Annotated in this window: 97 protein-coding genes, 6 tRNA genes, 2 riboswitches and 1 other annotated feature (1 of these 106 running past the window's edge); of the genes, 93 read left to right on the plus strand and 10 right to left on the minus strand. The window is 45.4% G+C overall.

Annotated elements, in window-relative coordinates; genetic code table 11:
• The first annotated feature begins 93 nt into the window (after window positions 1–93).
• The 22 genes from QZN42_RS00005 (at window position 94) to hisIE (ending at window position 20,536) form a co-directional block, all read left to right on the plus strand.
• The gene (locus tag QZN42_RS00005; RefSeq protein ID WP_363915953.1) at window positions 94–531 is read left to right on the plus strand and encodes a DUF2220 domain-containing protein; all 438 of its coding nucleotides are present in this window, start codon (window positions 94–96) and stop codon (window positions 529–531) included.
• A 249-nt stretch (window positions 532–780) separates the two neighbouring features.
• Window positions 781–857, plus strand: a tRNA-Asp gene (locus tag QZN42_RS00010).
• Window positions 858–859: 2 nt separating this feature from the next.
• Window positions 860–934 (plus strand) — tRNA-Gly (locus QZN42_RS00015).
• A 3-nt stretch (window positions 935–937) separates the two neighbouring features.
• A tRNA-Cys gene (locus QZN42_RS00020) sits at window positions 938–1,011 on the plus strand.
• A 33-nt stretch (window positions 1,012–1,044) separates the two neighbouring features.
• Window positions 1,045–1,133, plus strand: a tRNA-Leu gene (locus QZN42_RS00025).
• Window positions 1,134–1,222: 89 nt separating this feature from the next.
• Window positions 1,223–1,317, plus strand: a riboswitch (TPP riboswitch).
• Window positions 1,318–1,357: 40 nt separating this feature from the next.
• Window positions 1,358–2,665: a phosphomethylpyrimidine synthase ThiC gene (gene thiC, locus QZN42_RS00030; RefSeq protein ID WP_296953426.1), complete on the plus strand. Its 1,308-nt coding sequence runs from the start codon at window positions 1,358–1,360 to the stop codon at window positions 2,663–2,665.
• 129 nt (window positions 2,666–2,794) lie between these two features.
• The gene (locus QZN42_RS00035; protein WP_296953428.1) at window positions 2,795–4,462 is read left to right on the plus strand and encodes an ATP-dependent endonuclease; all 1,668 of its coding nucleotides are present in this window, start codon (window positions 2,795–2,797) and stop codon (window positions 4,460–4,462) included.
• Window positions 4,463–4,571: 109 nt separating this feature from the next.
• Entirely contained in the window at window positions 4,572–5,537 is a 966-nt protein-coding gene (locus tag QZN42_RS00040; protein WP_296953430.1) for an aspartate carbamoyltransferase catalytic subunit, read from the plus strand.
• Window positions 5,521–6,813: a dihydroorotase family protein gene (locus QZN42_RS00045; RefSeq protein WP_296953432.1), complete on the plus strand. Its 1,293-nt coding sequence runs from the start codon at window positions 5,521–5,523 to the stop codon at window positions 6,811–6,813. Before QZN42_RS00040 ends, QZN42_RS00045 begins: the two co-directional genes overlap by 17 nt.
• Window positions 6,810–7,874: a glutamine-hydrolyzing carbamoyl-phosphate synthase small subunit gene (gene carA, locus QZN42_RS00050; protein ID WP_296953435.1), complete on the plus strand. Its 1,065-nt coding sequence runs from the start codon at window positions 6,810–6,812 to the stop codon at window positions 7,872–7,874. Before QZN42_RS00045 ends, carA begins: the two co-directional genes overlap by 4 nt.
• Window positions 7,874–11,071, plus strand: coding sequence for a carbamoyl-phosphate synthase large subunit (gene carB / locus QZN42_RS00055; protein ID WP_296953755.1), 3,198 nt, complete (start codon window positions 7,874–7,876; stop codon window positions 11,069–11,071). The genes carA and carB overlap by 1 nt, the downstream gene beginning before the upstream one ends.
• A 3-nt stretch (window positions 11,072–11,074) precedes the next feature.
• Window positions 11,075–11,842 (plus strand): dihydroorotate dehydrogenase electron transfer subunit, encoded by a 768-nt coding sequence (locus QZN42_RS00060; RefSeq protein WP_296953437.1) that lies wholly within the window; start codon window positions 11,075–11,077, stop codon window positions 11,840–11,842.
• Complete coding sequence (locus QZN42_RS00065) at window positions 11,839–12,747, plus strand: dihydroorotate dehydrogenase (protein ID WP_296953439.1); 909 nt, start codon at window positions 11,839–11,841, stop codon at window positions 12,745–12,747. The genes QZN42_RS00060 and QZN42_RS00065 overlap by 4 nt, the downstream gene beginning before the upstream one ends.
• Window positions 12,748–12,907: 160 nt before the next feature.
• On the plus strand, window positions 12,908–14,122 hold the full coding sequence (locus QZN42_RS00070) for an ATP phosphoribosyltransferase regulatory subunit (RefSeq protein WP_296953441.1): 1,215 nt from the start codon (window positions 12,908–12,910) through the stop codon (window positions 14,120–14,122).
• A gap of 1 nt (window position 14,123) precedes the next feature.
• Complete coding sequence (hisG, locus tag QZN42_RS00075) at window positions 14,124–14,744, plus strand: ATP phosphoribosyltransferase (RefSeq protein WP_296953443.1); 621 nt, start codon at window positions 14,124–14,126, stop codon at window positions 14,742–14,744.
• 49 nt (window positions 14,745–14,793) lie between these two features.
• Entirely contained in the window at window positions 14,794–16,083 is a 1,290-nt protein-coding gene (gene hisD, locus QZN42_RS00080) for a histidinol dehydrogenase (RefSeq protein ID WP_296953445.1), read from the plus strand.
• Window positions 16,073–17,143, plus strand: coding sequence for a histidinol-phosphate transaminase (gene hisC / locus QZN42_RS00085; RefSeq protein WP_296953447.1), 1,071 nt, complete (start codon window positions 16,073–16,075; stop codon window positions 17,141–17,143). The genes hisD and hisC overlap by 11 nt, the downstream gene beginning before the upstream one ends.
• Window positions 17,140–17,718, plus strand: coding sequence for an imidazoleglycerol-phosphate dehydratase HisB (hisB, locus tag QZN42_RS00090; RefSeq protein ID WP_296953449.1), 579 nt, complete (start codon window positions 17,140–17,142; stop codon window positions 17,716–17,718). The genes hisC and hisB overlap by 4 nt, the downstream gene beginning before the upstream one ends.
• A complete protein-coding gene (hisH, locus tag QZN42_RS00095) occupies window positions 17,718–18,332 on the plus strand; it encodes an imidazole glycerol phosphate synthase subunit HisH (RefSeq protein ID WP_296953451.1) in 615 nt (204 codons plus the stop codon). The genes hisB and hisH overlap by 1 nt, the downstream gene beginning before the upstream one ends.
• Complete coding sequence (gene hisA, locus QZN42_RS00100) at window positions 18,329–19,045, plus strand: 1-(5-phosphoribosyl)-5-[(5-phosphoribosylamino)methylideneamino]imidazole-4-carboxamide isomerase (protein WP_296953453.1); 717 nt, start codon at window positions 18,329–18,331, stop codon at window positions 19,043–19,045. The genes hisH and hisA overlap by 4 nt, the downstream gene beginning before the upstream one ends.
• 48 nt (window positions 19,046–19,093) lie before the next feature.
• The gene (gene hisF, locus QZN42_RS00105) at window positions 19,094–19,849 is read left to right on the plus strand and encodes an imidazole glycerol phosphate synthase subunit HisF (protein ID WP_296953455.1); all 756 of its coding nucleotides are present in this window, start codon (window positions 19,094–19,096) and stop codon (window positions 19,847–19,849) included.
• A gap of 9 nt (window positions 19,850–19,858) precedes the next feature.
• A complete protein-coding gene (gene hisIE, locus QZN42_RS00110) occupies window positions 19,859–20,536 on the plus strand; it encodes a bifunctional phosphoribosyl-AMP cyclohydrolase/phosphoribosyl-ATP diphosphatase HisIE (protein WP_296953457.1) in 678 nt (225 codons plus the stop codon).
• A gap of 125 nt (window positions 20,537–20,661) precedes the next feature.
• Here hisIE and QZN42_RS00115 read toward each other — a convergent pair whose 3' ends face one another.
• Window positions 20,662–22,116: a sodium:alanine symporter family protein gene (locus tag QZN42_RS00115; protein ID WP_296953458.1), complete on the minus strand. Its 1,455-nt coding sequence runs from the start codon at window positions 22,114–22,116 to the stop codon at window positions 20,662–20,664.
• Window positions 22,117–22,517: 401 nt separating this feature from the next.
• Between QZN42_RS00115 and QZN42_RS00120 the strand changes: the two genes are divergently transcribed.
• The 19 genes from QZN42_RS00120 to QZN42_RS00210 all read left to right on the plus strand — a co-directional run bounded on the left by QZN42_RS00120 (window position 22,518) and on the right by QZN42_RS00210 (window position 42,375).
• Window positions 22,518–23,804, plus strand: coding sequence for a peptidoglycan-binding protein (locus QZN42_RS00120; RefSeq protein ID WP_296953459.1), 1,287 nt, complete (start codon window positions 22,518–22,520; stop codon window positions 23,802–23,804).
• 186 nt (window positions 23,805–23,990) lie between these two features.
• Entirely contained in the window at window positions 23,991–25,370 is a 1,380-nt protein-coding gene (glmU, locus tag QZN42_RS00125) for a bifunctional UDP-N-acetylglucosamine diphosphorylase/glucosamine-1-phosphate N-acetyltransferase GlmU (protein ID WP_296953461.1), read from the plus strand.
• Window positions 25,371–25,538: 168 nt separating this feature from the next.
• Window positions 25,539–26,492: a ribose-phosphate pyrophosphokinase gene (locus QZN42_RS00130; RefSeq protein WP_296953462.1), complete on the plus strand. Its 954-nt coding sequence runs from the start codon at window positions 25,539–25,541 to the stop codon at window positions 26,490–26,492.
• Entirely contained in the window at window positions 26,492–27,064 is a 573-nt protein-coding gene (gene pth / locus QZN42_RS00135) for an aminoacyl-tRNA hydrolase (protein WP_296953464.1), read from the plus strand. Before QZN42_RS00130 ends, pth begins: the two co-directional genes overlap by 1 nt.
• 54 nt (window positions 27,065–27,118) lie before the next feature.
• A complete protein-coding gene (locus tag QZN42_RS00140; protein WP_296953466.1) occupies window positions 27,119–27,787 on the plus strand; it encodes a thymidylate kinase in 669 nt (222 codons plus the stop codon).
• A gap of 71 nt (window positions 27,788–27,858) precedes the next feature.
• Window positions 27,859–27,974: riboswitch (FMN riboswitch) on the plus strand.
• Window positions 27,975–28,019: 45 nt separating this feature from the next.
• A complete protein-coding gene (gene ribD, locus QZN42_RS00145) occupies window positions 28,020–29,210 on the plus strand; it encodes a bifunctional diaminohydroxyphosphoribosylaminopyrimidine deaminase/5-amino-6-(5-phosphoribosylamino)uracil reductase RibD (protein ID WP_296953468.1) in 1,191 nt (396 codons plus the stop codon).
• A gap of 1 nt (window position 29,211) precedes the next feature.
• Complete coding sequence (locus QZN42_RS00150) at window positions 29,212–29,865, plus strand: riboflavin synthase (RefSeq protein ID WP_296953470.1); 654 nt, start codon at window positions 29,212–29,214, stop codon at window positions 29,863–29,865.
• The gene (ribA, locus tag QZN42_RS00155) at window positions 29,855–31,084 is read left to right on the plus strand and encodes a GTP cyclohydrolase II (protein ID WP_296953472.1); all 1,230 of its coding nucleotides are present in this window, start codon (window positions 29,855–29,857) and stop codon (window positions 31,082–31,084) included. The genes QZN42_RS00150 and ribA overlap by 11 nt, the downstream gene beginning before the upstream one ends.
• A 47-nt stretch (window positions 31,085–31,131) precedes the next feature.
• Complete coding sequence (gene ribE / locus QZN42_RS00160) at window positions 31,132–31,599, plus strand: 6,7-dimethyl-8-ribityllumazine synthase (RefSeq protein WP_296953474.1); 468 nt, start codon at window positions 31,132–31,134, stop codon at window positions 31,597–31,599.
• A gap of 146 nt (window positions 31,600–31,745) precedes the next feature.
• Window positions 31,746–33,083, plus strand: coding sequence for a tRNA (N6-isopentenyl adenosine(37)-C2)-methylthiotransferase MiaB (gene miaB, locus QZN42_RS00165; RefSeq protein ID WP_296953477.1), 1,338 nt, complete (start codon window positions 31,746–31,748; stop codon window positions 33,081–33,083).
• Window positions 33,084–33,140: 57 nt separating this feature from the next.
• Window positions 33,141–35,699 (plus strand): DNA mismatch repair protein MutS, encoded by a 2,559-nt coding sequence (gene mutS, locus QZN42_RS00170; protein WP_296953479.1) that lies wholly within the window; start codon window positions 33,141–33,143, stop codon window positions 35,697–35,699.
• Entirely contained in the window at window positions 35,699–37,624 is a 1,926-nt protein-coding gene (mutL, locus tag QZN42_RS00175) for a DNA mismatch repair endonuclease MutL (RefSeq protein WP_296953481.1), read from the plus strand. The genes mutS and mutL overlap by 1 nt, the downstream gene beginning before the upstream one ends.
• A complete protein-coding gene (locus QZN42_RS00180; RefSeq protein WP_296953483.1) occupies window positions 37,621–38,400 on the plus strand; it encodes a class I SAM-dependent methyltransferase in 780 nt (259 codons plus the stop codon). Before mutL ends, QZN42_RS00180 begins: the two co-directional genes overlap by 4 nt.
• Window positions 38,397–39,323 (plus strand): tRNA (adenosine(37)-N6)-dimethylallyltransferase MiaA, encoded by a 927-nt coding sequence (gene miaA / locus QZN42_RS00185; protein ID WP_296953485.1) that lies wholly within the window; start codon window positions 38,397–38,399, stop codon window positions 39,321–39,323. The genes QZN42_RS00180 and miaA overlap by 4 nt, the downstream gene beginning before the upstream one ends.
• Complete coding sequence (hfq, locus tag QZN42_RS00190; RefSeq protein ID WP_296953486.1) at window positions 39,313–39,513, plus strand: RNA chaperone Hfq; 201 nt, start codon at window positions 39,313–39,315, stop codon at window positions 39,511–39,513. The genes miaA and hfq overlap by 11 nt, the downstream gene beginning before the upstream one ends.
• A 10-nt stretch (window positions 39,514–39,523) precedes the next feature.
• On the plus strand, window positions 39,524–40,768 hold the full coding sequence (locus QZN42_RS00195) for a methionine gamma-lyase family protein (protein WP_296953488.1): 1,245 nt from the start codon (window positions 39,524–39,526) through the stop codon (window positions 40,766–40,768).
• A gap of 82 nt (window positions 40,769–40,850) precedes the next feature.
• A tRNA-Val gene (locus QZN42_RS00200) sits at window positions 40,851–40,927 on the plus strand.
• A gap of 123 nt (window positions 40,928–41,050) precedes the next feature.
• A tRNA-Glu gene (locus QZN42_RS00205) sits at window positions 41,051–41,126 on the plus strand.
• Between the two features lie 46 nt (window positions 41,127–41,172).
• The gene (locus tag QZN42_RS00210; RefSeq protein ID WP_296953490.1) at window positions 41,173–42,375 is read left to right on the plus strand and encodes an MFS transporter; all 1,203 of its coding nucleotides are present in this window, start codon (window positions 41,173–41,175) and stop codon (window positions 42,373–42,375) included.
• A gap of 22 nt (window positions 42,376–42,397) precedes the next feature.
• Here QZN42_RS00210 and QZN42_RS00215 read toward each other — a convergent pair whose 3' ends face one another.
• Window positions 42,398–42,736 (minus strand): branched-chain amino acid transporter permease, encoded by a 339-nt coding sequence (locus QZN42_RS00215; protein ID WP_296953492.1) that lies wholly within the window; start codon window positions 42,734–42,736, stop codon window positions 42,398–42,400.
• Window positions 42,733–42,981, minus strand: coding sequence for a hypothetical protein (locus QZN42_RS00220; RefSeq protein ID WP_296953494.1), 249 nt, complete (start codon window positions 42,979–42,981; stop codon window positions 42,733–42,735). Before QZN42_RS00220 ends, QZN42_RS00215 begins: the two co-directional genes overlap by 4 nt.
• Window positions 42,982–43,191: 210 nt before the next feature.
• On the opposite strand from QZN42_RS00220, the gene sppA reads away from it, so the two are divergent.
• From sppA to trpS, 4 genes are all read left to right on the plus strand, one after another.
• Complete coding sequence (gene sppA, locus QZN42_RS00225; RefSeq protein ID WP_296953495.1) at window positions 43,192–44,136, plus strand: signal peptide peptidase SppA; 945 nt, start codon at window positions 43,192–43,194, stop codon at window positions 44,134–44,136.
• 10 nt (window positions 44,137–44,146) lie between these two features.
• Entirely contained in the window at window positions 44,147–44,737 is a 591-nt protein-coding gene (locus QZN42_RS00230) for a YIP1 family protein (protein WP_296953497.1), read from the plus strand.
• 242 nt (window positions 44,738–44,979) lie between these two features.
• Window positions 44,980–46,806: a glutamine--fructose-6-phosphate transaminase (isomerizing) gene (gene glmS / locus QZN42_RS00235; protein WP_296953500.1), complete on the plus strand. Its 1,827-nt coding sequence runs from the start codon at window positions 44,980–44,982 to the stop codon at window positions 46,804–46,806.
• A 215-nt stretch (window positions 46,807–47,021) separates the two neighbouring features.
• Window positions 47,022–48,083, plus strand: a complete 1,062-nt coding sequence (gene trpS, locus QZN42_RS00240; protein WP_296953502.1) for a tryptophan--tRNA ligase — start codon at window positions 47,022–47,024, stop codon at window positions 48,081–48,083.
• 77 nt (window positions 48,084–48,160) lie between these two features.
• On the opposite strand, the gene ptsP is transcribed toward trpS, so the two are convergent.
• The 3 genes from ptsP to QZN42_RS00255 form a co-directional block, all read right to left on the minus strand.
• Window positions 48,161–49,795: a phosphoenolpyruvate--protein phosphotransferase gene (gene ptsP, locus QZN42_RS00245; protein WP_296953504.1), complete on the minus strand. Its 1,635-nt coding sequence runs from the start codon at window positions 49,793–49,795 to the stop codon at window positions 48,161–48,163.
• 54 nt (window positions 49,796–49,849) lie between these two features.
• Window positions 49,850–50,425 (minus strand): cob(I)yrinic acid a,c-diamide adenosyltransferase, encoded by a 576-nt coding sequence (locus tag QZN42_RS00250; protein WP_296953506.1) that lies wholly within the window; start codon window positions 50,423–50,425, stop codon window positions 49,850–49,852.
• Between the two features lie 245 nt (window positions 50,426–50,670).
• A complete protein-coding gene (locus QZN42_RS00255) occupies window positions 50,671–51,363 on the minus strand; it encodes a TVP38/TMEM64 family protein (protein ID WP_296953508.1) in 693 nt (230 codons plus the stop codon).
• 396 nt (window positions 51,364–51,759) lie between these two features.
• Window positions 51,760–51,947 (plus strand) — a binding site (T-box leader).
• A 36-nt stretch (window positions 51,948–51,983) separates the two neighbouring features.
• Between QZN42_RS00255 and QZN42_RS00260 the strand changes: the two genes are divergently transcribed.
• The 3 genes from QZN42_RS00260 to citC all read left to right on the plus strand — a co-directional run bounded on the left by QZN42_RS00260 (window position 51,984) and on the right by citC (window position 57,385).
• On the plus strand, window positions 51,984–54,635 hold the full coding sequence (locus QZN42_RS00260) for a valine--tRNA ligase (RefSeq protein WP_296953510.1): 2,652 nt from the start codon (window positions 51,984–51,986) through the stop codon (window positions 54,633–54,635).
• 79 nt (window positions 54,636–54,714) lie between these two features.
• Window positions 54,715–56,088, plus strand: a complete 1,374-nt coding sequence (locus QZN42_RS00265; RefSeq protein WP_296953512.1) for a folylpolyglutamate synthase/dihydrofolate synthase family protein — start codon at window positions 54,715–54,717, stop codon at window positions 56,086–56,088.
• A gap of 217 nt (window positions 56,089–56,305) precedes the next feature.
• Window positions 56,306–57,385 carry a [citrate (pro-3S)-lyase] ligase gene (gene citC, locus QZN42_RS00270; protein WP_296953514.1) on the plus strand — a complete coding sequence of 360 codons (1,080 nt, stop codon included), beginning with the start codon at window positions 56,306–56,308 and terminating at the stop codon, window positions 57,383–57,385.
• Window positions 57,386–57,447: 62 nt separating this feature from the next.
• On the opposite strand, the gene QZN42_RS00275 is transcribed toward citC, so the two are convergent.
• Window positions 57,448–58,011: an HDIG domain-containing metalloprotein gene (locus tag QZN42_RS00275; protein WP_296953516.1), complete on the minus strand. Its 564-nt coding sequence runs from the start codon at window positions 58,009–58,011 to the stop codon at window positions 57,448–57,450.
• A gap of 191 nt (window positions 58,012–58,202) precedes the next feature.
• On the opposite strand from QZN42_RS00275, the gene QZN42_RS00280 reads away from it, so the two are divergent.
• The 9 genes from QZN42_RS00280 to QZN42_RS00320 all read left to right on the plus strand — a co-directional run bounded on the left by QZN42_RS00280 (window position 58,203) and on the right by QZN42_RS00320 (window position 66,772).
• Window positions 58,203–58,946 (plus strand): NAD-dependent protein deacylase, encoded by a 744-nt coding sequence (locus QZN42_RS00280; RefSeq protein ID WP_296953518.1) that lies wholly within the window; start codon window positions 58,203–58,205, stop codon window positions 58,944–58,946.
• Between the two features lie 587 nt (window positions 58,947–59,533).
• Window positions 59,534–60,979: a cysteine--tRNA ligase gene (cysS, locus tag QZN42_RS00285; RefSeq protein ID WP_296953520.1), complete on the plus strand. Its 1,446-nt coding sequence runs from the start codon at window positions 59,534–59,536 to the stop codon at window positions 60,977–60,979.
• Window positions 60,969–61,442 carry a Mini-ribonuclease 3 gene (locus tag QZN42_RS00290; RefSeq protein ID WP_296953522.1) on the plus strand — a complete coding sequence of 158 codons (474 nt, stop codon included), beginning with the start codon at window positions 60,969–60,971 and terminating at the stop codon, window positions 61,440–61,442. The genes cysS and QZN42_RS00290 overlap by 11 nt, the downstream gene beginning before the upstream one ends.
• The gene (rlmB, locus tag QZN42_RS00295; protein WP_296953757.1) at window positions 61,435–62,268 is read left to right on the plus strand and encodes a 23S rRNA (guanosine(2251)-2'-O)-methyltransferase RlmB; all 834 of its coding nucleotides are present in this window, start codon (window positions 61,435–61,437) and stop codon (window positions 62,266–62,268) included. Before QZN42_RS00290 ends, rlmB begins: the two co-directional genes overlap by 8 nt.
• Window positions 62,265–62,777 (plus strand): NYN domain-containing protein, encoded by a 513-nt coding sequence (locus QZN42_RS00300; protein ID WP_296953523.1) that lies wholly within the window; start codon window positions 62,265–62,267, stop codon window positions 62,775–62,777. Before rlmB ends, QZN42_RS00300 begins: the two co-directional genes overlap by 4 nt.
• Before the next feature lie 154 nt (window positions 62,778–62,931).
• On the plus strand, window positions 62,932–63,168 hold the full coding sequence (secG, locus tag QZN42_RS00305) for a preprotein translocase subunit SecG (RefSeq protein WP_296953525.1): 237 nt from the start codon (window positions 62,932–62,934) through the stop codon (window positions 63,166–63,168).
• Window positions 63,169–63,313: 145 nt separating this feature from the next.
• Window positions 63,314–65,356 carry a ribonuclease R gene (gene rnr, locus QZN42_RS00310; protein ID WP_296953527.1) on the plus strand — a complete coding sequence of 681 codons (2,043 nt, stop codon included), beginning with the start codon at window positions 63,314–63,316 and terminating at the stop codon, window positions 65,354–65,356.
• Window positions 65,357–65,377: 21 nt separating this feature from the next.
• A complete protein-coding gene (gene smpB, locus QZN42_RS00315) occupies window positions 65,378–65,848 on the plus strand; it encodes an SsrA-binding protein SmpB (RefSeq protein WP_296953529.1) in 471 nt (156 codons plus the stop codon).
• A 108-nt stretch (window positions 65,849–65,956) separates the two neighbouring features.
• Window positions 65,957–66,772 carry a hypothetical protein gene (locus QZN42_RS00320; RefSeq protein WP_296953533.1) on the plus strand — a complete coding sequence of 272 codons (816 nt, stop codon included), beginning with the start codon at window positions 65,957–65,959 and terminating at the stop codon, window positions 66,770–66,772.
• 88 nt (window positions 66,773–66,860) lie between these two features.
• On the opposite strand, the gene QZN42_RS00325 is transcribed toward QZN42_RS00320, so the two are convergent.
• Window positions 66,861–67,409 carry a GerMN domain-containing protein gene (locus QZN42_RS00325; RefSeq protein ID WP_296953534.1) on the minus strand — a complete coding sequence of 183 codons (549 nt, stop codon included), beginning with the start codon at window positions 67,407–67,409 and terminating at the stop codon, window positions 66,861–66,863.
• A gap of 12 nt (window positions 67,410–67,421) precedes the next feature.
• Window positions 67,422–68,567: an N-acetylmuramoyl-L-alanine amidase gene (locus QZN42_RS00330; protein WP_296953536.1), complete on the minus strand. Its 1,146-nt coding sequence runs from the start codon at window positions 68,565–68,567 to the stop codon at window positions 67,422–67,424.
• A 298-nt stretch (window positions 68,568–68,865) separates the two neighbouring features.
• Here QZN42_RS00330 and QZN42_RS00335 point away from each other — a divergent pair, with 298 nt between their 5' ends.
• The 5 genes from QZN42_RS00335 to pyrE all read left to right on the plus strand — a co-directional run bounded on the left by QZN42_RS00335 (window position 68,866) and on the right by pyrE (window position 73,195).
• A complete protein-coding gene (locus QZN42_RS00335; RefSeq protein ID WP_296953538.1) occupies window positions 68,866–69,762 on the plus strand; it encodes a polysaccharide deacetylase family protein in 897 nt (298 codons plus the stop codon).
• A 71-nt stretch (window positions 69,763–69,833) separates the two neighbouring features.
• Window positions 69,834–70,781 (plus strand): phosphodiester glycosidase family protein, encoded by a 948-nt coding sequence (locus tag QZN42_RS00340; protein ID WP_296953540.1) that lies wholly within the window; start codon window positions 69,834–69,836, stop codon window positions 70,779–70,781.
• A 10-nt stretch (window positions 70,782–70,791) separates the two neighbouring features.
• A complete protein-coding gene (locus tag QZN42_RS00345; protein WP_296953541.1) occupies window positions 70,792–71,724 on the plus strand; it encodes a hypothetical protein in 933 nt (310 codons plus the stop codon).
• Window positions 71,725–71,867: 143 nt separating this feature from the next.
• On the plus strand, window positions 71,868–72,608 hold the full coding sequence (pyrF, locus tag QZN42_RS00350) for an orotidine-5'-phosphate decarboxylase (protein ID WP_296953543.1): 741 nt from the start codon (window positions 71,868–71,870) through the stop codon (window positions 72,606–72,608).
• Complete coding sequence (gene pyrE, locus QZN42_RS00355; RefSeq protein WP_296953545.1) at window positions 72,605–73,195, plus strand: orotate phosphoribosyltransferase; 591 nt, start codon at window positions 72,605–72,607, stop codon at window positions 73,193–73,195. The genes pyrF and pyrE overlap by 4 nt, the downstream gene beginning before the upstream one ends.
• A gap of 125 nt (window positions 73,196–73,320) precedes the next feature.
• On the opposite strand, the gene QZN42_RS00360 is transcribed toward pyrE, so the two are convergent.
• Window positions 73,321–74,397, minus strand: coding sequence for a nitronate monooxygenase family protein (locus QZN42_RS00360; protein ID WP_296953547.1), 1,077 nt, complete (start codon window positions 74,395–74,397; stop codon window positions 73,321–73,323).
• 351 nt (window positions 74,398–74,748) lie between these two features.
• Between QZN42_RS00360 and QZN42_RS00365 the strand changes: the two genes are divergently transcribed.
• The 31 genes from QZN42_RS00365 to QZN42_RS00515 form a co-directional block, all read left to right on the plus strand.
• Window positions 74,749–75,294 carry a transcription factor gene (locus QZN42_RS00365; RefSeq protein WP_296953549.1) on the plus strand — a complete coding sequence of 182 codons (546 nt, stop codon included), beginning with the start codon at window positions 74,749–74,751 and terminating at the stop codon, window positions 75,292–75,294.
• Window positions 75,287–76,327: a phosphate acyltransferase PlsX gene (gene plsX / locus QZN42_RS00370; RefSeq protein WP_296953551.1), complete on the plus strand. Its 1,041-nt coding sequence runs from the start codon at window positions 75,287–75,289 to the stop codon at window positions 76,325–76,327. Before QZN42_RS00365 ends, plsX begins: the two co-directional genes overlap by 8 nt.
• Before the next feature lie 38 nt (window positions 76,328–76,365).
• Entirely contained in the window at window positions 76,366–77,361 is a 996-nt protein-coding gene (locus tag QZN42_RS00375) for a beta-ketoacyl-ACP synthase III (protein ID WP_296953553.1), read from the plus strand.
• 27 nt (window positions 77,362–77,388) lie between these two features.
• Window positions 77,389–78,327, plus strand: a complete 939-nt coding sequence (gene fabD / locus QZN42_RS00380; protein WP_296953555.1) for an ACP S-malonyltransferase — start codon at window positions 77,389–77,391, stop codon at window positions 78,325–78,327.
• 2 nt (window positions 78,328–78,329) lie between these two features.
• The gene (gene fabG / locus QZN42_RS00385) at window positions 78,330–79,073 is read left to right on the plus strand and encodes a 3-oxoacyl-[acyl-carrier-protein] reductase (protein ID WP_296953557.1); all 744 of its coding nucleotides are present in this window, start codon (window positions 78,330–78,332) and stop codon (window positions 79,071–79,073) included.
• Between the two features lie 156 nt (window positions 79,074–79,229).
• Window positions 79,230–79,463: an acyl carrier protein gene (locus QZN42_RS00390; RefSeq protein WP_008858827.1), complete on the plus strand. Its 234-nt coding sequence runs from the start codon at window positions 79,230–79,232 to the stop codon at window positions 79,461–79,463.
• A 174-nt stretch (window positions 79,464–79,637) separates the two neighbouring features.
• Entirely contained in the window at window positions 79,638–80,885 is a 1,248-nt protein-coding gene (gene fabF, locus QZN42_RS00395) for a beta-ketoacyl-ACP synthase II (protein WP_296953559.1), read from the plus strand.
• Window positions 80,882–81,616, plus strand: a complete 735-nt coding sequence (rnc, locus tag QZN42_RS00400) for a ribonuclease III (protein WP_296953561.1) — start codon at window positions 80,882–80,884, stop codon at window positions 81,614–81,616. The genes fabF and rnc overlap by 4 nt, the downstream gene beginning before the upstream one ends.
• A gap of 224 nt (window positions 81,617–81,840) precedes the next feature.
• On the plus strand, window positions 81,841–83,946 hold the full coding sequence (uvrB, locus tag QZN42_RS00405) for an excinuclease ABC subunit UvrB (RefSeq protein WP_296953562.1): 2,106 nt from the start codon (window positions 81,841–81,843) through the stop codon (window positions 83,944–83,946).
• Between the two features lie 52 nt (window positions 83,947–83,998).
• Window positions 83,999–86,848 carry an excinuclease ABC subunit UvrA gene (gene uvrA, locus QZN42_RS00410; RefSeq protein ID WP_296953563.1) on the plus strand — a complete coding sequence of 950 codons (2,850 nt, stop codon included), beginning with the start codon at window positions 83,999–84,001 and terminating at the stop codon, window positions 86,846–86,848.
• Window positions 86,841–88,721 carry an excinuclease ABC subunit UvrC gene (gene uvrC / locus QZN42_RS00415; protein WP_296953565.1) on the plus strand — a complete coding sequence of 627 codons (1,881 nt, stop codon included), beginning with the start codon at window positions 86,841–86,843 and terminating at the stop codon, window positions 88,719–88,721. The genes uvrA and uvrC overlap by 8 nt, the downstream gene beginning before the upstream one ends.
• A gap of 173 nt (window positions 88,722–88,894) precedes the next feature.
• Window positions 88,895–89,080: a 50S ribosomal protein L32 gene (gene rpmF / locus QZN42_RS00420; RefSeq protein ID WP_296953567.1), complete on the plus strand. Its 186-nt coding sequence runs from the start codon at window positions 88,895–88,897 to the stop codon at window positions 89,078–89,080.
• A 288-nt stretch (window positions 89,081–89,368) separates the two neighbouring features.
• Entirely contained in the window at window positions 89,369–90,361 is a 993-nt protein-coding gene (locus QZN42_RS00425) for an ABC transporter substrate-binding protein (RefSeq protein ID WP_296953569.1), read from the plus strand.
• Between the two features lie 107 nt (window positions 90,362–90,468).
• Window positions 90,469–91,509 carry an ABC transporter substrate-binding protein gene (locus QZN42_RS00430; RefSeq protein WP_296953571.1) on the plus strand — a complete coding sequence of 347 codons (1,041 nt, stop codon included), beginning with the start codon at window positions 90,469–90,471 and terminating at the stop codon, window positions 91,507–91,509.
• Window positions 91,510–91,544: 35 nt separating this feature from the next.
• Window positions 91,545–92,426, plus strand: coding sequence for an ABC transporter permease (locus tag QZN42_RS00435; RefSeq protein WP_296953573.1), 882 nt, complete (start codon window positions 91,545–91,547; stop codon window positions 92,424–92,426).
• 4 nt (window positions 92,427–92,430) lie between these two features.
• Window positions 92,431–93,219, plus strand: coding sequence for an ABC transporter ATP-binding protein (locus QZN42_RS00440; protein ID WP_296953575.1), 789 nt, complete (start codon window positions 92,431–92,433; stop codon window positions 93,217–93,219).
• Between the two features lie 187 nt (window positions 93,220–93,406).
• Entirely contained in the window at window positions 93,407–93,676 is a 270-nt protein-coding gene (gene rpsO, locus QZN42_RS00445) for a 30S ribosomal protein S15 (protein ID WP_363915915.1), read from the plus strand.
• A gap of 141 nt (window positions 93,677–93,817) precedes the next feature.
• The gene (locus QZN42_RS00450) at window positions 93,818–95,908 is read left to right on the plus strand and encodes a polyribonucleotide nucleotidyltransferase (RefSeq protein ID WP_296953577.1); all 2,091 of its coding nucleotides are present in this window, start codon (window positions 93,818–93,820) and stop codon (window positions 95,906–95,908) included.
• Entirely contained in the window at window positions 95,905–96,351 is a 447-nt protein-coding gene (locus tag QZN42_RS00455; protein ID WP_296953579.1) for a dUTP diphosphatase, read from the plus strand. Before QZN42_RS00450 ends, QZN42_RS00455 begins: the two co-directional genes overlap by 4 nt.
• A gap of 63 nt (window positions 96,352–96,414) precedes the next feature.
• Complete coding sequence (locus tag QZN42_RS00460) at window positions 96,415–96,948, plus strand: NUDIX hydrolase (RefSeq protein ID WP_296953581.1); 534 nt, start codon at window positions 96,415–96,417, stop codon at window positions 96,946–96,948.
• A 499-nt stretch (window positions 96,949–97,447) separates the two neighbouring features.
• The gene (gene cobN / locus QZN42_RS00465) at window positions 97,448–101,170 is read left to right on the plus strand and encodes a cobaltochelatase subunit CobN (RefSeq protein ID WP_296953583.1); all 3,723 of its coding nucleotides are present in this window, start codon (window positions 97,448–97,450) and stop codon (window positions 101,168–101,170) included.
• Complete coding sequence (locus QZN42_RS00470) at window positions 101,148–102,221, plus strand: radical SAM/SPASM domain-containing protein (RefSeq protein ID WP_296953585.1); 1,074 nt, start codon at window positions 101,148–101,150, stop codon at window positions 102,219–102,221. The genes cobN and QZN42_RS00470 overlap by 23 nt, the downstream gene beginning before the upstream one ends.
• Window positions 102,218–103,246, plus strand: coding sequence for an ATP-binding protein (locus QZN42_RS00475; protein ID WP_296953586.1), 1,029 nt, complete (start codon window positions 102,218–102,220; stop codon window positions 103,244–103,246). The genes QZN42_RS00470 and QZN42_RS00475 overlap by 4 nt, the downstream gene beginning before the upstream one ends.
• Window positions 103,203–105,164 carry a VWA domain-containing protein gene (locus tag QZN42_RS00480; RefSeq protein WP_296953588.1) on the plus strand — a complete coding sequence of 654 codons (1,962 nt, stop codon included), beginning with the start codon at window positions 103,203–103,205 and terminating at the stop codon, window positions 105,162–105,164. Before QZN42_RS00475 ends, QZN42_RS00480 begins: the two co-directional genes overlap by 44 nt.
• A 229-nt stretch (window positions 105,165–105,393) precedes the next feature.
• Window positions 105,394–107,022: a hypothetical protein gene (locus QZN42_RS00485; RefSeq protein WP_296953590.1), complete on the plus strand. Its 1,629-nt coding sequence runs from the start codon at window positions 105,394–105,396 to the stop codon at window positions 107,020–107,022.
• Window positions 107,019–108,674, plus strand: coding sequence for an ABC transporter ATP-binding protein (locus QZN42_RS00490; RefSeq protein WP_296953592.1), 1,656 nt, complete (start codon window positions 107,019–107,021; stop codon window positions 108,672–108,674). The genes QZN42_RS00485 and QZN42_RS00490 overlap by 4 nt, the downstream gene beginning before the upstream one ends.
• Complete coding sequence (locus QZN42_RS00495; RefSeq protein WP_296953594.1) at window positions 108,637–109,509, plus strand: energy-coupling factor transporter transmembrane protein EcfT; 873 nt, start codon at window positions 108,637–108,639, stop codon at window positions 109,507–109,509. Before QZN42_RS00490 ends, QZN42_RS00495 begins: the two co-directional genes overlap by 38 nt.
• On the plus strand, window positions 109,506–110,921 hold the full coding sequence (locus QZN42_RS00500; RefSeq protein WP_296953596.1) for a PQQ-binding-like beta-propeller repeat protein: 1,416 nt from the start codon (window positions 109,506–109,508) through the stop codon (window positions 110,919–110,921). The genes QZN42_RS00495 and QZN42_RS00500 overlap by 4 nt, the downstream gene beginning before the upstream one ends.
• A 21-nt stretch (window positions 110,922–110,942) precedes the next feature.
• Window positions 110,943–112,688: an ABC transporter ATP-binding protein gene (locus tag QZN42_RS00505; protein ID WP_296953598.1), complete on the plus strand. Its 1,746-nt coding sequence runs from the start codon at window positions 110,943–110,945 to the stop codon at window positions 112,686–112,688.
• A gap of 113 nt (window positions 112,689–112,801) precedes the next feature.
• A complete protein-coding gene (locus QZN42_RS00510) occupies window positions 112,802–114,451 on the plus strand; it encodes a phospho-sugar mutase (protein ID WP_296953600.1) in 1,650 nt (549 codons plus the stop codon).
• Window positions 114,452–114,615: 164 nt separating this feature from the next.
• A protein-coding gene (locus tag QZN42_RS00515; RefSeq protein WP_363915956.1) for an amino acid ABC transporter ATP-binding protein crosses the window boundary here: on the plus strand, window positions 114,616–115,343 show its 5' portion. The gene runs 4 nt beyond the window's last position; 728 of the gene's 732 nt are visible here — the first part of the coding sequence; its start codon is at window positions 114,616–114,618; its stop codon lies off the right edge, out of view.

Consider the following 115,343-nt stretch of genomic DNA (forward strand, 5'->3'; position numbering starts at 1 on the left):
TACTCCGAACAGGGTGAATAAGGCCCTATTTCCTTTAAACGCAATAGAGAAATTTCGATTTGGAAGCACTTTAGCAGCTGTTAAGTTAATGATATTGCCTTTAATCCTCCCCAAAAGCGGATTTTCATCACGGAAAACAAGGTGAATGGCTACACGTTTCCTGACTGTAAAGACAGCCTTATCCTTTTTGGCATGGGCTATGGAGTGCTGGAGCTTGCCAGAAAGGTTCCCTGGCTTAGAGACAGGGAAGTCTATTACTGGGGGGACCTCGACTCCGACGGATTCAATATCCTTAGTGCCCTCCGCCATCTGCTGCCGGATGTCAAATCATTCCTGATGGACCGGGATACCCTCCTTTCCTTCGTGGATCCATTGATCAAGGATACGGGAAATACCGCATCCATTCCGGACAACCTCACGGTATCCGAAAAAATGGCATGGAAAGAAGTCCATGACCATGGCTGGAGGCTGGAACAGGAAAGGATACCTCTTTCCGAAGTGGAATGGGCAGTGCAGGAAATAGAAAAGTGAAGTTTTATTGGGGGAAATTTGAAATCTCTATTGACTCAAAAACGGGCAGCAAATCCTGTATTTGAACCTGGTGGAGAGATTTTCATGTTTAAAACTCATCAGATTTTCTATGTGAATTTAAAACATTTTATGATTTTCTTATTCCGTAAAAGTCGGATTTCTCTGATGATATCAGAATTTTTTCTGAATTATTTCCATCCCTTGACAAAAGAGGCGAAAATGGATATACTATTCAAGTAACTTACGTGCGGCCCGGTGGTGTAGTGGTCTAACATGCCGCCCTGTCACGGCGGAGATCGTCAGTTCAAATCTGATCCGGGTCGCCAGTGCGGAAGTAGCTCAGTGGTAGAGCACAACCTTGCCAAGGTTGGGGTCGCGGGTTCGAGTCCCGTTTTCCGCTCCATATGGCGGCATAGCCAAGCGGTAAGGCAGAGGTCTGCAAAACCTTTATCCCCAGTTCGATTCTGGGTGCCGCCTCCATATTTCAACTATAATATCTTTACATATAAACCTGCCGGGGTGGCGGAACTGGCAGACGCAAGGGACTTAAAATCCCTCGAATCGTGAGATTCGTACCGGTTCGATTCCGGTCCTCGGCACCATTTGAACCATCAGTTGGAACTTCGGTTTCAACTTTTTTATTGTCTGAATTTAAAAATCGTGGAGCCCTTTAGTCTCACGTGATATAATAAACTCATGCTGGGGGAGTCTTTTGACTGAGAGGGAAACCGACCCTTTGAACTTGATGCGGTTCATACCGACGTAAGGAAGCTTATGGGATTGTTCAAAGCCTGCAGGAGCAGGCTTTTTTTACTGGAGGAATAGTATGACACAGCTGGAAGCAGCAAAGAACGGAATCATCACGAAGGAAATGAGTGCGGCCGCCCTGGAAGAAGGGGTATCGGCAGAATTCATCAGGGAAGGCATTGAGGAAGGTACTATTGTCCTTCCTGCCAATATTTACCATACTTCTCTTCACCCCTATGCCATCGGCAAAGGCCTTCGGACGAAAATGAATGTGAATCTTGGCATTTCTTCAGACGTCTGCAACTATGATACGGAACAGGCCAAGGCAAAAATGGCCTGGGAAATGGGGGCCGAAGCCATTATGGATCTTTCCTGCTTTGGCGAAACGGCCCCATTCCGTCAGTGGCTCGTGAAAAACAGCCCTGCTTCCATCGGTACCGTTCCCATGTATGATGTCAAAGGAGTCCTTCACAAAGGACTCAAAGATATGACTGCTGATGACCTTTTCTCGGTCGTAGAAAAACATGCACAGGATGGCGTAGACTTCATGACCATTCATGCAGGTCTCAATCGTGAAACGGCAAAACATATTATGAGAAATAAGAGAATTACGAACCTTGTTTCCCGCGGGGGATCCATCCTTTTTGCCTGGATGTACATGCATGGCAAAGAGAATCCCTTCTATGAACAGTTTGACCGGCTTATGGAACTTTTAAGGAAATATGATGTTACCCTGTCTCTGGGCGATGGCTGCCGGAGTGGAAGTGGACATGATTCCACCGATGCCATCCAGATTTCAGAACTCATCAATCTGGGAGAACTGGTCGTCCGTGCCAGAAAAGCAGGAGTTCAGGTCATGGTGGAAGGTCCGGGCCATATGCCCATCTCCGATGTCCGCATGAATGTGGAAGTGGCAAAAAAACTCACCCATGGCGCACCACTTTATGTATTGGGACCAATCGTGACTGACGTGGCTCCGGGCTATGACCATATTACCGCAGCCATCGGGGGAGCCCTTTCCGCTTCTGCCGGAGCTGATTTCCTCTGTTATGTGACACCGGCCGAACATCTCCGGCTTCCGAATCTGAACGATGTCCATGAAGGAATCGTGGCCTCCAAAATTGCCTGCCATGCGGCAGACCTTGCCAAAGGTGTCAAAGGCGCAGCTCTCTGGGATGAAAAAATGAGCTGGGCCAGAAGAAAAGTGGATTTCAAAGCTATGATTCCTCTTGCCATTGATCCCGAAAAAGCCAGACGATACAGAGAAAGCTCCATCCCTGAAGATGAAGCTACCTGTACCATGTGCGGCTCCATGTGTCCCATGAAGACACTCGACCAGATTCTGAACAACAGGAATCCGGAAGATGATCCATTTGAAAAAGAATAAATTTATGAAAACAGTCTGCTTCTCTGCAGACTGTTTTTATTTTTGGCGGAAAGTGTTTCTGCTCCTTAATAAGTCCATGGAAGTCATGATATAATAAATAAAAGCAGAGAGAGGAAAGGAGGGATGGCTGTGTTTATTTCTCATATGGTAGTCGAAAACTATCGTACTTTCCGTCATGTGGAATTTTCCTTTGACGACTGGGTGAATTACATCGTAGGGGATAATAATATCGGAAAAAGTAATTTCCTCACCCTCCTGAAAGATATGACTCACGGATTCGGTTTCAGGGAAAATGATTTTCTCGATCCCGATGAACCGATCCGCATTGAAATGATTCTTTCTTCTTCTGATAATGGTCTGGATGAGACTCTTCATCTGGAGCTTGCCCAGCATATCAGGGAAGTGATGCCCCGCCTTTATAATAAGGACGATGGTACGGAGCTTCCTCTTGAATATGTACGCTGCCTTTTCTACATGGATTTCAAGCTGGATGAAGTGCCAAGGAATATGCTTTCCGAAGGGGAGATGATGAAGACTCTCTCCATCATTGAAAATTACATGGCTGCACCGGACCATGTGAAAGAGGTGGAGACTCTTCTGAATGAGCGGGGCTTCCATCTGGACCTTCCCGATAACGATTCTCACAAAGCGGCCCTCCTGCTGATGAGCGAAATTTTCCAGAGTTTTACGGTCGGGTCTTCTTATGATTCCACCATGAAGCTTATGATTGCAGTGGGGATTTCCCTTCTCATCAAAATGTTGAAGAAAAAGGAAAGCCGGGCTATTTCTTTCGAAAATATGGTGGTTACTGACAGAAAAGGGAAACGGTACCTTCCTGTGACGGTCAGCATCGATGAACCGGAACTTCATCTTCATCCCTATCTGCAGCGGGCCATGCTTGCCTTCTGCCGTTCCATCCTGGGCAATGAGGAACCTTTCTTTCTGAAAATGGTGAAGACCATGCTGGGCGTGGATGGCTTGAACGGTCAGCTTTTCGTGGTGACCCATTCCACCGACGCCCTGGTGAACGATTATCGCCAGATCATCCGTATTTACTGGGATGATAAAAAGAAAGTCCAGGCAGCCTGCGGCGCGTCTTTTCATTTTGACAGGGAAATAGAAAAACACCTGATCATGCACTTCCCGGAAGTGAAGGAGGCCCTTTATTCCAAGTGCACCATCCTGGTGGAAGGAGAGACGGAATATGGTTCCTTTGGCTATTTTGCCAGGACCCTGGGTGTCAATTTTGACTATCATGGCATCTGTCTCATCAATGCGAGAGGGGAAAGTTCTATTTCCAAAATCGCCCAGCTGGTGCGCCGTTTCCATATACCTGCCGTATGCCTTTATGACAGGGATGTAATCAGCGGGAAGAATCATTCGCCCTATGTTTTCTTTACGGATTATATCTGCTATGAGATGGATGTGGTGAAAGCCTGCCTTTCCGCGAGAAGCCGCCAAATCCTTGATGCGGTGATTGGCGATGTGGAAGATGCGGGAGATGCGGTCAATACGTCTCTCATCAAAAAGGCCGGGGCCAAACTGGGGCTCCCTAGAGGCTATTATCCCCCGGCGAAACTGAAAAATATCAATCCGAGAAATCAGGATGCCCTGGAATTTTATTATTTTGCCTGGCTCTATGGCAATAAAGGGGTCATCATCGGCAGGGCTTTGGGTGAAAGGCTGACGAAAAAAGAAATACCAAAAGCTTTTGCCCGTGTCATTGTAACGGCGGTCCGCCTTTCCTGCGGGGAAAGCATTTCCTGTCCTGCGATTGAAAAAATAAAAAATCCTTGAGTGTAAAATTTCTGTAATACAAAATTAATATAAATACTATTGAAAAAGTACACTGTACCTTTTATGATTATAGAGATAACTTTTTTGTATTAAAAAACAGGAGGCCGGCATGAGCGCGATTTCACTTAAGGGCCGTTCCGTTCTGGGGCTGGAAGATTTTTCCGCCGAAGAAATCGAACGAATCCTTGACGTAGCAGCACAGATGAAAAAAATTGTGCTATCCAAGAACAAGAAAAAAGATTTTCTTAAAGGGAAATCCATTGTAACAGTGTTTTCCGAAGCATCTACCAGAACCCGTAGTTCATTCGAGCTTGCCGGTAAGTATTTGGGAGCCGATGTTATCAATATCACAAAGAGCGGCAGCTCGATGACGAAAGGTGAAAGCATGCGAGATACATTGCTTACCGTTTCCGCAATGGGAGTGGATGCAGTGATTATTCGTGATTCGTCTGAGGGGGCCGCTCTTTTTGCATCCAAAGTGATGAGTCCCAAGGTGAAGGTACCGATTGTTCTCAATGCCGGCGACGGTGCTCATGCACATCCGAGCCAGGCACTTTTGGAACTTTTTACAATGAAGGAAGCAGGCAAAAAAATTAAAGGCATGAAATATGTCATTATTGGTGATATCCTCCACTCCAGAGTAGCCAGAAGCGATATTTACGGATTCTCCAAACTGGGTGCCGAAGTGCATCTTGTGGGACCAAGAACTCTCGTGCCAAAAGAACTGGAGGATATGGGCTGTATTGTGGATGACAACCTGGAAGATGCACTGAAAGATGCAGATGCCATCAATATTCTCCGTATACAGCTTGAAAGGGCGGCTGCAGGTTTTATCCCTACCACCAGAGAATATGCAAGACTTTTCGGTATTAATAAAAAACGGCTTGCTCTCTGCAAACCGGACGTGGCTGTCATTCATCCGGGTCCAATGAACCGGGGAATTGAAATCGGCTTCGACGTGGCCTATGATGAAAAATCCTGGATTCAGGAAGAGGTCAGAAATGGTGTAGCAGTACGTATGGCTCTTGAATATTTGACACTGACGGAGGGTAAAGACATTGATGCTCTTAATTAAAAACGGCACGGTGGTCAATCCGGCCAGAAAACAGCATGAAATCGCAGATATCCTCATCGAAAACGGGGTTATCAGAAAAATTGAAAAAAATATTTCCGTAACCGGCGAAATGGAAGTTTTTGATGCTGCCGGTCTTATTGTAACTCCGGGCCTCATCGATATGCATGTCCATCTCCGCGAACCGGGGCAGGAAGCAAAAGAAGATATACATACAGGAACTCAGGCTGCTGCGGCAGGAGGAATTAGCCATGTGGCAACTATGGCCAATACAAAACCGGTCATTGATAACGCGGCAGTCCTCCGGGATGTCCTGAAACGGGCAGAAGATGTAGGAGTAGTCAAAGTCAGCGTCATCGGTTCCGTATCCAAAAACCTGGAAGGGAAGCAGCTTTCCGAAATGGGAGACATGGCAGCTGAAGGGGCTGTGGCATTCTCCGATGACGGTCACTATGTAGAAAGCGCGAACTTCATGAGAAGGGCCATGGAATATGCCGATATGCTTCATAAAATGGTTATCGACCATGCGGAAGATATGACGATGTGTGCCCAGGGCTTCATGAATGAAGGAAAAGTTTCCTATCGTATGGGGGTCACCGGCCGTCCGGCAGCGGGTGAAAATATCGCCGTAGCCAGAGATCTTCTCCTCTCCGAGCTGACAGGATGCCATATCCATATCGCTCATGTCTCCAGCGGAAAGGCGGTAGATCTCATCAGGGAAGCAAAGAAAAAAGGAGCCAACTGCTCTACCGAAGTGACTGCCCAGCATCTGTACTTTACCGATGAATGGCTGAAAGGCTATAATACCGCCTTCAAGATGGCTCCTCCAATCCGCACGGAAGATGACAGGAAGGCCCTCATTGAAGGCCTGAAAGATGGGACCATTGATGCTATCATGACCGACCATGCGCCGCACTGCAATGAAGAAAAAGATGTACCTTTCAACTGCGCGCCGAACGGAATTGCCGGTCTGGAAACATCTCTGGCCGCAGCGCTTACAGTCCTCTATCATGAAAATGGTTTCAGCCTGGACAAAATTGTTGAACTCATGAGCGTGAACCCCGCAAAACTGCTCGGTATAGAAGGAGGCATCCTGGAAGAAGGAGCTCCGGCAGACGTAACAGTTTTTGATCCGGATAAAGAATGGACCGTTCACGGCAAAGATCTCTATACAAAAGCGCTTTTCACTCCCTTTGAAGATATTACCCTCAAGGGTAAGGCAGTCCTCACTGTGGTGGATGGCGAAATTGTTATGAAAGAAGGAAAGGTGCTGAAATGAAAGGACTCTTGGTTTTGGAAAACGGAGCCCGTTTTGAAGGCGACCTCCTCGGTACCGTAGAAGGACTGGGAGAACTTGTATTCAATACCGGTATGACAGGTTATCAGGAATGCTTTACCGATCCTTCCTATGAAGGCCAGATCCTGACCCTGACTTATCCGCTCATAGGCAACTATGGGGCTAATGACCTGTTCATGCAGAACAGGAAACCGGCTGCTGCGGGCTATGTGCTTGACCAGATTGCGGAACATCCAAGCAACTGGGAATGCAGTGAAAAAATTACTGATTTCATTGAACGCTATCGCGTGCCCTGCCTTTACAATGTGGATACCCGTGCGGTAACCCGCATGGTCCGTACACAGGGGGTCATGAAAGCCGTCATTGTCAGTGCGGACAGAAGTGAAGAATTTATTCAGGCAGAACTGGCAAAGCCTCTCCATCATGATCAGGTAGAAAGGGTAACTACAGCCTATCCTTATACATATGGAAATGGGAAATACCAGGTTTCCCTTCTTGATTGTGGACTTAAGAAAAATATTCTTGTAAGCCTGGCAGCCAATGACTGCACGGTCCATGTATTTCCTGCCCATACATCAGCAGAAGAACTGCTGGCAGGCAATCCGGATGGTATTTTCCTCTCCCCGGGACCTGGAGATCCTCAGGACGTACCTTATGTAGTAGATACAGTAAAAAAACTCATCGGTGTCCGCCCGATTTTCGGTATTTGTCTGGGCATCCAGATGCTGGCCACCGCTCTTGGCGGGCATACTTTCAAGCTGCCCTTCGGACACAGAGGTGCCAACCATCCGGTCAAGGATCTCCGCACCGGACGGGTCTATATTACGAGCCAGAACCATGGCTATGCGATTTCCGATGAAAATCTTCCGGACTGCATCGAAGTCACCCACAGAAGCGTCAATGATGGAACCATCGAAGGCATCCGCCACAAGACACTTCCTATTCAGGCTGTCCAGTACCATCCGGAAGCATCACCGGGACCAAAGGATAATTTCTATCTTTTCGCTGAATTCAGGAAGGCCATGGAGGATTTCAAAAAATGATCAACAAGGATATTAAAAAAGTACTTGTCATCGGCTCCGGGCCCATCATCATTGGTCAGGCGGCAGAATTCGACTATGCCGGCACCCAGGCCTGCCGTTCCCTTCGCGAAGAAGGAGTGGAAGTGGTGCTGGTAAACAGCAATCCATCTACCATTATGACTGATGTGGATATCGCTGACCGGGTTTATATCGAACCAATCACTCTTCCTTTTGTGACGGAAGTCATCAAGAAAGAAAGACCGGATGCTTTGCTTGCCACCCTTGGTGGTCAGGTAGGTCTGAATATGGCAGTCAAGCTTTCTGATGCAGGAGTTCTCGAACAGTATGGTGTGAAACTCCTCGGTTCTTCTCTCCATGCCATCAAGCATGCAGAAGACCGTGAACTTTTCAAGGAAGCTATGGAGGAAATCCATCAACCTGTACCGGAATCGGAAATTTTTGAGGAACTGGAACCGGCCATCGCTTTTGCTGACAGAATCGGTTACCCCGTCATTATCCGTCCGGCTTATACTCTTGGCGGTACCGGCGGCGGTATTGCCCATGACAGATATGAAATGGAAGAAATTGCCAATCGTGGCATTAAGTTATCCCCGATTAACCAGATTCTTGTCGAACGCAGCATTGCAGGCTGGAAGGAAATTGAATTCGAAGTTATGCGGGACGGTGCAGATAACTGCATTATTGTCTGCGCTATGGAAAATATCGATCCTGTTGGCGTCCATACCGGTGATTCCATCGTCGTGGCTCCGACCCAGACTTTGACCGATGGACAGTATCAGATGCTTCGTACCGCATCCATTGATATCATCCGTTATCTTCAGATTGAAGGCGGCTGCAATGTACAGTATGGTCTTGACACGAAGACAAATCAGTATTACGTCATCGAAGTCAATCCCCGCGTAAGCCGTTCATCCGCTCTGGCATCAAAGGCAACCGGCTATCCGATTGCAAAAGTGGCGGCAAAAATTGCCCTTGGCATGCATCTGGATGAAATTACCAATGCCATTACGAAAAATACGAAAGCCTGCTTCGAACCTTCTATCGACTATGTAGTCTGCAAGTTCCCGCGCTGGCCTTTCGAAAAATTTACCCTGGCAGACCGTGCCATTGGCACCCAGATGAAAGCAACCGGGGAAGTCATGGCTCTTGACCGTACTCTGGAAGGATCACTCCTGAAAGCTCTTCGCTCCCTGGAAGTAGGGGAAGGATACCTGCATCTGAAAAAGCTGGATGGACAGTCTCTCTATGATATCCGTTGCCTCCTCTCTCGTATCGATAATGAACGTATCTTCGTGGTGGCAGAAGCACTTCGCCGCGGAATCGAACCGGAAGAAATTAATCGTATTACCAGAATCGACCTGTTCTTTATTTACAAGATTCAGAATATCATCAAAATGGAACGCCGTCTCCTGAAGGAGGGGCTGACCGAAGAAACCCTGAAAGCTGCCAAACGGATCCAGATGCCTGATGAAGCCATTGCCCACTTTGCAGAAGTATCTGTCAAAGATGTGGAAAACTTCAAGAAAAAGCTCAATTTCCATCCTGATTTCAAGATGGTTGATACCTGTGCAGCTGAATTCGAGGCCCATACGCCTTACTACTACTCCACCTATGGAGCAGAAGATGAAGTCAGGCCCCAGGGAAATCATTCTGTCGTCGTCTTTGGCTCCGGTCCAATCCGCATTGGTCAGGGGATTGAATTTGACTACTGTTCTGTCCATGCCTCCTGGGCACTGACAAAGGCAGGAAAGAAATCAATCGTCATCAATAACAATCCGGAAACCGTATCCACCGACTTTGATACATCTGATTCCCTGTATTTTGAACCACTGACAGAACAAGATGTGCTGGAAGTCATTGAAAAGGAAAAACCGGAAGGCGTCATCTGCCAGTTTGGCGGACAGACGGCTATCAACCTGGCCACTCCTATGGCCAAGAGAGGAATCCGTATCATCGGTTCCTCCAATGAATCCATCGATATGGCAGAGGACCGTGAACGGTTTGATACCCTTTGCGGCCAGCTGGGCATTTCCCGGCCGAAAGGCTGCCTTGTGGAAAGCGTGGAAGAAGCCATGCAGAAGACGGAAGAGCTGGCTTATCCCTTGATTGTCCGTCCAAGTTACGTACTTGGCGGCCGGGCTATGCAGATTGTTTATGACCAGTCCGAACTCCGTACCTACCTGAAAGAAGCCGTAGTGGCATCTCATGAACATCCTGTCCTCATCGATCAGTACATGGTAGGCCGGGAAGTGGAAATCGATGCCATTTCCGATGGGGTGGATATCTGCATCCCCGGTATTATGGAACAGATTGAACGCTCCGGCGTTCATTCCGGCGACTCCATTGCCGTATATCCTCCGCAGCATCTGTCTCAGGAAGTCATAGATACACTTACGAAATATACGAAAGATATCGCCTGTGCCATGAACGTCAAAGGCCTTGTCAATATCCAGTTCATTGTCGTAAAAGACCAGGTTTATGTCATCGAAGTCAATCCGAGAGCCAGCCGTACAGTTCCTTTCATGAGCAAGATTACAGGGATCAATATGGTTGAATACGCTACCCGTGTGGCTCTGGGTGAATCTTTGAAGTCCCTGGGCCTGCCTCTTGGCCTCGTTCCGGATAAGGGCTATGTAGCTATCAAAGCCCCTGTATTCTCCTTCTCCAAGCTGGGCCTTGTAGAAATTAAGCTGGGGCCGGAAATGAAATCTACGGGCGAAGTCATGGGTATTGGTCATACTTATCAGGAAGCCCTGTATAAAGCGGTCGTCGCTTCAAATCTTATGGTTCCGGCGGGGGCAAATGTACTCATTACGGTCAGTGACCGGGATAAACCGGAAACGGCACAGCTGGCAAAAGGTTTTGTGGAACTCGGCTACCATCTGATCTGCACCTCCGGTACCGGCGCTTATTTCAGGGAACTGGGACTTCCTGTTGAAATCATCAAGAAGATTCATGAAAAAGGTGAAAACTGCGAAAAATACCTGAAATCCGGCAAGGTGGATATGGTACTCAATACCATTTCCTACGGCAGCCAGATTGAACAGGAAGGCTACGATCTCCGCCGTATTGCGGTAGAACTGGCTATTCCGTGCATTACTTCCCTGGATACGGCAAAGGAAGTCCTCCGCGTCATGGCATCTAAAGATGCAGAAGAACTTCATGTAGAAGCCATCCAGGACTATGTGAAGGAGTAAATTATGTCAGGTTATGTAGAAAAAGGGATTATCCGGATCCATAAACAGGTGGGACCGGAAATCTGGCTCATGCAGATTGAGCTGCCCCGCATCGCAAAAGAGGCAAAACCGGGCCAGTTCGTCCATGTGAAAGTGAATGACCCCCGCTATATCCTGCGGCGCCCCATTTCCATAGCCGGTGCCGACGCAGGCAGGGGAATGCTGGAAATCATTTACCGGATCGTGGGGACCGGGACGGAAGCCATGTCACATATGAAAGTGGGAGATACCGTCGACTGCCTGGGGCCCTTGGGCACATCCTTTGATATGGATAAAGACCATATTATCGGTGTAGGCGGCGGCGTGGGCATTGCGCCCATCCTCTTCATGTCCCGCCGGGCAAAGCCGGGCCAGATGACTGTCGTCATCGGTGGAAGAAATAAGGAAGAAGTTTTCTGGAAAGACCTTTTTCCCAATACACTTAGAAATCTCATCGTTACAACCGATGATGGATCTTATGGAATCAAAGGTTTTTCTGTATCTGTCCTTCCGGATCTTTTCAAAAAAGAAAAAGTGGATGAAATCTGTGTCTGCGGACCGGGCATCATGATGAAGATTACCGCCCAGATGGCAAAAGATGCGGATGTGCCCTGCCAGGTATCCATGGAACGGCGTATGGGCTGCGGTATCGGGACCTGCCTTGGCTGTGTATGTGACAGAAAAGATGGCAAAGGCCATTATAAAGTCTGCGAAGATGGACCGGTATTCAATGCGGAGGAGGTTGTATTATGAGTCATCTGAACGTCAACTTCCTTGGTATTCCCATGGCCAGCCCAGTCATCGGCGCTTCCGGCACCGTAGGTTTTGGACTGGAACTGGCAGATTATGTGGACTTAAAAAAAGTAGGCGCCCTTTCCGGCAAGGGTCTTGCCCCGACTCCCTGGATGGGAAATAATGGTGTCCGCATTGCGGAAACGACTTCGGGCATGCTGAACTGCATCGGCCTTGAAAACCCCGGAGCCCCATATTTCCTGGAACATTATCTTCCGGAAGTGAAAAAGCTTCCTACCATATTCATTGCCAATATGGTGGGCAAAAGCGTGGAAGAATACGCGGAATGCGCAGCTATGCTGACAGTTCCCGGAATTTCTGCCCTGGAAGTTAATATTTCCTGCCCCAATGTAAAAGTTGGGGGAGCTGCCTTCGGTACGAATCCGAAACAGGCTGCTGCCGTTACAAAAGCTGTAAAGGATGCGTCTTCTCTTCCCGTCATTGTGAAACTGTCTCCTAATGTGACAGATATCGTTTCTATAGCAAAGGCTGTGGAAGATGCAGGGGCTGATGCGATTTCCCTGATCAATACACTTTTGGGGATTTCCATCGATATCCGCACGAGGAAACCGATTCTTGGAAATATTACCGGCGGACTTTCGGGCCCGGCCATTAAACCGGTAGCTCTCCGCATGGTATGGCAGGTATCAAAAGCTGTCCATATCCCGGTTTGCGGCCTTGGTGGTGTCATGACCGGTACTGATGTAGTGGAATTCATGATGGCCGGCGCTTCTACTGTTCAGGTAGGGACGGCAAATCTGGCGGATCCATCCGCTATGGGACGCATCGTGAATGAACTGGATGAATGGTGCGATAAAAATAATGTTAGAGATGTGAACGAAATTGTTGGAACATTGAAGGCATAAGAGGAAAAGCCGTGAAATGATTTGCCATCGTTTCACGGTTTTTATTTTGTCCTTACATCATCGTAAAATTCCTGTTTTTATCGAAAAAATTTTCTCAACCCCTTTACTTTCTCTCTTTATCGTGATAAAGTATAGCTACGACAAAGATAAGGAGGACCTTATGGCAAAACAACTGGACGACCTGAAGATGGTCCATGAAGAAGAAATGAAAAACTTCGACCGCATCGAAAGTGCGGTGGTTTCAGTCATGAGAAACCATGGCTGTAAAATTATTCAGACACCTACTTTTGAAGATTACGATACCTATGGAAAATATTTTCCACAGCTCCAGCGGGAAATGATTAAGACTATCGGCCCGGACGGTGAGGTGCTCGTCATGCGGCCGGATGTGACCGTACCACTGGTGAAGACCGCTTCCCGGGAATACCCGGATCCTGCCCAGCTCTTGAAGTTCGGATATGTGTCGGTAGTTTTCCGAGAATATTACGGAAAATCCACTCATGGCAAATATTTTCTCCAGAGCGGGGTGGAAGTCCTGGGGGATGAGACGCCGGAATGTGACGGAGAAGTCATGGTAATGGCGGCAGAATTCCTTGAGTCCGTAGGTATCAGGGATATGCGAATCGATCTGGGCAGCGTTGCTTACATGGATGCCCTGTTTGAAGAACTTCATTTGTCTGATGAAGAACTGGCAAAAGTCCGGGAATATCTGGAAAAGCGAAATCTTGTGGCTTTTGACGCGCTGGTGGACGGGCTTTCTATTACCACTATCCAGAGGAAGGTTCTTCTGGAATTGCCAAAACTCTTTGGACCCTACGAGTCCACACTAAAAATGGCGGAAGACCTCTGCCTTAACCATAAAATGCTGGAGTCCCTGAAACGCCTCAGAAAGGTTTATGAATACTTGGATGTGGCAGGTTACAGCGATCGGGTGAAACTGGATTTTGGCTTTACTTCTCACATGGGTTACTATACGGACCTGGTTTTTAAAATTTATGCCCAAGGAGCCCTGTATTCCCTGATCAGCGGCGGCCGGTATGATTCCTTGGCGGCCCAGTTCCAGGTGCCCCGGCCTGCCTGCGGGTTTGGGATGAATATGAATCTTCTTTATGAAGTTATGGCAGAATCAGACCTTCTGGAAGAAATAGTTCCATCCTGTGACCTTGCTGTTGTTTATGACAATGCAGACCGAAACCTTATATTGACGCTTATGGACTGGAGAAGAAAAGGGCATTCCGTCCTTGGGGTCAGCACAAAGAACCGGTTCAATCCGGGTGATTATAAAATAGTTGCATCTTATAGTGACGGTCTTTTCAAAACGGATGAAAAAGGCTTCACAAAAGAGGAAATGGAAGCCAAGTTAGGAGGGCTCTGATATGCTGCATATAGCACTGGCAAAAGGTCGCATTGCAAAGAAAGTGATGAGGTACCTGGGTGAAGGCGGCTATCATTTCGCGGATTATTCTGATGACAGCAGGAAATTGATTTTCACCGATGATCAGGATCGAATCCGGGTGACTCTCGTTAAATCTCCAGATGTGGCAGTCTATGTCCGGAGGGGGGCCGCTGATGCGGGTATAGTTGGTAAAGACGTACTTATGGAAGACGGGGAAGAGGATGTATACGAAATAGAAGACCTGGGCATTGGCAAATGCCGCATGGCTGTTTCCGGAATTAAGGGGAATCAGCAGGTCATGAATAAAAGAATCCTGACGGTAGCATCCAAATATCCCTCTATCGCAAGGAAATATTTTGCTGACCGGTTTCAGCCTATCGATATCATCAAATTGAATGGTTCTGTAGAACTGGCACCTCTTGTGGGACTTTCAGATGTTATAGTGGATATCGTGGAAACGGGGACTACATTAAAAGAAAATGGTCTGGAGGCCTATGATTATTTCATGGATTTCTCTGCCCGCCTGATCTGCAATAAGGTATCCTACAAAATGAAACAGGATGAACTTCAACAGTTTATCAACCTTGTAAAGAAAGACTGATTGATAGTAAAATATACTCAACATAATTAAAGAAAGAAGGATTTTGCTTATGGAATGGATTACAGTACCGGAAAAAGGTTTGTCTCTTCGTGAAGTGAGAACCATGACGAATAGAAACGTCAATCTTTCTGAGGATTTGGAAAAGACGGTTTCCGCCATCCTTGAAAAGGTCCGCACCGGTGGGGATGAAGCGATCCGTGAGCTGACGCTTAAATTTGATAAGGTAGAACTGAAAGATTTCCGGGTGACAGAAGAAGAAATTCAGGAAGCTTTGACAGAAGTGGGACCGGAATTTATTGAAGTCCTGAAAGAAGCCAAAGGAAATATTGAAGCTTTCCATAAGGAACAGGTCCGTAAGTCCTGGACGAAGGAATTCAGAGATGGTGTGGAACTGGGTGAACGGTTCCTCCCCATTCAGCGTGTCGGTGTTTACGTTCCCGGCGGACGCGCCGCCTATCCTTCCACAGTTTTGATGGATACGGTACCGGCAGTCGTTGCAGGTTGTCCGTCGGTAGCCATGGCAACCCCTCCCGGAAAAGATGGGAAAGTGAATCCGAATATCCTGGCTGCCGCTTATGTGGCAGGAGTAAAGGAAATTTATAAAGTCGGCGGCGCTCAAGGGATTGCCATGTTGGCATATGGCACGGAAACAGTAGAACCGGTATTCAAAATCGTTGGACCCGGGAATGCTTTCGTAGCTATGGCAAAAAGACTTGTTTTTGGAACAGTCGGCATTGATATGATTGCAGGACCTTCCGAAGTATGCTGTGTGGCTGACAAGAGCGCCAATCCGGAGTGGATTGCTGCCGACCTTCTTTCGCAGGCGGAACATGATCCGAGGGCTGCGGTATTCCTTATTACTCCGGACAAAGAATTTGGTTTGAAAGTTCAGGATGAAATGGAAAAGCAGATGAAAGAGCTTTCCCGTTATGAAATTATGAAGAGCTCAGTGGATATGTATGCCAAGGCATTCCTCTGCAAAGATATCGAACAGTGCTTTGATATTGCCAATAAAATCGCGCCGGAACATCTGGAAGTGGAACTGGACGATGCGAAGAAATACCTGCCACTCATTTACAATGCAGGTGCTATTTTCCTTGGCCGTTATACCTCAGAACCAATTGGCGACTATCTGGCTGGCCCGAACCATACTCTTCCGACCTCCGGCACTGCGGCATTCTCCTCACCTCTTGGCGTTTATGACTTTGTAAAGCATAGCAGCGTGGAATGCTATTCGAAAGAAGCATTTAAAAAAATTTCCCGACATGTCCAGCTCTTCGCCAAAGCAGAAGGACTGACGGCTCATGCTCATGCTATGGAGGTGCGCGATGAAGACTGAATGGTTAAGAAAGACAATCAAAGACTTTGAACCTTATTTCGTGGCTCCCATTGCAGAAAAACATGTCATCAATGCCAATGAAAACTATTTCAATGTACTTTCCATTCCGGTCGTTAAGAAAGAACTGGTAGAAGCGCTGGATACCTTCAAACCCCAGCTTTATCCCAAACCCATGGCTGATAACCTCAGAAAAGCCATTTCTGAATATATTGGCTGTGACGAAGATGAAATCATCTGCGGCAATGGCGGCGATGAAATGATTACCTATCTTCTGAATACTTTCCTGAATCCGGGAGACGAAATCGTGGTCCATACACCGACTTTTGATATGTATGAACTGACCGGTGAAGTCCTGGGCGCAACGGCAGTCAAAGTGAAAGATTTGACTGGTTACAGAAGGGACAGGGAAGGAATACTTGAAGCAGTAAAGAAATATCAGCCGAAAATGACGGTTATCTGTAATCCGAATAATCCAACCGGTGACCTTCTTCCCGCATCCTTTATTGAAGAAGTACTGAAAGCTGCAGAAAATATCGTTTTCGTAGACGAAGCGTATATGGAATTCGCCCAGAAGGAAAGCGTGATCGGCCTGGTAAAGAAATACCCGAACCTTGTCGTTCTCCGTACTCTTTCCAAGGCTTTTGGCCTGGCCGGCATGCGCTGCGGCTACCTGGTGGCACAGAAAGATTTGATTGAAGCCATTGCCAAAGTGAAAGCTCCTTATAATCTGAATGCCTTCACTCAGCTCTTTGCGCCCATCGTCCTGAAGCATCGGGATGAAATCTTCAAAGTCCGCGATGAAATCGTAAAGGAAAGAAACCGCCTGTATGAAGAACTCGTCAAGATTCCGGGACTGACTGTTTATCCTTCCTGCACGAACTTCCTCCTTGTCCAGGTACAGGTCAAACATGAGGAAATATTCAAAGCCCTCAAGGCCAATGATGTACTGGTGAAGATTTACAGAAACAGTGCGGAAATTCCCAATGGCTACCGCATTTCAGTAACCACGAAGGAAGTGGATGACATCCTTCTTTCCGTATTCCGAAAGGAGCTTCAATGAGAAAGGCAAAAGTTCATAGGAAAACAGGGGAAACTGATATTTCCGTTTCTCTTGAAATCGATGGCAGCGGCCGGTTTGAAGGAACCAGCGGAATCGGATTCTTTGATCATATGATGAATCTTATGGCAGCCCACAGCGGTATGGATATTTCCATAATCTGCAAAGGGGATCTGGAAGTAGATAATCATCATACCATTGAAGATCTGGGAATTACTCTGGGAGATGCTTTCCTTCAGGCTCTTGGAGATAAAAAGGGAATTCACCGCTATGGGTGCTTCTTCTGCCCCATGGATGAGACCTTGTCCCGCATCGTGCTGGATCTTTCCGGGCGGCCTTACTTCGTCTATGATGTAAAGATTCCGGTAGAAAGGATTGGAAATTTCGAAACTGAAATGACCCGGGAATTTTTCCTTGCCTTTGCCATGCACGGTATGATGAACCTCCATATGGCCTGCCTTTATGGAGAGAATGGCCACCATATCGTGGAGTCTCTTTTTAAAGGAATCGGTCACGCATTGAAGGAAGCGGTCACTGTAGAAGGAAATGCTGTTTTATCTACAAAAGGGGTGCTCTGATGAAAACGGCAATTATCGATTATGATGCAGGCAACCTGGCCAATGTGGTCCGGGCTGCCAAAAGGGCAGGCCTTGACGTCATAGTGACGAGGAAACCTGAAGAAATCAGGGATGCCCGGTCCCTGGTGCTCCCCGGGGTAGGTGCCATGAAAGATGCCATGGATCACCTCAATGGTTATGGGCTTTCCGACCTGATCAGGGAAGAAGTCAAAAAAGGCAAAAAACTGGCAGGTATCTGCCTCGGCATGCAGGCCCTTTATGAAGTGTCTGAAGAAGATGGGGAAATACCGGCTTTGGGACTCCTTCCCGGGCGGGTTGTCCGTTTCCCCGAGGGTAAACTGAAGGTTCCTCATATGGGCTGGAACGAGCTTGTCATTCACAGGGATCATAAGGTCCTGGCTGATCTTCCTCCCCATGCCTATGTATATTTCGTCCATTCCTATTACAAGACTCCCGGCGATACGGAAGATATCATCGCATCGGCTGATTATGGAGTTACCGTTCCGGCGGTTGTTGGAAAGGATAATATTCTTGGTTTTCAGTTCCATCCGGAAAAATCCGGTCCCGTAGGACAGGGGATATGGAACCGTCTGGCAAAGTGGTTGGTCAAATGAAAATATTTCCTGCAATTGATATAGAAGATGGCCGCTGCGTGCGCCTGCAGCAGGGCAAAATAGAAAATCTCACAGTTTATGGCAATGATCCTGTGAAGATGGCAGAAAAGTGGCAGTCTGAAGGGGCAAAATACCTTCATGTGGTGGACCTGGATGGCGCCTTCAAGGGAAACGGCGTCAATACCCGGATTATTAAAAATATGTGTAAAGCTCTTTCCATCCCGGTGGAAGTTGGCGGAGGTATCCGAACGGAAAAGGCTATCAAAGATTATCTGGATATGGGTGTCTATCGTGTCATTATCGGATCCAAAGCCGTGGCATCCCCTTATTTTGCCATTCAGGCGGCAAAGACTTATGGAGCAGAGCATATTGCTGTTTCCGTAGATGCCAAGGGGGATGAAGTGGCTACTCATGGATGGGTGGATGGAAGTTCTCAGAAGGTTATGACCTTTGTGAAAACACTTCTGGGTCATGGCGTAAACAATATCATCTATACCGATATCAGCCGCGACGGTATGCTGGTGGGACCTAACTTTGATATGATGGCAAAACTCCAGTCTCTTCCGGGAATCCATCTTGTGGCTTCCGGCGGTGTATCTTCTGCTGATGATCTCCGGAAACTTTCGGATATGGGAGTCTACGCAGCCATTACAGGCAAGGCCCTTTATGAGGGAAAAGTGACCATGAAGGAAATCGTGGACATTCAGGAATGATGAAATCTCTTTCATAAGATTTCCTTGTTATTCTGAAAGGAGTTTCCTATGCTTGCAAAAAGAATTATTCCCTGCCTCGATGTCAATCATGGCAGGGTAGTCAAGGGAAAGCAGTTCCAGAATCTCATCGACGTGGATGATCCGGCTGCTCTGGGGAAATATTATTCCGACTGCGGTGCTGATGAACTGGTATTTTATGATATTACCGCTACCCATGAGGGGAGGGAAACTTTCGTAGATACAGTCAGGGCTATAGCGGAAAAGCTCACAATTCCCTTCACCGTGGGCGGTGGCATCCGGAAAGCCGATGATTTCCGGACCATGCTGCTTGCGGGGGCGGATAAAGTATCTGTCAATTCGGCAGCCGTCCTGAATCCCGATATCATTTCTGAAGCGGCAGCCCGTTTTGGCAGGCAGTGTGTGGTGCTTTCCATTGATGGGAAAAGAAATGGCCGTGGAGGCTGGGACGTCTATGTGGAAGGCGGCCGGAAAAATACGGGCATCAATGTCGTGGAATGGGCTAAAAAAGGCATGGAACTGGGGGCCGGAGAAATCTGCATGAATTCCATGGATGCCGATGGAGAAAAGGACGGATATGATCTGGAACTGATGAAGATTCTTTCTGAAGAACTGACCATTCCCATCATTGCATCCGGCGGCGCAGGAAAAATGGAAGATTTTCTGAAAGCCTTTGAATCAGGTTCAGATGCGGCCCTGGCAGCATCGGTTTTCCACTTTGGTGAAATTTCCATTCCTGACCTGAAAAAGTACCTGGCCGCTCACGGCGTGCCGGTTCGTTTGTGAGGAGAAATTATGGAATCTGTTGATGTAAAGGATATAAAGTTTGATGAAAAAGGATTGATTCCTGCAGTCATTCAGGATGCCAGGAGCGGGGAAGTGCTCATGGTGGCCTATATGAATCAGGAGTCCCTGAAAAAAACAGTAGAATCCGGGGAAACCTGGTTCTGGAGCCGGAGCCGTCAGAAATTCTGGCATAAAGGGGAAGAATCGGCCCATTTCCAGCATGTGAAGCGCATTTATGTGGACTGTGATGCGGATACCCTGGTGGTGCAGGTCATTCCTGATGGCCCTGCCTGCCATACGAATAACCGCAGCTGTTTCTACAGAAGCCTTTCTGAATGGGATAATTCCTCTTCTGAGGGTAATCTCAACATTCTGCATATACTTTATGATGAAATTAAAGACCGTCGGATTCATCCGCAGGAAAAGTCTTATACCAATTACCTTCAAAGGGAAGGGAAGAACAAGATTGACAAGAAAATCGGAGAAGAGGCATCTGAAGTCATCATTGCCGACCAGCATCAGGATAAGGAAGAAATCATTGATGAATCCTGCGATCTGCTCTATCATCTTTTCGTCATGTGGGAAAATTCCGGTATCGATCTGTATGACATTATGAAAAAACTGGAAGACCGGGATGAGAAGAAAGGAAATAAGAAAGAAGTGGGGCATCAGGACAAAACATTCTGAGTGCTTAGGCAGTTACTTTCTGAAACATACATAATCAAAGGCAGCGTATCATGAGTCATCATGGCAGGCTGCCTTTTTATCGCCAAATTTAAAAGACCGGTGATGCCACCGGTCTTTTAAATGCCTTATTCAGCTTTTTTGGCCTTTTCACGAGTCAGTTTGTTGGAATTGTGTTCGTCATCCCACCAAACGATGCCCCTGGTATCGGAAAGGACATTCTTATTGAAAATCGGTTCAAGAATACCTTCCTTGAGCTGCTTTTCATAGTCTTTCAGGCAGGCATGGGCTTTCGGATAGAGAATAATGATTGCCGATACGTTGGTAAGGACCATGAAAGCCATGAAGAGGTCGGCCAGGTTCCAAACGAGCGGAAGGTCTGCAATGGAGCCCCAGAAAATCATAACGGCAATGAGGACGCGGAATAGGTTCAGCGGCCATTTCTTATTGGTGAGGTGACCGATATTGATTTCTCCGTAGTAGTAGTTGCCAATCAGAGATGTGAATGCAAAGAAGAAAATAAGGATGGAAACGGCCTTTGGAGCCCAGTCACCAAAGTACTGTGCCAGATCCCACTGTACCAGCTGGATACCGGTGAGGCCGGTAGAAGCATAATCACCGGTCATGAGGATGATGAAGGCAGAAGCGGAGCAGATAAAGAGGGTATCTACATAGACACCGAAAGCCTGGATCAGGCCCTGTACTGCCGGATGAGATGCATCAGCCGTAGCTGCTGCATTTGGAACGGAACCTTCACCGGCTTCATTGGAGAAGAGACCTCTCTTCAGACCAGTCAGGACAGCTGCACCCATACCGCCGCCGGCAATAGCCTGAAAATCGAAGGCATTGCTGAAGATGATATAAAATGCATGAGGAAGTTCAGTGATGTTATAAATCATGATGCCCAGGGCAGTGATGATATAAACACCTGCCATAATCGGTACCATCCATTCAGTGACTCTGGCAATACGGCCCATACCGCCGCAGATGACGATCATGGCAAATACGGTAACCACACCGCCTACAATCATACGGTCGAAACCAAGGGCATGATTGAGGGCCAGAGAAATGGTATTGGACTGCACGGAGTTGTAAATCATACCGTAAGTTACGGAAATCAGGATTGCAAAGAGGGCCGCCCAGAGACCATGACCAAGGCCGTTTTTCAGGTAATAAGCCGGACCTCCGCGGAATCCGACTCCATCGGTTCTGGGAACTTTGTAGAGCTGAGCCAGAGTGGATTCTACGAAACCAGTGGCCGAACCGACTACGGCAATAAACCACATCCAGAAAATGGCCCCGGGACCCCCGGTTACGATGGCGATGGCAATGCCCGCAATATTGCCAACCCCTACGCGGGAAGCCGTGCTGACACAGAATGCCTGGAATGGTGAAACTTCATTACCTTCCGTTTTCGTGCCCGCAGTGCCTGCTATCAGTTTAAACATCCGCCCAAAATAACGGATCTGGACTGCTCTTGTCCTGAAAGTGAAATAAAAGCCGGCCCCTACCAGTAAAATAATGATGACCGATGACCATAAGACGTCATTGATCGCGGAGACAATTGAATTCAGCTGCTCCATTTTTCTCCCCCTTTTCCCTACTAAAAGTTTAAAAAGCTAAACCCCATTTAATTATGAAATAATTATAGTATTTTTTTTTACTTTAAACAAGAATTTTACACATCTATAAATATTAAAAATAAAAAAGAAACAAATTACTCTGATGGAGAATGTCAGTATCTTTAGTATTTGAAAACTACAGGGATGGGTGGAATCGGAAATAATTACTCTTATTGGGATGTACTTGTGTTATTAGTGCTAAATTTTATCATTAACCCCCACTGATAAGACAATGAAATATCAAATGATTGTGAAAAAGTAAAAATAAAGTCCAATTTTATGATAAAAGTGGTGGTTTTTCGAATTTTTTTACAAAAATGGTAAAAAATGGTAAAATACAGGAAACTACGGAGGTGATCTTTATGCGTGCTGCGTATACATGGGGATGTGCCGCTCTTTTATGGCTGGCGGCTTCCATGAACGTTTCTGCACAGACTCTCAGCATCGGTATGAATGGTAGTGAAGTCACTGCTCTTCAAAACGATCTGGTAGCGGCCGGTTATCTTGCGAGGACAGTGGATGGGGATTTTGGCTCTACCACAAAAGAAGCAGTGGCTTTATTTCAAAAGGCAAAGGGACTGCCGATTACCGGGATAGCTGATGATGCAACCCGGAGAGCTGTAAAAAAAGCGGCAGGCAAAGGCTACAGGCCCGGGGGCGGCGTCGTTTATGCAGAAGGAAATCGCGGCACCATGATTATCGATATGCAGGAAAGGCTGGCAGCTGCCGGTTTTCTGAAAGGGGATATTGATGGCGTTTATGGTCAGGATACCACGAAGGCAGTCCGTGCTTTCCAGAAGGGAAATAAGATTCCCGTTTCAGGGGCCATTGACGAAATGACCTATGCAGCCCTGACTGAAATGGAAGGAGTTTCCTTTTCCGCTGAAGAAGAGAGTGCACCTGAACCTGAAGCTGCCGAACACTTCGTTTTCAGCATTGGCGACAGGGGAAAAGAGATTTCTTCTCTACAGAGAAAATTAAAGAAACTGGGTTATCTTGATGGTACTGTAGATGGAATTTACGGTGGAGATACCGCTTCTGCGATAAAGGGATTTCAGAGTGATGAAGGTCTTCCTTCCACGGGAATGGTAGACGAGGATACTCTTTCTCATATTACTTCTTCCTATGCATCCCATGCCGGATCTTCCACTCTTACAAAGGGATCTTCCGGCAAAAAAGTGATTCGTCTTCAGAACAGTCTGCTTCTTCACGGCTACGATCCCGGAAATGTGGATGGCGTTTACGGGGACGGGACAGAAGATGCGGTTCGCCGTTTTCAGTCAGAGCAGGAACTGGAAGAAACCGGTATAGTGGATGACGATGTTTGGGACCGTCTGGATGATATGCCCATTTTTTCCGGGGATTATAAAAAGATATTTCATATGCGTTCCACTGCCTATACGCCAAATGATGGAGGCGGTGAAGGAAGGACTGCTCTGGGCGGTTATGCAGGTAAGGGACATGCGGCGATAGATCCTGAAATCATTCCGCTTGGAAGCATTGTTTTTATAGAAGGTTACGGATATGCAATCTGTGATGATATAGGTGGAGCCATTCACGGGAATATTATTGATGTAGGCGTGGATACTTATGATCAGGCATATCACTGGGGAACAAAAACAAGGGTAACCGTATATCTGGTCAGATAAATGATGGCAGGATTTCAATTTATGGAGTCCTGCTTTTGTTATACAGCCAAGCGGGCAGAAAGGGTCAATCCGGTCGTCCTTGCCTGAATAGATTTGATTTGCTACAATAAAGACTACGGGCTTTATAAAGATGATATGTGTACTCGTGAAATATAAATTTTTATTTTTGAATTGACAGGAGGAATTATGTCCGAATTAACAGCAGTCATTCTGGCCGCCGGACAGGGTACCAGAATGAAATCTCAATTCCCGAAGGTGCTGCATCGGGTTTGCGGCGTGCCCATGGTGGAACAGGTCATCCGGGTTGTTCGTCAGGCAGAATTCAAAAAGTGCGTTGTCATTACGGGATTCAAAGAAGAACTGGTACGTAGGGAACTGGAAGGGAAAGAAGTTTCCTTCGTTCATCAGCAGGAGCAGCTGGGCACCGGGCATGCGGTCATCCAGGCAGTGCCGGAATTCGAAAAAGACCGGGAAGGTTATGTCCTCGTTATCTGTGGGGATACTCCATTGCTGAGAGCGGAAACACTGGCAGAATTATCCCGCGTTTGTCAGGAAAACGATGCGGCTGCCACCGTTCTGACTGCCATTCTTGATAATCCTTTTGGGTATGGCCGTGTCCTTCGTGATGAAAAAGGAAATATGACTTCCATTGTGGAGCAGAAAGATGGGACCTCCGAGCAGCTGGCAGTTCATGAAATCAATACTGGCACCTATGTATTCAAGGTGGGTCCTCTTCTGGATGCGCTGAATAGAATCGATAATAAAAATGCCCAGGGAGAATATTACCTGACTGATGTATTTGAAATCATGATCAAAGACGGGCTCAAGGTTATCCCGGTAGCAGCAGAAGATGCGGATGAAACCATGGGGGTCAATTCCAGGATCCAGCTGGCTGCTGCTGATCGCATTCTTCGGCTTCGTAAAGCGGAAGAACTGATGGCGGAAGGCGTCAGCATCATCAATCCTGAAAATACTTATGTGGAACAGGATGTAGTGGTTGGACAGGATACGGTCCTTTTCCCGGGGACCATCCTTCAGGGACACACAGTGGTTGGAAAAGGCTGCGAAATAGGTCCGGATACCCAGCTGACCAATGTGACCGTAGGAGATGAAACGCATCTCAATCGTGTCTACGCTCATGAATGTATTATTGGAAGCTATGATGAAATCGGACCTTTTGTTCATCTTCGCCCGGATACAGTGCTCCATGACCACATCAAAATTGGTAATTTCGTAGAGGTTAAGAATTCTACCGTTGGTGATGGAACCAAACTGCCGCATCTTATTTACTGCGGAGATTCGGATCTTGGTAAAAACGTAAATTTCGGCTGTGGTACAGTGACCGTTAATTTTGATGGAAAGAATAAACATCGCTGCACTATTGATGATCATGCTTTTATCGGATGCAATACAAACCTGGTAGCTCCGGTTCATATAGGGAAAAGAGCTTTTACAGCTGCCGGGTCCACTATAACCAAAGATGTGCCTGCCGAAGCTCTCTCTGTAGCTCGCGCAAGGCAGGCCAATATTAAAGGCTGGGTGAAAGAGGATACCTACAAAGATTAATTATTGTCGTTTTTTCAATTAATTCTTTTTAATCCCTGTTATTTTACAGCGAACCTGTTATATAATAAAAACATGAAGTAGTGGAGCTGGATTTTTAGAAATTTCCGCTATTCCAGGCAGAATATTTCATCACTTTCAACATTGAAAGAAAAAGGGAGAGACAGCAAAATGGACATGGAAGACACTTCTAAACTGAAGATTTTTACAGGAACCGCAAACCCGGCTCTGGCAAAGGAAATTTCCGATTATATCGGCGTTCCTCTTGGCAAGTCCCTGTGCGGGCGTTTCAATAATGGCGAAATTCAGGTCATGATCAATGAAAGCGTTCGTGGTAAAGACTGCTTCATCATTCAGTCTACCGGCGCACCGGTCAATGATAACCTGATGGAAATGCTGATTATGGTAGATGCCCTGAAGAGAGCTTCTGCCCGTCATATTACTGTTGTAGTTCCTTACTACGGATATGCCCGTCAGGACCGTAAAACAAGAGGCCGTGAACCAATCAGCGCCAAACTGGTGGCTGACCTGATGTCCGCAGCCGGCGTAACCAGAGTAGTTACCATGGACCTTCATGCAGGCCAGATCCAGGGCTTCTTCAATGTCCCCGTAGATCATCTGATGAGCGCATCTCTTCTGGCTGATTATGTGAAATCCAAGAATCTGGATAACCTGATCATCGTTTCTCCGGACCTCGGCGGCGTGACAAGGGCCAGAGATCTGGCTGACCGTGTGGGTGCTCCGATTGCCATCATTGAAAAACGCCGTCCTGAACCGGGCGTTGCCAAGGTTATGAATATCATCGGTGATGTAAAAGACAGAAACTGCTTTATTGTCGATGATATTGTTGATACCGCGGGTTCTCTCTGCGAAGGCGCAAAAGCTCTCGCTGAATATGGCGCAAAAAATGTATATGCTGCCGTATGCCATCCGGTGCTGACTGATCCGGCTACTGAAAGAATCAAGGCTTCCAACCTGAAGGAACTGATTGTCACCAATTCCCTGCCGATTCCAAAGGAAAAGATGCATGACAAACTGACTGTTCTTTCCATTGCCCCGCTTCTTGGCGAAGCCATTCTCCGTATTTTCCACGATGCTTCCGTAAGCCAGCTTTTCGATAAATAATGAAAATCATTGCAGGCCTCGGAAATCCGGGAAAAGAATATGAACATACCCGCCACAATATGGGTTTTGATGTCATTGATGAACTGGCCCGGCGCTGGAATGTGACAAACTGGAAAAGTGCTATGAAAGCGGAAATCGCTCAGGTCATATACAATGGGGAAAAGGTGCTTCTTGTAAAACCCATGACCTATATGAATAACAGCGGTGAAGCAGTCGGTGCTATTTCCAAATACTACAAAGTCGGGCTCGATGATATTTATATCATCTGTGATGACCTCGATCTTCCTCCGGGCAAGACCAGAATCCGTAAGAAAGGCTCCGCCGGCGGCCATAACGGGATGAAATCTCTCATTGCTCATCTGGGCAGCGAAAATTTCAACCGTTTCCGTATCGGTGTGGGTCATCCGAAAGATGGCCATACGGTGGTGGACCATGTGCTTTCCCGTCCCTATGGGGAAGATATAGAAAAAATTGAAGAAGCAAAACTTCATACTGCGGACTCTGTCGAAGCAGCATTGAAGGATGGCGTGGACCATGCCATGAATGCGTTCAATCCGAAAAGAAAAGGATAAGAAAAGAGGCAGTTTCGAAGGAAACTGCCTCTTTTGCGGAAGAAGGGAGAAATCATGAAAGGAAAGCTCATTGTGCTCGAGGGCATTGACGGAAGCGGCAAAGAGACACAGGCTAAACTTCTGGAGCAGAAATTGAAAGGATCTGGGGAAAAAGTCATTCATGTTTCTTTCCCTGATTACAAAAGCCCTTCCTCATCTCTTGTCAAAATGTACCTGCATGGGGATTTCGGAAAGAATCCGGAGGATGTCAATCCCTATGCTGCTTCACTTTTCTATGCGGTAGACCGCTTTGCCTCTTTCCGCACAAAATGGAAGTCCTTTTATGAGGATGGGGGCATTGTCATCGCGGACCGGTACACCACCAGCAATATGGTGCACCAGATGACAAAGTATGAGAATAAAGAGAGCCGGAAACAATTTCTTTCCTGGTTGGAAAAAACGGAATATGGTGAGCTGGAATTGCCACGGCCGGACCTTGTGATTCTTCTTGATATTCCGTTGGAGATATCAGAACGACTCGTCCGTGAAAGAGCGGAAAAGGGCGGTTCTATGGATATTCATGAACAGCATCTGGATTACCTTCGCAAATGTCATGACGCCTATCAGGAACTTGTGAAAACGTTTCATTGGACCTCTATAGCCTGCGCTGAAAACGGAAAACTCCGGACCATTGAAGATATTGGCAGAGATATTGAAAAAAGAGTGGCTGAGGTTATCTTCTGATTACCGGTTATATGGATTTTGCAGAATCAGCTTGCGTTTGCATGCGTATTTGTTATAATGAAAAAAGAATTCAATCTCTTCAGGGCGGGGTGAAAGTCCCCACCGGTGGTTATAGCCCACGAGCCTTTATGGCAGGTCCGGTGTGATTCCGGAGCCGACGGTACAGTCCGGATGAAAGAAGAGTGGAAATGAATTGGAATCCACCTCCCTGAACGAAAGGAAGGTGGATTTTTTGCGTATCGATGATGACAGGAAATATATGGCCCGGGCACTGGAATTGGCTCTCCGTGGAATGGGTCATACCAGGCCAAATCCCCTGGTGGGTGCGGTCATTGTAAAAGATGACAGGATTATCGGTGAAGGATGGCATGAACAGTATGGCGGTCCTCATGCAGAAGTAAACGCATTTAAAAATTGCAGTGAAGACCCGGAGGGGGCTACCCTTTATGTGAGCCTGGAACCCTGTTCCCACTATGGCAAGACCCCGCCCTGTGCGGATCTTATTATCAGGAAAGGAATTGACCGGGTCGTGACGGCCATGGTTGATCCGAATCCCCTGGTGGCAGGTAAGGGAATACGTAAACTGAAAGATGCAGGAATATTTGTAACCCTGGGTATTATGGAAAAAGAAGCCAGAAAGCTGAATGAAGTATTTATAAAATATATTTCTCATCACAAGCCTTTTATTCTATACAAAGCGGCCATGTCTCTTGACGGGAAGACCGCCTGCCACACCGGTGATTCCAAATGGATTTCTTCTGAAGATTCCAGAGAGGAAGCCCACCTTTTAAGGGGCTGCTATAAGGGCATCATGGTGGGAGCGGGGACTGTGATATCTGATAATCCTATGCTGACTGCCAGATCGGAAGGAATGGAGGACCCGGTCCGCATCATTGTAGACGGGAAGCTTTCTGCTCCCCTTAAGGCAAAAGTATTTAATGAACCAGGACAGGCTATTGTGATTACCACCAGTCGATCCGATGAAGAGAAAAGAAAAGCTCTTACTGCATTGGGAGTAGATATCATCATGACTGATGGTGAAAAAGAAGGCCAGGTGGACTTGGAAGCCGCCATGACAGGCCTGGCATTGAAAGGGATAGACGGTATTCTTCTGGAAGGCGGTTCCACTCTTGCTGCTTCTGCTTTTGAAGCAGGGATTGTGGATAAAGTTCGGCTTTATGTGGCCCCCATGGTTATTGGGGGAGCGGGAGCTCCGGGACTTATCGGGGGTATCGGGGCATCAGTCATCAAAGATGCCGTAAAGCTCAGAGATATTTCCACAGAACGATCGGGGCCGGACCTTGTGGTGGAGGCTTATGTGGATCATGGAGAAACCGTCAAAGGGGAGCAGCAGATTGAAAATCCGGAACGAGAGTTTGAAATCAGACCGGATATGACAGCTGCTGCAGATAAGGAATCATAAAATGTTTACTGGAATTGTAGAAGAAACGGGTACCATTGCCGGGATCCGGAAAGAAAGTCACTCGGAAAGGCTGACTATCCGGTGTCATAAGGTGCTGGAAGGGACAAAAATTGGAGATAGTATCGCGGTAAACGGGACCTGTCTTACAGTAACGGCCTTGACAAAAGATACCTTTGATGCTGATACTACACCGGAAACCATGAGACGGACCGCGTTTTCTCTCTTCCGGCCCGGAAGTCCCGTCAATCTGGAAAGAGCGCTTCGACTGGGAGACCGTCTGGGCGGTCATATCATGCTGGGACATGTGGATGGAACGGGAAAGATTATTTCCATGGAAAAAGTGGAAAATTCTGTTATTATCACGATTTCCGTAGACCGGAAATGGATGAAGTACATCATCGAAAAAGGTTCCGTTGCAATAGATGGCATCAGTCTTACAGTGGCGGAAAGAAGTAAAGATTCATTTTCCATCGCCCTCATTCCTCATACCGGGCTTACAACAACATTATTAGTCAAAAAACCGGGGGACATAGTTAATATTGAGTGCGATTATCTTGGAAAATATGTAGAGCAGCTCATGAAACCGGCGGAAGCAGGCGGTCTTACCATGAGTATGCTTGAAACTTTGGGGCATGGAGAACACTATGGAGTATAAGTTTGACAGAATAGAAGAAATTATAGAAGAAATAAAAAAAGGACATGTGGTCATCATGCAGGATGCGGAATCTCGTGAAAATGAAGGGGATTATATCTGCGCCGCTGAGTTTGCCACTCCGCATAATGTTAATCTTATGGCATCAGAAGCAAAGGGAGTTATCTGCATGCCGATGGCTGAAGAAATTGTGAATTCCCTTCGCTTGAGGCCTATGATTAACCATAATACGGATAATCACCAAACCGCCTTTCTGGAATCTATTGATTACAAAGATTCCGGTACCGGTGTGTCGGCTGCAGCCCGTTCCATGACAGCTCTTGAGGCTATCAAAGATGGGGCCAGACCGGAGGATTTCAGGAAGCCGGGCCATCTTTTCCCATTAAAAGCAAGAAAATGGGGTGTTCTTGAGAGGCAGGGACATACAGAAGCTACAGTGGATCTTGCCCGCCTTGCAGGACTTAAACCGGCAGGCCTCTGCTGTGAAATTATGAATGATGACGGTACTATGGCCAGAAGAGAAGATCTTTTTAAACTGGCCAGAGAAAAAGGCATGAAAATCGGCAATATCCAGGAACTTATCGAATACAGGAAAAAACATGAAAAACTGGTAGAAAAGATAGCGACAGCAGAACTTCCTACGAAATATGGACATTTTAAGATTCACGGTTTTGTCAATCTGGTGAATGGAGAACATCATGTGGCCCTGACAATGGGAAATTTTACCGATGGGGCTCCGGTGCTCTGCCGCATTCATTCTGAATGCCTGACGGGCGACTGTTTCGGCTCCCTGCGCTGTGACTGTGGCCAGCAGCTTTCAGCAGCGCTGCGCCAAATTTCCAAAGAGGGCAGAGGAATCCTTGTTTATCTTCGCCAGGAAGGGCGGGGGATCGGGCTTATTAATAAAATCCGGGCCTATGCACTGCAGGATGAAGGCTATGATACTGTAGAGGCCAACTTGAAGCTTGGCTTTGCAGCTGACCTTCGGGAGTATATGACAGGTGCACAGATTCTTCACCTCCTGGGCGCCTGCAAAATTCGACTTCTTACCAATAATCCCCAGAAACTGGATGACGTGAAGGAATATGGAATTACTATCACGGAAAGGGTGCCCATCGAAGTGGCCCCGACAAAAGAAGATCAGTTTTATCTGAAAACAAAACAGGAAAAGATGGGCCATATGTTGAAACTTGATAAGGATGTAGAAGAACCGGAAGCTTGAATTTTCGATTCCCAAATGGAGAATGAATTTAGAAAGGAAGTATCTTTATGAATATTATTTCAGGAAATTTTAATGAAAGTGATATCAGGGTAGGAATCATTGCTTCTCGTTTTAATGAAGTTATCGTTTCTAAACTAATTGATGGAGCCGTGGATGGTCTGACCCGGCATGGTGTGGATATGAATAAAGTTGATCTGGCCTGGGTACCGGGGGCTTTCGAAATCCCTCTGGCTGCCAAGAAGATGGCGGAGAGCGGTCGATACGATGCAGTCATCTGCCTGGGGGCAGTTATTCGCGGAGAAACAGACCATTATGAACATGTAGCCACTGAAGTGACTAAAGGAGTGGCCATGGCTTCTCTTTCCAGTGGAATTCCGGTTCTTTACGGTGTACTTACAACGGATACCATTGAACAGGCCATCAATCGTGCCGGGCTTAAATCAGGCAATAAAGGATTTGAATGCGCCATGGATGCTCTGGAAATGGCCAGCCTTTTTAAAAGATTATCTAAATAAAATAAAGCCTGTCGCCAGTCGGCAGGCTTTATTTTATTATTTCTGACGTTGTTGCTTTAGAGAAAAGAATTTCCAAAGACTTCCTGAAAAATGATATAATAAAAAGACAACTTTAAAATTACAAATATTCACACAGGAGGTCAGTCGTGGAAACAGAACGGCTTGCTAAAAAATATTATACCCTGACCTACGGGTGCCAGATGAACGAATCAGATACGGAACGAATTAACGGGCAGCTGGAGGAATTGGGATATACAGCTGCGGATAGAATGGAGGATGCGGATATTATTATAATGAATACCTGCAGCGTCCGACAGAATGCAGAGGAAAAGGTTTATGGGAAAATCGGGGAAATTAAGAAGCTGAAAAATAAAAACCCCGATCTTCTTCTTGGGATTGCCGGCTGTATGGCTCAGGAAAATAAGGGAAAGTTGATTGAAAGGATGCCGGTTATTGATTTCGTTATCGGGCCTTATCATATTCATGATCTGAAAGATATTATATCCAGAGAAAACGCTCGCGGCAGCCATGTAGTAAAAACGGAAAGAAATCCGCATAGCGTAAATGATTACAGCGAGCTCAGAGCAGTAAGGAAATCAAAAATTTTTGCCTGGATTCCTATTATGCAGGGATGTAATAAGTTCTGCACCTATTGTATTGTCCCTTATGTACGTGGCCGCGAAATCAGCCGTACAATCGATGATATATGCTCAGAAATCAGGGGGCTTGCCAAAGAGGGATATAAAGAAATCACCCTTTTAGGACAGAATGTAAATTCTTACGGCCTTGATTTCCGAAATGGTACCAGTTTTGCAGATCTTATACGCGCTATCGACGAGATTGATGGTATTGAAAGGGTCCGTTACATGACATCCCATCCAAGAGACATGACTTTTGATATGGTGGATGCCATGGCCGCTTCTCCTAAAGTAGTCCGGCACATGCATCTTCCGGTTCAACACGGCTCTAATGAAATGCTGCGCCGAATGAACAGGGGATATACTATTGAACATTTTAAGGAACTCCTGTCTTATGTTCGCCGGAAAATGCCTGATATCGCAGTTACCACTGATCTTATTACCGGATTCCCCGGAGAAACCGAAGAAATGCATTGGGAAACGCTTGCACTTCTTAAGGAAGCCCGTTTTGATTCTGCCTATACTTTTATCTATTCTCCCCGCAGGGGTACTCCTGCGGCCCGCATGGAGGGGCAGATTGATGATGAAACCAAGCATCGGCGTCTTCAGGAGCTGATGGATACGGAGAATGTTATTTCCCTTGAACTTAATAAGGAAATGGAAGGGAAGATTTTTGAAATCATTGTAGAGGGCCCCTCCAGGCAGGATGAACATACCTGGTATGGACGAACTTCTTCTAATAAAATGATCTTATTCCCTTACAGGGAAGGCATTCAGGTAGGGGATACGCTCAATGCAAAGGTTAATGTGGGGCAAACCTGGATTTTGAAGGGTGAGCTTGTCTGAAACTGGTTTAAATATAAAGTTTAAATTCAGTGCAGGAACTACAGCAGAGGTGAGGACATGGCAAAGACGCCTTTAATGGAACAATATAAAAAGGTAAAAGATGAATATAGCGATTGTCTCCTCTTTTACCGGCTCGGCGATTTCTATGAGCTTTTTTATGATGATGCGGTCACTGCATCTCATGAACTGGAACTTACACTCACTGGTAAAAATGCCGGTCCCGAAGGACGGGTACCTATGTGCGGCGTACCATTCCGGGCGGCTGAAATTTATATTTACCGCCTGATCCAGCGTGGGTACAAGGTGGCTATTTGCGAGCAGCTGGAGGATCCCAAAAAGGCCAAAGGTCTTGTTAAAAGAGATGTCATCCGCGTTATTACGCCGGGCACCATTCTCTTCGAAAATTCTATTGCTGATAAATCAAATAATTACATTATATATATGATGGAGGCGGAGAAAGAAATCGCTGCGGTATTGGCTGATATTTCCACCGGAGAGTGCTGGTGGGGTGTCTGGGACCGCAAAAAAGAACAGGATGACTTCTTTGATATGCTTTCTGTATATTCTCCGGCGGAAGCAATATGCGACGTATCCGATGAACTGTACAGCAAGCTTACCAGTTTCTGTGCGGCCCGCCTTGGTGCATGTCTTCTTTCCCGTGCAGCCGGTGAGGAGGAAGGGGCGCTGCCTGCTCTTTGTGATGATATTGAAAATGAACATATTAAGCTCGTTTTCCGCCGCCTCTGCGGATATCTTAAAGACGTTATGAAGACGGATGTGGCGGCATTCCATTCGATTCTTCCAATTCGTGAAGATCATACGCTGACGCTGTCAGAAGAATGCCTTCGGAATTTGGAAATTACGAGAAATATGAGAGACGGCGGAAGAAAAGGAACGCTTCTGGAGCTTCTCGACTATACCCATACTGCCATGGGCGCAAGACTGCTACGACGCTGGCTGGAAAGGCCGCTCACCGATGTAAACCGCATTACTCTTCGTCAGGATGGTATTGAAGAACTGACTGGTCACGTGACTGAATTAACGAATCTGGAAGAAATACTTTCCCAGGTTTTTGATTTCGAGCGGATTCTTGGACGTATCGAAACGAACTCCACATCACCCAAGGATTTACTGGCATTAAAAGCAAGTCTTAAAATGATTCCCCGGATTAAAAATCTTCTGGCCGGTGCTGGTTCAGTCATCTTAAAGAAGTTAAATACCCAGCTGGGAATTCATGGACCTGTCTTTGATCTGCTGGATCGATCTATGAATGAAAATGGTACCGGAAATATCCGGGACGGGAAATATATTCGAGAAGGATTTTCTGCAGAGCTTGATGAAGTTCGTTCTCTTTCAGAAAACAGTCAGAAATATATAGCGGAACTGGAAGAAAAAGAGAAGGAAAAAACAGGCATCAAGCTTAAAATAGGGTTCAATAATGTATTTGGCTATTATTTTGAAATATCCAATGCCAACAAGATCCCGGTTCCTGCTTACTATATGAGGAAGCAGACTCTGGTCAACGCAGAAAGATATATTACTCCGGAACTGAAGGAATTTGAAGCAAAAGCTTTGACGGCTAAAGAAAAGACGGAGGAACTGGAACTTAAAATTTATCAGGCCGTAAAGGCGGAAATCCGTCCGGAGATCCCGGATATGCAGAAAACAGCCCGTGCTCTGGCACAGTTGGACTGCCTTGCAAGTCTTTCAAGAGCCGCTTTAAAGGACCGGTATACCAGGCCGCAAATTACAAATCCGAAAGAAGGCCGTATTTCCATTAAGGATGGCCGTCATCCAATGGTTGAACATGCGTTGAAGCATGAAATGTTTGTACCCAATGATACGGAACTCAATCATCGGGATCAGGAGATTCTGGTCATTACCGGACCAAACATGGCCGGTAAATCTACCTATATGCGTCAGGTGGCAGTACTTACTATTATGGCACAGGCGGGTTCCTTTATTCCCGCAAGAAGTGCAGTATTTGCACCGGTGGACAGAATTTTTACAAGGGTCGGAGCCAGTGATGATATTTCCACAGGACAGAGTACATTCATGGTAGAAATGCAGGAAGTTTCTTACATTCTTAGAAATGCAACCAGAAACAGTCTGATTCTCCTTGATGAAATTGGCCGTGGTACGAGTACCTATGATGGTATGAGTATCGCCCGGGCTGTAGTGGAATATATTGACCAGAAAATACACGGCTATACACTTTTTGCTACGCATTACCATGAACTATCGGATATGGCAGACAACAGCAGTCATATAAAAAATTATACAGTTACTGTAAAAGAACGGGGAAAAGATATAACTTTCCTTCGCCGGATTGTTCCCGGATGTGCCGATCGAAGCTATGGGATTCATGTGGCAAGACTTGCCGGCCTTCCGGAAGCGCTGCTGAAGCGGGCTGATGATATACTTCATGGTCTGGAAGAGGAAGACGCCCAAATGTCACCGGCACCTGTGCAAAAGCAGGACGGGCCGGCAGCATTGGATTTGTTTACATCACCAATTATTAATGAACTGGCGGATATGGATGTCATGAGCAAAACTCCGATTGAAGCTATGGAAATTTTATTCCGCCTTAGTAAGGCTGCCAAGGAGGGCAGATAATGGCACTGATTCACATACTTGATGAAGTGACGGCAAATCAGATTGCGGCAGGAGAAGTCGTAGAACGTCCGGTGAATGCGGTAAAAGAGCTGGTGGAAAATGCAGTTGATGCCGATGCTCATGAAATCGAAGTGGAAATTGCCGACGGAGGAATGACTTATATCCGTGTCACTGATAATGGATGCGGCATGACTGAAGAAGATGCCAGGCTTTCTGTCGTACGTCATGCTACAAGCAAGATATCCACTGTTGATAATATTTACCATATTGCGTCTCTGGGATTCCGTGGTGAGGCACTCCCCAGCATCATGTCTGTTTCCCGGTCTGCTATAACGACAAGAAGGCCGGAAGATGTGGAAGGTACAGTCCTTGAGATGGAAGGCGGGGATCTGAAAGAAGTCAGACCTTGCGGGGCACCGGCAGGGACTACTGTGGAAGTACGGGATCTTTTCTATAATGTGCCGGCGAGAAAAAAGTTTTTGAAATCTGAACGCACTGAATCTTCCCGCATCAATATTATGGTTGGAAAGCTGGCTCTTGCTAATCCTGATATATCCTTCCGCCTGATCAATAATGGTCGTACGGTTATTGAAACTCCTGGCAACGGGCGTCTTATGGATGCGGTTTCAGCACTTTATGGTACTAAAACAGCCGGAGAAATGCTTCCTGTGAAGGATGATAGCGAAATTATTTCCCTGGAAGGTATGATTTCCAAACCTTCTCTTCTAAAGAGCAGCCGCCAGTATCAGACCATAATTATTAACCGAAGAGTAGTGGAGAGTGCGGTAGTTACTAAAGCGGTAGATAATGCCTACCATTCTCTTCTTCCTAAAAATGGCTATCCTCTAATGGTTCTCGCTTTTCAGGTACCGCCGGAGAGCATTGATGTCAATGTACATCCACAGAAACGGGAAATCAAATTTTCTGATGAACAAACCCTTTTCCGCATGGTATATCATGCGATCCTTGGCACCCTGACTTCCCAGTCTTCCGCGGATACTATTGCAAGAGAAATGATTCGTGACCCCGGACATGAAGTTGTTCATGGCGGTAACTTCAAACCTTCGGATATCCGCGTGGAGGATAAACCTGCCGGTAAACCGGATATAGGTCTCAATAATAAGCCGGACGTTCCTTCCTGGGGGGAGCCGCAAACAGGATATAACTACCGGCAAAGCAGACCGCCAGTCCCTGCGTGGGACAAAGCCCGTTCAGGTGAATCTTCTTTTACACCGGAAATCAGTAGAAAAGAAATTTTTTCAAATCATTCCTTCTTTAAAAATGATGCTTCCTCTGAACAGGCTGCTGAAACACCTGCACCGGAAGTGGTGCCGCTTTTTGAGGTGAAAGAAGAATCGGCGCCGGTCATTCCGCTGGGGCAGGTTTCAGATTGCTTTATTCTCTGCCAGCATGGCAAGGATCTCCTTATTATTGACCAGCATGCAGCCCATGAACGGGTGCGCTATGATCGATTTGCTTCCAGAGCGGAGGGAATTCCGGTTCAGGAAATCCTTGTGCCTTATCTCATTCATGTAGACATGGAGGATATTCCACTATTAGATGAACATAAAAAAGAGATAGAGCGGCTGGGGATTACTTTTGAACAGGCAGGTCCTGATGTAATCCGTATCACCGGGGCACCGGAAGATTTGTCAGAATCAGAAATGGAAAGAGTCGTTTTGGAATTAAGAAAAGCCTTTCATGATAAAGATATGCCATCTCCTGAAACGCTCCGCCATCGTATGATGGCCTACGCTGCCTGCCGGGGTGCCATAAAAAGGGGCGATCCTCTCAATATCCGTCAGATGAAGGAACTTATTGTGGATCTTTTCCATACGACCCGTCCTTTCGTCTGCCCTCATGGACGACCAACCATTGTGAAGTTTACGCCCGATGAATTGGGAAGGCTTTTCAAGCGTCCATGAATACGGGAATTACCACAATTCGCAAATGCAGGCCTTTCATAAAAGAAGAAGCTTTGCAAAGGGCACAGGCACTTGGCCTTCCTTATTTTGTGAGAGAAAACATGCTTTCTGAAATGGCTGAAAAGTATGGAATGGAAGGATTTCTGGTTTATGGAAAAAAGCTTCCCTATTATTGGTCTGGAGGGGAAGAATACCGCTTTCATCTTGGCACTTCCGTGCTTCGGGTGGAACAGATGAAAAGGGGAAATCAGGACCGTCTCTGCAGTCTGCTTCCGGAGGGGTCTCTGACCGTTCTTGATGCTACTTTTGGCCATGGTGGGGATTCCATGACTATGGGATGGTATCTGGGTGAAAAAGGACATTTGACGGCTCTTGAAAAAAGTACACCTCTTTATGAGATAGGGAGGGCTGCCATTTCAGACTTTGCGGATCCGAAGGAAAAAGAACTTGCCTCAGCGCTTCGCAGAATTACTCTTTTGCATGAAGATTTCCGGGAATTTCTCAGGAGAGCGGAACCGAAAAGTTTTGATGTCATTTATTTTGATACCATGTTTCGCGCACCGGTCAAAAGGGAAACTAACCATATGGAAGGGTTTCGACGTGCCGCCTGTTATGACCGGTTGAATGACGAAATCATCAGAATGGCTTTGCATATTGCAAGAAAAAGAATTATAGTAAAAGAAAGACCTTTTTCCCTTTTATTTTCTTCCGGAATTTTCAGCTCCATTCATACCCGTAAGGGACAGACCACAGCTTATGGAGTGATTGATCTATGAAAAAAGATAAACTGATAACCATACTGGGGCCAACTGCATCAGGAAAGACTGAACTTGCTGTCTATCTTGCCAGTGAACTGGGATCATCCGTCATTTCCGGAGATGCTTTCCAGATTTATAAACATATGGATATCGGTACTGCCAAGGTGACAAAAGAGGAAGCCAGAGGAATCCGCCATTACCTGGTAGATGAACTGGAGCCGTATGAACCTTATTCCGCAGCGGACTTTCAGGAAAAAGCGGCAAAAATTATTCATGAAGAGAATGAATCAGGCAGAATTCCCATTGTCTGTGGTGGGACGGGCCTTTATATCCAGGGGCTTCTTGAAGGATATTCTTTCCTGCCAAAGGGGAACGGGAGAGACCGGTGGGAAAGTTTACTGGAAAACGAAGGAAAAGAAGCATTGATCACTGCTCTTCGTAATTACGGAGAAACGGATATTCCTCCGGATCCACAGCGTATGATGCGCAAGCTGGAACTTCTTGATGCCGGAGAAGGGCAAAAAGAAGCAGAAAAGTCAAAATCCCTCATATATGACGGACCTGTTTTAGGAATTGCTATGGACAGGAGCGTTTTATATGATAAAATAAATAAACGAGTCCATCTCATGATAGAAGCAGGACTCTTAGAGGAGGTCAGGACACTTCTGGCTTCCGGAATTTCTGAATCGGCTCAGGCATTTAAGGGAATCGGATATAAAGAAATGATTCCCGTAGCCAAAGGGGAGCAGACCCTGGAGGAAGGGGAAGCACTGATTCAGAAAAATACCCGGCACTTTGCCAAAAGACAATTAACCTGGTATAGACGAATGCCATATATTCACTGGGTGGAACAGGGCCCATCAGCGAAAGACATATGGTACAGGGAAATAAAGGCCTATGTCATTTCATATTTCAGAGGAGAAGACAAAGATGGAAGGTAAAATGAATCTGCAGGACACGTTTTTAAATGAAGCGCGAAAGGAAAATGTTCCGGTTGCGATTTTTCTGATGAACGGTGTCCAGCTTAAAGGAAAGGTAAAATCTTTCGATAGCTTTACGGTTCTCCTGGTCAGCGACAATCGTTCCCAGCTCATTTACAAACATGCTATTTCAACAATTCAAAGGATCTGATTAATTTAAAATGAATAAAAAACTTGAACAGGTACAGAAAGAGGCGCTCGCTCTTTGTGCGCCTGTTTTTCATGAAATGGAAGAAATTTCACTCTTCAATACGCAAAAAGTTCTGGAAGCTTTCAGAAAGCATCATCTTTCGGCTTATCATTTCGCCGCATCCAATGGTTATGGTTATGGGGATCCGGGAAGAGAAATGCTGGAAGATATCTGGTGTGATGTATTTCATGCTGAAGCGGCTCTTGTAAGGCCTCATTTCGTTTCCGGTACTCATGCACTGGCTACGGTTCTTCTTGCGCTCCTCCAGCCAGGGGATACCATGGTTTCTGCTGTGGGTGCACCTTATGACACGATGGAAAGCGTTATCGGTATTACAGGAAATGCACCGGGAAACATGAAATCAAAGGGCGTTCATTATAAAGAAGTCCAGCTAAAAGGAAATACTTACGATCTGGAAGGCATTGCAGCAGCAGTAGATGAACATACAAAGCTGGTGGAAATCCAGCGTTCCCGGGGCTATATGCTTCGTGATTCTCTTTTCCCTGCAGATATCAGGAAGATTATTGAAACTGTCAAAGCAAAAAATCCGGATACCATCTGCTTTGTGGATAACTGTTACGGTGAATTTACCAATAAAGAGGAACCGATTGAACTTGGGGCTGATATTACAGCCGGTTCTTTAATTAAAAATGCAGGCGGTGGTCTTGCACCAACGGGTGCGTATATCTGCGGTCGAAAAGACCTGGTGGAACTCTGCTCCTATGTATGGACGGCCCCCGGGCTTGGCGCAGAAATGGGCTCTTATGCTGCATCTTACCGGCCTTTCTTTCAGGGTCTTTTCCTTGCGCCTCATATGACAAGGCAGGCTATGATGAGTGCTGAATTCTGTTCCGCTGTTTTCAGCCTGCTTGGTTTCAGGACATCTCCGGAACCCGGTCATCTCCGTACAGATCTCATTACGACAGTTACTCTCGATTCTGAAGACAATATGTGCCGATTTGCCGAAGCGATTCAAAACTGGTCGCCTGTGGATTCTGACGCTACTCCTGTACCGGGGCCAATGCCCGGTTACGTGGATCCGATTATCATGGCAGCCGGTACTTTTGTACAGGGTTCTACTATTGAAATGTCTGCCGATGGTCCTGTTCGTCCGCCTTATGTCATGTATTTCCAGGGAGGGCTTACGTTTGAACACGCACAGCTTGCGATTATGGGGGCGGCAGAAAAAGTTCTTGAAGCTCAGGGTAAGCTTTAATTATTTGCAAACCAGATCTCTGACAAGTAAAATAAGAATACTTAACAATTTTAATCACTTGTGCTATAATAATTTCCGTTATGGGGCTATAGCTCAGTTGGTTAGAGCGCTTCGCTCACATCGAAGAGGTCTCCGGTTCGAACCCAGATAGTCCCACCAACCACCCGCCTTTATGGCGGGTTTTTCATTTATTCTTCCGCATGAGAAGAATAGAGAATGGTTTTATTCCGTTAATTTTTCACTTGAATTTAAAATAACTATCCTTTATAATATTTATTACATGGCCGGTTAGTCAAACGGTTAAGACGCTGCGTTCTCAGCGCAGAGAGTATGGGTTCGAATCCCATACCGGTCACCATGAAAAGGGGCACAGAAAGTGCTCCTTTTATATTTTGGAGGCTTCTATGACTGGTGACGGAAAACTGACGGAAAAAGAAATTCATCAGACCATATGGGCAACGGCAGTGGGCGCGGCCTTTATTGGCGGCGGAGCTACGCTGGTTTTCCCGTTCCTTCCACTTTATCTTCTTGAACTGGGGGCAACTCCGGATAATGCGGCTTTATGGAATTCTGTTATAGTTTCCGGCATGTTTATCGTTGGAGCGCTTATTATGCCGGTATGGGGCGCTTTGGCGGACCGCCTTGGCATGAAGAAAATGATTCTCCGTTCTGCTCTCTGTCTCTCGATTTCTTATTTTCTCTCCTATTTTGCACAGAGTCCGCTGCATTTATTGCTGGCTCGTCTTTTTCAGGGATTTTCTTTTGGCTTTAATCCTGTGAGTCAGGCACTTCTTGCTGAAATTTCAGGAATCCATGCCGGTTCTGCCATTGGGACCCTGGTCGGAGGACGGGCGGCCGGCACCATGCTGGGACCATTTCTTGGGGGAATTCTTGGTTCTCTTGTGGGCCTCCGCCTGCCATTCCTGATAGCAGGTATTGGCGATTTAGGAGCGTTTCTTCTTGTTCTCGTTCTTGTGAAAGAACCGGATGTAAAAAGAAACAAAAAGAATAAAGAAGGAATCATTACTTCTTTTCATAAGCTTTCAGGTAACGATAAATTTCTCACATTGATTGGACTGATTATCATCAATCAATGTGCCATGCTGATTATTAATCCCCTTATTTCTCTGCATGTCATAGAATTGACAGGAACTTCCGAACATGCAGCCTTTATCTCCGGAATGATCTGCGGGGCTTCTGGTATAGCCGGGGTTCTGGGAGGGCCTTTCTGGGGGAAGCGCGGAGAAAAATGGGGATTCAAAAAGGTTATGGTTCTTTCTTTTGCAGGAGCCGGTTTATTTTCACTGATGCAGTATCTTGCGCCCTCTGTCTTATTCTTTGGGATAACACAGTTTGGCTTCGGGTTCTTTACGATTGGAGGCGTGACATCCATCACCGGAGCTGTTTCTAAAGTGGTTCATCCGGAAGAGGCGGGAAGCGCTTACGGTATTAATGCAGCGGCCATGAATATTGGGAACTGTCTTGGACCTCTCCTTGGAGGTATGATTGCTTCTCAAACAGGGAGCCTGGGACTTGTTTTTGTTTCTTCAGCTTTCCTGCAGCTGGCTGCGTCAGTTTATATTTATATAAAAGTAAAAGAGCTGTAACTGGTGAAACGGTCAGCTCTTTTTAAATGAATATATACTGAATTAAGAACATATAGCAGGCAGTACCGAAGAACATGGATAGAAGCATCTGCCGTCTCCAGACATGAATAACTGAGGTTACCAGAAGGGAAATGATTTCAGGAAGTCCGCAGTTTCCGGTAGTAAATGAAACATTACGAAGGCAGAAGACCACAAGCAAGGCGAAAACGGCTGTAGGGAGTGCTTTCCCAAGATACTGTATATAGGCTGGCAGCTCTTCTGCTTTCTGAAAGATAAGGAATGGAAGGAAGCGGGTCAATATGGTACCGAAAGCACAGATGGCAATCAGGGCCGCCTGCTGCCATAAAGGCATAGTATTCATAAAAATCCACCTGCCTTTTCTATGGGCTTACGGAAAATCGTAAAAATGAAAAGCATAATAATCATGGCTGGGATGGTAAATGAATCGGCTCCAAAGAAATACAGGCAGGCTTCTGAACTAAAAAGACCTATGATTGCCGTATAATGTTTTGTTTCCTTGAGCAGCTGTTCCAGGAATATGACGAGAAACATGGCTGTCATGACGAATCCCGGCCCTTCTGTGTTAAAGTGGATGCAGGAACCCATCAGTCCTCCTGTGCAGACACCGGAAACCCTGTACAGGTAATCGAGCATGGATACCCGGAGCGTGAATCGGCTTTTATCTATCTGGTAAAGGATGGAAGCAGAATAGCTGAGCGCAAAGGTTTCATCGCACATCCGGTAAATTTGAGGAAACGCATCCCCTGGCAGAAGTGGTGTGTTATAATTTTATTAAATTAAAAACAGGAGGTATATATGAAACAGCATAGGAACCTGATGATTGCTGCTTTTATCATTCTTCTGGCAATTGCTTTGGCGTCAGGTACGTCAGACTCATGGAGAAGCAGCACTGTCAGTGATAAAGGGAAGGGTTATGTGGCAGTTATCCGCATTGATGGTCCTATTTATGGCGGGCCTGATACGGAATCTCTCTTTACCGGCGGGGGTAATGTGACCAGTGAGCAATTGATGAGAGAGTTTAAAATGGCCAGAAAAGATCCGCAGGCAAAAGCTATTCTTGTACGTATCAACAGTCCCGGCGGTTCCACCGGAGCCACCCAGGAAATTTCAGAAGAAATGGATAAAATCAGGAGCAGCGGGAAGCCCATCATCATTTCCATGGGTGATATGTGTGCTTCAGCCGGTTACTGGCTGGCCAGCAAGGGGAATTATATATTTGCTGCACCTGCCACTATTACAGGAAGTATCGGAGTCTATATGGACTATAGCAATATTGAAGGACTCATGGACAAATTGGGCATTAAAAATGAAAAAATAAAAAGTGGTGCTCATAAAGATATCCTTTCCATGTACCGGCCAATGACAGGAGAAGAAAGAGCCATGGTCCAATCTATGGTAGATGATATTTATAACCAGTTTGTCCAGACTGTAGCAGATGGCCGTAAAATGGATGAGGCAAAAGTACGCGCTATTGCTGACGGACGTATCCTTACGGGAAAGCAGGCTCAGGATCTGGGCCTCGTTGATGCCATGGGCAATTACTATGATGCATTGAGTTATGCGGCCTCCAGCGGCGGCATAGAAGGAGAAAACATAGCTGTAAAATCCTATGGCGGAAGCGTTACCCTCAAAGGATTGCTTTCCGGTGAAGCAAAAGGAGCTGCCGACTTCTTTGCAGCGAGGCTGGTGGAGTCTTTTTCAAAAGCACTGGCTCAGTCAGAAATACCTATAGTGAAGTAAGGAGGGCGTTATGAATCAGTTACTGGATTTGGCTTATGATATGGTGACAAAGCCTTCGCGGGCCCTCTCGGTTATTGTTAATGGGGAAAAATTGAAAGAGGCTATCCTGCTCTGGCTTTTTGTGGTATTTGTAATTTCTCTTTCCATTTTTCAGCAGGGACCGGGGCTTCTTCTTCAATTTCTTGCTATTCTGTTTTTCATGGGGACGGCTCTTCTTCTTCACAGCGCTGTGACCGATTATGTTTCCGGCCTCCTTGGTGGTATGGGCACAGCCCGGGGAATTACAGCCGGTTTCATGGCCGCATCGCTTCCTTTATCATTGTCTGTAATTTTAACTTTTTTTGAGGGTTTTGGAATAACGATCCTTAGCGGGATTGGAGGATTTGTTCTTTTTCTCTGGTCTTTCTATCTGGATGTGATTGCTATCAGTGAGAATTACAATTTCAATAAGGGAAAGGCCTTTTTCATCGCCCTTGCCCCGTATGTTCTGACGGTTATTTTCCTGATTCTTTTGGCAGCATTGGGGGTGGCATCTGCGGTGGCAGGCATTTCGGGAATCGATGATCTCCAGGGTATTGAATCCATGATAGGAAAGATGTAAAATGAAATAGACAAAGGCGTCAGATGTTTATCTGGCGTTCTTTTCTTTTTTATGGCGGAAATATAGATTTTATTCATGGTGGTCTGGTTATTTTGCGGTAAAAGGATGGTAATTTAAAATTTTTTACACATATGGTATAATGAACCATATGTATGAGCTGATTTGACAGCAAAACCATTGATCTAATACTTTTATCGAATATAAACTTGGAATATAGACAGATTTATAAGGAGGAATACCATATGTGCGGTATTGTTGGTTACGTAGGAAACGGAAATGCTTCTGATTTTCTGATTGACGGTCTCCGCCGGCTGGAATACAGGGGCTATGATTCCGCAGGTATCGCGGTATATGATAACGGACAAATCCGGATTGAAAAGAAACAGGGCCGTCTGGTGAACCTGGAAAATGTGCTGAAAGCCCATCCTCTTTTCGGTCATATCGGCATTGGCCATACCCGCTGGGCTACTCATGGCAAGCCTTCAGATATGAATGCTCATCCCCATGGAGACTGCCACAACCATTTCGTTATTGTCCATAATGGGATTATTGAAAATTACATGACCCTGAGAAAAGACCTCATGGCTAAAGGTCATGTATTCAAATCGGAAACAGATACGGAAATCGTGGCTCATGTGCTGGAAGAAGTGGATGATGGAGATTTCCTCTCTACCGTTCGCAAAATGCTGACTATTATCGAAGGCTCTTACAGCCTGGTTATTCTCGATGCTGCTCATCCGGATACCATCATCTGCACCAAGAAGAATAATCCCCTCATTATCGGCCTTGGAAAAGGGGAAAATTTCATTGCCTCCGATATTCCGGCTGTTATTAATCACACAAGAGATATTTACATTCTTCAGGATGAAGAACTGGCTGTTGTAAAAAAAGACGGCGTCCAGCTGCTTGATCAAGATGGAAATCCGATTCACAAGGAAATCCAGAAAGTCACCTGGTCTGCGGCAGCAGCAGAAAAAGGCGGCTACCCCCATTTCATGCTGAAAGAAATTTTTGAGCAGCCAAAAGCCGTTCATGATACAGTGGCCATCCATCTGAATAAAGATGGTTCTGTCAATTTTGATGATCTGGGCTGGACAAAAGACTGCTTTGAAGGGATTACCAATATTCTCATTACCGCCTGCGGCACCGCATACCACGCAGGACTGGTGGCAAAACACTATATCGAACGGTTTGTGGAGATTCCTGTTTCTGTTGAAATTGCATCCGAATACCGTTACAGCAAGCCGCTGACTTCAGAACATACCCTCTGCATCGTAGTGAGCCAGTCCGGTGAAACCATTGATACATTAGAAGCACTGAAAGAAGCTAAACGACATGGCGCAAGAAGTCTGGCCATAACAAACTCCATCGGCTCCTCCATTGCCAGGGAAGCAGATCATGTAGTATACACACTGGCAGGTCCGGAAATCGCCGTAGCATCTACCAAGGCTTATACCACCCAGCTTGTTGCCCTGCTGCTTCTTGCCCTTTACATGAGCCAGCTGAAAGAGAGTATTTCTCCGGAACTGATTCATAAAATTACAGAAGGTCTCAAAGATCTCCCGAAGCAGATTGAAAAGGTGCTGGCTGAGAAAGACCATATGTCAAATGTGGCAGACCGACTGATTAAAGCTCATGATATTTTCTATCTCGGCCGTTCTATCGATTATGCAATTGCCATGGAAGGAGCGCTGAAGCTGAAAGAAGTTTCCTATATCCATGCAGAATCCTATGCAGCCGGCGAACTGAAACATGGCACACTGGCCCTCATTACACCGGAAACGCCGGTCATTGCCGTGGCTACCCAGGATAACGTAAGCTCCAAGATGTACAGCAATATCCAGGAAGTCAAAGCCAGAGGGGCGGAAGTCCTTGGAATCGGTTACGACGATGATGAAGAAATCGGGAAATATACGACTGAAACCGTCCGTATCCCCAAAGTGGACCCATTCATTGCGCCTATCCTTTCGGTCATCCCCATGCAGCTTCTCGCCTACTATACCAGCATCAAGAGAGGCAACGATGTGGATAAACCGAGGAACCTGGCAAAATCTGTGACTGTGGAATAAACCCATCTGATTAGGTTTAAAGGCAGGACTTGATGCATAGACAAAGTCCTGCTTTTGCTGATTATTGGCCTGAAACATTGCCAAAACAGGTTTTAAAGAATAGAATATAAGAAACAGATTTATTTCATATCCGGCAGTAAATTCTGGGATATTTTATTATTACGAAATGATATAATGAACGGATATGCTACGTTACAGGATTAGGAGTTGTTTATATGAAAAAAATTATTTTAACCGGTGACCGTCCTACCGGGCACCTTCATCTGGGCCATTATGTAGGTTCTCTTCGTGAAAGAGTAGAACTCCAGAATTCTGGAACTTTTGATGAAATTTATATAGAAATCGCTGATGCCCAGGCATTGACCGACAATGCAGACAATCCTGAAAAAGTCAGAAAAAATGTGCTTCAGGTAGCACTTGATTATCTCTCTGTTGGAATTGATCCATCCAAGGCCTGTATTTTCATTCAGTCTGCTATTCCTGCCATTGCAGAACTGACCGTTTATTATCTGAACCTGGTTACTGTTGCAAGACTCGAACGGAATCCTACGGTTAAAGCGGAAATTCAGCAGAAACATTTTGAAGCCAGTATTCCGGCAGGCTTTATGTGCTATCCTGTCAGCCAGGCAGCTGATATTACCGCCTTTATGGCAACTACCGTGCCGGTAGGGGAAGACCAGGAACCCATGCTGGAACAGACAAGAGAAATTGTCCGTAAATTTAATGATATTTATGGTGAAACACTGGTTGAACCATCTATTTACCTGACTACTAATAAGGCAGGTCTTCGGCTGCCGGGAATCGATGGCAAGGCAAAGATGAGTAAATCTCTGGGAAATGGCATCTATCTCTGCGATACACCGGAAGATGTAGAAAAGAAGATTATGTCCATGTATACGGACCCAACTCATTTAAGGAGGGATGATCCCGGTCATCTTGAAGGGAATACAGTATTTACTTATCTGGATGCTTTCTGCAAGCCGGAGTACTTCCCTGAATTTCTTCCGGAATACCAGAATTTGGATGAACTGAAAGCTCATTATACAAAAGGTGGTCTTGGTGACGTTAAAGTAAAACGGTTCCTGAATAAAGTTATGCAGGCGGAACTGGAGCCGATTCGTGCCCATCGTCATGAATGGGACAAACACCTCGATGATGTAATGGATATCCTCAAAGCGGGGACAGATAAAGCCAATGCAAAGGCCAATGAAACGCTGCACAGCGTAAAGAAAGCCATGCGTATTAACTACTTCGAAGATGGCAATCTTCTGAAATAATTCAATCATACGAAAAGCCATGAAGAATATTTCCTTCATGGCTTTTATCATGCTTTATTTCCGGATACTTCCAGGACCTATTTCTTTTCTGAAAGATTGAGAGAGCGGACCTGCTTTCTAAGAGGCAGCACGGAGTAGGGGGCTGCAGAGAATTCATCGACTCCCATGCGCAGGAAGGCTTCCGTCATGGAAAGGTCAGAGCCCAGTTCGCCGCAGATGCCGACCCAGATGCCTTCTTTATGGGCATTTTCCACGGACATGCGGATAAGCTTCATCACTGCCGGATGATAGGGATTAAAAAATTCAGAAAGTACGCGGCTGGTTCTGTCTACGACCAGAGTATACTGGGAAAGATCATTGGTGCCGATGGAGAAGAAATCCACCTCTTGCGCCAGTTTGTCACTAATGAGGGCAGCTGCCGGAGTTTCAATCATAATGCCCACTTCCATGTGATGATCATAGGCGATCCCTTTTTTATCAAGTTCCATTTTCACTTCATTGAGGATTTCCTTCGCCTTCCATACTTCCCAGACTGAGGTGATGAGGGGGAACATGATGGCCGCTCTGCCATAGGCGCTGGCGCGGAGAATGGAACGAAGCTGGGTTTTGAATATATCCGGCTGCTTCAGGCAGATGCGGATGGCTCGAAGCCCCAGGGCCGGGTTTTCTTCTTTTGGCAGGTGAAAAGCGGATGCCTCTTTGTCAGCACCGATATCGAGAGTTCGGATGATGACCCGTTTGCCTGCCATGGTTTCCAGGGCAAGTTTGTAAATATTGAACTGCTCTTCCTCAGTCGGAAGGGAATCCCGTCCCATATAGATGAACTCACTCCTGAAAAGGCCAATGCCTTCTGCATCGTTCTTTAGAACCGCAGCCAGATCAGAGGCAGAAGAAACATTAGCGGCAATTTCCACCTTTTTGCCATCCTCTGTCACGCTCGGCAGACCTTTAAGCTGTTGAAGGAGCTCTTTCAGCCGTATGCTCTGGTCCTGCTTTTCTTTCATTACGGAAAGAATCCCTTCTGTTGGTTCCAGATAGACAGTACCGGAGAAACCGTCAATCACGGCAATTTTTCCATCAAAGGAATCTTCGATATCTTTTCCGGTGGCAACGATGGCAGGAACTCCCAGAGCTCTTGCCAGGATTGCGGTATGGGAAGCAGGAGTGCCTTCTTTTGTTATAAAGCCAAGAATTTTACCGGTCTCCATCTGGATGGTTTCATTCGGCGTCAGGTCATCCGCATAGAGTATACAGGGCTCTTCACCGGAAAAAAGTGCCTTTTTCTGGCGGAGTGTGCGTAAGAGAATGCGAGCGATTTCCTGAATATCGGAAATGTGGGATGCCATGTAAGCATCAGGATCAGTGCCATAGACTTCGGAGAAATTCTTTTCTGCCTGAGCTACAGCAGCTTCCGCATTAATGCTCTGATTCCTGATCATAGCCCGAACGGAATCAATAAATTCGGAGGAGGTCAGCATCTGCTGGTAAATTTTGAATATGGCTGCATTGTCAAGGCCTACCCGCGAAATGGCTTCCTGATAGAATTCTTTCATTCTTGCGGCTGCTGCATTTCTGGCGGAGTCGAGACGGGCAACTTCAGTTTCCGGACGCTCTACTTTTTCCTCTTTAACTTCAAATCCTTTCCTTCTGAAAATGCGGAGCGGTCCGATCGTGACCATTCCGGTAATACTTTTACCTGTAATTTCTTCCATGTATGTCAATTCCTTTCTTTTTCAAGGTAAACCGATCAGGATTCGGGGAAACGGTCAGTTTTCAATGCCTTTCCTTCCCATAATTCCTTTATCGTAATAGTGCCTGATCTTTTTCATTTCTGTGATGAGGTCAGCGGCATCAAGAACTGCTTCCGGCGCATTGCGGCCGGTAAAGACAAGCTCCACGTTTTCTTTTCTGGCGGAAAGTATCCGCTTTGTATCCTCATTGGTGGCCAGCTCATACCAGCATGCCATGTTATATTCATCAAGAATGACCACATCATAAGGCCCTGAGACTGCCCTGACTGCATCTTCTACACCTTTCAGTACCATATTTCTATAATCTTTCGGTGGGTGTCCGGCAGGATAGACCACCAGCTGATCACCCCATGCTTTGATTTCTTCTTTTGTCAGCATACCCTCTTTGGCAATAAAATAGGGTTTCCCCAGAGTGATGAGTGTAATGCCGGGAAGTTTCTGAAGGACTTGCTGCTCAGAATAGGCAAGGGACTTCATAAATTGAATTATGCATACCTTTTTTCCTGCACCGATGGCGCGGATGGCAAGACCGATAGCTGCTGTGGTTTTACCTTTTCCATCACCTGTATAAACTTCAATAAATCCTTTCATTTCAATCTCCTGTATTCATGAAATTGCACGTAATCATTCTATTGAATTATGAGTTAATTATATTAAACCAATCAATAATTATAGCTCATTTATATAGCTGCCCTTATATTATACAATATCTGGAAATATAGAGAAAGGGATAGATGGTTTACTATAAAATGCAAATTCGTCCGGATTTAGCATAGCAGAAAGTCGTAAAATTCCTGTTAAGAAAAAAGCCCTGAATATTTTTATTCAGGACTTTTTTAAAGGCAGCGGTTATTGAAGAAGCGATGCTTTTTATACATTTTCCTGATGACGCAGCCGGCTATCAAGAGGAAAAGGAGTACCAGAAAACGTATACCGTGTTCCGAAAAGTAAATCAGATCGTGGCCCAGCCATACTTCCACCACTACCGAAGGAATTTTACCAATCAGCGTAGCTTTCAGGTGTTCTCTGCCAGTGAGTTTAGTGAGGACCGCAAGGGCAGTAAACAGGATATTGGGTGAATAGGGAATAGCCCTGGCCATAGCCATATGCTCTACGCAGCTGTACTTGTCAAGTTTCGTAAGCATATGCTTCTTTTCAATCAGCCTGCGGGCTTCTTTCCGGAAAAAAATACGGCCGATATGAAAGCTGATTTCAATCCCAATGACTTCACCCGCCCAGGAAATAAGGATACCTGGCAGCAGTCCGAAAAGAGCACCGTTTACCGTGAGAAAAGGAATGGTGGGAATGCCAAAAACATTGCAGAAAATGAGGAGCCCGATGCTTACCAGAAAAGCACCATATCCAAAGGAAGAGATATAGTCTCCCAGACCATCCACGTCTCCGGCCATGGTCAGATGTATAATCTGATGGTAAAATTCCGGATAAAAAGTACGGACGGCATAAAAGGATATGATGGCAGCAATAACAAGGATCAGGAACCCTATGACCTTCTTATATTTGTCAATCATATTTTTTGTCCTTTTGGCCACGCAAAAGAGGCCGTAACGGTTATATGCAGGGAAAAACCTGCGGGAAAATCTTGCACGGAAATAATCGTCATCAGCAAAGTAAATGTCTGTCAGCAACATGTAAAAATCACGAAAATTCACTTTTTCCAACATATTATAATACAAAAAGTATAGTATTGCCAACATACATAGTACACTATTCAGGAGAAAATCATTAGATTCTGTCGATTATTTCTGCAATTCATTTCCATCTCTGCCGTTTAATTTTAAACAGCTCTATCCTCTCCGGTATCCGGAAGCTGTAAAGTGTAAGATCTTTCTCCTGTGCCGCTGCAGCAGTTTGAAAAAATGGTTCTTGCATTTATAATGAAATCCTGCTATTATAACTGCATATACATAGAGGCAGAGATGGGAAGAAGCTGTGGATTGATTTTCAGAGAGCCGCCGGCCGGTGAGAGGCGGTAATGAAGAAACAGCAGGTCACCCCGGAGCCGGCAGTAAGCCCGTGGCGCACGTTATACGCAAATGAGAGATCATTTATGATTATTTAGGTGGTACCGCGGAAGCACTCTTTCGTCCTATAGGGATGAAGGAGATTTTTTATTTTAGGAGTGAAAAACATGGCAGACTTTGAAGATCTTGGAAAATATGATCCCGCCGCAATTGAACAGAAATGGTACAAGTTCTGGGAAGACAATGGTGTATTCCATGATGAACCAGATCCGGAGAAAGAACCGTACAGCATCGTTCTTCCGCCGCCGAACGTAACCGGCCAGCTGCATATGGGCCATGCCCTGGATAATACCCTTCAGGATATCCTGATCCGTTACAAGAGAATGCAGGGATATAATGTGCTCTGGCTTCCGGGCAAGGATCATGCCGGTATTGCTACTCAGGTCAAGGTAGAAAAACAGATTGCAGAAGAAGGACTTAACAAGTACGATCTGGGCCGCGAAAAATTCCTGGACCGTGTATGGCAGTGGAAAGAAAAATACGGCAATCGTATCGGCTTGCAGATCCGTCGTCTCGGTTCTTCCTGCGACTGGAAACGGGAACGTTTCACCATGGATGATGTATGTGCCCGTGCTGTTCGTGAAGTATTTGTTTCCCTTTATGAAAAAGGACTGATTTATCAGGGCTTCCGCATTACCAACTGGTGTCCTCGCTGCCAGACCGCCCTCTCTGATATCGAAGTTGAACACGAAGATGAAGTAGGGCATCTCTGGTATTTCAATTATCCAATCGTTGGCGAGGATGGATATGTCCAGATTGCTACCACCCGTCCGGAAACCATCCCTGGTGATACAGCGGTAGCCGTAAACCCAAATGATGAACGGTATGTAAAGCTTGTAGGCAAGATGGTGAAGCTTCCGACCACGAACCGTGAAATTCCGATTATTGCCGATGATTATGTAGATATGGCCTATGGTACGGGCTGCGTAAAAATCACTCCGGCTCATGATCCCAACGACTTTGAAGTGGGCCAGCGTCATAACCTGGACACCATTGTCATCATGAATAAAGATGGCACAATGAATGAAAAAGCCGGGAAATACAATGGCATGGACCGTTATGAATGCAGAAAGGCTATTATCGAAGATTTTAAAAATGCCGGACTTCTTGTAAAGATTGAAGAAACGAAACATGCGGTAGGCCACTGCTCCCGCTGCAAGACTGTCGTTGAACCGATGACTACAAAGCAGTGGTTTGTCAAGATGAAACCACTTGCCGGCCCGGCTATGGAAGCCGTTACTTCCGGAAAAACAAAATTCGTTCCGGAAAGATTCTCTCGCACTTATATCCAATGGCTGGAAAATATCCATGACTGGTGTATTTCCCGACAGCTCTGGTGGGGCCATCGTATTCCTGTCTGGTATTGTGACGACTGTGGTGAGACCAGCGCTTCCCGTACGGATTTAACGGTCTGCCCGAAATGCGGGTCTTCTCATATCCATCAGGATCCCGATGTTCTTGATACCTGGTTCTCCTCTGCCCTCTGGCCATTTTCCACTATGGGCTGGCCTGACAAAACTCCGGTATTGAACCAGTGGTATCCGACCTCTACTATGGTCACCGGATATGATATCATTTTCTTCTGGGTTGCCCGCATGATGTTCATGTCCATGGAATTCATGCATGAAATTCCTTTCAAGTATGTTTTCATTCATGGTCTTGTCCGCGATTCCCAGGGCCGTAAGATGAGTAAATCTCTCGGAAACGGTATCGATCCTCTGGAAGTCATTGATAAATACGGCGCTGACGCGCTCCGTTTCACCCTGGTTACCGGCAATACTCCGGGCAATGATATGCGTTTCTACTATGAAAAGGTAGAGGGCAATAGAAATTTTGCCAATAAACTCTGGAATGCGACCAAGTTCACTCTTATGAACCTTGACGATTATGACAAGGAATTCGTACCATCCAAAGACCAGTTTACCCTGGCAGATAAATGGATCCTTGATCGTTTGGCTGCTACGGAAGATTACGTCAGCACCAACCTGGATAAATATGAACTGGGCGAAGCAGCAGATTCCATTTATAACTTTGCCTGGAACTATTTCTGCGACTGGTATATCGAAACTTCCAAACCTCGTCTCTATGGCGAACATAATACCGACCGCAAGGTCAACCAGTATGTTCTCGTTTATACCCTGACCCGTATGCTTGCCCTGCTTCATCCGTTTATGCCATTCATTACCGAACATCTCTGGCAGCACCTGCCCCATGAAGGAAAGATTCTTGCCCGTGCTTCCTGGCCGACTGCCGATGAAAAACTTCGGTTCCCGGAAGAAGCAGAACAGTTTGAAAGAATCATGGACTCCATCAAGGCTGTCCGTAATATGCGGGCAGAAGCCAATGTGGCTCCGAACAAGATGTGCCATATCCAGCTTTCTATCCTGAGAGACGATCTGAAAGACTGCGTCACTTCCCATGAAGATTACTTTGAAAAACTGGGTCATGTGGAAAAAATCACTCTCCTCTCAGCAGGAGCACCAAAACCGGAAAACGCTCTGACTACAGTCGTTACCGGCATGGAAGTCTATCTGGAGTTGAAAGGTCTCATTGATACGGCCAAAGAAAAGGAACGTATCGAAAAAAGCAAAGCAGCCCTGGAAAAAGAAATCGCCAGGACTTCCGGAAAACTGAATAACAAAGGATTCCTTGCCAAAGCACCGGCAGCAGTAGTTGAAAAAGAAAAAGCAAAACTGGCTGAATTTGAAGAAAAGATGAAATCTCTCAATGAACGCCTTTCATTCCTGAATCAGCTGTAATTTACCTGTGAAAATCAGAAAGATGACTCCCTCGCCATGCCGTCATGGCAGGGAGGACTTCTTATGTAAAGGAGAAATTATGAATTATGAAGAATCCGTAGCCTGGCTGGAACAGGCTGCATCCTTCGGTATCAAACCGGGACTTGAACGAATTCAGGCCATGCTTGAAAAGCTGGATCATCCCGAACTGGCCTACAAAGTGATTCACGTAACCGGCACAAATGGCAAGGGCAGCGTAGTAGCCATGATTACCAGCGTTCTTGAAAATGCAACTCTCAAGATTGGCCGTTACGTTTCCCCGCATCTGATCAACTATACAGAACGCATCTATGTGGGAGGGCATGATATTTCCCGCGAAGATTTTGCAGAAGCTGCTTCCGTAGTCCGCGAAGCGGCTGAAAAAGTAGTGGCAGAAGGTATAGAAGCACCTACTGAATTTGAACTTCTTACGGCTATGGCATTCTGGTATTTCAAAGAGCAGAAGGTGGATTATGCAGTCATGGAAGTGGGTATGGGTGGACTTTATGATTCTACCAATGTCATTCTTCCTGTAGTTTCCGTTATCACAAACGTGGCTATGGATCATATGAAATATCTGGGAAATACACTGCAGGAAATCGCACACCAGAAAGCAGGAATCATCAAGGAAGGTATTCCGGTAGTTACCGCTGCCCAGCATGTGGCTCTAAAGCAGTTGAAGAAAGAAGCCCATGAAAAGAAGTCCCGCATCTATTTCTACGGCAGGGATTTTGAAATCTCTGCCCGCCAGAAATGGCAGACCGGTCAGGTCATGACCCTGAAACGCAAAGATATGCCAAAAGAACTGGAAGACAGCCTTCTTTATGTACCATTCGTAGGTGCTCATCAGGCGGTCAATGCGGCAGTTGCCACTATGGCTCTGTCCATCATCATGAAACAGGATCAGAGAATCAATGAAAACGATCTTCGCGAAGGCCTTGCCCGGACAAGCTGGCAGGGACGGTTTGAAATCCATACCATCCATGATGTGACGTATGTCCTTGACGGAGCTCATAATCCGGCCGGCGCAGAAGCCCTTCAGGAAGCACTGCAGGAACAGTATCCGAAAAACCGCAGGGTTCTCGTATTTACTTCTCTGGCAGACAAAGATACGGAAACAGTCATCCAGATGCTTGTCCGTAAGGGAGATATCGTATTTGCCTGCGAAGCTCCGACACCGCGTACAAGGAAACCGGAAGAAATCGGAGAAATGATTGAAGCTCAGCATATCAAGGCTGAATTCCATGAAGAGTCTTCTGTCAGAGAAGCATTGGAAAAGGCAACTGCTGCAGCCGAAAAGGAAGATATCGTTCTGGTTTGCGGCTCTCTTTACATTCTTGGCGATGCGATCCGGTTCATTGAAGAGAAGGAACTGGATGCCAGACAGCAGGAAATTGAAAATCAGAAGACTGAAGAAGTAAAAGAAGATAAATAAAAGGATATCGAAAAACAGGACCTCAATAAGTCCTGTTTTTTTAATGCCATTTTTTCTTATGAGATGTTTTCATTAAAATATGACATATAGTTCTAACTTGCCTTTTCAATGTAGAAACACCATGCTATAATGAAGAAAACAGGTCATAGAGAAACTTTGTATTCAAAAACATTATGATTCAAAAACAGTTTCCGGCATTTGCGCAGGGAGGTTTACTATGATTACGGAACATGAAATTTTTCTCACTGATCCATCAGAAAAAGCGAAAATCATCGAATTTCTGAAAGAATTTGATTTGACTTTTACCGGTAATATTGATTACACCATGGGGCTTTTTGATGACGGACAGCTGATTGGTACGGGATCGCTTGGCGGCCGTGTCATGAGAGATATCGCCATCCGTAAAGATTATCAGAAAAAAGGCCTGACCCGACGAATCATCCGCAACCTGCAGGGAGAATCCAATCGCCGCGGAATTACGGGAAACCAGATTTTCACAAAGCCAAAGAATGTGCCGGTCTTTGAACATATGGGGTTTAAATGCGTGGCAGTTGCCGAACCCTATGCAGCTCTTCTGGAACGGGGTACGGATACGCTGGAAGATTATCTTTCCAGGGTTCGTTCCATCCTGGGTACCGGGGAAGGTAAAAACCGGGGAGCCATTGTTATGAACTGCAACCCATTCACCCTGGGGCATAGAAGTCTTGTAGAATACGCACACAACAACTGTGATGAAGTCATTATTTTTGCTGTTCAGGAAGATCGTTCCATTTTTCCATTCTCCGACCGATTCTCCCTCATTAAACAGGGTGTCCGGGATATGAAAGGAGTAGAAGTCATCAGCGGTGGTGATTTCATTATTTCTAATGCAACATTCCCGACGTATTTCATCAAAGGTACTGATGAACTGGCAGCCCAGACAAAACTGGACGCTACTGTCTTTGCAACCCGGATTGCTCCCGCCCTCAATATTACCGTACGTTTCGTAGGGGAGGAACCAACAGATAAGACTACTTTGGCTTACAATAATGCCATGAGGGAAGTATTTGCCGAAAATGGTATCGAGCTGAAGGAAATTCCAAGAGAGCAAAAAGGAAATCAGATTGTTTCCGCATCCTCTGTTCGTAAAGCTTTGGCAGAAGATGACTGGGAAACGGTATATCGTATGGTCCCGAAGACGACTCTGATTTATCTCAAGAGTGATGAAGGACAGGCAGTCATCCGTAAAATTAAGATGACCGAAGCTTTCAAGGAAATGGAAGCTAAAATGAAAGCAGAGAAAGCTGTACAGAAATAAAAATAGGTGAAAATAAAAAGAGACAGGCATCTATCGATCCTGTCTCTTTTTGATGGCTCCAGTTATTTCAGGCCAAGTTCGTCTTTATGGGCAGTCATCCCATCTATGCATGCCTGCATCACAATTCCCTGATCAAGTCCAAGCATAGCAAAGCCTTTTTTGATGATATCTCTGTTGCAGCCTGCGGCAAAGCGCTTATCTTTGAATTTCTTCTTCAATCCTTTAAGCTCCATGCCGGTAATGCCTTCCGGACGCATCAGAGCATAGGCCATGACCACGCCGGTCAGTTCATCTACGGTGAAAAGGCTCTTTTCGATTTCCGTAGCAGGCTCTACTTCATTTGTGCAGATTTCCCAGCCGTGTGAAATAATGATTTTAATATCCTCTTCATCCACACCTTCCGGTGCGAGAAATTCGCGGACATGATGGCAGTGTTCATTGGGAAACTTTTCATAATCCACATCATGAAGATAGCCAATTGCTTCCCAATAGTCTTTGTCCTGACCAAAGTAGTCAGCCATAGCGCCCATGGCTGCACTGACTGCAATGGCGTGGGTAAATAAATGGTCTTCCGTTGTGAATTTTGGCAAAATTTCTTTTGCTCTTGCAAGTGTAAGCTGGCTCATACAATCCCTCCTTATTGATGATTGTTTTTAGAATAGGACATAATAATTTTCTTGTCAATATGATGCTGGCAGGAAAATCTTATTTCATCAGGGCCCTTTGGAAGTACCCGTTCAATTTCATTTCTGTTTCATGATAAAATAAAAAGAGAAAATCATTTCATGAAGATAACCTGATAAGAAGGAGGGATATCATGAACCCAATGGAAAAATTCATACAAATGCTTAAGGAACATAACCGTATCGTTTTCTTTGGCGGAGCCGGGGTGTCTACGGAATCAAATATTCCGGATTTTCGGGGGAAGAACGGGTTGTACAGGCAGAAGAATAACCTGCCCTGGACGCCGGAGGAAATGCTTTCCCATCATTTTTATGAAGAACATCCGGAAGAGTTTTTTATAAATTTTAAAGCCATGAATGAAGGCATGATGCAGGCAAGGCCGAACCGGGCCCACTATGCTCTTGCGAAACTGGAAGAAATGGGGAAACTCTCAGGCGTGGTGACCCAGAATATTGATGGTCTTCACCAGAAAGCGGGCAGCAGGAATGTAATGGAGCTTCATGGCTCTATTCTGAGAAATACCTGTAGAACCTGCGGAAGGTCCTATGATTTTTCCACTTTCATGAGTCTCTGTACGCCTGTACCTCATTGTCCTCACTGTGGAGGAATCATTAAACCGGATGTGGTGCTTTATGAAGAATCCCTGGATACAAATACCATTGAAGATGCCCTTTTCGAAATAGAACATGCGGATATGCTTATTATTGGCGGCACAAGCCTCGTAGTATATCCGGCGGCAGGATTCATCAGTTATTTTGGCGGGGATGCCCTTGTCATGATCAATCAGGACCCAACGCCCCGGGATAAAGACTGCAGCCTTGTTTTCCATGACAGCGTGGGGAAGGTGCTGGGAGATGCGGTAGAAGCTCTTGAATGAATTTCAGGAGAACTGATGGTTATCCTTTATAATTCAATATTGACAGTTTCAGCATAACTCATCTATAATAATGAATAAGCATTGCAGGTCTGTGGCTGAAAGTCGATGGTAGTCGCAGCCAAAGCGATCCACGTAACGCAGAAAAAATTCTGCTGAGCATGGTGCGGTTTAGAAGTAAGTCCTGCCGGTAAAACCGAGAGGGTGAGTAGTGAGAGGAAGACACCGGGTAGCGAAATCTCCAGCAGGCGAGTGTGGGGTCAAAAGCCAGGTCAGCTGCCGTGCTTACCATATCAGGCGATGAACAAAAGAAGTACCAGGAGTGATTCTTCAGAGAGGACATGGATGGTGAAAATGTCCGTTGGCCTTCCGGGAAATGCCTTTGTGAGCTGAAAAGGGGAAATGTAAGTATCCTTTTCCGTTAGTTTGCGATAAAAACATGGAGCGGCTTATGCCGACAGAGTGGATAACGGGCCACCGTCTCTGTGAGGCGGCGGCTTTTTCTATGGTATTTACCGGTTCCTGTTTATCATGATTCTGGCTGTAAATCCAGATGGTTTACATAATCACTCTTCATTGGGGGAATAGAAATGGAAGAAATTAAAGTTTACAACACACTGACAAAAGAAAAAGAAGTATTTAAACCGGTGACACCGGGTGAGGCAAAGATTTATGTCTGCGGTGTAACGCCTTACAATCATCCGCATATCGGGAATGCCCGTCCGGCCGTGACCTGGGACGTGATCCGCCGGTATCTTGAATACATCGGTTATAAAGTGACATTTGTACAGAACTTTACCGATGTGGATGACAAGATCATTAACAAAGCCAATGCGGAAGGCTCTGACTGGAAGACGATTTCAGACCGCTATATTGATGCTTATTTCAAAGTCATGGATGCACTTCATGTACGCCGGGCCAACGTGTATCCCCGTGTTTCCGATCATATGAAGGATATTATCCATATGGTGGAAACCCTGATTGAAAAGGGGCATGCCTATGTGCTGGGCGGTGACGTATACTACGATATTTCCACTTTTGAACATTATGGACAGCTGTCCGGCAGAAAAATAGAAGATATGCTGGCAGGTGCCCGCATTGAAGTCAACGATGAAAAGAAAAATCCCGGAGACTTTGCCCTCTGGAAAGCGGCAAAACCGGGTGAACCGTTTTGGGAAAGCCCCTGGGGCAAGGGCCGTCCAGGCTGGCATATCGAATGCTCTGCCATGTCCATTCATTATCTGGGTAAGACTTTTGATTTCCATGGCGGCGGTTCCGACCTGATTTTCCCGCATCATGAAAATGAAATTGCTCAGTCTGAAGGCTGCACCGGCTGCCATTTTGTGGATTACTGGCTCCATAATGGTTTTATTACCATTAATTCTGAAAAGATGAGCAAATCCCTGAATAACTTCTTCCTGGCAAAAGATGTGCTTGAAAAATATTCCGGTGATGCGCTCCGTTATTTCCTCCTTTCCACACATTACAGAAGTCCGCTTGACTTCTCCGATGACCGGCTGGAAGAGGCAGAAAAGAATATGGATAAGCTGAAAGATGTCATTGCCAGAGTCAAAGAACTTTCTGCTAAAGAAGGAAATGAAGTTACAGAAGCATCCGAGGCTCTTGTCAAAGCAGCAGAAGAAGATATGAAAGTCTTCCACGAGGCTATGGATGATGATTTCAATACAGGCCTTGCAACGGGTGCCATGTTTGATCTGGCAAAAGCTGTTAATGTTTATTACAATGATGTTCATAACGGCGCAGGTTTCGATAAATCTTCCTTTGAAAAGGCGGGAAAAGCATTCAAGACCATCCTTGATATCCTCGGCATTCTTGAGAAGGAATGGAAGAAACGGGATGCTTACGATGATAAAGACTACAATGACCTGATGAGTGTGATTCTCGAAGTCCGGCAGTCTGCAAGAAAAGCAAAACAGTATAAACTGGCTGATGAGATTCGTGATAAACTGGGTGAAATCGGTATCATCATTGAAGATACGCCAACAGGAGCAAGGTGGAAAAAGCGTGGAGTTTAAAAGAGTTCTCTTTCTGAAAAAGCAGATGGCTCATAAAATCGGGAAAGACTCTCCTGTACTCAGCGAACAGGAAGTCTTTGCCATGGATGCCCTGACGCTGGCTTATATGGGAGACGTGTGCTGGTCTTTCTTTATCAGGAAAGTACTTATTGATACGGGTATCTATAATGTGCAGATATTAAACAGTCTTGCTTCTGAAATGGTTTCAGCCCGCTGGCAGAGCAGGATTCTCTTCGAAATTATGGAACTTCTGAACGACCGGGAGCTGAAGGTCTGCAAAAGGGCAAGAAATACGAATTCCCATGTGCCTAAAAGCGCAACTGTCGAAGAATACAGGGAATCGACTGCCTTCGAGGCCCTTTTTGGTTATCTGAAACTTTCGGGAAATGAAGAACGACTGGATTTCCTGATGGAAAGAAGCCTGAAATATCTGGCAGGAGAAATGAGTCATGAGAATGGATAAAGAGAGGCCATCCGGGAAAATCCGGCAGGGAAGGGAAAGGCGGGGGGAAAGACCTGAGAGGATGCAGCGCCCGATTTCCCGCGAAAGTAAACAGGCCCAGCCTTTATGGATTTGCGGCCGCAATAGTGTTACTGAATTCCTGAAAAACGGAGCCATTCAGAAATTGTTCGTGAAATCCGGCAGGAAAGACGAACGTCTTATTTCCATCATCAGTCTGGCAGAAAAATCTCATGTCCCTGTGGTGGAAGTAGGGGAGGAAAAACTGGATCAGTTGTCAGGAGGTGTCATTCATCAGGGAATCGGGGCTCTTCTGAAACCTTATGAATTTGCTGACCTGGATAAGGTTTTATCCGAATGGGAAGGAAAGTCACCTATTCTTGTACTTCTTGATGGGCTGGAAGATGTCCGCAATCTGGGAGCCATTGTCCGCACGGCCGAATGTGCAGGGGCAGCGGCAGTTCTTCTTCCAAAACACAAAAGTCCTCCGGTGACGGCAGCTGCCATGAAAACCGCTGCAGGCGCTTTTGCTTACCTTCCTGTCTGTCAGACCGGTAATATAAGGCAGACTCTGGAATATCTCAAATCGAAAGGGTTCTGGGTGGTTGGAGCTGATATGGACGGGGAAAGCCTTTATTTTGATGCCAATCTGAAAGGACCGGTCGTCATTGTCATGGGAGCCGAAGGAAAGGGTGTCGGCCAGCTTACACGCAAGATGTGTGATTTCTGTGTACGCATTCCTATGAGCGGAAAAGTTTCTTCCCTGAATGTCTCTGTGGCAGCAGCCCTTCTCATTTATGAAGCAGTAAGACAAAGGAGCTCCTTATGAGAGATTTATATCTGGTTGATGGATATAATGTCATATTCTGGATGCCTGATGTCTTTGACCGGGATGATTTGGAATCAAGCCGCAAGAAACTCATTGACCTGATGCAGGATTACGGTGCCCATAACAATATTGAGGTCATCGTTGTTTTTGATGGACAGGGACAGTCCGTCAAAGCTAGAAAAGAAATCATAACAAAATCATTCTCTATCGTGTTTACACCAAGCCGTATGACGGCTGACAGCTATATCGAAAAAGAATCTTATATCAGGAGAGATGAATACCGCCATATTTTCGTAGTAACTTCTGATGGTGCAGAGCAGAGTCAGGTCCTTGGGAATGGAGCTTATCGTGTAGCGGTGGGCGATCTTTTCAGGGCCATGAATGAGGATAAAAAGGTGCAGAATACATTCATCAGCCACAATAACAGGGCCAATCTGCGCAGTGAAATTGGAATGGCGATACCTGTTTCCGTGCAGGAAAAGCTTAATAAAATGAGAAGAGGGAAATAAGGAAACCGCAGAATTCCTTCCGGGTTTCAGGGAAATTAAAATTTTCTGTTGACTGAATCCACGGAGTAGTATAAAATAAAGCTTAATTACTGGCTCGATTGAATCGTGGCAGCCGTACGATACAGTTTCATACGGCTTTAGAGGAGGATTTGCAGTGAAGTACGTTTTGATTGGATTAACACTGATTGTTTCCCTGTTCCTGATCGTTGTTGTTGTTGCCCAGGAATCGAAACAGGCAGGTATGGGAACCGCTATCGGGGGCGGTACGGAAAATGGAAATAATGGTCAGACTCGCGGCAAGGATGCGGTTCTCTCCAAGTTCACCATGGTATCCGGCGTCATTTTTGCTGTACTTTGTCTTGTACTGGGAAGATACATGAATACTTTCTGATCTGACAGAATGAGGCTTGCGGAATGCAGGCCTTTTTTAATTTATACTTGCACCATGTTTTTATTTCATGTACAGTTAAAGAAGAAAAATATATTTATCGTTATCGTTCTGAATATAATGTTTGATTGAAATAGAGGAGCAGTAAATGGAGAAGAAGGAACTTTTACCCTATAAACCGGGAGTGATTCTGCAGGGAACTTATAAATCCTATGGATCCCGGTTTGGTTTCCTTTTGACTGATGAGGATCATGAGGATGTATATATTGCAGATAAGGATCATCTGAACGCAGTTAATAATGATATTGTAGAAGTGAAGACAATTGCCGGAGAAACCGGCAGGCATAATACGGAAGGACGGATTCTCCGGGTCATCGAAAGAGCCAATGATTCTTTCGTATGCACCTACGAAATGGTGGAAGGCGGAGGAGAAGCCGTGCCGATTGATGAAAAAGTGAATATGGTCATTGAGATTCCTGAAGGACAGGAAATGGGAGCCACCACCGGGGCCCGGGTCATGGTAGAAATTACCCGCTGGCCGGGGGAATGGACGGATGCGGAAGGCCGTGTAACAGAAATCATCGGCTATAAAGGAGATAAAGGAATCGATATCGATATCATCATCGCACAGCACCGGCTGCGCCATCAGTTTTCTGATGAGCTGATGAAAGAAGCTGACAGCCTGCCCCGCGAAATTGTGCCTGAGGATGGTGTAAAAGATTTTCGTGATGTTCCCATTGTGACTATTGATGGTCCTGATTCCAAAGATCTGGATGATGCGGTTTATTGCAGAAAGAAAGAAAATGGTCATTTTGAACTGGGGGTTCATATTGCAGATGTTTCCAGATATGTGAAAAAAAGAACCCTTCTTGATGAGGAAGCCTATGCGAGGGGGACCAGTGTTTATCTGGCAGACCGGGTTATCCCCATGCTCCCTTTCCAGCTTTCCAATGATCTCTGCAGCCTCAATCATGATGAGGACCGGTATGCCATGTCCTGCATCATGGATGTGTCTCCGGACGGGGAAGTAAAGACGGAACTTATTACGCCTTCCCTGGTACGTGTTGCGAGACGGTGTAATTATCCTGAAATCAATAAAGCATTCAGGGAAGGCGTGGCGCCGGATGATTTGAAAGCACATCTCCCCATGCTTCTGGATTTAAGGGAGTGTGCGGATGCTTTGAGGCAGAACAGGACTCGCCGGGGAGCACTTGATTTTGACTTTCCTGAATATAAAATCGTCCTTGATGAAGAGGGCACGCCTCTTCGTATTGTGAAGATTATTCGCGGTGATTCAGAAAAAATGATTGAGGATGCCATGATTGCTGCCAATGAAGCGGTGGCACGGTACCTGGAGAGCACCGGCCACACCTCGGTCTATCGTGTCCATGATCATCCGGATCCGGAAAAACTGGCATCCCTGAAACGGCTCTCTGCCATTATGGGTCTCCCCATCCATATACCGGAAGATCCGGAGCCTAAAGATATCCAGAAACTTCTGGAATCTGCAAAAGGGAAGGACTTTGAAGCGGTCATTCAGGTCATGACTCTCCGGTCATTACCGCAGGCCTGCTATAGTACAGATAATAGTGGTCATTTTGGTATTGCAAGTACATGCTATACCCATTTTACTTCCCCAATCCGACGTTACCCGGATCTGATGGTACATCGCCTGATCAGGCAGGCTCTCCATGATGAGATGTCAAAGGCAGAACGCAAAAGGCAGACGGAATTCCTGCTTCGGGCTGTCGAGCATTGTTCTGAAACTGAACAGAATGCAACTGAAACAGAACGAGATGTGGATGATCTCAAAATGACGGAATATATGGTTCCTTTTGTAGGAGAACCTTTCGATGCCAGAATTACCGGCGTGACACGGTTCGGTATCTTTGTGGGTCTGGATAATGGAGTAGAAGGACTTGTTCATATAGATTCCATGGATGATGATGAATATATTTATCAGGAAGATACCATGACCATGAAAGGCCGCTTTTCCGGCACTACCTATGCCATGGGCATGCCGGTCCGGGTCACTCTGGTCAAGGCGGATAAGGAAAGAAGAGAAGTAGATTTCATTCTTGGTGAGATTCATTCTCCATTGAATCTGGAGAAAAAGACCCACTCTTCCTCCAAATCTCATTCGAAAAAGAAAAATAAAAAAGGAAAGACTAAGCAGAAGGGAAGGAAATAATCCCTGAGTCTAGGAGGCTTCATGGTTAAAGAAAAATCGGTGCCCCCGGTATCGGTAAACCGGCAGGCCCGCCATAATTATTTCATACACGATACTTACGAATGCGGAATCGCCCTGACAGGTACGGAAGTTAAATCCATCCGTGCAGGCAAAGTGAACCTTCGGGACAGTTTCGCCAGAATTGAAAAAGGAGAAGCATACCTCTGGAATGCCCATATTAGTCCTTACGAGCAGGGAAATATTTTCAATCATGATCCCCTGCGTACAAGGAAACTTCTTCTCCATAAGAAAGAAATCATAAAGATAGAGAGCCAGTTGAAAACGAAAGGCTATACGCTGGTTCCGCTTAAAATGTATTTCCATCATGGAAAAGTCAAACTTGAAATCGGCCTTGCCACCGGCAAGAAGCTCTATGATAAGCGGCAGGATATGGCAGAAAAAGCAGCAAAACGGGATTTGGACAGGCGAATCAAGGAACAGAGGCTGGATTAAAAGAAAGGGCGGGGGAACCGGCCTTTTTTTTAATTCTTTTGTCCTTTATACTCTTTCTAATTGCTGGTATAATAATAAAAATATATAAGTTATAACAAGGAGCTGGAAATGGATAAAGCAAAGAAACCTTTTCACAAGGATAATAGGAAACCGTTTCATAAAAATAGAAATTCAGGAACAGAATTCTTTAAAAAACGAAAATTGGAACCGGGTGTTGAATTTGTTGACAAGATACTCGGAGTAGGAATAGTTCGCAAGGTAACCGAAGAGGGAATTACCGTTGCCTTTGGGGATTTGGAAAAAGTAATTCCTCGCAAAAAGCAGGATTCGCATCATAAACGGGAAGCAGAAGCTTCCGGCAACAGGAAACCGATTGAGAAAAGAGTATTTACTTTTGATGTACAGCCCGAAGATGTATCTGTTAAAACCGACCAATCCATTAAAGCCGGCCGTCGGGAAGCTTCATTAGGTCTCGAAGTAGTTGACGAAATACTGGGCAAGGGGATAGTCAGCCGTATTACGGAAAGGGGAGTTTATGTAACATATGAGAAAACTGGCGAAAATGTTATGTATCCTCTGGGCTTGCCCTCTAAACTTTTGAAAAGCGCGTTCCCTGATAAAAAGAAAGTAAGAAAGGAGACTATTCCCAAAGGGAAAAGTCGTCTGTACAAGGTCCCTGAACAGGTTAAACCTGAGGAAAAAGCAAAGGTAATCCCTCATAAAGCTAAAGAAACCCATCGGGGAAATACCCATTATATTGATCTTGGCATTGGAACTATGGTGATTTCCCCGCTTTATGGAGAGGGAGTCATTACAGAAATTGCTGATGGTCATATGAAAGTAGCATTTAAGAACATCAGCAAAGATTATACATATCCTCTGGCCTTCGCAGATGGAGAAATTGAAGTTGTGGAAAAAGAGTGACTCCTTTTTCAAACTTACAAAAACAAATCAAAAACAGCTGCTATTTAGCAGCTGTTTTTGATTTGCCTTAAATCGGTCAGTGGTAGTATTATTTTTCCTCCAGTTTGATATAACTTTCATCTCTCTTGAAATTTCTGGTCATATCCATTTGGAATTTCGGCGGCTGGCCATCTGCGGTAATTTGAACCTCCCGGATGTTTGGGAATTCGGTTAATGTATCGACGACCGCTGCGATGAAAAGTGATTCAGCCGTTGCGCCTTTGATCAAATTCAGGCTTTTATTAAAGTTCGCGTAGGCCGTTTCATCTTTTATAGAGATACTTTTTAGTGTGAGATCTGTCGGGAACACCGGATATTTTGAATGACGATCAGCTCGGAGCATTTCTTCCAGCGCATTCCTGGCAGTTTTGTCAGCTGCTTTTACTTTCATCTCAACAGGCACGATTTTGAGACCATCTTCGGATGCCTTGTAGAATTTCATTGTTGAACTTTTTTCTGCAGGTATTTGAGCCTGTGCTGATATGGCAGAAGAAGAACCTGGAGCTTGAGGGGGAGTCTGCCTTGAACAGCCGGAAAAAGATAATGCCGTTAACAGGGACGCAGATACAATTCCTATGAGGAGAGATTTACTTTTCATAAGATTAACTCCTTATTTAAGAGCGGAAAAATAATTGACCAGCCCGTTGAAAAGGCTTTGGGCGATGCTCTTTGGAGCCCATTTTGAGGTCAGCATCTTTACTCTGTGATCATTGGTAATAAAACCCATTTCCATGAGAACCGATGGCATAGCGGTATGTTCGTTGACGTAAAAATAATTGGATTTTACGCCTCTGTCAGGAATGGCAAGTGAAGTCAAAGTAGCCTGATGCATCATCTGCGCCAAAAGAAGATCTTTGGAACTTTTAGCTGTGTAATAGGCAGTAGTGCCATCAACAGAACCATTAGCAAATGAATCAATATGAATGGATATGAAAACATCCGCATGAGCCTCGTTGGCTACATCACAACGTGCCTGCAGTTCTGGCGTGGCAGCCGCCCATGGGCCATATACATCCTTATCAGCGGAGCGGGTCATGACTACCTTTGCACCGGCAGACTTCAGCATATCACGAAGAGGAAGCGCTATGGAGAGGGTAATATCTTTTTCGTAAACATCCTTACCTTTCACATGGCCTATGGCACCGACATCAGTACCACCATGTCCGGGATCCAGACATATGATTTTACCCTTTAATGCGCTTTTAGCATCGCCTGACACGTTATACTTCTGTGATGAAGCAGAGGTGCCGGTAATGCCCGATGATTTCTTCGTCTGAGAAGGAGAAGCAGCGGGAGTTGTATTTTTTTTGTATGTCTGTTTTGCGCCGATTACCGGTATATCGATGACCAGGCGATGGGGTTTATTAAGTTTGGCATCAGGACGAAGGGCAAATACCCGGATATCATCAATTTTCTGCGCTTTTGACAGGGCTACGTCCAGATATGTATCACCATCTTTTTCCGATACAGTAGCAAAGTCAATTGCCCTGGGATCCATATCATACTGAGAAGCAATATGTCCCATTGAAGTTTTTTTCAATATGACTTCGAAATTTTTTCCTTCATTGTCGATAGCAGCTTCTGCATGGATGGCTTTTGAAAGGTCCATGGCGATACGGACGAATGGTGGATTTCCATCATTTCTGGAAGTCCAGCGGAAAGCAGTGATTTCTGCATTCTGTGCCATAGACGGGAATGTGCATGCTGCCAGTAAAAAGAAAACAAAAGTAAATAAAAGCTTTGATATATGTTTCATAACGTTCCTTTCCATTTATAAAATACGAATTTGTAAAAATCAGATGTCCGATAAGCAAGTGTACATAATATCGATTGCAAAAATATTTGATGTCAGCATATAATACTATATTATATCACTTTATGTTTTATACTTTAATGCTAGTAAATCAAATATTTGAACTTTTTCCGATATCCGATCCGATATCCGATATATTATTTTAATATGGGTTTTTATGGCGAAAGAAACAAAATAGTAGTAAAATAAAATATATTGTCAAAATGAGGTATTGTATCTTCGGATTAAAGGAGTTAGCTTGTTGAAAATATTAAACGGTTTTCGGAACACGGCGGTAATCATCGCCGCTGCATTTGCAATTACAGGTTCATTGGTGTTACTTCCCGGATGCGGCGGACAGCAGGAGAAGAAGGATGCGCCTGCTGCTGCACCAACATCTTCGTCTCAGCCACAGGCTGCTCTTAAACCGGGGGCAGCCGTGGTACATCGTGATAGTAGTGTTAAATATTCCGTTCCAGAAGGCGTATCAGTCCTTATGTATCATATGATTGGCAATGAAGCCGGTAATGCAGCAATTATGACCGAAGCCAATTTAAGGATTCAGATGAATTATCTCCGGGATCATGGTTACCATCCCATTACCATGCAGGAACTTTATGATTATGTAACCAAAGGGGCAGCTCTGCCGGAAAAACCAGTCTGCATTACATTTGATGACGGTTATCTCGACAGCTATACGATTGTTTATCCTATGATGAAGGAATATGGCTTTCCATGGACTCTTTTCGTCATCACGGATGATGTGGGGCAGCCATATAATCGTATGACCTGGCAGCAGCTTAAAGAAATGGCAGACAGTCATACCGTGACTATTTCCAACCATACCCTTTCCCATCCCAAACTTCATAACCTTGCCACAGCAAAAGAAAAAGAAAATGAAATCGTTGGAGCCAATCAGGCTTTGAAATATCATCTGGGGATCGATAATGCCTGGCTTGCTTATCCTTATGGGGATTATGATGATGAAATCATCAAGATCTGTAAAAAAGCGGGCATTAAAATGGCAGTGACTACCGATTCCGGACGTGTTCATGCCGGAAGTTACCCCTATGATCTGAAAAGAGTATATATCGGCAACGATATATCCATTGCTCGTTTTTCTGAACGACTGAACAAAGATAACTATACTCCTGTCTGATATTTCCTGCTTCCATCTCAGGAAGCGGATGCTTTTGCACTCTAATCTGTCGTCTTACATTAGGAGCAGGAATGAAACGTATTTTTCATAACTTTATTTTTCGCTTTGTCATTATGACGCTTATTTTCTTTATTGTCACTTCACCGGTTGTCGTCCTTTTCGGGCCCTTTGGCAATCTGAAGCGTGCTGTAGTTGGAGCTATTATGAGGTCCCGTCATCCTCAGTACATCACATGGCTGTACACGCAGGATGAACTGAATCAGATTCTTGGGGTAGTCAAGACAACTGATACACAGAAAGTCTTTTCTTTCAAGCCCAGGACTGATTCTACACTGAGACTGAAGAAAATCGAGACGTCTCGTTTTGTTGGATATCTTCTGGAAATACCGAATCCTACCCGTGTGAAGGTAGCGACAGCAGAGGATATTAATGAGAAAGGTGACACTACAAGCAATATAGCAAAAAAGAACAATGCGGTAGCAGCCATTAATGGCGGCGGTTTTTATGATCCGAATGGTACCGGCACAGGGCGTCTGCCATATGGTTTTATTCTTCACGAAGGTAAATACCTTCTGGGCCAGCAGGTAGATGATAAGGAAAAAGTCGATTTCGTTGGAATGACCAGAAGCGGCAATTTGATTGCAGGAAATTATAATAAGAAACAGCTTCGTGATCTGGGAGCCGTTGAGGGACTGACCTTTGGACCGCCTCTCATTATTAACGGTAAGAAAGTAATCAAGAGCGGGGACGGAGGCTGGGGGATTTCGCCACGTTCAGCCATTGGCCAGAAGAAAGATGGAACCATGCTTTTCCTTGTGATTGATGGACGGCAGCCCGGATACAGTATCGGTGCAACCCTGGTCGATTCCCAGAATATCCTTTATGAAAATGGTGCTTATATAGCGGCCAATCTGGATGGCGGATCCTCGACTACCCTGTACTACAATGGAAAAGTTGTCAATAAACCGGCCGATCTTCTTGGTGAACGTATGATACCGACCGCGTTTATTGTGAAATAAGGAGGACAGAGTGAATAAAAAATTCGTTGAATTTGCAGTCTGCTTTGTCCTTGGGCTTGGCGTACAGGCCGGGGCTTATCTTTACATGGATCAGGTGCTGTTTGCGCCTCTGTCCAGCGGCGATTATGATATGAGCGACGTGAAAGACAAGGTGGCAGAAGCAGCGGAGAAGGCAGGGAAAAAGATTTTTGCCGGAGTAACCACTAAAGGAAAAGCTTATTATTCCTATGACTACAAATACATGGCCGATGTCACTGCTGAATCAGTCACTATTTACAAGGCGGATTCTCTAAACAGCCCGCAGAAGATTGACCTGAAAAAACAGGGTGTTTCCTTTTTCGAATGGATGCCTGACCGTAATTTGGCTCTTATGGCCCTTTATCCGATTCACTGGAAAGGCGGCCGCTGGGATGTTACCCTGGCCAGGTATAATCCTGAAGGGACCACCCATGAATCGGATGCACCTATACGCGACCTTCCCAGAAACGCAAAAATCGTGGATGTTGCTTATTCCACGGCTACCAATGCAGTCTATATGAAGATGGAAGTGGGGAAGGGGCTGTATCGTATTTACAGGACCGATGCGAATTATGATACACGCCGCATTTATGTACAGACTTCACATATTGGAAAGATTGCCGTGTATTATGATAAAGATCGTCTGTTTTATGATGACAGCCAGAAGGGCATTATATATACTTTCAATGGAGATGACAGCTCCTGGCGTATTATTTCTCCTCCCGGCGCATTCCGTCTGGTAGGTCTTGGTGATGATAAAACAATTTATGCTGCAAAAATCAATTCTAAAGGAGAAGCCACTGCCTACTATACCGGTATGCTGGGAGTGGGGTTTAAAGAAGTTAAGGCTTTGGATACGCCGGTCGAATTTAATTCCATTACTACCCATATGATTAAAGAAGCTGCGCTGCATTCCAATAAATAAAATCCGTGAACATGAATCCGTCATGCTCACGGATTTTATTTTACTGCCTTCAGGCGAAAGATGGAATTTGATGCTGTCAGATACAGGACAAAATGGTATAATGATTTTAAATTAGTGATTGTTACAGGAAAGGAGGCAATTTAATGAATAAGGACGAAGAAATCTATACGGCTGATGACCGGCTGATTGTTGCTCTTGATGTGGACTCTTTTGATAAGATGAAAGCCCTTGTAGATGAACTGGGGGATCTGGTATCTTTTTACAAGGTGGGTATGGAACTTTACTATAGCGCCGGCAGTGAAACCATTCATTATCTGAAAGAACACGGGAAAAAGGTATTCCTCGATCTCAAACTTCACGATATTCCGAATACCGTGGGCCACAGTGTGGCATCGGTGACCCGGCTGGGAGTAAATCTGATTACTGTTCATGCCGGCGGCGGACGTGCCATGATGCAGGCAGCATCCCGTTATGCAAAAATTACAGCAGATGAGCTGGGGGTGGAAAGACCAAAAATTCTGGCTGTTACAGTTCTGACAAGCTTTGACGATCAGGGATGGCAGGAAGTTGGCGGGCATCTCCCTATTCAGGAACACGTACTTGAGCTTGCTGAACTTGCGAAGAATTCTGGAGTGGATGGTGTAGTCGCATCTCCCAGAGAGGCCGCATCTATCCGCAAGATGGCCGGAAATGATTTCCTTATCGTTACTCCCGGGATTCGGCCATCTTTTGCGCAGACTGATGACCAGAAACGTATTGCTACGCCTTCCCAGGCATTTAAGGATGGTTCCTCAATGCTTGTCATCGGCCGGCCTATTACACAGGCAATAGATCCTTGCGCGGCTGCCAGACTGATTTTAAAAGAAATAAAGGAGAATGCATGATGAACGAAAAAGAAGTAGAAGTGTTACTTAAAGAAACAAAGGCCATTCTGGAAGGACATTTCCTGTTAACCAGTGGTCTCCACAGCCCTCTTTATGTTGAAAAATTCAATGTTCTTCAGCATCCTGAATATACGGAAAAGCTGTGTGAAGAATTTGCCAACCATTTTAAAGATATGGGAATTGAGACTGTTATCGGGCCAGCTACGGGTGGGATTATTCTTTCACAGGTGACTGCCCGTCTCCTTGGCGTACGTTCAATCTTTACAGAAAGAGAAAACGGTAAAATGACCCTTCGCCGTGGTTTTAAAGTCGCTCCTGGTGAAAAAGTTCTTATTGTGGAAGATATTGTTACCACGGGTGGATCTATTAAAGAAGTGGTGGATGTGGTTAATAAAGCAAAAGGTGATATTGTGGGTATTGGTCTCCTGGTTGACCGCTCGGGCGGTTCAGCTGATTTTGGTGTTCCTCCGGAAAAAGTATATCCACTGCTGCACCTGACAGTTCCGACCTATAAGCCGGATGAATGTCCTCTCTGCAAGGCAGGTGTTCCGATTACCGAAAGAGGAAGCCATCATCTGAAAAAATAATTATTTTATATATTGAATCAATCGTAAATAAAAACTCCGGAAATTCCGGAGTTTTTATTATGCCTTTTATATTTGTAAAAATAAATTCATCAGATGAAATATATAGTTAATTTAAAGTATGAGAATTAATCTTTAATGGTATGAGGTCCTTCAGTCAACTCAACGAAAAGTTTGTGAACAGTTGTAATTTTATTGATTCTCCATGCATTGGCTCCACAGAAAACGAGCCCATGGTCTACATCTCCTTTAACAGCGCGGATAAGGGCCTGCGTAATACAGTAAGGCGTCGTGCCGGGGTCACAGGTTTTAAGACAGTGGAAACAATTGGTTACCGGCATGCGGCACTGGCGGATGGCACAGATAAAAGGATTCAGCAGCGCCCGACCAGGCATGTGGACCGGACTTTGCACGATGGTAATATCCGTTGGCTTTGATTTGACATACATGTTTTTAAATGCATCAGAAGCATCACATTCCTTCGTAGCAACAAAGCGGGTGGCCATCTGTACACCGGAAAGGCCAAGAGAAAGGTAATGGAGGATATCATTTCTGTCAAAGATTCCGCCTCCAAAGACGACGGGAATTTTTTTATGAAATTTTTCTTCAAACTCTTTTACTACATTTAGAATTTCCAGAATTTCTTTCTCGTAACCGTCATTGGCATGTTCTGCCACCTGCTCCCGCGTGTAACCCAGATGGCCACCCGCCTTTGGTCCTTCAATGACTACCAGGTCGGCCGTGCGGTTATGATGACGGGCCCAAAGCTTGAGAATAACTCTGGCTGCCTTCGATGATCCGATGATGGGGGCAATTTTTGTATCTGTCCCTTCTACACAAATCGGTAAATCTGCAGGAAGACCAGCTCCAGAAAAGATGATATCTGCACCGTTTTTAGCTGCTGTACGGGCATAGTCTTCATAATGTTGTCCCCTCCACATGATATTGACACCGATGATTCCTTTTGGGGCTTTTTCTCTCGCCAGTTTCAACTGGCTTTTCAGGGCACGAATATTGGCATTTACCGTATTGATGCGGAAATCGGGTTCGTTAAATCCGATCTGGGCAGCTGAAATGACACCTACACCTCCCTCCTTTGCTACCGCTCCAGCCAGACCGGACAGGCTTACGCCTATTCCCATGCCTCCCTGAATAATAGGAAAGTTGGCAGTTAATTCCCCAATATGCAATTTTGGTAATTCCATAGTAAGCTCCTGTTTGAAATAAAAACATATAAAATATAAAAAATGTTTAAAAATAGAAATTATATAAAAATCGATATTTACTGAATTATATAACAATAAAAAAATTAAGTCAATCTAAAAAGAAGAAAAATTCCAAAAAATAACATAACAATATAAGTATATTGTTTATAAAATAAACCCTAAAAAGGACTTTGAACAGATAGCAGCATGATTTCTCAAAAGTGAATTCTGCCGAATGGATTATTGCATTAGGATAAAAGTACGGGATTTATTTTGACTTTGACTATGCAGTACCCATCCTTTTGTGGTATAGTATTAACAGCAGGTGATAATTTTATGGAGAAATGTAAAATGGATAAAAATAAAAGAAGAGAAGCCATACAGACTTTGCTCCGCCACAATCCATGTCTGACAGATGGGGATCTGGCAGAACATTTTTCTGTTTCCATAGCTACCATACGGCTGGATCGCCAGGCACTGGGCATTCCACAAATGCGTGAAAGGGTTGAGCAGCTTGTTGCATCACAGCCTTCTGAAGTCCGGTCGGATGTAAGGATACTTGATCTGGATATCGGGGAAAAGGGTGTTGGGCTTTTTACCACGACTGATGAAATGGCGGATCAGGCAGGCATGGTCTCTGCGGAAAAGTTATATGGGGCAGCTGCAGGATTTGCCCAGTCCCTCGCTGGAGTGCCTTTTGCATCCACCCAGGTTGGAAATATAAAATATAAAATTCCTGTGCAGCCAGGCTCTGTACTTATTGTTAAAGGACGGATAGTCCTTGTGCGCGGAAATAAAAAACATATTTATGTCAGCTTTTTCCGGGGAGATATGGAGGTTTACCGGGCAAAGTTTATCATGGAAATTTCAGGTCAGATGGAGGCTTCCCATGGATAAAATAGCAATTGACGCAATGGGCGGTGATTTTGCACCATTGGAAATTGTGCTGGGCGCAATTCAAGCGGTGAGGGAATATAAGATTCCTGTCGTACTTGTTGGAGACCGGGAAAGGATTATCGAGATTCTTAAAGAAAATCATGAAGATAGTAATCCTCTTATTGAAATACAGCATGCGTCTCAGATTATTGAAATGGGCGAACATCCCGGTATGGCCTACAGGAAGAAAAAGGACGCTTCCATTTCTGTTGGAGCAAGGCTTGTTAAAGAGGGGAAATGCGGGGCAGTCGTGGCTCCGGGATCTACAGGGGCAGCCGTAACGGCTGGACTCCTTGGCATTGGCAGAATTCGCGGCATAGAACGTCCTGCTATTCTTACGCCCATTCCTAATGAAAAAGGTGGATATACTTACCTCATTGATTCTGGTGCCAGCGCTCAGCCTAAATTGGAAACCTATGTACAGAATGCTCTGCTTGGTTATGTTTATGCAAAAAAAGTGGCAGGGATTAATAATCCGAAAATAGGCCTGCTGAATATTGGTGCGGAAAGTGCCAAAGGAAGTCCTCTTGTGGCCGAAGCTTATCAGGCTCTCTCTGAACAGAAAATTATTCCCTTTGCGGGAAATGCGGAAGGCCGGGATGTGATGACTGGTGACTTTGATGTGGTAGTCACTGACGGGTTTACCGGTAATGTGGTCCTGAAGTTTGGCGAAGGCGCTGGCAAGCTTGTTTCTGCACTCTTGAAAAATGCCATTGAAAAAGGGGGCCTCAGGGCCAAACTGGGGGCACTGCTTCTGAAATCTGCATTGAAAAAATATATGGCTAAGCCTCTTGATTATGCTGAATACGGCGGTGCCCAGCTGATGGGAATCAAAGGTGTAGTGGTTATCTGCCATGGGGCGTCTAAAGCAAAGGCTATAAAAAACGCTATTTATATGGCAAGAAATGTATGCCGTGAGCATATTGATGAAGCTATTAAGGAAACTTTGGAACAGATGAAGATAGAGAATGCAGAGAGCGTGGGAAACGTATAATATAGAGAAGTGATTTTTACAGGAAAGGGATTCTTGGAATGATTGAAAAACGATATGCCGGCATTCTGGGAACCGGTCATTATGTTCCTGATAAAATACTGACTAATAACGATCTGGAAAGAATGGTGGATACCACTGATGAATGGATTCGTGCCAGAACCGGTATCGAAATGAGGCATCTGGCGGCCCAGTCTGAAAATACATCGGATTTATGTGTGAGGGCTGCACTGCCGGCGATAGAAGCGGCAGGTCTTGTACCGGATGATATTGATTTTGTACTGGTCGCGACAGCTTCCCCGGATTATGTGGTGCCTTCTACGGCCTGCCTGGTACAAAACAAGCTTGGCCTTACTCATGCGGGAGCCATGGATATTTCTGCCGGCTGTTCCGGCTTCATTTATGCCACAGCTTTAGCATCAAACCTGGTAAAATCCGGTATGTACAAGCACATACTGATTATCGGAGCTGAAATACTCTCCCGTCTGACCAACTGGCATGATCGTTCCACATGCGTACTTTTTGGTGATGGAGCTGGTGCTGCGGTAATAGGGGAAACGGAGGAAGGCTTTGGCCTTCTTTCCTCCGATCTGGGTTCCGATGGAAGTTTAGGTAAAATACTTGATATTCCTGCCAGCGGTGTGGCAGAGCCGGTAACACATCGGGCCATTGATTCTGGCCGTATTTATATCCATATGGAAGGTCCGGAAGTATTTAAGGCTGCCGTGAGGCATATGGGTGCTACAACACTTAAAGCTCTGGAGAAAGCGGGACTTCAAAAAGAGGATATAGACATGTTTATTGCTCATCAGGCCAACAACCGGATTATCCAGGCTATTTCTAAAAGACTGTGTGTACCAGCAGATAAGATGTGGGTCAATGTGAACCGTTTCGGTAATACGTCGGCTGCTTCCGTAGGAATCGCACTGGATGAAGCAGTCAGAGCCGGAAGGGTTGGACGAGGGGACATTGTTGTTCTTTCCGGATTTGGCGCCGGTCTCACATGGGGCTCTGATGTTTTAAGATGGATTTACTGAATTCTTTAATTTCGATGAGGCGATAATATGAAAAAAGCATTTCTTTTCCCTGGACAGGGTTCGCAAAAAGTGGGTATGGTCCACGATTTGTATGAAAAATATGATTCTGTAAAAAATCTGGTTCATGAAGCTGATGATACGCTGGGGTTTTCCATTTCAGAGATGATGTTTGAGGGACCGGATACGGAACTCATGAAAACTGAATTTACACAGCCAGCGATTCTGACGGCCAGCGTAGCTGTATGGCAGGTACTTAAAGAACAGGGAATTGAACCCGATATTGCTGCTGGCCATAGTCTTGGTGAATATTCAGCTCTGGTGGCTGCAGGGGCACTTTCTTTTGCTGATGCAGTGAACACGGTTCATCTCCGCGGCCGTTTCATGCAGGAGGCGGTACCGCTGGGAGAAGGCGGGATGGCTGCAGTCATCGGCCTTAAACCTGAAAAAATTGTTGAAATCTGCGGTGAGGTTTCGGAAGAGGCTGGGCCTGTACAGGCTGTAAATTTCAACTGCCCCGGACAGGTGGTTATTGCCGGTGCTACAAAAGCTGTAGAAACAGCCTGCAAAGTGCTGAAAGAAGCCGGTGCCCGTCGTGCCATCATGCTGAAGGTCAGTGCTCCTTTCCATTCTACCCTTATGGAACCTGCTGCTGCCAGGCTGAAGGAAGTCCTGGATCATGTTGAGATTCATGATACTACGATTCCTGTTATAGCTAATGTAAATGCCAGAGAAGAAATGAAGGCCGGTGAAATTAGAAGGAATCTGGTCGAACAGGCAGCTCATCCGGTTCATTGGGAAGAGTCGGTCAGAAATATGATTGAAGGAGGAGTTGATTATACGATTGAAGCAGGGCCGGGTACTGTGCTTTCCGGTTTTATGAGAAAGATCGATCGTTCAGTTCCTTGTCATCATGCAGAAGATACCGCAACAGTAGAGAATGTCATTAAGTCCTTAAAAGGAGAATAAAAATGGAAGAAAATCAGAAGACTGCCCTCGTAACCGGTGCCTCCCGGGGGATTGGTCGTGCTATTGCACTGAAGCTTGCCAGCGTGGGTTATACGGTTGCTGTTAATTATGCAGGAAGTCATGATGCGGCTGCTGCTGTAAAGAATGAAATTGAATCTTCCGGCGGAAAGGCGATCCTTCTTCAAGGAGATGTATCCAAACCTGAAGATGTAGACCGTATCTTCAAAAAGATTAAAGAAGAATTCGGGGCACTTGACGTGCTTGTTAATAATGCAGGTATCAACAGGGATTCTCTGCTCATTCGCATGAAGGAAGAAAACTGGGATGATGTGATTTCTACTGACCTGAAAAGTGATTTTTTGACTATTAAGGCGGCTGCCATGATGATGATGAGGAAGAAAAAAGGATCCATTATCAATATTTCTTCTGTAGTAGGTGTTACCGGCAATGCTGGTCAGGCCAATTATGCGGCAGCTAAAGCAGGAGTCATTGGACTTACCAAAGCTTGCGCAAAAGAATTGGCGCCCCGACATATTCGTGTAAATGCGGTAGCTCCCGGGTTTATTGAAACGGCAATGACTGATGGAATCCCTGAAAAGCTCCGGGATGCAATGATTGCCTCTATCCCTCTGGGACGTATGGGGCAGCCTGAAGACGTGGCTAAAGCTGTATGTTTCCTGGCATCGGAAGAGGCTTCCTACATAACCGGTCAGGTACTGGTTGTAGATGGCGGTATGGTGATGTAAATCTGTCCGGGAGTATAAAATTTAGCAATTCCTTTTTGAATATTAAATAAAAGAAATAAGAATTTCTTTAATTAACAGGAAAAAAGGTGACAAGCTCCCATAGTTGTAATATAATCATTAAGGTACGAATTTCAGCGAAAGGTGGTGAAATTTATAATGAGCACTTTTGACAGAGTAAAGAAGATCGTTGTTGATCAGCTGGGTGTAAACGAAGCTGATGTAACTATCGATTCCACTTTCATTGATGACCTGGGCGCTGATTCCCTCGACATCGTTGAACTGATCATGGCATTCGAAGAAGAATTTGACATCGAAATTCCGGATGACGCAGCAGAAAAGATCAAAACCGTAAAGAATGCTGTAGACTACATCGACAGCCAGATTCAGTAATTGAAGAATTGGTATTGAATGCATAGTGGTGCCGGGGAACATGTTTCCCCGGCGAACCAGTATGATTTGAGGAAAATGCCTCAAAAAAGCGGATTACCTGTCCGTCATCCGTTTTTTTGAGGTTTTGTCCTATTTGCTATCGTTTACAATATGTTTCTTAAGAGGTGCCCCTTTATGGAAAAGAGAAGAGTCGTTATTACAGGTGTTGGTGTTGTGACACCGATAGGTATTGGAAAGGATGAATTCTGGGATGCCCTGATGGCAGGAAAATCCGGCATTGGTCCGATTACGGAATTTGATTCATCCGATTTTCCTGTACGCATTGCCGGGGAGGTAAAAGATTTTGATGCTGTAAAATATGTAGGTGACAGGAAAGCTGTCCGCCACATGGATAGAAATGTGCAGTTTGCAGTAGCTGCAGCAACCATGGCTGTTGCTGATGCAAAACTGGATATGAAACTGGAAGATCCTGATCGTATTGGAACCATTATTGGTACTGGTATCGGCGGCATCACAACTATGGAAGATACTGTTCACCGCATCGATACCAGAGGGCCGGCTAAGGTGAATCCATTTGCGGTACCTATGATGATTGCCAACATGGCAGCCGGGCAGGTATCTATCAATTTTGGACTTATGGGACCGGTCCTTGCAGATGTTACGGCTTGCGCTTCCGGTAATAATGCTATCGGTCGTGCAACCAGAACTATTCAGTATGGTGATGCAGATGTTATGTTTGCCGGCGGTACGGAAGCTGCCGTAGCCAAAACTCCGATGGCCGGCTTTGCTGCCATGAAAGCACTTTCGTCCAGGGATTGTCCGCCGGAAGAAGCTTCCTGTCCTTTTGATGAAAGACGGGATGGCTTTGTCCTGGGTGAAGGGAGTGGCATGCTGATTCTTGAAGAACTGGAACATGCAAGGAAGAGAGGCGCCCATATTTATGCGGAAGTCATTGGTTATGGTTCTAATGGCGATGCCTATCATATAACTGCTCCGAGACCGGGTGGACTGCTCGCTGCCAAGTGCATGGATAAAGCAATCAAAGACGCCGGAATTTCTCCGGATGATATTGATTATATCAACGCCCATGGTACTTCTACCGGGTTGAACGACAAGAATGAAACCAAGGCAATTAAAGATGTTCTCGGCAAGCATGCCTATGAAGTAGTGATCAATTCAACCAAGTCCATGACCGGACATCTCCTTGGTGCAGCCGGCGCTATTGAAGCCGTGGTATGTGTGCTTTCCATCCAGCATAACCGGGTTCACCAAACTCTTAATCTGAAGACACCGGATCCGGAATGTGATCTTGATTATGTTCAGGAAGGTCCGAGAGATGTAAAAGTCGACGTGACCATGTCCAATGCTTTTGGCTTTGGCGGACACAATGCAGTTGTCATCATGAGGCGTTATGAAGAATGAGTCATGCTGAAGCAAGACGGAAGGAACGTCTGCTTGAGGTTCAGCGGTTTGTGGAGGAAAATGAACTGCCTGTCAAAAATCTTGAACTGCTGAACATTGCCCTGACTCATACTTCCTATGCCAATGAGCATAAGAATGAAGTTATCCATGATAATGAGAGACTGGAATTTCTCGGTGATGCAGTGCTTGACCTGGTAGTGGGGGAATATCTCTTTCTTCGTTTTCCTGCATGGCCGGAGGGGGAACTGACGAGGGCCAAGGCCAGTGCTGTATGTAAACCTGCCTGTGCCGAATGTGCAGCAAAATTTCAGGTAGGCCGGTATATGCTTCTTGGACGGGGTGAAGAAATGTCCGGCGGCAGGACGAGGGAGTCTATCCTGGGCGATGCTTTCGAAGCTGTTATCGGGGCTATTTACCTGGACAACAATTATGAGATTGCATCACGGTTTATCCTGGGGCACCTGAAGAAATATCTGGATCTCATCGATGAAGGAAACTATGATCACGATTACAAATCTGATCTTCAGGAGCTGGTCCAGAAACATGGTGATGTCAATATCCGTTATGAAGTCACCCATGACGAGGGCCCGGACCATGATAAAACCATCTGGATGCATATCTTCATTAATGGTAAGGATTTTGGCAGTGGCATAGGTAAAAATAAAAAGGAAGCTGCCCAGAGGGCAGCCAAAGAGGCTATCAAGCGGATCCAATCCGGTGAAAAAGTCTGAAACAGAGTGAAGAAGTGAGTTTTCATTTCTTCACTTTTTTTGATATGATTTGTATAATTCTTTATCCTGCATAATTGGGATTCTAAAATTACCAAAAATTCGTTCTTTAATAGATTCATTTTGGTGGATGAGTATGATATAATGAAATAGAAAAAATTCGATAATTTATTTAAAGTACCCGGCAAATCTATATTGCCGCCATGTGAAGATACAGGAGAAATAGTATGGATCGTTCCAGAATCAAGCGTCAATATACGGAACCTGCGATTCCATTCCAGCTGAAGGCATCTTTCAAACCGATGGGAGATCAGCCCAAAGCGGTAGATTCACTGGTGAAAGGGTTGAAGGAAGGAGAATGGGCTCAGGTCCTTCTTGGGGCAACGGGAACAGGCAAAACTTTTACCATGGCCAAAGTAATTGAAGAAGTACAGAGACCGACGCTTATTATCTCACCAAATAAGACACTGGCTGCACAGACAGCCAGCGAGTTTAAGGACTTCTTCCCCGATAACGCGGTCTATTATTTCGTCAGTTACTATGATTATTACCAGCCGGAATCCTATGTCCCGCAGACAGATACATACATTGAAAAAGATTCTTCCCGAAACGAGGAAATCGATCGACTGCGTCATTCTGCCACTATGGCCCTTTTTGAACGTAAAGATGTCATTATTGTAGCCTCCGTATCCTGCATATATGGTCTTGGGGATCCTGAAGATTACAGTACTATGGGCCTTTCTTTAAGACCGGGGGAAGAAATAGAACGGGATACCATTATTGAAAAACTGGTCAATATGCAGTATATGAGGAATGATATGAATTTCACCCGCGATACATTCCGGGTCAGGGGAGATACGATTGATGTATTCCCAGCTTCAGAAAATAATGTGGCCGTGCGAATTGAAATGTTTGGAGATGAAATTGATTCTCTCACTGAATTTGACGTGCTCACCGGGGAGATTGTGGCGGAAAGAAACCATATCGGTATTTTTCCGGCTTCCCATTACGTTACAAGTTCCGATAAGTTAAGGAAGGCCATAACCTCCATTGAAGGGGAACTGCAGCAGCAGCTTAAACTTTTACGGAGTCAGGATAAACTGCTGGAAGCACAGCGGCTTGAGCAGAGGACAAATTATGATATAGAAATGATGCAGGAAGTAGGCTACTGCTCAGGTATTGAAAATTATTCCCGACATATGTCGAACCGGAAACCCGGCGAGCCGCCCTATACGCTGCTTGATTATTTCCCCGATGATTTCATGATTATGATTGATGAATCTCATGTCACCGTGCCTCAGCTCCGAGCCATGTATAATGGCGACCAGTCCAGAAAAAGGACATTGGTGGATTATGGCTTCCGCCTGCCAAGTGCTCTGGATAATCGGCCGCTGACTTTTGATGAATTCACAGAACGAATCAATCAGATTATTTATGTTTCTGCTACTCCTGGCCCTTATGAAATGGGAGTGCAGACGAATTTAGCCGAACAGATTATCAGACCTACGGGACTTCTTGATCCAAGTATCGAAGTCCGCCCCATTGAAGGGCAGATGGATGATCTCCTGGGGGAGATTCACAAGCGGGAGGATTTGCACGAAAGAGTGCTCATTACCACGCTTACGAAAAAGATGGCGGAAGATTTGACAGATTTCCTGACAGAGGCGGGAGTGAAGGTCAGGTATCTTCATTCCGATGTGGCTACGATTGAAAGGGCTGAAATCATCAGGGATTTGAGAGCCGGTGTATTTGATGTTCTTGTCGGTATTAATCTGCTCCGCGAAGGTCTGGACATGCCGGAAGTTTCTCTGGTGGCTATTCTTGATGCTGATAAGGAAGGCTTTTTAAGATCTGAAACATCCATGATACAGGTTATCGGTCGGGCAGCCCGCAATGAGCATGGACATGTCATCATGTATGCGGATACGGTGACAAAGTCGATGCAGTATGCCATTGATGAAACCAACCGCCGCCGGGATATTCAGATGGCCTATAATAAAGAACACCATATCACACCACATACGGTACAGAAACGGGTTAAAGATCTTATCGATCTGACAAAGATTGAAGAAAAACCTGAAAGCTATCATAAATCCGAAGGAAAGAATGAACTTTCTGACGAGGAATTGTACCTGCAGATGCAGCAAACTGAAAAGGATATGAAACGGGCTGCCAAATCACTGGAATTTGAAGAAGCTGCCATGTGGCGCGACCAGCTGGCAAAACTCCGCCAGCTGTGGACAGAACGTTATGGCTCTCGGGCAGAAGCTGCCATGAAGCGGGTCAGTGCCGGTAGAAAACGAATTTATAAACCATCTAAGAAGAGGATATAAGAGAGAATCCTGTATTCAGGTGTATCTCTTTTTGGTGCATGAAAGGTATTTTATGGAAAAGGGAATTATTATACAGGGGGCCAGACAGAATAATCTGAAAAATATCAATCTAACCCTGCCAAGAAATAAACTGATCGTTTTCACCGGGCTTTCGGGATCCGGGAAATCGTCACTTGCTTTTGATACGATTTATGCGGAAGGGCAGAGAAAATATGTGGAGTCTCTGTCCGCTTATGCCAGACAGTTTTTAGGGCAGATGAATAAGCCTGATATAGATAAGATCTCCGGTCTGTCCCCTGCTATTTCTATCGATCAGAAATCCACCAGCCATAATCCCCGCTCCACGGTGGGAACGGTGACAGAGATTCATGATTATCTGCGCATGCTCTATGCCCATGCCAGCCGCGCTTTCTGCCCGAATTGCGGGAAGCCAATTGAGAGGCAGACTGTAGACCAGATTGTGGATGCCCTCATGGCTTTGGGGAATCGGACAAGGTTGATGATTTTGGGGCCTGTTGCGGTCCAGAAAAAGGGGACTCATAAGAAACTTTTGGAAGAACTCCGTAAAGAAGGGTATGTCCGAGTCCGTGTGGATGGACAGGTATATCCCCTGGCGGAAGATATTGAATTGGAGAAAAATAAAAAACATACAATAGAAGTGGTGGTTGACAGAGTCATTATCAAAGACGGCATTATTCGTCGTTTGACTGATTCCGTGGAGGCGGCTCTTAAGCTTGGCGATGGCCTTATGGTAGCGTCTATGATTGATGGACCTGATCACCTATTCAGTACTCATTTTGCCTGCCCGGATTGTGGTATTTCCCTGCCAAAACCGGAACCCAGGATTTTTTCATTCAATAATCCTTTCGGCGCCTGCCCTGCCTGTATGGGATTGGGCTCTTCTCTGGAGGCGGATTTTCACCGTATTCTCCCTAATCATGAAATTTCTTTCCGGCTCGGTGCCATTAAGCCCTTTCCATATAATAAGGAAAGCTGGCTTTACAAGCAGTTGGATGCTTTCCTGAAATCATATAATCTGACTATGGATGCCTGCTACAACGATCTGCCGGAGAAGGCAAAAGAGGAATTTGAGCATGGCGGACATGAACTGTTGTCTTTCCGCTATACAAATCAGGACGGAGAGACTAAGACCTATCAGAGAGTTTTTGAAGGCATCGTTCCTATGACAAAACGACGTTACGAAGAAGCCTGGACAGACAAGATGAAAGAAACCCTGGCTAACTATCTGATCGAAAAACCTTGCCCCGTCTGCCATGGCGCCAGACTTCGGCCGGAAAGCCTGGCATTCCGCGTGGGAAATAAAAATATTGCGGAATTGTCAGCAATGCCGGTTTCTGAACTTCTTCCATTTTTGGATCAGCTTGACTTGACGGAAAAAGAAAAAGTTATAGCAGATCAGATACTCCGGGAAGTTAAAAACAGGTTAACCTTTCTTTCCAATGTGGGCCTAGAGTACTTGACCCTTTCTCGCGGGGCCTCGACTCTTTCCGGCGGTGAGGCCCAGCGTATCCGTCTGGCTACGCAGATTGGTTCCGGACTCGTGGGGGTATTGTATATACTGGATGAGCCTTCCATCGGTCTTCACCAGCGGGATAATGATAAACTTTTGGCAACGCTTAAAGGTATGCGGGATTTGGGAAATACCCTTATAGTGGTAGAGCATGATGAAGATACCATCCGAACGGCAGACTGGGTGGTGGATATAGGACCGGGAGCTGGAGAAAAAGGCGGCTATGTAGTAGCTGAAGGTACACCCGAGGATATAAAGAAATCCGAAAATTCCATTACCAGCGCCTACCTCAGAGGCGACAAATACATTTCCCTTCCCCATGAAAGGCGGAAAGGGAATGGCCTTTTCCTGACAATTCATGGAGCTGCCGAACACAATCTGAAGCATATAGACGTTAAATTTCCATTGGGGGCTTTCACTGTAGTTACTGGAGAATCAGGTTCAGGAAAGAGTACTCTTGTCAACGAAATACTGTATCAGGGCCTTTCCAATATAAAAAATCATACCTCTTATGCGACAGGAAAATTTGATTTTATGGAAGGCGCAGAATATGTAGATAAAATCATCGATATTGACCAGCAGCCTATCGGAAGGACACCCCGTTCCAATCCGGCTACCTATACCGGTGTTTTTAATGATATCCGTGAGCTTTTCAGCCAGACTTCAGAAGCCAAAATGCGGGGATATAAACCCGGACGTTTCAGTTTCAATATCAAAGGCGGTCGATGTGAAGCCTGCCATGGAGACGGCATCATTAAAATCGAAATGCAGTTCCTGTCTGATGTCTATGTGCCCTGCGAGGTATGTCATGGGGCCCGGTATAACAGAGAAACTCTGGAAGTCCGTTATAAAGGGAAAAATATTTCTGATGTGCTCAATATGACCGTGGACGAGGCTATTCCCTTTTTTGAAAATCATCCCAAGATCCTTCGCAAACTGGAAACGCTGGAAGAAGTGGGACTGGGTTATATTCATCTTGGGCAGCCGGCGACTACGATGTCCGGCGGGGAGGCCCAGCGTGTAAAACTGGCGACTGAACTCATGCGTCGGGGAACGGGAGATACTCTTTATATTCTCGATGAACCTACTACCGGTCTTCATAGCGAAGATATCAGGAAACTTCTAATTGTTTTACAGAAACTGGTGGATCAAGGAAATACGGTCGTTGTAATCGAGCATAATCTGGATGTAGTCAAGGTAGCAGATTACATTATCGATCTGGGACCCGAAGGCGGAGATAAAGGCGGTGAAATTGTAGCAGCCGGTACGCCGGAAGAAATCTGCAGAGTCAAACGTTCTTATACCGGGCAATACCTGCTGCCGGTCATTGAACGAACCAGAGAAATCATGAGGAATCATAACGATGATTAACGTGAATGATAAAATCAGGGCCAAAGTAGAGGCACTTCCTGACTCACCGGGGGTTTACAGATGGAAGGATAAGGATGGCCGCATCATATATGTGGGAAAAGCTAAGAACCTGAAAAACCGGGTCCGTTCCTATGTTCGGGAAGATAAAAACCGTTCTCCCAAAGTGGCTGCCATGATCCGCCATGCGGAAGATCTGGACATTACCATGACTGCTACCGAAATGGAAGCACTGATTCTGGAATGCAACCTGATCAAGGAGATCCATCCAAGGTACAACATTTCCCTCAGGGATGATAAGTCCTATCCCTACGTCAAAATCACGACCCGTGATGAATGGCCCCGGATTTTTGTAACAAGAAATATACGCCATGATGACGGAGCTGAATATTTTGGCCCATTCACCGATGTGGGGAGTCTGCGGGCGACACTGAGCCTCCTCAGGAAGTATTATCCCATCCGCAATTGCCGTTCTATGAAAGTATCACGGCCCTGCCTGCAGTATCATCTGCATCTATGCTGCGGTCCCTGCTTTGAGCTCTGCTTAAAAGAAGATTATAAAAAATACGTGGATACAATCTGCGATCTGTTTGAAGGAAAAAGTACGGGACTGGTTCAGGAATTGAAGCAGAAAATGGCAAAAGCCTCGGAAAACATGGCTTATGAAGAAGCTGCGAAATATCGGGATCAGATTCGCGCTATCGAATCGGTACAGCAGAGACAGAATATTGTAGCCAATGAGGGGGACTTTGATGTGGTGGGGCTGGCCAGAGACGGCAGCCATGCGGGACTGGAAGTATTTTATATCCGTTATGGGCGTATGGTGGGAAAGGAAAATTTCAGTATACCGGAAAGTGCGGATGAAACAGATGAAGAAATCATGACAGCTTTTGTTCGTGATTTCTATGGTGGAAATCCGAATTCCATTCCCCGGGAAATTATCCTGCCCCTGACGGTTTCAGATCAGGAACTGGTTTCCTCCTGGCTTACTCATCTTAAAGGTACGGATGTGAAAATCCTGGTGCCCCAGAGGGGATTCAAGCGGCGTCTGAAGGACATGGCCATGGCCAATGCGGGAAAATATTTATCTGATAAGAAACTGCAGTGGGAATATCAGGATGCCCGTGAACAGGGGGCGGTACGTAAATTGAAGGAACTTCTGGGGCTGCCCAGGCTTCCTGAGCGGATGGAATGCTTTGATATTTCCCATAATCAGGGGGCAGAAACTACAGGCTCCATGGTTGTTTTTGAGCATGGACGTCCTGCGAAAAAAGAATACAGAAAGTTCAAACTTCAGACAACTCAGGGACATGCGGATGATTTTAAATCTATGGCTGAAGTTATGAGCCGTCGTTATGGGAAAGAAAAGGACTGGCCTGCTCCGGATCTCATTGTCCTTGATGGCGGGCTTGGGCAGCTCCATGCGGCTCTGCCGGTCATTCGTGAGGCCGGTTGTGATGCGCCTGTTATAGGCCTTGCAAAGCGGATTGAAGAAATCTATATGGAGGGCTCAGAAGAACCTGTTGTCCTGGATCATCATGAACCTGCCCTGCAGCTTCTTCAATTTATCCGTGATGAGGCTCACCGATTCGTTATTTCCTATCATCGGAAGTGGACGAACAAAAGAAATACGGAATCCATTCTGGATCATGTGGATGGCATTGGCCCCACAAGAAGAAATGCTCTCTGGCATGCCTTCCGGTCTATGGATGAAATGCGCAAGGCTTCTGTAGAAGAACTGGCACAAGTCCCCGGAATGAACAAGAAGACGGCTGAAAATCTATATCGTTTTCTTCATATGCGCAAGGACGAAAAGCAGATGGTTATCAATGGGCTGGAATCTGCTGCAGCACCTGCAGCAGAAATTAAACCATGACTGCTTTATCCGAATTAAAAGTATCATCTGGAAAGAAAGCATATTTTTCTTGACAAAAGGTCATTGTCCACGTATAATAATGAAGTTGATAATTTTAGCTCCGGCTAAAAGCACTGTGTATGAACAGTGATGCCATCACGGCATGAAGGCCGATAGGTAAGGAGGTGCTAAAAATGCCGGTTCCGAGGACAAAAAGTTCTAGATCTCGTCGTGACAAGAGACGTGCAAATTGGAAGCTGACCGTTCCGGGTCTCGTTGAATGCCCGCAGTGCCATGCACTGAAAAAACCTCATCATGTATGCCCAGTATGCGGTTACTATAAAGGTAAGCAGATTGTCAGCAAGACTGTTGAAGGTTAATTGAAGAAACGTTTCCCTTAGGGAGACGTTTTTTTATTGCAGAATTACAGATAAAGACAATTGATTCAATCAATTCATTTGACAGAAAGAATACCTGTATATCATAAACTTATAGATTGGAATCATGAAAAATAAAGATACCTGCCTTATCCGGTGGTACAAATGATTTAGATATGCTATAATTATCGCAAGTTCACAGTGCAAAAAAGTCAATGGCGATATCCGTAGAGCTTTCCGTAGGTTGGATATCGGGGCTCTTTTGTGCGTTTTAAAAGGAGGAACAGTAGAATGGTAGGAAGTAAATGGAAGAAAGTCCTGGCCGTTGGTTTATGCGGCCTTTTAGCTGCGGGTATTTTTGCAGGCTGTGGCGGCTCGAAAGCGCCTACAGGCGGAAACAAGTTGAAAATTGGCGTGGTACAGATTGTTCAGCATCCGGCATTGGACGATTCCAATAAAGGCTTTGTTGATGCTGTAAATAAGTCGGATATGAAGGATAAAGTAGATTTCGATCAGCAAAATGCCCAGGGGGATCAGTCCAATCTTCAGTCCATTGCGAACCGTTTCGTATCCGGTAATTATAACCTCATTTGCGCTATTTCCACACCGGCAGCACAGTCCATGGCCAATGCCACTGACAAGATTCCGATTATCTGCACGGCTATCGCGGATTTTGAGACTGCAAAGCTTATGAAGTCTGAAAAAGCGCCTGATGGTAATGTAACAGGCACCCAGGATCGTGGCCCGCTTGACAAGCAGGTGGCACTGATTAAGGAAATCCAGCCAAATGCCAAGAAAATCGGTATTATTTATAATTCCAGCGAAATCAATTCCGTCATCCAGGCAAAACGGTTGAGAGCTCAATGTGAGCCTCTTGGCATGGAAGTCATCGAATTGACCGTTAATTCTGTTAATGATGTACAACAGGTTGCTGAAGGGTTCCTGGGTGGGAAAGTCGATGCTATTTTCGTGCCAACGGATAATATCATCGCTTCTTCCATTCCGACGCTCATGTCCGTAGCAAACAAGGAAAAGATTCCTGTTTATGGTGCAGAAGTAGGCCATGTAAAGAATGGAGTCCTGGCATCAGAATCCATCAGCTTCTATGATATCGGTTACAGAGCCGGTGAAATGGCTGTTGAAGTTCTGAAGGGAAATAAAACGATTAAAGATTTCCCTGTAGAAGGAGCAGGTAAATCGAAGCTCTATATCAATAAAGGTGAAGTGGAAACTTTGGGGATCAAGATTCCGCAGTCCGTCCTTGACAGGGCTGAAATGATTTGAATATATTTGAAGTTATGGTTTAAGAGAAGAGTAACTTCCTTTCCATCCGGAAGTTACTCTTTCTATATCAGTTGATCTTGCTTTGCAATGAAGGAAGGAATCCCGTCGTGGTCTCTAAACTGAAACAGCTGTGGTGTTTAATGCTCGTTTTTGCGGTTTGTAATATTGCCATTGCTGTACTTGTATATCAGTCTGAAAATGCGGAACCGGCTTTCGAAGAAGTACTTCCGATAGCAGCGAAAGATGTTTACTCTATCGGTATTCTCCAGTCTGCCGATTTGGCTGAGCAGGACAAGATGACTGATGGGGTTCTTGCGGCCCTTTCTGTAGAAGGGTATCGAAAAGGCGAACATGCCAGAATCGATATCGTGAGAGCCGGAGGCAACGAAAAGAAGCTGGAAGCAGGCGTAAAGAAATTTGTCCGTGATAAAAAGGATCTCATCATCGCTATCGGTACCGATTCTGCCAAAGCTGCTGCCAAAGTAACCAGATCCATTCCGGTAGTGGGTGTAGGCGTCATGAATTTCAAAAAGGATGAAGCCTTTGAAAATGCAGGAAATATGACAGGCATTACCGATAATCCGCCTGTTTTGACACAGATCAGGACGGCAGCCAGATGTTTCCCGATTAAGAATCTTGGCATTCTGTACAATCCGTCTGATGATGTTGTGGTGCTCCAGCTCAATATTCTTCGCGCTGTAGCGGAACGGAAGGGAATTCATCTGTATGAAATTTCCTATGATCCATCAAAGCTGGCATCCCCACAGATTCATAAACTGGTAGGCCATGTAGATGCCGTGTATGTTCCGGAAGATCCGGACCTGCTTACCCACTTTGATGAAATCGTGAAAATGATGACAGAAGCTTATATCCCAATTATTGGTGAACAGTCTGAAATGGTGCGCCGCGGCGCTGTTCTTTCCGTATCTCCCGGTTATTACCGTATGGGTTTCAGCGGCGGGAAAATAGCAGCCCGTCTGCTTAAAGGAAACATCATTCCTGAAGAGATTCCTATCGTAAAACAAATAGATCCGGATATAGTGATCAATATGAAACAGGCAAATAAACTGAATATCGGGCTCCCCGGAGATTTATGGCAGAGGGCAAGAAAGCTCTATCTTTATGACGGACAGCCCGCAAGACCCTGATGATTTCAGTATTATTTTTGAAGAGAGGAATTTAAATGGTAGACTTGGCAATTTCTACGGTTGCGCAGGGGATTATGTGGTCCATACTGGCAATCGGTGTATTTCTTTCTTTCCGCGTACTTGATGTACCGGACATGACCTGTGAAGGTAGTTTCCCATTGGGCGGTGCTATTGCGGCAACTCTGATTGCCGGTGGTTATTCCCCCTGGATTGGTATCATTGCCGGTGCGGCAGGTGGTCTTATTGCAGGAGCGGTAACCGGTGTACTTTATACCAAGCTGAAGATACCGGCAATCCTGGCAGGGATTCTTTCCATGATCGCCCTGTATTCCATTAACCTTCATGTGATGGGAAAAGCCAATATTTCCCTGCTTCGAATCGATACGATTTTTACCGTGACGGCGCAGGCACTTCATGTAAGCCAGTCAATAGCGGCATTTATTGTTCCGACCGTTATTATGGCTGTCATTATCGCTTTTATTTACTGGTTTTTTGGTACGGAACTTGGCATGTGCGTTCGTGCTACCGGTTTTAATCCACAAATGGTTCGTGCCCAGGGTGTAAATACGGATACCATGATTATCATGGGACTTTTTATTTCCAATGCATTGATTGGTCTCTGCGGCGCGGTAGTAGCTCAGAATAACGGGTTTGCTGATGTAGGCATGGGGATCGGTACTATCGTAATCGGCCTTGCCTCCGTTATTATTGGCGAAGTAGTTCTTGGGGCCGACAGCTTTTCTGCATCCCTGGCTGCTGTTGTCGTTGGTTCTATTATTTACCGCCTTGTCATTGCTGTTGTTCTCTATCTCGGTATGCCGCCAAACGATCTGAAGTTATTTACCGCAATTCTTGTCATGCTCTGCCTGGCAGCACCAATGATCAAGGGGAAAGTCAATCTGGGGAAGGAAGGCTAAGGCTATGCTTAAAATCAATAACATCAGTAAAACCTTCTTCAAAGGCACGACGAATGAGAAAAAGGCTCTCAGCAATGTATCTCTTAATTTGGAAGAAGGCGATTTCTGTACGGTCATCGGAAGTAATGGCGCAGGTAAAAGTACACTTCTGAATTCCGTAGCCGGTGTATTTCCTTTGGATTCCGGAACTATTGAAATCAATGGCCATGATGTAACAAAGGTAAAAGAATTCCAGCGGGCCAAATATATTGGACGCGTTTTTCAGGATCCCCTGAAAGGGACAGCTGCCGGTATGCAGGTGGAAGAAAATTTGATTATAGCTTCCCGCAGAGGTCAGAGCCGCCGACTTCGCTGGGCTTTTTCTGCCGGAGACCATGAACGTTTCCATGATATGGTAGCAAGACTTGGACTCGGTCTGGAAGACCGTCTTGGGACAAGAATTGGACTTCTTTCCGGCGGCCAGAGACAGGCGCTAACCCTTCTTATGGCAACCCTTAAAAAGCCTGATATTCTCCTTTTGGATGAACCGACTGCGGCATTGGATCCAAAGACTGCATCTAAAGTGCTTGAAATTACGGATACCATCGTTCATGAGCAGCATCTGACCACCCTTATGATTACTCATAACATGAAGGATGCCCTGAAATATGGCAATCGCCTGATTATGATGAATAGCGGTACTATTATTGCTGACTATACGCCGGAAGAAAAGAAGCAGCTCACCATTGATGACCTCCTCAGGAAATTCGAAGAAAACTCCGGAGCCATGAGCGATCGTGTACTTCTCGGTTGATAGAAAAATCCTGTTTCCTGCCATATGCGGAGAACAGGATTTTTTGAATGTAACAAAATTTTCATTTCATCCTTGCCAAATAGCCGGGAGAACTGTATAATAACATTCGTGTGAACTGTATCTCAGTCCATCGCATCTCCGGCGAAGACCCTGATACAGCAATTTAATCTTTTACAGGAGGCTTATTATGTTAACACCGGAAGTAAAAAAAGAAGTTATTGATCAGTTTGCTGTTCATGAAGGCGACACCGGATCTCCGGAAGTTCAGATTGCAATCCTTTCCAAGAGAATTGCTCTCCTCACTGAACATCTGAAATCCCACAAGAAAGACCATCATTCCCGCCGCGGACTGCTGAAAATGGTTGGCCAGCGCAGAAATATGCTTGATTATCTCCGCCGCAAGGATATTGAACGTTACAGAGCACTGGGCGAAAAACTCGGTCTCCGTCTGAAATAAGTTCTTTAACGACAGCTATGGAAACAAATGATTTCCATAGCTGTTTTTATATCCCAAATAGCTCTTGTGATTCATGGTGGAAATAATATATAATATAAAAATACGTGAAAAAGGAATTTATTTATTACAGGAGGAATAGAAATGTTTAAAACATTTCAAATGGATCTTGTCGGTCGTCCGCTGATTATTGAAACCGGTAAAATGGCCAAACAGGCTAATGGTGCTGTACTTGTCAGGTATGGGGATACAGTAGTTCTTGTGGCGACTACTGCCAGCAAGGAACCGCGGGAAGGTTCTGACTTTTTCCCGCTTACCGTTGATTATGAAGAAAAGATGTATGCTGTGGGTAAAATGCCTGGCGGTTTCCTGCGTCGTGAAGGACGTCCTGGAAATTCTGCCATCCTGAATGCCCGTCTGATTGATCGTCCGATCCGTCCTCTTTTTGATAAAAGATGTCGTAACGATATTCATGTTGTAGCAACCGTTCTTTCTGTTGATTATGATAATGCTCCTGAACTTTGCGGTATGCTGGGGGCTTCTCTTTCTATTGCTATTTCTGATATTCCCTGGGACGGTCCGATTGCCGGCGTCCGCATCGGTCGTGTCAATGGTGAATTCGTAGTAAATCCGACTCAGGAACAGCTCGCTGAATCTTCCATGAATGTCACTGTTGCCGGTTCTGAAGAAGCTATTATGATGGTTGAAGGCGGAGCTAATGAAGCACCGGAGGAAGAAGTTCTCGATGCCATCATGTTTGGTCATGAAGCTATCAAGGAAATCTGCCGCTTTGAAAAGAAGATTATTGCGGAAGTGGGCAAGCCAAAGCGTACTCTTGTATTCCCGGAAATCCCGAAGGAAATCGAAACAGCTGTCAAAGAATATGCCACTGAAGATTTGAAAAAGGTGATTTTTGATGCGCAGAAACTCAGAAGAGATGGAAATATCGAAACAGTAAAGAAAGCAGCCATGGAGCACTTTGCCGAGATTTTCCCGGATCATGGTGCAGATGTGGCAGAATGCCTGGATCATCTGACAAAACAGATCGTAAGAGACAGTATCTCCAATGAAGGAATTCGTCCGGATGGAAGAAAACTTACCGAAATCCGTCCGATTACCTGCGAAGTAGGTATTCTTCCCCGCGTGCATGGCAGCGCTCTCTTTACCCGCGGTGAGACTCAGGCTCTTTCTGTAACTACCCTGGCTCCCATGTCTGAAACTCAGATTATTGATGACCTGACTCCTGAAACGGAAAAGAGATATATTCATCAGTACAATTTCCCATCTTACTGCGTAGGGGAAACAAAAGGTTCCCGTGGACCGGGTCGTCGAGAAATCGGTCATGGCGCTCTGGCTGAAAGAGCACTCCGCCCGGTTATTCCGACGGTGGAAGAATTCCCGTATGCTATCCGGGTAGTTTCTGAAATTCTTGAATCCAATGGTTCTTCTTCCCAGGCTTCTGTCTGCGGCAGCACGATGTCCCTCATGAATGCAGGTGTTCCGATTAAGGCTCCGGTAGCAGGTATTGCTATGGGGCTTATCGAAAATGGTGGGAAGTTCAGCATTCTTTCTGATATTCAGGGTATGGAAGATGCACTGGGCGATATGGACTTCAAGGTAGCCGGGACTGCCAAAGGTGTTACGGCCATTCAGATGGATATCAAAGTTCACGGCCTTTCCCGCGACATTCTTCTGGCTGCACTGAAACAGGCTCATGAAGGAAGACTTCACATTCTTGGCAAGATTGCGGAATGCATTGAAAAACCGGCAGAACATCTTTCTCCCTATGCTCCCAAAATTATCGCCATCACGATTCCTGTTGAAAAGATTCGTGAAGTTATTGGTGCCGGCGGAAAGACTATCAACAAGATTCAGACCGAAACCGGTGCGAAACTGGATGTGGAAGAAGACGGTCATGTTTATATTTCCTGCACTGATGAGGCTGCAGCACTCAAGGCAAAGAAAATCGTGGAAGGCCTTACCCATGAAGTACAGGCAGGGGAAACCTACCTTGGTAAAGTTACACGCCTTATGAAATTTGGCGCTTTTGTTGAAATTCTCCCTGGCAAGGAAGGCCTTGTTCATGTATCCCAGCTCGCTCTCCAGCGCGTGGAAAAGCCGGAAGACATCGTTCATGAAGGTGATGAAATCATGGTTAAGGTGACTGAAATCGATGATAAAGGCCGCATCAACCTTTCCCGCAAAGCTCTTCTTCTGGAAAAGAAAAACAAATGAGAACAAGAGGATTTGAAGTTGTAAGTTCCTGGGAAGGGAAAGGCATCCACATTCCAGTGAGAAAAACTGCAGGCAGTGCAGGTTATGATCTGGAAATTGCCGCTGATGCAGATGTTCTGCCGGGAAGAGTTACCCTTCTTCCGACAGGTCTTAAAGCCTATATGGCGGAAGGCGAATATCTGGCCGTTCATATCCGTTCCAGCATGGCTATCAAACATGGACTGGTTCTGATTAACAGTACTGGCATTATTGATGCCGATTATTACAATAATCCGGACAATGAAGGACATATTATGGTAGCCGTCTATAATACTGGTTCTTCTGTATTTCATATTTCCAAAGGCGAAAGGGTGGCGCAGGCGATCTTTACCTGTTATCTCAAAGCTGATGAAGATTGTGCGGAAGGTGTCCGCACCGGTGGTGTGGGCAGTACGGGCAGCTGAAGTTCTTTTATGGTAAAAAATAGCGGGGACAGAGTCTCCGCTGTTTTTAAAAGGGGCATATGTATGAGCATTGAAAAAGAAAAACTTCTTCAAAGAAATGAAATTTACGATGGCCAGATTATCCATGTTTTTAAGGATCAGGTAGAACTGGCCGGCCGGAAAACAGTACGGGAAGTCATTCTTCACTGCGGCGCTGCGGCCATCATTCCGGTAACGGATGATGGAGAGGTTCTTTTTGTCAAACAGTATCGTTATCCTGTAGAGGAAGCATTGTTGGAAATACCGGCTGGGAAAATGGATCCGGAAGAAACGCCTGATGAATGTGCTCTGAGGGAACTGGAAGAAGAAACTGGTTATACGGGCAGACTGGAGAAGCTTGGGTATGTGTATACTACTCCTGGCTTTTGCAATGAAACGATTCATCTATACCTGGCTACGGAGCTTGTTCATAAAAAGCAGCATCTTGATGAGGGAGAATTTTTGGATGTAATCCGTATTCCTTTAAAGAAAGTATGGGATATGGTGAGAAAAGGACAGATTTATGATGCAAAAACTCTTTCTGCCTTTGCCATGGCTCATGACAGGCTCGTTCTCTAAGAAAATATTTTTATCGTAATCAGTTAAAGAGCAGGAATCTCGAATGATTTGAGATTCCTGCTCTTTATTTCGTATAATTCAGACTGAAGAGGATTATCCTTCAAAAATAGTTTATTGAATTATGGCATACACCTTTTTCATATTAAAAGCCCGGGTTATACGGAGAAGGAACTATTGAAACCGGTCTGTTCTATGAAAATTAAGGACCATCTATACTGTGGTCAGGATAAGATCTAAAAATTCAAAATTGAACTAATGAAAGGTGACGCCTACATATTTTCAAATTTTTATAAAATCTTTTTATTGGTATTTGTTTATAGCCAGCTTTAAAATTTCAATGAAAATAGTATAATATAATAGATGTATTAATTAAAAATATAAGGCGTTTTCAATTTGTTATCCTGTTCATTTAATCCTTCGCATTTAATTACCAATTAGATAACTGAGAAAGATACGGATTCATGAAGAGGATTTGTTATAAGTAAGAAAAGAGGCATTTATGGATATTAAAATTGTATACATGACAAATCATGACAGGCGATATGCAGCTATCAGGAAGGCCTGTGACCTGCTCCAGGAGGATGGGCGCATTTCTGATCTCTGTATTCCCGTTTTTCTGGAAAAAACCAGCGACTGGAATTTTTCCTGGGAAAGGAAAATGAAGGGGTCCTCTCTTGTCATGGTGCATTTGATGAAGAATGCCCTGAAGTCTTCTTTCTGGCAGGATTGCAAGAGATATCTGGATCAGCATGGTATTCCATACTTTGTTGATGCAGTGGACGAGGGAACTGCGGAACACAGTGAATCCATAACTGATGAGATGATGAAATGTTTCCGTGAGTACTGCCTCTATGGCGGTATGGAAAATTTCAAAAATCTCTGGCTTTATGCCAATTCTCTCTTTGACCCATCCATAGAAAAACCTGAAAAACCGGAGCCCTTTGCCTGGTCCGGAATTTATGACAGGGGTGATGAGAATCTTTTCACTACGGACCGCGATGGATTCCTGGAAAGATATTGCACGGGAAATAAGCCGGTTATTGGTCTCCTGTTTTATCGTGAAGAATGGATCTGGGGTGACCTTGCATACCAGAATGCTTTCATCGATGAAGCTGAAAAACAGGGATACCATGTTATTCCTGCCTTTGCCAATGCCAGCCCGGATACCTCTGCCGGGATGCCTACCCTGATGGAGGTGCTGGACAATTATTTTATGAAAGATGGAAAACCTGTCATTGATGCTCTCGTAAGCACCATGAAGTTTTCGCTGACCGGTACAGGCAAAGCAAGTCTGGATAAATTTAAAGAACTCGGTGTTCCTCTCCTTGATGCTTATACGCTCCTGGTTTCGGAAAAGGAGTGGCGTGACAATAAGGAAGGTTTGAATTCCATTGAAACATCCATTGCGGCTGCCATGCCGGAACTGGATGGCTTTATTCACGGTGTCCCGATTGCAGGAAGAGTCCGCAAAGAAGACGGCACTGTGGAATTTGTACCGATTCTCGAACGAATCGGCCGCATGGTCAGCAAGGCAGGTAAATGGGCCTCTCTGCACCGATTGCAGAATAAGGATAAAAAGATTGCCATTATTTTCCATAACTATCCTGCAAAGAATTCCAATATCGGCAGCGCTTCCGGTCTTGATACTATGGAAAGTACAATCCGACTTATGAACCGGATGAAGGAGGAGGGCTATACGATTGATTTTATCCCCGAGAGCACGGATAAATTTATTGAGCTCATGACTTCCCATGCTACCAATGATATTTCCATGATGACCGAAGAGCAGGCAGAAGAGTGCCAGAAACTTTCGGCAAAAGAATATATTGATTTCTTCCATACTCTGGGGGGCGATGCTCAGAAACGGATGGAAGATGAATGGGGCAAGGCACCGGGCGAGGTTATGATTTCTGAGAAGGGAAATATTCTTGTTCCCGGGACCATGGATGGCAATCTTTTCCTGACGGTACAGCCGTCCCGTCAGTATGGCATGGATCCTTCCAAAGCCTATCATGATCCTTATATCGCACCAACTCATCAGTACCTGGCTTTCTATTACTGGCTTCGTAACGTATGGAAGGCAGATGCTGTCATCCATATGGGGACCCATGGCAATCTGGAATGGCTGCCGGGCAAGAGCGTAGGCCTTGATGAGGAAAGTTATCCTGATATCGCTCTTGGCGACCTTCCCAATATTTATCCGTACCATATGACAATTACCGGCGAGGGCATGATTGCAAAAAGACGTGCTGCCGGATGCCTGATTGGCTATATGCCTGCACCGGTTTCCGATGCCGGGGCCTATGATGAAATCAGTGAACTGGAAAAAACGATGGATGAGTATGCTCATCTCAAAGAAACGGGAAATGATGTTTCCGATATGGAAAAGCCCCTGCTCGAACTGGTTCAGAAGGCAAAACTTGAAAATGATGTGCCCCGGGGCGAAGATGAATCCTTCGATGATTATGTATCTGATTTGCACAACTATATAGAAGAATTAAAAGACAGTGAAGTGCATGTGGGCCTGCATATTCTTGGACAGCCACTGGAAGGGGATCTTCTGATTGATGGTATTCTGCAGCTTCTCCGCCTTTCCAATGAAAAGATTCCATCCATTTATGATCTCTGGGCCGAGAAGTACGACACTACTCTTGATACGATTCAGACCCATGCTTCAGAAATCGATGAAGCGCAGAACTGCACCTACAGTGAACTTATGTCTCGTATCCGTAAAGAAACGAGAAAGGTCATTGAGACTTTGAATAAAGCAGGATTCAATGACTCGGCAGCTGCCGAAGCCATGAACCTTCCTGAAACTGAGGGTACCGAATCCTGGAGAGTGAAGCTGAAACAACTTCTTGATTTCGTAATTACTGAAATTTATCCTCGTATTGCAAAGACTACTCAGGAACTTGATCATACACTGGATGCGCTGGACGGCCGCTATGTGGAACCGGGGCCATCCGGTTCCCCAAATGCAGGTGGTGTCAATCTGCTGCCATCGGGACGAAATTTCTATGGTGTAGACCCGAGAACGATGCCTTCTCCTGCCGGCTGGCAGCTGGGCGTCAAACTTGGGGACCGCATGATTGAAAAGTTCATTGCAGATCAGGGTAAATATCCGGAAAATATCGGTATGGTTCTATGGTCCGGGCCCAATATGCGCTCTTCCGGCCAGGATATCGCTGAATTCCTTTACATGCTGGGGGTGCGGCCGGTATGGCAGAAAGGCAGCCTCCGTATTAACGGTCTTGAAATTATTCCTCTGAAAGAATTGAAACGTCCGAGAATTGATGTGACCGGCAGAATCAGTGGCCTTTTCCGCGATACTCTGCCACAGTTGGCAGAACTCATGGATGATGCTGTTCTGCTCGCTGCATCTCAGGATGAATCGGATGAGGACAATTTTGTTAGAAAACACATTAAAGAAGACACCAAAATGATGACTGATGAAGGTGTCGATGCAGATGATGCCTGGCGCAATGCGGCATTCCGTATTTTCGGCGATGCTCCAGGAACCTATGGAGCGGGAGTCAATACAGTCCTTGATTCCAAAAACTGGCAGAATGAAAATGATCTGGCAAGCATCTATGTACGCTGGGGCGGCCATGTATTTGGCGGCGGAAACAGGGGTACTTTCAAACCGGAATTGTTCAAGAAACGTTTGGCTTCACTTGATCTCACTGTTAAGAATGAAGAAAACCATGAAAGTAATATTTTGAGTTCTGATGACTATAACGCTTTTCATGGCGGCATGATTGCTGCAGTCAAGAGCCTGGGCGGCAAGACGCCACAATCTTATGTAGGCGACAGCACCAATCGTTCCGCTGTGGGCGTAAAGACTGTGCAGGAGGAAATGAAGCGGGTATTCCGTACTGAATCCATGAACCCGAAATATATTGAAGGCCTTATGAAACATGGATATAAGGGTGCAACGGATCTGGCAAATCGTCTGTCTATCAGTTTCCAGTGGGATGCTACCAGTGGTGTCATGGATGACTGGATGTACGACCAATATGCAAAAAAATATGCACTGGATCCCAAGATGCAGCAGTGGATGAAAAAAGTCAATCCATGGGCACTTCAGAATATTGCAGAAATACTTCTCGAGGCTGATCAGAGAAAAATGTGGAATGCAAATGATGAGATGAAGGATGAACTCCAGCAGCTTTATCTTTCTGTAGAAGGTGAACTGGAAGATGATGGAGATGACGACGAATAATCTGCCGCCTATCCGGATGCTTGTGCTTACGCTGACCGGCCGCTGTAATTTCGCCTGTCGATATTGTTATGCATCGGAAGTAGATCAGGTGGATATGGATGATGATATCGCCTGCAGGGCAGTCCTGATGGCAGGCGAATCGGGAGAGCGTTTTCTCCTCCAGTTTTCCGGGGGTGAACCGCTATTACGTTTTCCATTAATCAGGAAACTTGTAAGCCTTGTGGAAACGCACCATTTCGATGCGCAGATGCAGGTGCAGACGAACGGTTCTCTTCTGACAAAAGATATCGGACGGTTTCTCTTTGATCACAATGTGGGGATTGGCATATCCTGTGATGGGAGACCATCTGTCATGGACAGGACAAGGATTATGAAAGATGGCAGTTCTTCTTCCAAGGCAGCTGCTTTCGGCTTTAGAAATCTGGCACAGCAGGGAATTGGGACCGGGGTGACCTGCGTCGTTACTGACGATATGGTCAAAGAACTTCCCGGAATTGCAGATATGGCTCATTTCTATGGTAATGTCCATCAGGTGGGGTTTGATATCCTTCGTGAACAGGGGAGAGGAAGTGCGCTTCATGAACCTTCACCGGAGGATATGACAAAAGCCCTGGAAGCTGTGTATAAAAGAATGCATATGCTTGAACAGGTGACCGGCAGGCATATCCATTTTACTCAGGAAGACCGGGTTTACCGGCTTGCCCATACCGGGAAATATGATTTTCCCCAGTGTTACGCTATGAATGGCGAGGCTGCCTTTATCGATGTACATGGTTATATTTACGCCTGCTCTTCCCTTATGGGAAGGGAAAAATACCTGCTTGGGACTGTCGATTCCGGTAGGGATCCTGAAAAAGTGAGGGAAGTAGGCGCATTTATAAAAACGGCAATGAAAGAGTGCCGCAGTTGTAAATATTTTCCCCTTTGTGGGGGCGGTTGTTTTTCCCGCTGGCTTGATAGGGATGGAAACGTTCGGCTTTCCGAGGCTGAGTGCGCCATGAAAAAATTCTTTATCAGGAAATATCTGGAAAAGCAGAAGGAGGATTTATGAAAAGACAGGGAACATTCCCATTTACTGCCATTATAGGGCAGGACACAATGAAAAAAGCGCTGGTTTTAAATGTGGTTAATCCGCGTCTGGGAGGCGTCCTCATTCAGGGCGAAAAAGGAACCGCAAAGTCCACTGCCGTTCGTGCACTGGCGGATCTTCTTCCACCAAGAAAATGCATAAAAGGCTGCCGTTTCCACTGTGATCCTGATGACAGGGCAAACTGGTGCGATGAGTGTCATGAAAAATACGACCATGAAGAACCGCCAGTTGAAATGCTTCCGATGAAAGTAGTAGAACTTCCTGTAAGTGCTACCGAAGACCGTGTAGTAGGTACACTTGATATCGAAGCAGCTATCCGTGAAGGGAAGAGATCTTTTGAAACGGGTATTCTGGCAGACGCAAACAGAAACATTCTTTATGTGGATGAAATCAACCTGCTTGACGACCATGTTGTCGATGTTCTCCTGGACTCTGCAGCCATGGGCATCAACACTGTAGAACGTGAGGGTATTTCTTATTCTCATCCGGCCCGTTTCTCTCTTGTAGGAACCATGAACCCTGAAGAAGGGGATATCCGTCCTCAACTCCTTGACCGTTTTGCACTTTCTGTAAAGGTAGTAGGTGAACAGGATCCTGAAAAACGGGCTGAAATCATCAAGAGAAGACTGGCTTATGAAGCAGATCCGGAACCATTCCTGGAACATTGGAAAGAAGAACAGGCGAAAGAAGTGCGCAGGATTGAAAGAGCCATGAAGCTCCTGCCACAGGTTACCGTATCCAATGATATCCTCCTTCTGGCTGCCAAGATTTCCATTACTCTTGGTGTCGATGGTCACCGTGCAGATATCACTTTGATTAAGACAGCAGAAACCATTGCTGCAGTTGCCGGTCATACGGAAGTAACAAAAGAAGATATCCGGGAAGCATCCAGACTTGCACTGCCGCATCGTATGAGACGTCGTCCATTTGAGGAACAGACCCTTGACTGGTCTGACGTGGACAAGGTCATTGACGATGAAGCGTAATGTATTTCCTTTTGCTGCTATCTGCGGCATGGAAAAAGCCAAAGAAGCCATATTGCTTGCCTTGATTAATCCTTATGCAGGCGGCCTTCTGCTATCGGGTGAGAAAGGGACAGGTAAGTCTACATTGGTCAGGAGTGCCCGAGAACTGATTCATACGCCCTGGGTGGAAATTCCGATCAGTATCACAGAAGACAGGCTCTTTGGTTCCATCGACACAGAAGAAGCAATCCGCAGCGGTCATAAAAAGCTCCTTCCCGGGCTTATCGACGAGGCGGATCAGGGAGTTATCAATATTGATGATGTGAATCTTTTGAGGGACGATCTTCTTTCAGCTGTTTTAAATATTCGTGAAGCCGGTGGTTATCGTCTGGAAAGAGATGGCCTTTCAGAGCAGAGAGATACTCAGTTTACGGTTCTCGCCGTAATGAATCCGGAAAGTGGTACTCTTTCTGCCTCTTCTCTCGACCGGTTTGGCCTTTTCGCATCTACTGATGAAGACCTGGATGATGATACCAGACTGGAAATTATCAGAAGGGTTCTTGAATTTGAAAGAGATGGAATCGCATATCAGAAAAAATGGGAATCTGAAACCGAGAAACTGCGCAAACAGCTTGCTGATGCCAGAGAGGCTTTGAAGAACGTAGAAGTGTCACCGGCCATGATTCAGCTTGCTGCAGTTTATACGCTGAAAGCCCATGTGGCAGGTCACAGAGCAGATATTTACCTGATTGAAGCTGCCAAATCAGAAGCTGCGCTTCAAGGCAGGAAATATGTGCTTCCTAAAGACCTCGAAAAGGCAGCTGAATTTGTTCTTCCTCACCGTATGAGAAAGGCTGAGGAATCTCAGCAGAGTCAGCCGCAGGAAACAGAGCAGCCCCAGAATCAGCCTCCGGAGGAAGAAAATAATTCCCGTGAAGAGCAGCAGAATCAGCCGGCACCGGAAAATGAATTCAGCCATCCGCCGGAAGCTCAGCCTCCACAGACCGATACGGAGGATGCTGAGGATGGTAATGATCAGCAGAATCTGGAAAACTCTCAACTTTCCAATCCACGGGGGCAGAGCCGTGAAAGAATCGATGATGCTGATCTTCGCGTACAGCTCCCGCCTATGTGGATTGAACCTTCCAAGGACAGGAAGCCAAAGAAAGGAAGCGGAAAACGCAGCCTGACCATGACAGATCTCATGCAGGGCCGTTATGTCAGGGCGGAAATGCCGAAAGCCAAGACTTCGGATATCGCCTTCGATGCTACCCTTCGTGCTGCGGCCCCCTACCAGAAGGCCAGACCTTCCAATGGCTGTGCCGTAGTGATTCGTAAAGAAGACCTCAGAAGCAAAGTCCGTGAGAAACGGACAGGAAATATTTTCCTCTTTGTTGTGGATGCCAGTGGTTCCATGGGAGCCAGGGAACGGATGAAAACGGTTAAAGGGGTTATTTTCAAAATTCTTCTTGACGCTTATCAGAAACGTGACCGTGTTGGAATGGTGGCTTTCAGAAAAAAGCAGGCGGAAGTCCTTCTTCCTGTTACCCGTTCCGTGGATTTTGCACAGAAAAAACTGGCGACAATGCCGACTGGCGGCAAGACACCTCTTGCAAAAGGACTTTTGAAAGCGGAAGATGTGCTTGATATGCTTTATCGGCAGGATGCTAATCAGGATCCCGTCATGATCCTGATTACCGATGGTCGTGCTACCAGTCCGCTAAACAAGGGAACCAATCCGGTTACCGATGCGCTGGAGGAAGCAAAACGGATTGGCCGCCGGAATATTCCTGTTGCAGTAATTGATACGGAATCTGGTTTTATCAAGCTGGGATTGGCGAAGAAACTGGCGAAAGCCATGGGTGCTTCTTATTTCCAGGTTGACAAGATTACGGAAGATCAGCTGCTTCATATCTGGAGAACTGCGGCAAATATGTAATTTCAGACGGATGGCAGCGGTCTTTAACTTTATTTTTACTGACAGGCATTTTGCATGGAATGGTATAATATTATTTATACATCACAGGCATTCCTGAAATCTGTCTATTTTGATACAGCAACCCCGGTGCATTTTTGTACCGGGAGTTTGCTGTCTTTTAATCCGGTTTACCTTGCGGCTATCTTATTGGAAATCCCGAAACTGATGCTTATTCTGTACTGAGGTACTTATGACTAAAAAAATAATTCTGCTTCTGGCAGCCATAATTTTATATTTCTGTCCAGTAACGGGAGCGGCGGAGGAATCTATACGACTCGATCTTCAGTACCCTTACAGCCTGACTCCTGACGAAAAAGCAGAAGTTTATCCCGGAAGTACCCAGCTTCTTTATATTTCCATAGAAAATTTTAATAATCCTGTGAAAATTCCTGCGCATACTATTATTGATCTGCCTGAAGGTCTTTCTGCACGAAGTGGAAACGGCTGGGCTTTGGAAAATAAAGGTCGTCGGATTATTCTGGACAGACTTTTGCCGGCGAATTATGGTCAGGATTTTGAAGCGGTTCCTGTAGAATCATCCTCTGACATTTCTGCCGGTACGATTGCAGCCCATCTGGAGGGAACGGATTTCGAGGCAGCTGCAGAAACCCGGTTTGATATCGGCAATCCGGTGAAAGGGATGTCATCTGCCCCGGCCGCCAGGGAATCCTGGTACATTCAGGGAACAGCACTTCCGGTGGATGAATCGGGTAATGTTGACTCCCGTAAGACTGACGGGACTATTGTAGTTCCGGATGTAACACTGGAAAATATGAAAACCAGGCTGACAGGCGGTTCCGCTGCCGACTGGACTGCCCTGATTTCCAAACCGGTATCATATATTCTTCTTGACATGAGGAATCCACAAAAAGACCAGGTCAGTGTTCATTTCTGTGCCGAACTTGTGGACCGGGGGACCGGTCAGGCACGCACAGGTCTTATTTCTGCTTCCGGCGAAGAAAACCAGTCATTTGCGGATACCGAAAGCAATGCTACGGAATCCCAGTTTTATCTGAACGGGAATAAAATGCAGACGGTGGTGATTCCCCTTTATGCAGATCCTTTTTCGATTAATGAAGGAGATTATGGGCTGAAAATCACATTGAGTGACGGTGATATGGATAAGGTTACGGAAATACCGCTGACCGTCATAAAAAGCAGGAATGTAGGAATTATTTCGCTGGGATTTGCTTTACTGTGCCTTCTGATTGTCATTCTTTCCTTCAAAAAAATTAGAATGGTCATTATCCGCATTGGAGCCCGCGGCGATATAGCAGTTGCTCTTTTTGCAGCCATGGCTTTTGGAAGTGTGGTTGTGCCAGTTACTTTAATAGGTGACTTCCTGCACGTGATTCTAGGGCCTTTTTCCGGTCTTGTGACGGGGCTTCTGAGCGGGATTCTTCAATACCTGCTTTTGATTTCCCTTCTGGTACTGTTTCGCAAACCGGGGGTGGCAGGATTGTTCTACATCATTCGCTGGCTCCTTTCTGCAATCCTTTTTGGTCGGGTAACGCCGGTAGGTATTCTTCTATGTGCCATATCTGTTGTTGTCATAGAGGGAGTTCTGCAAATTGCCGGATTTTATAGAAAGTCGGAAATTTCCTTTAGGTTTGGGCTGTTTATTTCTTTGATGATTGGCCTGTGTGATGCCGGCATTACTTTTATCAATATGCAGCAGCTTATGCTTTTTTACCGTATGTACTATGCGGACTGGTTCGTTGCTTTATACATGATCATCAACGGTCTTGTTTATAGTACGATTGGAAGCTTACTGGGATTTAAAATGGGAAACCGCTTGAAGCAGGTGATGGGATCATGATAGTTGATATTCAGGATTTTTCCTGCCGCTACGAAACCAGAAAGGATCCCACGCTGTCTCATATCAGCTTTTCTGCAGCTGAAGGAGAGATGGTACTGATTGCCGGTCTTTCAGGGTGCGGTAAATCCACCCTGATTAAAGCTGTTACCGGCCTCCTTGACGGGGTAGAGACTGAAGGACGCATTTATCTTAACGGTCAGGATGTGGGAAGTCTCAGCGCTGAAGATATCGGACTGACGGCGGGGACTGTCTACCAGACACCGGATGATCAGCTTTTTGCCATGACCATTGAGGATGAAGTTGGATTTGCTCTTGAAAACAGGGGAGAAAGCAAGGAAAAAATAAAATCTGAAGTCGGATATGCATTGGAAAAAGTTGGCCTTGGGGGAATGGAGAAAAAAAGCATCCATGCTCTATCAGGCGGCCAAAGGCAGCGCCTTGCTCTGGCGTCTATTCTTGTGACTCATCCGAAGCTGCTTATTCTGGATGAACCGGTCAGCCAGATGAATCCCAAGGGGGTTCAGGATTTTATCAGACTCCTTCTTGAACTGAACCGGAAAGATCATATGACTATCCTGATGGTGGAACACAGGGTAAATGAACTGGCCCGCTGGTTTCCAAGGCTTTGTGTCATGCATGAAGGGCGCTTCATCTATGATGGGCCTGTTGAAGAAGCCTGGAACAGGATTGAAGATACAGAATCTTATGGCCTTCGGGAACCACAGACAGTCAAGCTCTGTAGAAAACTTGGTCTAAAGCCTGCAACCTCTGATCCTGTAAAACTGAATGCAATGATTAAAGTGGCCCGATTGCCTCTGATTGCCCATGTGCAAGAAAATATTTTGAGGCCCTCTGCTCCTGTTATTTTAGAGGGAAGAAATATCCATTATACTTATCCCGGAAGTGACAGGGAAACCCTGCACGGTCTTGACCTGACAATTCATCAGGGAACAATCAATGTGCTCATGGGATTTAATGGTGCCGGTAAATCAACACTTCTTGATGTTCTGGCAGGACTTGAACATCCAACATCCGGGCAGATTCTTTTCCGCGGAAGACCGGCAGAGCAGGAGAGAAGTCACGTGGGGCTTATGAGGCAGGAGGCAGATCTGATGCTTCTGGCGGATACGGTAGAAGAAGAGCTGACATGGAATAACAGGAATCTTTCTGAAGATGAACTTGAAGGCCTTCTGGAACGGCTTCATGTCAGTCAGTACAGAAAAGATTTTCCTCTTGCACTTTCCAAGGGGCAGCGACTCCGTGTGGTATTAGGCGCAATGCTGGCTAGAAAAGATAATGAACTGCTTCTTCTGGACGAACCGACCACGGGACAGGATCAGAAAAGTCTCCACGAAATAAAGGAGATGCTTTTATATGCCTCATCGGTCGGAAGGACCATATTTATCTGTACCCACGATATCGAACTGGCTTCAGAACTGGCGGATGAAGTATTTGTCATGAAGGAAGGAAATTTCATTGCACAAGGGCGCCCGCATGACATTTTCTCAAACCGGGAATTGATGGAGAAAAGCGGCCTTGCGCTTCCTCCGATGATTGAAGTATCTGAAAAAATTGGTATAGAACCCTGTATTACCATTGAGGAGGTGATGAATCATGTCCTTCAGACAGACCTGGGAGGGCGGCAACGGTGATTCTTTTATTTCCACGCTGGATGGCAGGACAAAATTGTCGGTTCTTTTCCTCTATGCCATCCTGATGGTTGTTGTGGATAATGCGAGAACTTTGTTTATCCTGTTTACACTGACCCTGATATTTCACTTTCTTGGAAGGACGCCGGTTCATCGCTGGAAGGTTCTTTGTATCTTCCTGTTAATGGGCCTATGGGGTTCGATTTCCAGTCAGGCTCTGTTCTTTGCCCAAAATCCCAGGACACCTCTCTTTATGCTGATATCTCCGGATTTTCCGCTTCTAGGTGCATTGACCAAAGGACTCTACATTTATAAAGAGGGAATCATTTACGGAGCTATTCAGGGAATGCGTACTGTTTCCATGATTTCCCTGGGGCTCCTGGTCTGCTGGACAAGTGATCCCAGAAACCTTTTGAAAGCTCTCCGTGAATGGCATTTGTCGCCACAGGCATCTTTTATGCTTGTCACGGCTATCCGTTTTTTCCCAATTTTAGCAGCAGAAGCGGGGGAAGTCATGACGACTCTGCAGCTTCGGAGCGGTTCTTTACAGGGAAGGCACCAGATTTTGCGTCATGTACCCTATATGCTTAAACCACTGCTGGCAAGGTGCCTGAGAAGATCGCAGACACTTTCTCTTTCTGTAACAAGCAGGGGACTATTTCTGGCTAAAGAGCAGAAAGGGGAACTTTGGCGATGGAAGGAAAAATATGCCTGTCTTATTCTGCTTTTATTTACATTTTTTGCAGGTACTGGCAAGCTATTGTACGGTTTATCCCAAAAGGGCATTTATATAGGGGCATTTCGATTCATTTATGACTTGGCGAAGCTATATCTATGAAAACTTTGAAGACTTGGATTATATTCATCATGATGGGGGCGACCTGGGGGATTCTGTTCTGGCTTACCGGCAGTAAGACACCCTGGATGATATTCACAACGCAGGATAAAGATTCCGGAATTGTTGTCAGTCTGGGCGATATGGCAGGACGGAATTATGATCGTATGGGATTTGACGGTGGTCAGATTCTCTATGTTAAAACGGATGGAAGCTGGCTTGTGGGTACGGCAAATGGGGAGTTGCGCCATATTTCTAAAGATGGCAGTGAACTTTGGAACCACTCCGTTGGCAGTGGTCTCATACGTTCTATTGTTATGAGCCCTGATCAAAAAACCGTATATGCCGGTGAGAAGAGTCCGGATGGCTATCTTTATGCTATCAGTGTAAAATCAGGTGATGTACTCTGGAAATATAGAAGTTATGATGTAATCGGCGGTGAGCCTGATATTCGGGCAGATCCGCAGGTTATTCACATATCAATTGATCGGAATGGGAATATATATGCAGCGGCTTATCGATTTACCGTAAATCCAAATGGCCAGCGGTCTTATATCAGTCGTATTCTTTCATTTGATAAAAAAGGAAAGATTCGTTGGAAATTTCCTGAAAACAAGAATATGGATGCCTGGGTAAACTGGGGAGATATATCCGACCATGCAGGGCGATATGCATTTGGAACAGCTAATTATGATAAATCTAAAATTGAGAATTTGGAGTATAATAAAAATATATATGTTTTAGATTATAAGGATGGCAGCCTGATCCATGAGGAGGGAATACCTAAAGCTGAACGTTTTTTATCGGTTACTATGAGGAATGGACCATCTTATTCTCCTGATGGTAAATACCTTGTCACCATTGTCAGCGATGGCAGAGGTATGCTGTTCGATGCTGATGGGCATCTGCTTTGGACAAGAACTATGGCGAAAGCAAAAGAAGTGAATGGGACCTGGTTTTTTGCAGCTGGAAGAGATGCTTTGTTTTCAAATGAAGGAATCCTCTTTGGGACTATCAACACCTTTAGCCGGGATAACTGGCAGACGCCTGCTCCAGTCATTCATCCTTCCAGTAACAGTCTTTTCCTCTTTGATAGGGATGGAAATTATAAATTTAAATATACCGCGAAAGCGGAAATCGAGGAGATAGCTCCGGCTTCGGGTATAGCGGCACTGGCTATAGGCAGAAATGTACGAAACCATAATTACAAGGCGCATGGGGCAGAAATTATTAATCTTAAGGACGGATCAGAACTTAATTTTTATCATACTCAAGGGCCGCTTCAGAGTATTGCCATATCGGATGACGGACGATGGGTGGCTGGGATCGAAGTTCCGGCTGTAACGCCGGAAGGGAGCCTTCTTGGGGCATATCGTCTTCATTTATGGGATAGATTTGAAAGCAGTAAACTATGATTTGAATGGGAAGTGCTTTTGATGATTAAACGTTTTATGCGGTATTACAAACCATACATGACCATATTGATTGGTGTCATTATCGGTACTTTTGTAATGGCCGGTCTGGATCTGATTTTTCCTATTGTAGTCAGAAATTTGATTAACGAAGTGCTGCCGGTGAAAGATATGCACAGGCTTCTGATGGGTTCTGCCGCTCTTCTGGTGCTTTATATTATCAATTTCCTTGTCCAGTATTATGTTCAGTATTACGGACATGTCATGAGCGCGTCTATTGAACATGACATGCGGCGTGATCTTTTCCGGCACATTGAAAGTTTGTCATTCCATTATTTTGATAATGAAAAGACAGGACAGCTTTTATCTCGTATTACCAGTGATATTACGGAAATAAGTGAATTGTCATTCAGAGGTCCTAATGATGTGCTCCTGTGCGGGGTCATTATGGCTGGTACGCTGGTTGTGATGATTTTAATGAACTGGCAACTGGCTCTGTTGATTGGCGCTCTACTTGTTGCAAAAGCATTCCATACAGTTTCCATTAATAAAAAAATGAAAGGTGCTTTTCGAAAGAACAGGGCTGTGGCCGGTGAAGTGGCCGCAAGGGCTGAGGAAAGTCTGTCCGGTATCCGTCTTGTAAAAGCCTTTGCGGAAGAAGATTTTGAATTGGCCCGTTTTGAGGAGAAGAGCAGGGATTTAAGGAATACGAAATTCCATTCTTACAAACTGGTAGGTTATTTTTCCGGAAGCATTAATTTCTTTACGAATTTCATCAACGTAGTTGTTATTCTGGCGGGTGGCTGGATGATTACGAATGAGGAACTTATGCTTTCCGACTTCGTGGCATTCCTCCTTTATGTGAACATCTTTATGCGGCCTGTATTCCGCCTCACTATTCTGGCAGAAGTATATCAGCGCGGGATGGCCGGCTTCCATCGTTTTGAAGAAATCATGCATACGGAACCTTCCATTAAAGATCCGGTGAAACCTCTTTTGCTTGATACTGTGAAAGGGGACATCGGTTTCCATGACCTGTCTTTCGGTTATGATCCGGGAAATCTTATTCTCCACCATCTTGATTTTGATATTCCTGCCGGTAAAACGGTAGCCTTTGTCGGTGAGACCGGGGCGGGGAAGAGCACACTGGTAAGTCTCCTGCTTCGTTTCTATGAACCCAGTGAAGGGTCCATTACGCTGGACAGTCATGATTTGACACAGTTTAATCAGCAGGATCTTCGTCGGAAAATAGGAATTGTGCAGCAGGATGTATTCCTTTTTGGCGATACTATTGCTGAAAATATAGCTTATGGCAGGGAAGGAGCATCGGAAGAGGAAATCCGGCGTGCTGCAAAACTGGCAGCAGCGGATGATTTTATCGGTGCTCTGCCGCATGGTTATCAGACAAAGGTAGGAGAAAGAGGTGTCAAACTTTCCGGAGGGCAGAAACAGAGAATTGCCATAGCTCGTGTGTTCCTTAAGAATCCACCGGTTGTTATTTTTGATGAAGCGACTTCCGCTCTGGATACACAAACGGAGAAAGTCGTACAAAACACTTTGGACAAATTGGCCAAAGACAGAACTACCATTATCATAGCGCACAGGTTGTCTACGGTTAGAAATGCAGATTGCATTTACGTATTGGATCATGGTCATCTGATCGAAGCCGGTAACCACGATCAGTTGATGCTTAAGAAAGGGAAATATTTCGAGCTTTATGAAGCTCAGAAAAAGAAAAAGAATTCCAATGCCGGCGAAGCGGAAAATTGAAGGAAACTATAAAACAGGATTCTCTATCGAATCCTGTTTTTATTTATCAGCCCAAACACTAACATAAAAATGATATAATAACTATATATTTCTTAATTAATGAGAGGTGCAACATGAATTATCTGGAAAAATATCATGACTGGATGACCTGGGCTGATAATCATACAAAGAAAGAACTTTCTTCGCTTTCCGATGAGAAAGAAATTGAAGATCGTTTCTATAAGGACCTGGAGTTTGGCACTGCCGGGCTTCGGGGCATTATGGGGGCTGGTAGTAACCGTATGAACCGATACACTGTAGCAAAAGCCTCCAAAGGGTTTTCTGATTATTTGAAAGCTCTTTATCCGTCTGATCTGGATAGAGGCGTAGTTATTGCCTATGATTCTCGATTACATTCTGATGAATTTGCCAGGGAAGCTGCTGATGTATTGACTGCTTCCGGTATTCCGGTGAAACTTTTTAATGAACTTGAACCAATTCCGGTACTTTCCTTTTCCATCAGGCATTTTCATGCTCTTGGAGGTATCGTTATAACAGCCAGCCATAATCCTGCCGAATATAACGGTTATAAAGTTTATGGGGCGGATGGCGGCCAATTGGTCCCGGATAAGGCCGATATACTGACCAGGTATGTAGAACGAATTACAGATTTATCATCAATTGATGACCGGGGCAATGAAAAACTGCTAACCCTTCTTGGGCATCTGACAGTACAGTGCTTTATTGATACAATTTTTAAGGAATCTTACTATAAAGGAAATCCGTCGGATCTTTCTATCGTTTATACTCCTCTTCACGGAAGTGGGAACAAGCCGGTCCGCTATATTCTTGCGAAGGCTGGATTTGTTGATGTTCACATTGTCCCGGAACAAGAAAAACCGGATGGGACATTTCCGACGGTTGCGGCTCCAAATCCGGAAAATGAAGATGCACTGGCCATGGGTATAAAACTGGCCGGGAAGGTTAATGCCGATATCGTTATAGGAACTGATCCTGATAGTGATCGTATAGGGGCTGCCGTCAGGAGCGGAGATAAATATGTCCTGATTACTGGAAATCAGATGGGTGCCCTGCTTGTTTATTTTATACTTTCTACCAGAAAAGACCAACTTACACCCACTTCCACTCTGGTGAAAACTGTAGTTACAGGGGAGCTTGGTGCAGACATTGCCAGAAGTTTCAACGTTCAGGTGGTAGAAACTCTGACCGGATTTAAATATATCGGAGAAAAAATCAGTCAGTGGGCAGATGATATAAATCATGATTTTGTTATGGGATATGAAGAAAGTTACGGTTACCTCGTAGGTACCCATGCCCAGGATAAAGATGCAGTTGTATCCGCAATGCTGATTTGTGAAATGGCTGCTTATTTCAAGAAACAGGGCAAAACACTGGTTGATGTGCTTGGAGAACTCTACAAACAGTTTGGTTATTACTATGACAGGAGTGTTTCTTATACTCTGAAAGGAAAAACTGGACAAGAGAAAATTCAGTCTATTATGAAATCTCTGAGAAAGCTTAATGCAGAAAAGTTGATTCCTGATATAGCAGAAACTCTGGATTTTGAAAAAGGGATTGATAATCTTCCTAAAGAAAATGTAATGAAATACAAGCTGCATTCCGGTGGATGGATGGCGGTCCGGCCCAGTGGTACAGAGCCCAAAATCAAATTTTATTACTCTCTAAAGGGAAATAATGAAGAGGAAGCGGTGAAACTTTTCCATACTTATAAAACAGTTTGGGAAAAAGAATTTTCACTTTAATAGTCATGTTAATAGTCGTGTGGAAAAACCGCATATAATTGTGCGGTTTTTTCTGATGGATTTATGCAGGTTATACGGTAATTCATTGACTAAACTGTATATTTATGCTAATATTTTGAATAAATAGAAGGGTGTGAGATGAATTGGCAGATGAAAAAAAGATTATTTACGAAATTAAACATTTACAGAAATCTTTCGGAAAGGTAGAAGTCCTGAAGGATATAAGCATGCAGATAGAAAATGGTGAAGTATGCACCATTATTGGTCCTTCAGGTTCCGGGAAAAGTACATTGCTTCGCTGCCTGAATCTGCTTGAAAAGCCAACAGGTGGAGAGCTCTGGTTTGAAGGAAAGAAAGTCAATGAAAAGACGGATGTCAAAATGCTCCGAAGGGATGTAGGCATGGTTTTTCAGTCCTTCAATCTTTTCCCTATGTTTACGGCTCTTGAAAACGTTATGTATGCTCCAATCCACATAAAAAAACTTTCTCGTCCGCAGGCCAGGGAAGAAGCAATGGAATTGCTTAATCGTGTAGGGCTGGCAGACAGGGCTGATTATTATCCGGGGGAGCTTTCGGGGGGACAGCAGCAGCGTGTGGCTATAGCCCGTGCACTGGCCATGAAACCGAAAATGCTTCTTTTTGATGAGCCGACTTCGGCCCTTGATCCCGAACTGGTAGGAGATGTATTGACTGTTATGAAGGAAGTCGCTCTTGCAGGCATGACGATGGCCGTCGTTACTCATGAAATGCAGTTTGCTCACAGTGTATCCAACCATGTAGTTTTTATGGATAAAGGCTATATTGTGGAAGAAGGAAATCCTGGTGATATATTTACTCATCCAAAAGAAGAAAGGACGCAGTTGTTTCTGAAAAGACTGCTTCATGCTGATAT

This window comes from uncultured Dialister sp. (genome assembly GCA_900314595.1).
GTDB lineage: Bacteria > Bacillota > Negativicutes > Veillonellales > Dialisteraceae > Dialister.

Excerpts from the sequence above, each read along its gene's own strand:
- thiC (WP_296953426.1), top strand. The coding sequence starts at position 1,358 with ATGACACAGCTGGAAGCAGCAAAGAACGGAATCATCACGAAGGAAATG.
- QZN42_RS00040 (WP_296953430.1), top strand. The coding sequence starts at position 4,572 with ATGAGCGCGATTTCACTTAAGGGCCGTTCCGTTCTGGGGCTGGAAGAT.
- carA (WP_296953435.1), top strand. The coding sequence starts at position 6,810 with ATGAAAGGACTCTTGGTTTTGGAAAACGGAGCCCGTTTTGAAGGCGAC.
- QZN42_RS00060 (WP_296953437.1), top strand. The coding sequence starts at position 11,075 with ATGTCAGGTTATGTAGAAAAAGGGATTATCCGGATCCATAAACAGGTG.
- QZN42_RS00065 (WP_296953439.1), top strand. The coding sequence starts at position 11,839 with ATGAGTCATCTGAACGTCAACTTCCTTGGTATTCCCATGGCCAGCCCA.
- QZN42_RS00070 (WP_296953441.1), top strand. The coding sequence starts at position 12,908 with ATGGCAAAACAACTGGACGACCTGAAGATGGTCCATGAAGAAGAAATG.
- hisG (WP_296953443.1), top strand. The coding sequence starts at position 14,124 with ATGCTGCATATAGCACTGGCAAAAGGTCGCATTGCAAAGAAAGTGATG.
- hisD (WP_296953445.1), top strand. The coding sequence starts at position 14,794 with ATGGAATGGATTACAGTACCGGAAAAAGGTTTGTCTCTTCGTGAAGTG.
- hisC (WP_296953447.1), top strand. The coding sequence starts at position 16,073 with ATGAAGACTGAATGGTTAAGAAAGACAATCAAAGACTTTGAACCTTAT.
- hisB (WP_296953449.1), top strand. The coding sequence starts at position 17,140 with ATGAGAAAGGCAAAAGTTCATAGGAAAACAGGGGAAACTGATATTTCC.
- hisH (WP_296953451.1), top strand. The coding sequence starts at position 17,718 with ATGAAAACGGCAATTATCGATTATGATGCAGGCAACCTGGCCAATGTG.
- hisA (WP_296953453.1), top strand. The coding sequence starts at position 18,329 with ATGAAAATATTTCCTGCAATTGATATAGAAGATGGCCGCTGCGTGCGC.
- hisF (WP_296953455.1), top strand. The coding sequence starts at position 19,094 with ATGCTTGCAAAAAGAATTATTCCCTGCCTCGATGTCAATCATGGCAGG.
- hisIE (WP_296953457.1), top strand. The coding sequence starts at position 19,859 with ATGGAATCTGTTGATGTAAAGGATATAAAGTTTGATGAAAAAGGATTG.
- QZN42_RS00115 (WP_296953458.1), bottom strand. The coding sequence starts at position 22,116 with ATGGAGCAGCTGAATTCAATTGTCTCCGCGATCAATGACGTCTTATGG.
- QZN42_RS00120 (WP_296953459.1), top strand. The coding sequence starts at position 22,518 with ATGCGTGCTGCGTATACATGGGGATGTGCCGCTCTTTTATGGCTGGCG.
- glmU (WP_296953461.1), top strand. The coding sequence starts at position 23,991 with ATGTCCGAATTAACAGCAGTCATTCTGGCCGCCGGACAGGGTACCAGA.
- QZN42_RS00130 (WP_296953462.1), top strand. The coding sequence starts at position 25,539 with ATGGACATGGAAGACACTTCTAAACTGAAGATTTTTACAGGAACCGCA.
- pth (WP_296953464.1), top strand. The coding sequence starts at position 26,492 with ATGAAAATCATTGCAGGCCTCGGAAATCCGGGAAAAGAATATGAACAT.
- QZN42_RS00140 (WP_296953466.1), top strand. The coding sequence starts at position 27,119 with ATGAAAGGAAAGCTCATTGTGCTCGAGGGCATTGACGGAAGCGGCAAA.
- QZN42_RS00150 (WP_296953470.1), top strand. The coding sequence starts at position 29,212 with ATGTTTACTGGAATTGTAGAAGAAACGGGTACCATTGCCGGGATCCGG.
- ribA (WP_296953472.1), top strand. The coding sequence starts at position 29,855 with ATGGAGTATAAGTTTGACAGAATAGAAGAAATTATAGAAGAAATAAAA.
- ribE (WP_296953474.1), top strand. The coding sequence starts at position 31,132 with ATGAATATTATTTCAGGAAATTTTAATGAAAGTGATATCAGGGTAGGA.
- mutS (WP_296953479.1), top strand. The coding sequence starts at position 33,141 with ATGGCAAAGACGCCTTTAATGGAACAATATAAAAAGGTAAAAGATGAA.
- mutL (WP_296953481.1), top strand. The coding sequence starts at position 35,699 with ATGGCACTGATTCACATACTTGATGAAGTGACGGCAAATCAGATTGCG.
- QZN42_RS00180 (WP_296953483.1), top strand. The coding sequence starts at position 37,621 with ATGAATACGGGAATTACCACAATTCGCAAATGCAGGCCTTTCATAAAA.
- miaA (WP_296953485.1), top strand. The coding sequence starts at position 38,397 with ATGAAAAAAGATAAACTGATAACCATACTGGGGCCAACTGCATCAGGA.
- hfq (WP_296953486.1), top strand. The coding sequence starts at position 39,313 with ATGGAAGGTAAAATGAATCTGCAGGACACGTTTTTAAATGAAGCGCGA.
- QZN42_RS00195 (WP_296953488.1), top strand. The coding sequence starts at position 39,524 with ATGAATAAAAAACTTGAACAGGTACAGAAAGAGGCGCTCGCTCTTTGT.
- QZN42_RS00210 (WP_296953490.1), top strand. The coding sequence starts at position 41,173 with ATGACTGGTGACGGAAAACTGACGGAAAAAGAAATTCATCAGACCATA.
- QZN42_RS00215 (WP_296953492.1), bottom strand. The coding sequence starts at position 42,736 with ATGAATACTATGCCTTTATGGCAGCAGGCGGCCCTGATTGCCATCTGT.
- QZN42_RS00220 (WP_296953494.1), bottom strand. The coding sequence starts at position 42,981 with ATGGGTTCCTGCATCCACTTTAACACAGAAGGGCCGGGATTCGTCATG.
- sppA (WP_296953495.1), top strand. The coding sequence starts at position 43,192 with ATGAAACAGCATAGGAACCTGATGATTGCTGCTTTTATCATTCTTCTG.
- QZN42_RS00230 (WP_296953497.1), top strand. The coding sequence starts at position 44,147 with ATGAATCAGTTACTGGATTTGGCTTATGATATGGTGACAAAGCCTTCG.
- glmS (WP_296953500.1), top strand. The coding sequence starts at position 44,980 with ATGTGCGGTATTGTTGGTTACGTAGGAAACGGAAATGCTTCTGATTTT.
- trpS (WP_296953502.1), top strand. The coding sequence starts at position 47,022 with ATGAAAAAAATTATTTTAACCGGTGACCGTCCTACCGGGCACCTTCAT.
- ptsP (WP_296953504.1), bottom strand. The coding sequence starts at position 49,795 with ATGGAAGAAATTACAGGTAAAAGTATTACCGGAATGGTCACGATCGGA.
- QZN42_RS00250 (WP_296953506.1), bottom strand. The coding sequence starts at position 50,425 with ATGAAAGGATTTATTGAAGTTTATACAGGTGATGGAAAAGGTAAAACC.
- QZN42_RS00255 (WP_296953508.1), bottom strand. The coding sequence starts at position 51,363 with ATGATTGACAAATATAAGAAGGTCATAGGGTTCCTGATCCTTGTTATT.
- QZN42_RS00260 (WP_296953510.1), top strand. The coding sequence starts at position 51,984 with ATGGCAGACTTTGAAGATCTTGGAAAATATGATCCCGCCGCAATTGAA.
- QZN42_RS00265 (WP_296953512.1), top strand. The coding sequence starts at position 54,715 with ATGAATTATGAAGAATCCGTAGCCTGGCTGGAACAGGCTGCATCCTTC.
- citC (WP_296953514.1), top strand. The coding sequence starts at position 56,306 with ATGATTACGGAACATGAAATTTTTCTCACTGATCCATCAGAAAAAGCG.
- QZN42_RS00275 (WP_296953516.1), bottom strand. The coding sequence starts at position 58,011 with ATGAGCCAGCTTACACTTGCAAGAGCAAAAGAAATTTTGCCAAAATTC.
- QZN42_RS00280 (WP_296953518.1), top strand. The coding sequence starts at position 58,203 with ATGAACCCAATGGAAAAATTCATACAAATGCTTAAGGAACATAACCGT.
- cysS (WP_296953520.1), top strand. The coding sequence starts at position 59,534 with ATGGAAGAAATTAAAGTTTACAACACACTGACAAAAGAAAAAGAAGTA.
- rlmB (WP_296953757.1), top strand. The coding sequence starts at position 61,435 with ATGGATAAAGAGAGGCCATCCGGGAAAATCCGGCAGGGAAGGGAAAGG.
- QZN42_RS00300 (WP_296953523.1), top strand. The coding sequence starts at position 62,265 with ATGAGAGATTTATATCTGGTTGATGGATATAATGTCATATTCTGGATG.
- rnr (WP_296953527.1), top strand. The coding sequence starts at position 63,314 with ATGGAGAAGAAGGAACTTTTACCCTATAAACCGGGAGTGATTCTGCAG.
- smpB (WP_296953529.1), top strand. The coding sequence starts at position 65,378 with ATGGTTAAAGAAAAATCGGTGCCCCCGGTATCGGTAAACCGGCAGGCC.
- QZN42_RS00320 (WP_296953533.1), top strand. The coding sequence starts at position 65,957 with ATGGATAAAGCAAAGAAACCTTTTCACAAGGATAATAGGAAACCGTTT.
- QZN42_RS00325 (WP_296953534.1), bottom strand. The coding sequence starts at position 67,409 with ATGAAAAGTAAATCTCTCCTCATAGGAATTGTATCTGCGTCCCTGTTA.
- QZN42_RS00330 (WP_296953536.1), bottom strand. The coding sequence starts at position 68,567 with ATGAAACATATATCAAAGCTTTTATTTACTTTTGTTTTCTTTTTACTG.
- QZN42_RS00340 (WP_296953540.1), top strand. The coding sequence starts at position 69,834 with ATGAAACGTATTTTTCATAACTTTATTTTTCGCTTTGTCATTATGACG.
- pyrF (WP_296953543.1), top strand. The coding sequence starts at position 71,868 with ATGAATAAGGACGAAGAAATCTATACGGCTGATGACCGGCTGATTGTT.
- pyrE (WP_296953545.1), top strand. The coding sequence starts at position 72,605 with ATGATGAACGAAAAAGAAGTAGAAGTGTTACTTAAAGAAACAAAGGCC.
- QZN42_RS00360 (WP_296953547.1), bottom strand. The coding sequence starts at position 74,397 with ATGGAATTACCAAAATTGCATATTGGGGAATTAACTGCCAACTTTCCT.
- QZN42_RS00365 (WP_296953549.1), top strand. The coding sequence starts at position 74,749 with ATGGATAAAAATAAAAGAAGAGAAGCCATACAGACTTTGCTCCGCCAC.
- plsX (WP_296953551.1), top strand. The coding sequence starts at position 75,287 with ATGGATAAAATAGCAATTGACGCAATGGGCGGTGATTTTGCACCATTG.
- QZN42_RS00375 (WP_296953553.1), top strand. The coding sequence starts at position 76,366 with ATGATTGAAAAACGATATGCCGGCATTCTGGGAACCGGTCATTATGTT.
- fabD (WP_296953555.1), top strand. The coding sequence starts at position 77,389 with ATGAAAAAAGCATTTCTTTTCCCTGGACAGGGTTCGCAAAAAGTGGGT.
- fabG (WP_296953557.1), top strand. The coding sequence starts at position 78,330 with ATGGAAGAAAATCAGAAGACTGCCCTCGTAACCGGTGCCTCCCGGGGG.
- QZN42_RS00390 (WP_008858827.1), top strand. The coding sequence starts at position 79,230 with ATGAGCACTTTTGACAGAGTAAAGAAGATCGTTGTTGATCAGCTGGGT.
- fabF (WP_296953559.1), top strand. The coding sequence starts at position 79,638 with ATGGAAAAGAGAAGAGTCGTTATTACAGGTGTTGGTGTTGTGACACCG.
- rnc (WP_296953561.1), top strand. The coding sequence starts at position 80,882 with ATGAGTCATGCTGAAGCAAGACGGAAGGAACGTCTGCTTGAGGTTCAG.
- uvrB (WP_296953562.1), top strand. The coding sequence starts at position 81,841 with ATGGATCGTTCCAGAATCAAGCGTCAATATACGGAACCTGCGATTCCA.
- uvrA (WP_296953563.1), top strand. The coding sequence starts at position 83,999 with ATGGAAAAGGGAATTATTATACAGGGGGCCAGACAGAATAATCTGAAA.
- uvrC (WP_296953565.1), top strand. The coding sequence starts at position 86,841 with ATGATTAACGTGAATGATAAAATCAGGGCCAAAGTAGAGGCACTTCCT.
- rpmF (WP_296953567.1), top strand. The coding sequence starts at position 88,895 with ATGCCGGTTCCGAGGACAAAAAGTTCTAGATCTCGTCGTGACAAGAGA.
- QZN42_RS00425 (WP_296953569.1), top strand. The coding sequence starts at position 89,369 with ATGGTAGGAAGTAAATGGAAGAAAGTCCTGGCCGTTGGTTTATGCGGC.
- QZN42_RS00435 (WP_296953573.1), top strand. The coding sequence starts at position 91,545 with ATGGTAGACTTGGCAATTTCTACGGTTGCGCAGGGGATTATGTGGTCC.
- QZN42_RS00440 (WP_296953575.1), top strand. The coding sequence starts at position 92,431 with ATGCTTAAAATCAATAACATCAGTAAAACCTTCTTCAAAGGCACGACG.
- rpsO (WP_363915915.1), top strand. The coding sequence starts at position 93,407 with ATGTTAACACCGGAAGTAAAAAAAGAAGTTATTGATCAGTTTGCTGTT.
- QZN42_RS00450 (WP_296953577.1), top strand. The coding sequence starts at position 93,818 with ATGTTTAAAACATTTCAAATGGATCTTGTCGGTCGTCCGCTGATTATT.
- QZN42_RS00455 (WP_296953579.1), top strand. The coding sequence starts at position 95,905 with ATGAGAACAAGAGGATTTGAAGTTGTAAGTTCCTGGGAAGGGAAAGGC.
- QZN42_RS00460 (WP_296953581.1), top strand. The coding sequence starts at position 96,415 with ATGAGCATTGAAAAAGAAAAACTTCTTCAAAGAAATGAAATTTACGAT.
- cobN (WP_296953583.1), top strand. The coding sequence starts at position 97,448 with ATGGATATTAAAATTGTATACATGACAAATCATGACAGGCGATATGCA.
- QZN42_RS00470 (WP_296953585.1), top strand. The coding sequence starts at position 101,148 with ATGATGGAGATGACGACGAATAATCTGCCGCCTATCCGGATGCTTGTG.
- QZN42_RS00475 (WP_296953586.1), top strand. The coding sequence starts at position 102,218 with ATGAAAAGACAGGGAACATTCCCATTTACTGCCATTATAGGGCAGGAC.
- QZN42_RS00485 (WP_296953590.1), top strand. The coding sequence starts at position 105,394 with ATGACTAAAAAAATAATTCTGCTTCTGGCAGCCATAATTTTATATTTC.
- QZN42_RS00490 (WP_296953592.1), top strand. The coding sequence starts at position 107,019 with ATGATAGTTGATATTCAGGATTTTTCCTGCCGCTACGAAACCAGAAAG.
- QZN42_RS00495 (WP_296953594.1), top strand. The coding sequence starts at position 108,637 with ATGTCCTTCAGACAGACCTGGGAGGGCGGCAACGGTGATTCTTTTATT.
- QZN42_RS00500 (WP_296953596.1), top strand. The coding sequence starts at position 109,506 with ATGAAAACTTTGAAGACTTGGATTATATTCATCATGATGGGGGCGACC.
- QZN42_RS00505 (WP_296953598.1), top strand. The coding sequence starts at position 110,943 with ATGATTAAACGTTTTATGCGGTATTACAAACCATACATGACCATATTG.
- QZN42_RS00510 (WP_296953600.1), top strand. The coding sequence starts at position 112,802 with ATGAATTATCTGGAAAAATATCATGACTGGATGACCTGGGCTGATAAT.